Origin of the sequence: Herbaspirillum sp. NPDC101397 (genome assembly GCF_044767325.1) — a bacterium.
Lineage (GTDB): Bacteria > Pseudomonadota > Gammaproteobacteria > Burkholderiales > Burkholderiaceae_D > Herbaspirillum.
This window is the reverse complement of record NZ_JBIWNS010000001.1, coordinates 171,988-284,020: the sequence shown is the minus strand read 5'-3', so window position 1 is coordinate 284,020 and position 112,033 is coordinate 171,988. Positions and strand designations below refer to the sequence as shown.

At 61.8% G+C, this 112,033-nt stretch carries 112 protein-coding genes, 1 pseudogene and 1 riboswitch (2 of these 114 running past the window's edge); of the genes and pseudogenes, 45 read left to right on the top strand and 68 right to left on the bottom strand.

The window, feature by feature from the left end; genetic code table 11:
* A protein-coding gene (locus ACIROW_RS01360; protein WP_402271095.1) for a hypothetical protein crosses the window boundary here: on the top strand, window positions 1-236 show its 3' portion. It extends 4 nt beyond the left edge of the window; the window shows 236 of its 240 coding nt (coding positions 5-240); its start codon lies beyond the left edge, outside the window; the stop codon is at window positions 234-236.
* On the opposite strand, the gene ACIROW_RS01355 is transcribed toward ACIROW_RS01360, so the two are convergent.
* Together ACIROW_RS01355 and ACIROW_RS01350 are read right to left on the bottom strand one after the other, a co-directional pair.
* Window positions 229-1,140, bottom strand: a complete 912-nt coding sequence (locus tag ACIROW_RS01355; RefSeq protein WP_402271094.1) for a glycerophosphodiester phosphodiesterase family protein — start codon at window positions 1,138-1,140, stop codon at window positions 229-231. The two genes, ACIROW_RS01360 and ACIROW_RS01355, sit on opposite strands and share 8 nt — an antisense overlap.
* A 19-nt stretch (window positions 1,141-1,159) precedes the next feature.
* The gene (locus tag ACIROW_RS01350) at window positions 1,160-2,365 is read right to left on the bottom strand and encodes a porin (protein WP_402271093.1); all 1,206 of its coding nucleotides are present in this window, start codon (window positions 2,363-2,365) and stop codon (window positions 1,160-1,162) included.
* A gap of 194 nt (window positions 2,366-2,559) precedes the next feature.
* Between ACIROW_RS01350 and ACIROW_RS01345 the strand changes: the two genes are divergently transcribed.
* The 6 genes from ACIROW_RS01345 (at window position 2,560) to ACIROW_RS01320 (ending at window position 8,642) form a co-directional block, all read left to right on the top strand.
* Window positions 2,560-3,462 carry a DeoR/GlpR family DNA-binding transcription regulator gene (locus ACIROW_RS01345; RefSeq protein WP_402271092.1) on the top strand — a complete coding sequence of 301 codons (903 nt, stop codon included), beginning with the start codon at window positions 2,560-2,562 and terminating at the stop codon, window positions 3,460-3,462.
* A 17-nt stretch (window positions 3,463-3,479) separates the two neighbouring features.
* The gene (locus ACIROW_RS01340; RefSeq protein ID WP_402271091.1) at window positions 3,480-4,592 is read left to right on the top strand and encodes an ABC transporter ATP-binding protein; all 1,113 of its coding nucleotides are present in this window, start codon (window positions 3,480-3,482) and stop codon (window positions 4,590-4,592) included.
* A gap of 76 nt (window positions 4,593-4,668) precedes the next feature.
* Window positions 4,669-5,943 carry an ABC transporter substrate-binding protein gene (locus ACIROW_RS01335; RefSeq protein ID WP_402271089.1) on the top strand — a complete coding sequence of 425 codons (1,275 nt, stop codon included), beginning with the start codon at window positions 4,669-4,671 and terminating at the stop codon, window positions 5,941-5,943.
* Between the two features lie 110 nt (window positions 5,944-6,053).
* Window positions 6,054-6,965, top strand: a complete 912-nt coding sequence (locus ACIROW_RS01330) for a carbohydrate ABC transporter permease (RefSeq protein ID WP_402271087.1) — start codon at window positions 6,054-6,056, stop codon at window positions 6,963-6,965.
* Window positions 6,962-7,825: a carbohydrate ABC transporter permease gene (locus ACIROW_RS01325; protein ID WP_402271085.1), complete on the top strand. Its 864-nt coding sequence runs from the start codon at window positions 6,962-6,964 to the stop codon at window positions 7,823-7,825. Before ACIROW_RS01330 ends, ACIROW_RS01325 begins: the two co-directional genes overlap by 4 nt.
* 28 nt (window positions 7,826-7,853) lie before the next feature.
* The gene (locus tag ACIROW_RS01320; RefSeq protein WP_402271083.1) at window positions 7,854-8,642 is read left to right on the top strand and encodes a phosphodiesterase; all 789 of its coding nucleotides are present in this window, start codon (window positions 7,854-7,856) and stop codon (window positions 8,640-8,642) included.
* Window positions 8,643-8,723: 81 nt separating this feature from the next.
* Here the strand turns inward: ACIROW_RS01320 and ACIROW_RS01315 are convergent, their stop codons facing one another.
* From ACIROW_RS01315 to ACIROW_RS01305, 3 genes are all read right to left on the bottom strand, one after another.
* Window positions 8,724-9,746: an ABC transporter substrate-binding protein gene (locus tag ACIROW_RS01315; protein ID WP_029363308.1), complete on the bottom strand. Its 1,023-nt coding sequence runs from the start codon at window positions 9,744-9,746 to the stop codon at window positions 8,724-8,726.
* 186 nt (window positions 9,747-9,932) lie between these two features.
* Entirely contained in the window at window positions 9,933-10,805 is an 873-nt protein-coding gene (locus ACIROW_RS01310) for an ABC transporter permease (protein ID WP_402271081.1), read from the bottom strand.
* 29 nt (window positions 10,806-10,834) lie between these two features.
* A complete protein-coding gene (locus ACIROW_RS01305; protein WP_402272427.1) occupies window positions 10,835-11,581 on the bottom strand; it encodes an ABC transporter ATP-binding protein in 747 nt (248 codons plus the stop codon).
* A 195-nt stretch (window positions 11,582-11,776) separates the two neighbouring features.
* Here ACIROW_RS01305 and ACIROW_RS01300 point away from each other — a divergent pair, with 195 nt between their 5' ends.
* The 10 genes from ACIROW_RS01300 (at window position 11,777) to ACIROW_RS01255 (ending at window position 22,086) form a co-directional block, all read left to right on the top strand.
* Window positions 11,777-12,463 (top strand): response regulator transcription factor, encoded by a 687-nt coding sequence (locus ACIROW_RS01300; protein WP_402271079.1) that lies wholly within the window; start codon window positions 11,777-11,779, stop codon window positions 12,461-12,463.
* A complete protein-coding gene (locus ACIROW_RS01295; RefSeq protein WP_402271077.1) occupies window positions 12,460-13,839 on the top strand; it encodes a sensor histidine kinase in 1,380 nt (459 codons plus the stop codon). Before ACIROW_RS01300 ends, ACIROW_RS01295 begins: the two co-directional genes overlap by 4 nt.
* 161 nt (window positions 13,840-14,000) lie before the next feature.
* On the top strand, window positions 14,001-14,744 hold the full coding sequence (locus ACIROW_RS01290; protein ID WP_402271075.1) for an ABC transporter substrate-binding protein: 744 nt from the start codon (window positions 14,001-14,003) through the stop codon (window positions 14,742-14,744).
* Window positions 14,745-14,861: 117 nt separating this feature from the next.
* A complete protein-coding gene (locus ACIROW_RS01285; RefSeq protein ID WP_402271073.1) occupies window positions 14,862-16,079 on the top strand; it encodes an MFS transporter in 1,218 nt (405 codons plus the stop codon).
* Complete coding sequence (locus ACIROW_RS01280) at window positions 16,076-16,690, top strand: LysE family translocator (protein ID WP_402271070.1); 615 nt, start codon at window positions 16,076-16,078, stop codon at window positions 16,688-16,690. The genes ACIROW_RS01285 and ACIROW_RS01280 overlap by 4 nt, the downstream gene beginning before the upstream one ends.
* A 262-nt stretch (window positions 16,691-16,952) precedes the next feature.
* On the top strand, window positions 16,953-18,284 hold the full coding sequence (locus ACIROW_RS01275) for an EAL and HDOD domain-containing protein (protein ID WP_402271067.1): 1,332 nt from the start codon (window positions 16,953-16,955) through the stop codon (window positions 18,282-18,284).
* Between the two features lie 155 nt (window positions 18,285-18,439).
* The gene (locus tag ACIROW_RS01270; protein WP_402271065.1) at window positions 18,440-20,008 is read left to right on the top strand and encodes a PAS domain S-box protein; all 1,569 of its coding nucleotides are present in this window, start codon (window positions 18,440-18,442) and stop codon (window positions 20,006-20,008) included.
* Window positions 20,005-20,655 (top strand): response regulator, encoded by a 651-nt coding sequence (locus tag ACIROW_RS01265; protein WP_402271062.1) that lies wholly within the window; start codon window positions 20,005-20,007, stop codon window positions 20,653-20,655. Before ACIROW_RS01270 ends, ACIROW_RS01265 begins: the two co-directional genes overlap by 4 nt.
* Window positions 20,656-20,904: 249 nt before the next feature.
* Window positions 20,905-21,114, top strand: a complete 210-nt coding sequence (locus ACIROW_RS01260) for a hypothetical protein (RefSeq protein WP_402271060.1) — start codon at window positions 20,905-20,907, stop codon at window positions 21,112-21,114.
* A gap of 72 nt (window positions 21,115-21,186) precedes the next feature.
* Entirely contained in the window at window positions 21,187-22,086 is a 900-nt protein-coding gene (locus ACIROW_RS01255) for an NAD-dependent epimerase/dehydratase family protein (RefSeq protein WP_402271057.1), read from the top strand.
* Between the two features lie 54 nt (window positions 22,087-22,140).
* On the opposite strand, the gene ACIROW_RS01250 is transcribed toward ACIROW_RS01255, so the two are convergent.
* Entirely contained in the window at window positions 22,141-23,466 is a 1,326-nt protein-coding gene (locus tag ACIROW_RS01250) for an ABC transporter substrate-binding protein (RefSeq protein ID WP_402271055.1), read from the bottom strand.
* Between the two features lie 187 nt (window positions 23,467-23,653).
* Complete coding sequence (locus ACIROW_RS01245) at window positions 23,654-24,526, bottom strand: class II aldolase/adducin family protein (RefSeq protein WP_402271053.1); 873 nt, start codon at window positions 24,524-24,526, stop codon at window positions 23,654-23,656.
* Window positions 24,527-24,666: 140 nt separating this feature from the next.
* Between ACIROW_RS01245 and ACIROW_RS01240 the strand changes: the two genes are divergently transcribed.
* On the top strand, window positions 24,667-25,572 hold the full coding sequence (locus tag ACIROW_RS01240) for a LysR substrate-binding domain-containing protein (protein ID WP_402271050.1): 906 nt from the start codon (window positions 24,667-24,669) through the stop codon (window positions 25,570-25,572).
* 29 nt (window positions 25,573-25,601) lie between these two features.
* On the opposite strand, the gene ACIROW_RS01235 is transcribed toward ACIROW_RS01240, so the two are convergent.
* Window positions 25,602-25,985, bottom strand: coding sequence for a hypothetical protein (locus ACIROW_RS01235; RefSeq protein ID WP_402271048.1), 384 nt, complete (start codon window positions 25,983-25,985; stop codon window positions 25,602-25,604).
* Window positions 25,986-26,070: 85 nt separating this feature from the next.
* Window positions 26,071-27,261, bottom strand: a complete 1,191-nt coding sequence (locus tag ACIROW_RS01230) for a methyltransferase (protein WP_402271046.1) — start codon at window positions 27,259-27,261, stop codon at window positions 26,071-26,073.
* Window positions 27,262-27,537: 276 nt separating this feature from the next.
* Between ACIROW_RS01230 and ACIROW_RS01225 the strand changes: the two genes are divergently transcribed.
* Both ACIROW_RS01225 and ACIROW_RS01220 read left to right on the top strand, forming a co-directional pair.
* The gene (locus tag ACIROW_RS01225; protein WP_402271043.1) at window positions 27,538-27,840 is read left to right on the top strand and encodes a hypothetical protein; all 303 of its coding nucleotides are present in this window, start codon (window positions 27,538-27,540) and stop codon (window positions 27,838-27,840) included.
* A 16-nt stretch (window positions 27,841-27,856) separates the two neighbouring features.
* The gene (locus tag ACIROW_RS01220; protein WP_402271041.1) at window positions 27,857-28,309 is read left to right on the top strand and encodes a universal stress protein; all 453 of its coding nucleotides are present in this window, start codon (window positions 27,857-27,859) and stop codon (window positions 28,307-28,309) included.
* 102 nt (window positions 28,310-28,411) lie between these two features.
* Here ACIROW_RS01220 and ACIROW_RS01215 read toward each other — a convergent pair whose 3' ends face one another.
* The 3 genes from ACIROW_RS01215 to ACIROW_RS01205 form a co-directional block, all read right to left on the bottom strand.
* Complete coding sequence (locus ACIROW_RS01215) at window positions 28,412-29,290, bottom strand: pirin family protein (protein WP_402271038.1); 879 nt, start codon at window positions 29,288-29,290, stop codon at window positions 28,412-28,414.
* A gap of 28 nt (window positions 29,291-29,318) precedes the next feature.
* Window positions 29,319-30,170: a pirin family protein gene (locus ACIROW_RS01210; RefSeq protein WP_402271036.1), complete on the bottom strand. Its 852-nt coding sequence runs from the start codon at window positions 30,168-30,170 to the stop codon at window positions 29,319-29,321.
* A 117-nt stretch (window positions 30,171-30,287) separates the two neighbouring features.
* Window positions 30,288-30,671, bottom strand: coding sequence for a DoxX family protein (locus tag ACIROW_RS01205; protein WP_402271034.1), 384 nt, complete (start codon window positions 30,669-30,671; stop codon window positions 30,288-30,290).
* Window positions 30,672-30,840: 169 nt separating this feature from the next.
* On the opposite strand from ACIROW_RS01205, the gene ACIROW_RS01200 reads away from it, so the two are divergent.
* The 5 genes and pseudogenes from ACIROW_RS01200 (at window position 30,841) to ACIROW_RS01180 (ending at window position 37,561) form a co-directional block, all read left to right on the top strand.
* A complete protein-coding gene (locus tag ACIROW_RS01200; RefSeq protein WP_402271031.1) occupies window positions 30,841-31,761 on the top strand; it encodes a LysR family transcriptional regulator in 921 nt (306 codons plus the stop codon).
* A gap of 8 nt (window positions 31,762-31,769) precedes the next feature.
* A pseudogene (locus tag ACIROW_RS01195) lies at window positions 31,770-31,877 on the top strand (DUF1993 family protein); the annotation flags it as partial.
* A gap of 124 nt (window positions 31,878-32,001) precedes the next feature.
* Window positions 32,002-34,500, top strand: a complete 2,499-nt coding sequence (locus ACIROW_RS01190; protein WP_402271028.1) for a type VI secretion system Vgr family protein — start codon at window positions 32,002-32,004, stop codon at window positions 34,498-34,500.
* A 23-nt stretch (window positions 34,501-34,523) separates the two neighbouring features.
* On the top strand, window positions 34,524-36,179 hold the full coding sequence (locus ACIROW_RS01185) for a hypothetical protein (protein ID WP_402271025.1): 1,656 nt from the start codon (window positions 34,524-34,526) through the stop codon (window positions 36,177-36,179).
* Window positions 36,176-37,561, top strand: a complete 1,386-nt coding sequence (locus ACIROW_RS01180; RefSeq protein WP_402271022.1) for a T6SS immunity protein Tli4 family protein — start codon at window positions 36,176-36,178, stop codon at window positions 37,559-37,561. The genes ACIROW_RS01185 and ACIROW_RS01180 overlap by 4 nt, the downstream gene beginning before the upstream one ends.
* Before the next feature lie 57 nt (window positions 37,562-37,618).
* Here ACIROW_RS01180 and ACIROW_RS01175 read toward each other — a convergent pair whose 3' ends face one another.
* Complete coding sequence (locus tag ACIROW_RS01175) at window positions 37,619-38,611, bottom strand: GlxA family transcriptional regulator (RefSeq protein ID WP_402271020.1); 993 nt, start codon at window positions 38,609-38,611, stop codon at window positions 37,619-37,621.
* Window positions 38,612-38,635: 24 nt separating this feature from the next.
* Window positions 38,636-39,889 carry an MFS transporter gene (locus ACIROW_RS01170; RefSeq protein ID WP_402272425.1) on the bottom strand — a complete coding sequence of 418 codons (1,254 nt, stop codon included), beginning with the start codon at window positions 39,887-39,889 and terminating at the stop codon, window positions 38,636-38,638.
* Between the two features lie 145 nt (window positions 39,890-40,034).
* Here ACIROW_RS01170 and ACIROW_RS01165 point away from each other — a divergent pair, with 145 nt between their 5' ends.
* From ACIROW_RS01165 to ACIROW_RS01145, 5 genes are all read left to right on the top strand, one after another.
* Window positions 40,035-40,565: an isochorismatase family protein gene (locus tag ACIROW_RS01165; RefSeq protein ID WP_402271018.1), complete on the top strand. Its 531-nt coding sequence runs from the start codon at window positions 40,035-40,037 to the stop codon at window positions 40,563-40,565.
* A 73-nt stretch (window positions 40,566-40,638) separates the two neighbouring features.
* Complete coding sequence (gene fnr / locus ACIROW_RS01160) at window positions 40,639-41,409, top strand: fumarate/nitrate reduction transcriptional regulator Fnr (protein WP_402271015.1); 771 nt, start codon at window positions 40,639-40,641, stop codon at window positions 41,407-41,409.
* A 31-nt stretch (window positions 41,410-41,440) separates the two neighbouring features.
* Window positions 41,441-42,160: a phosphatase PAP2 family protein gene (locus ACIROW_RS01155; protein ID WP_402271013.1), complete on the top strand. Its 720-nt coding sequence runs from the start codon at window positions 41,441-41,443 to the stop codon at window positions 42,158-42,160.
* Between the two features lie 22 nt (window positions 42,161-42,182).
* Window positions 42,183-43,238 (top strand): diacylglycerol/lipid kinase family protein, encoded by a 1,056-nt coding sequence (locus ACIROW_RS01150; protein ID WP_402271010.1) that lies wholly within the window; start codon window positions 42,183-42,185, stop codon window positions 43,236-43,238.
* Window position 43,239: 1 nt separating this feature from the next.
* The gene (locus tag ACIROW_RS01145) at window positions 43,240-44,055 is read left to right on the top strand and encodes a metallophosphoesterase family protein (RefSeq protein ID WP_402271008.1); all 816 of its coding nucleotides are present in this window, start codon (window positions 43,240-43,242) and stop codon (window positions 44,053-44,055) included.
* Window positions 44,056-44,128: 73 nt separating this feature from the next.
* On the opposite strand, the gene ACIROW_RS01140 is transcribed toward ACIROW_RS01145, so the two are convergent.
* From ACIROW_RS01140 to ACIROW_RS00990, 31 genes are all read right to left on the bottom strand, one after another.
* Window positions 44,129-44,428 carry a hypothetical protein gene (locus ACIROW_RS01140; RefSeq protein ID WP_402271005.1) on the bottom strand — a complete coding sequence of 100 codons (300 nt, stop codon included), beginning with the start codon at window positions 44,426-44,428 and terminating at the stop codon, window positions 44,129-44,131.
* Window positions 44,429-44,589: 161 nt separating this feature from the next.
* Window positions 44,590-45,483: an alpha/beta hydrolase gene (locus ACIROW_RS01135; RefSeq protein WP_402271002.1), complete on the bottom strand. Its 894-nt coding sequence runs from the start codon at window positions 45,481-45,483 to the stop codon at window positions 44,590-44,592.
* A 59-nt stretch (window positions 45,484-45,542) separates the two neighbouring features.
* The gene (locus tag ACIROW_RS01130) at window positions 45,543-47,000 is read right to left on the bottom strand and encodes a cobyric acid synthase (protein ID WP_402271000.1); all 1,458 of its coding nucleotides are present in this window, start codon (window positions 46,998-47,000) and stop codon (window positions 45,543-45,545) included.
* Window positions 46,997-48,022, bottom strand: a complete 1,026-nt coding sequence (gene cobD, locus ACIROW_RS01125) for a threonine-phosphate decarboxylase CobD (protein ID WP_402270997.1) — start codon at window positions 48,020-48,022, stop codon at window positions 46,997-46,999. Before cobD ends, ACIROW_RS01130 begins: the two co-directional genes overlap by 4 nt.
* A complete protein-coding gene (gene cbiB / locus ACIROW_RS01120; protein ID WP_402270995.1) occupies window positions 48,015-48,995 on the bottom strand; it encodes an adenosylcobinamide-phosphate synthase CbiB in 981 nt (326 codons plus the stop codon). The genes cobD and cbiB overlap by 8 nt, the downstream gene beginning before the upstream one ends.
* On the bottom strand, window positions 48,989-49,567 hold the full coding sequence (gene cobU, locus ACIROW_RS01115) for a bifunctional adenosylcobinamide kinase/adenosylcobinamide-phosphate guanylyltransferase (protein WP_402270993.1): 579 nt from the start codon (window positions 49,565-49,567) through the stop codon (window positions 48,989-48,991). The genes cbiB and cobU overlap by 7 nt, the downstream gene beginning before the upstream one ends.
* 8 nt (window positions 49,568-49,575) lie before the next feature.
* Complete coding sequence (gene bluB, locus ACIROW_RS01110) at window positions 49,576-50,232, bottom strand: 5,6-dimethylbenzimidazole synthase (protein ID WP_402270990.1); 657 nt, start codon at window positions 50,230-50,232, stop codon at window positions 49,576-49,578.
* Window positions 50,229-51,614, bottom strand: a complete 1,386-nt coding sequence (locus tag ACIROW_RS01105) for a cobyrinate a,c-diamide synthase (protein ID WP_402270988.1) — start codon at window positions 51,612-51,614, stop codon at window positions 50,229-50,231. The genes bluB and ACIROW_RS01105 overlap by 4 nt, the downstream gene beginning before the upstream one ends.
* A gap of 2 nt (window positions 51,615-51,616) precedes the next feature.
* Complete coding sequence (gene cobO, locus ACIROW_RS01100; RefSeq protein ID WP_016834956.1) at window positions 51,617-52,219, bottom strand: cob(I)yrinic acid a,c-diamide adenosyltransferase; 603 nt, start codon at window positions 52,217-52,219, stop codon at window positions 51,617-51,619.
* A 12-nt stretch (window positions 52,220-52,231) separates the two neighbouring features.
* A complete protein-coding gene (locus tag ACIROW_RS01095) occupies window positions 52,232-53,368 on the bottom strand; it encodes a CobW family GTP-binding protein (protein ID WP_402270984.1) in 1,137 nt (378 codons plus the stop codon).
* Window positions 53,365-54,924, bottom strand: coding sequence for a precorrin-3B C(17)-methyltransferase (cobJ, locus tag ACIROW_RS01090; protein ID WP_402270981.1), 1,560 nt, complete (start codon window positions 54,922-54,924; stop codon window positions 53,365-53,367). Before cobJ ends, ACIROW_RS01095 begins: the two co-directional genes overlap by 4 nt.
* Before the next feature lie 31 nt (window positions 54,925-54,955).
* Entirely contained in the window at window positions 54,956-55,765 is an 810-nt protein-coding gene (locus ACIROW_RS01085; protein ID WP_402270979.1) for a cobalamin biosynthesis protein, read from the bottom strand.
* Between the two features lie 2 nt (window positions 55,766-55,767).
* Window positions 55,768-56,595, bottom strand: a complete 828-nt coding sequence (gene cobM, locus ACIROW_RS01080; protein WP_402270977.1) for a precorrin-4 C(11)-methyltransferase — start codon at window positions 56,593-56,595, stop codon at window positions 55,768-55,770.
* Complete coding sequence (cobI, locus tag ACIROW_RS01075) at window positions 56,592-57,350, bottom strand: precorrin-2 C(20)-methyltransferase (RefSeq protein WP_402270975.1); 759 nt, start codon at window positions 57,348-57,350, stop codon at window positions 56,592-56,594. The genes cobM and cobI overlap by 4 nt, the downstream gene beginning before the upstream one ends.
* Complete coding sequence (cbiD, locus tag ACIROW_RS01070; RefSeq protein ID WP_402270973.1) at window positions 57,347-58,522, bottom strand: cobalt-precorrin-5B (C(1))-methyltransferase CbiD; 1,176 nt, start codon at window positions 58,520-58,522, stop codon at window positions 57,347-57,349. Before cbiD ends, cobI begins: the two co-directional genes overlap by 4 nt.
* Entirely contained in the window at window positions 58,509-60,131 is a 1,623-nt protein-coding gene (locus ACIROW_RS01065) for a precorrin-8X methylmutase (protein ID WP_402270970.1), read from the bottom strand. The genes cbiD and ACIROW_RS01065 overlap by 14 nt, the downstream gene beginning before the upstream one ends.
* On the bottom strand, window positions 60,128-60,856 hold the full coding sequence (locus ACIROW_RS01060; RefSeq protein ID WP_402270968.1) for a cobalt-precorrin-7 (C(5))-methyltransferase: 729 nt from the start codon (window positions 60,854-60,856) through the stop codon (window positions 60,128-60,130). Before ACIROW_RS01060 ends, ACIROW_RS01065 begins: the two co-directional genes overlap by 4 nt.
* A gap of 22 nt (window positions 60,857-60,878) precedes the next feature.
* On the bottom strand, window positions 60,879-62,801 hold the full coding sequence (locus tag ACIROW_RS01055) for a putative cobaltochelatase (protein WP_402270966.1): 1,923 nt from the start codon (window positions 62,799-62,801) through the stop codon (window positions 60,879-60,881).
* 1 nt (window position 62,802) lies between these two features.
* Window positions 62,803-66,942: a cobaltochelatase subunit CobN gene (locus tag ACIROW_RS01050; RefSeq protein ID WP_402270964.1), complete on the bottom strand. Its 4,140-nt coding sequence runs from the start codon at window positions 66,940-66,942 to the stop codon at window positions 62,803-62,805.
* Entirely contained in the window at window positions 66,935-67,273 is a 339-nt protein-coding gene (locus ACIROW_RS01045) for a (2Fe-2S) ferredoxin domain-containing protein (RefSeq protein ID WP_402270961.1), read from the bottom strand. Before ACIROW_RS01045 ends, ACIROW_RS01050 begins: the two co-directional genes overlap by 8 nt.
* Window positions 67,274-67,362: 89 nt before the next feature.
* A complete protein-coding gene (locus tag ACIROW_RS01040; protein ID WP_402270959.1) occupies window positions 67,363-68,118 on the bottom strand; it encodes a CbtA family protein in 756 nt (251 codons plus the stop codon).
* Between the two features lie 21 nt (window positions 68,119-68,139).
* Window positions 68,140-68,361 (bottom strand): CbtB domain-containing protein, encoded by a 222-nt coding sequence (locus ACIROW_RS01035; RefSeq protein ID WP_402270957.1) that lies wholly within the window; start codon window positions 68,359-68,361, stop codon window positions 68,140-68,142.
* A 164-nt stretch (window positions 68,362-68,525) separates the two neighbouring features.
* Window positions 68,526-68,839: riboswitch (cobalamin riboswitch) on the bottom strand.
* A 131-nt stretch (window positions 68,840-68,970) separates the two neighbouring features.
* Window positions 68,971-69,405 (bottom strand): hypothetical protein, encoded by a 435-nt coding sequence (locus tag ACIROW_RS01030; protein WP_402270956.1) that lies wholly within the window; start codon window positions 69,403-69,405, stop codon window positions 68,971-68,973.
* Between the two features lie 46 nt (window positions 69,406-69,451).
* On the bottom strand, window positions 69,452-69,607 hold the full coding sequence (locus ACIROW_RS01025; RefSeq protein ID WP_402270954.1) for a hypothetical protein: 156 nt from the start codon (window positions 69,605-69,607) through the stop codon (window positions 69,452-69,454).
* Between the two features lie 257 nt (window positions 69,608-69,864).
* Window positions 69,865-71,529, bottom strand: a complete 1,665-nt coding sequence (locus tag ACIROW_RS01020; RefSeq protein ID WP_402270952.1) for a methyl-accepting chemotaxis protein — start codon at window positions 71,527-71,529, stop codon at window positions 69,865-69,867.
* A gap of 212 nt (window positions 71,530-71,741) precedes the next feature.
* The gene (locus ACIROW_RS01015; protein WP_402270950.1) at window positions 71,742-73,040 is read right to left on the bottom strand and encodes a cation:proton antiporter; all 1,299 of its coding nucleotides are present in this window, start codon (window positions 73,038-73,040) and stop codon (window positions 71,742-71,744) included.
* 172 nt (window positions 73,041-73,212) lie between these two features.
* Entirely contained in the window at window positions 73,213-73,788 is a 576-nt protein-coding gene (locus ACIROW_RS01010) for a hypothetical protein (RefSeq protein WP_402270948.1), read from the bottom strand.
* Window positions 73,789-73,799: 11 nt separating this feature from the next.
* On the bottom strand, window positions 73,800-73,976 hold the full coding sequence (locus ACIROW_RS01005) for a hypothetical protein (RefSeq protein WP_402270946.1): 177 nt from the start codon (window positions 73,974-73,976) through the stop codon (window positions 73,800-73,802).
* Window positions 73,977-74,173: 197 nt separating this feature from the next.
* Window positions 74,174-75,823: a phosphoglucomutase (alpha-D-glucose-1,6-bisphosphate-dependent) gene (gene pgm, locus ACIROW_RS01000; RefSeq protein WP_402270943.1), complete on the bottom strand. Its 1,650-nt coding sequence runs from the start codon at window positions 75,821-75,823 to the stop codon at window positions 74,174-74,176.
* 294 nt (window positions 75,824-76,117) lie between these two features.
* Window positions 76,118-76,477 carry a hypothetical protein gene (locus ACIROW_RS00995; protein ID WP_402270941.1) on the bottom strand — a complete coding sequence of 120 codons (360 nt, stop codon included), beginning with the start codon at window positions 76,475-76,477 and terminating at the stop codon, window positions 76,118-76,120.
* Between the two features lie 150 nt (window positions 76,478-76,627).
* Complete coding sequence (locus tag ACIROW_RS00990) at window positions 76,628-76,879, bottom strand: GlsB/YeaQ/YmgE family stress response membrane protein (RefSeq protein WP_402270938.1); 252 nt, start codon at window positions 76,877-76,879, stop codon at window positions 76,628-76,630.
* Between the two features lie 317 nt (window positions 76,880-77,196).
* On the opposite strand from ACIROW_RS00990, the gene ACIROW_RS00985 reads away from it, so the two are divergent.
* From ACIROW_RS00985 to ACIROW_RS00965, 5 genes are all read left to right on the top strand, one after another.
* Entirely contained in the window at window positions 77,197-77,400 is a 204-nt protein-coding gene (locus ACIROW_RS00985; RefSeq protein WP_402270936.1) for a hypothetical protein, read from the top strand.
* 56 nt (window positions 77,401-77,456) lie between these two features.
* A complete protein-coding gene (gene galU / locus ACIROW_RS00980) occupies window positions 77,457-78,398 on the top strand; it encodes a UTP--glucose-1-phosphate uridylyltransferase GalU (RefSeq protein WP_402270933.1) in 942 nt (313 codons plus the stop codon).
* A 285-nt stretch (window positions 78,399-78,683) separates the two neighbouring features.
* A complete protein-coding gene (locus ACIROW_RS00975; RefSeq protein ID WP_402270930.1) occupies window positions 78,684-79,679 on the top strand; it encodes a M14 family zinc carboxypeptidase in 996 nt (331 codons plus the stop codon).
* A complete protein-coding gene (locus ACIROW_RS00970) occupies window positions 79,676-80,434 on the top strand; it encodes an alpha/beta fold hydrolase (protein WP_402270927.1) in 759 nt (252 codons plus the stop codon). Before ACIROW_RS00975 ends, ACIROW_RS00970 begins: the two co-directional genes overlap by 4 nt.
* Window positions 80,435-80,592: 158 nt before the next feature.
* Window positions 80,593-81,099 carry a hypothetical protein gene (locus tag ACIROW_RS00965; RefSeq protein WP_402270925.1) on the top strand — a complete coding sequence of 169 codons (507 nt, stop codon included), beginning with the start codon at window positions 80,593-80,595 and terminating at the stop codon, window positions 81,097-81,099.
* Window positions 81,100-81,223: 124 nt separating this feature from the next.
* On the opposite strand, the gene ACIROW_RS00960 is transcribed toward ACIROW_RS00965, so the two are convergent.
* The 3 genes from ACIROW_RS00960 to ACIROW_RS00950 form a co-directional block, all read right to left on the bottom strand.
* A complete protein-coding gene (locus tag ACIROW_RS00960) occupies window positions 81,224-81,541 on the bottom strand; it encodes a hypothetical protein (protein ID WP_402270922.1) in 318 nt (105 codons plus the stop codon).
* 108 nt (window positions 81,542-81,649) lie between these two features.
* Window positions 81,650-82,795: a branched-chain amino acid ABC transporter substrate-binding protein gene (locus ACIROW_RS00955; protein WP_402270920.1), complete on the bottom strand. Its 1,146-nt coding sequence runs from the start codon at window positions 82,793-82,795 to the stop codon at window positions 81,650-81,652.
* Between the two features lie 207 nt (window positions 82,796-83,002).
* Complete coding sequence (locus ACIROW_RS00950; RefSeq protein ID WP_402270918.1) at window positions 83,003-83,869, bottom strand: MOSC domain-containing protein; 867 nt, start codon at window positions 83,867-83,869, stop codon at window positions 83,003-83,005.
* Window positions 83,870-84,016: 147 nt separating this feature from the next.
* Between ACIROW_RS00950 and ACIROW_RS00945 the strand changes: the two genes are divergently transcribed.
* Window positions 84,017-84,469 carry a CopD family protein gene (locus ACIROW_RS00945; RefSeq protein WP_402272423.1) on the top strand — a complete coding sequence of 151 codons (453 nt, stop codon included), beginning with the start codon at window positions 84,017-84,019 and terminating at the stop codon, window positions 84,467-84,469.
* Here the strand turns inward: ACIROW_RS00945 and alaC are convergent.
* Together alaC and ACIROW_RS00935 are read right to left on the bottom strand one after the other, a co-directional pair.
* Window positions 84,466-85,698: an alanine transaminase gene (gene alaC, locus ACIROW_RS00940; RefSeq protein WP_116432969.1), complete on the bottom strand. Its 1,233-nt coding sequence runs from the start codon at window positions 85,696-85,698 to the stop codon at window positions 84,466-84,468. The genes ACIROW_RS00945 and alaC overlap by 4 nt on opposite strands.
* 159 nt (window positions 85,699-85,857) lie before the next feature.
* Window positions 85,858-86,757, bottom strand: a complete 900-nt coding sequence (locus ACIROW_RS00935; RefSeq protein ID WP_402270917.1) for a LysR family transcriptional regulator — start codon at window positions 86,755-86,757, stop codon at window positions 85,858-85,860.
* 126 nt (window positions 86,758-86,883) lie between these two features.
* Between ACIROW_RS00935 and ACIROW_RS00930 the strand changes: the two genes are divergently transcribed.
* Window positions 86,884-87,783: an alpha/beta fold hydrolase gene (locus ACIROW_RS00930; protein WP_402270914.1), complete on the top strand. Its 900-nt coding sequence runs from the start codon at window positions 86,884-86,886 to the stop codon at window positions 87,781-87,783.
* Here the strand turns inward: ACIROW_RS00930 and ACIROW_RS00925 are convergent.
* On the bottom strand, window positions 87,780-88,685 hold the full coding sequence (locus tag ACIROW_RS00925) for a DMT family transporter (RefSeq protein ID WP_402270911.1): 906 nt from the start codon (window positions 88,683-88,685) through the stop codon (window positions 87,780-87,782). The genes ACIROW_RS00930 and ACIROW_RS00925 overlap by 4 nt on opposite strands.
* A 50-nt stretch (window positions 88,686-88,735) precedes the next feature.
* Window positions 88,736-89,473: a GNAT family N-acetyltransferase gene (locus tag ACIROW_RS00920; protein ID WP_402270909.1), complete on the bottom strand. Its 738-nt coding sequence runs from the start codon at window positions 89,471-89,473 to the stop codon at window positions 88,736-88,738.
* A gap of 107 nt (window positions 89,474-89,580) precedes the next feature.
* Between ACIROW_RS00920 and ACIROW_RS00915 the strand changes: the two genes are divergently transcribed.
* Together ACIROW_RS00915 and ACIROW_RS00910 are read left to right on the top strand one after the other, a co-directional pair.
* Window positions 89,581-91,056, top strand: a complete 1,476-nt coding sequence (locus ACIROW_RS00915) for a PLP-dependent aminotransferase family protein (protein ID WP_402270907.1) — start codon at window positions 89,581-89,583, stop codon at window positions 91,054-91,056.
* 43 nt (window positions 91,057-91,099) lie between these two features.
* A complete protein-coding gene (locus ACIROW_RS00910; RefSeq protein ID WP_402270904.1) occupies window positions 91,100-91,846 on the top strand; it encodes a sulfite exporter TauE/SafE family protein in 747 nt (248 codons plus the stop codon).
* 2 nt (window positions 91,847-91,848) lie between these two features.
* Here ACIROW_RS00910 and ACIROW_RS00905 read toward each other — a convergent pair whose 3' ends face one another.
* From ACIROW_RS00905 to ACIROW_RS00890, 4 genes are all read right to left on the bottom strand, one after another.
* Window positions 91,849-92,589: an LrgB family protein gene (locus tag ACIROW_RS00905; protein ID WP_053198917.1), complete on the bottom strand. Its 741-nt coding sequence runs from the start codon at window positions 92,587-92,589 to the stop codon at window positions 91,849-91,851.
* A complete protein-coding gene (locus tag ACIROW_RS00900) occupies window positions 92,582-92,977 on the bottom strand; it encodes a CidA/LrgA family protein (RefSeq protein ID WP_402270901.1) in 396 nt (131 codons plus the stop codon). Before ACIROW_RS00900 ends, ACIROW_RS00905 begins: the two co-directional genes overlap by 8 nt.
* Window positions 92,978-93,010: 33 nt before the next feature.
* Complete coding sequence (locus ACIROW_RS00895) at window positions 93,011-93,490, bottom strand: acyl-CoA thioesterase (RefSeq protein ID WP_116432978.1); 480 nt, start codon at window positions 93,488-93,490, stop codon at window positions 93,011-93,013.
* Window positions 93,491-93,665: 175 nt separating this feature from the next.
* Window positions 93,666-94,583, bottom strand: a complete 918-nt coding sequence (locus ACIROW_RS00890; protein WP_402270898.1) for a 2-hydroxyacid dehydrogenase — start codon at window positions 94,581-94,583, stop codon at window positions 93,666-93,668.
* Window positions 94,584-94,750: 167 nt separating this feature from the next.
* On the opposite strand from ACIROW_RS00890, the gene ACIROW_RS00885 reads away from it, so the two are divergent.
* Both ACIROW_RS00885 and ACIROW_RS00880 read left to right on the top strand, forming a co-directional pair.
* Window positions 94,751-95,098 (top strand): hypothetical protein, encoded by a 348-nt coding sequence (locus ACIROW_RS00885; protein ID WP_402270896.1) that lies wholly within the window; start codon window positions 94,751-94,753, stop codon window positions 95,096-95,098.
* 254 nt (window positions 95,099-95,352) lie between these two features.
* Window positions 95,353-96,954, top strand: coding sequence for a diguanylate cyclase (locus tag ACIROW_RS00880; protein ID WP_402270894.1), 1,602 nt, complete (start codon window positions 95,353-95,355; stop codon window positions 96,952-96,954).
* 56 nt (window positions 96,955-97,010) lie between these two features.
* Here the strand turns inward: ACIROW_RS00880 and ACIROW_RS00875 are convergent, their stop codons facing one another.
* Window positions 97,011-97,244 (bottom strand): hypothetical protein, encoded by a 234-nt coding sequence (locus ACIROW_RS00875; RefSeq protein WP_053198928.1) that lies wholly within the window; start codon window positions 97,242-97,244, stop codon window positions 97,011-97,013.
* Between the two features lie 68 nt (window positions 97,245-97,312).
* Window positions 97,313-97,552, bottom strand: coding sequence for a DUF6139 family protein (locus ACIROW_RS00870; protein WP_233526563.1), 240 nt, complete (start codon window positions 97,550-97,552; stop codon window positions 97,313-97,315).
* A gap of 316 nt (window positions 97,553-97,868) precedes the next feature.
* Here ACIROW_RS00870 and ACIROW_RS00865 point away from each other — a divergent pair, with 316 nt between their 5' ends.
* From ACIROW_RS00865 to ACIROW_RS00850, 4 genes are all read left to right on the top strand, one after another.
* Window positions 97,869-98,840: a LysR family transcriptional regulator gene (locus ACIROW_RS00865; protein ID WP_402270891.1), complete on the top strand. Its 972-nt coding sequence runs from the start codon at window positions 97,869-97,871 to the stop codon at window positions 98,838-98,840.
* A 160-nt stretch (window positions 98,841-99,000) separates the two neighbouring features.
* Entirely contained in the window at window positions 99,001-99,477 is a 477-nt protein-coding gene (locus tag ACIROW_RS00860; protein WP_402270888.1) for a (2Fe-2S)-binding protein, read from the top strand.
* Window positions 99,474-101,777, top strand: a complete 2,304-nt coding sequence (locus ACIROW_RS00855) for a molybdopterin cofactor-binding domain-containing protein (protein ID WP_402270886.1) — start codon at window positions 99,474-99,476, stop codon at window positions 101,775-101,777. The genes ACIROW_RS00860 and ACIROW_RS00855 overlap by 4 nt, the downstream gene beginning before the upstream one ends.
* 34 nt (window positions 101,778-101,811) lie before the next feature.
* Window positions 101,812-102,858, top strand: a complete 1,047-nt coding sequence (locus tag ACIROW_RS00850; protein WP_402270883.1) for an XdhC family protein — start codon at window positions 101,812-101,814, stop codon at window positions 102,856-102,858.
* 12 nt (window positions 102,859-102,870) lie between these two features.
* Here ACIROW_RS00850 and ACIROW_RS00845 read toward each other — a convergent pair whose 3' ends face one another.
* The 10 genes from ACIROW_RS00845 to mdcC all read right to left on the bottom strand — a co-directional run.
* Window positions 102,871-103,473 carry an NTP transferase domain-containing protein gene (locus ACIROW_RS00845; RefSeq protein ID WP_402270880.1) on the bottom strand — a complete coding sequence of 201 codons (603 nt, stop codon included), beginning with the start codon at window positions 103,471-103,473 and terminating at the stop codon, window positions 102,871-102,873.
* A gap of 41 nt (window positions 103,474-103,514) precedes the next feature.
* Window positions 103,515-105,617, bottom strand: a complete 2,103-nt coding sequence (locus ACIROW_RS00840) for an EAL domain-containing protein (RefSeq protein ID WP_402270878.1) — start codon at window positions 105,615-105,617, stop codon at window positions 103,515-103,517.
* A 20-nt stretch (window positions 105,618-105,637) separates the two neighbouring features.
* Window positions 105,638-106,084, bottom strand: a complete 447-nt coding sequence (locus ACIROW_RS00835) for a response regulator (RefSeq protein ID WP_116432989.1) — start codon at window positions 106,082-106,084, stop codon at window positions 105,638-105,640.
* A complete protein-coding gene (locus ACIROW_RS00830) occupies window positions 106,071-107,420 on the bottom strand; it encodes an ATP-binding protein (protein ID WP_402270876.1) in 1,350 nt (449 codons plus the stop codon). Before ACIROW_RS00830 ends, ACIROW_RS00835 begins: the two co-directional genes overlap by 14 nt.
* 328 nt (window positions 107,421-107,748) lie before the next feature.
* Complete coding sequence (locus ACIROW_RS00825; protein WP_402270874.1) at window positions 107,749-108,681, bottom strand: ACP S-malonyltransferase; 933 nt, start codon at window positions 108,679-108,681, stop codon at window positions 107,749-107,751.
* The gene (mdcB, locus tag ACIROW_RS00820; protein ID WP_402270871.1) at window positions 108,678-109,619 is read right to left on the bottom strand and encodes a triphosphoribosyl-dephospho-CoA synthase MdcB; all 942 of its coding nucleotides are present in this window, start codon (window positions 109,617-109,619) and stop codon (window positions 108,678-108,680) included. Before mdcB ends, ACIROW_RS00825 begins: the two co-directional genes overlap by 4 nt.
* The gene (mdcG, locus tag ACIROW_RS00815; RefSeq protein ID WP_402270869.1) at window positions 109,607-110,299 is read right to left on the bottom strand and encodes a malonate decarboxylase holo-[acyl-carrier-protein] synthase; all 693 of its coding nucleotides are present in this window, start codon (window positions 110,297-110,299) and stop codon (window positions 109,607-109,609) included. The genes mdcB and mdcG overlap by 13 nt, the downstream gene beginning before the upstream one ends.
* Window positions 110,283-110,999, bottom strand: coding sequence for a biotin-independent malonate decarboxylase subunit gamma (gene mdcE, locus ACIROW_RS00810; protein ID WP_402270866.1), 717 nt, complete (start codon window positions 110,997-110,999; stop codon window positions 110,283-110,285). Before mdcE ends, mdcG begins: the two co-directional genes overlap by 17 nt.
* On the bottom strand, window positions 110,996-111,898 hold the full coding sequence (locus tag ACIROW_RS00805; RefSeq protein WP_402270864.1) for a biotin-independent malonate decarboxylase subunit beta: 903 nt from the start codon (window positions 111,896-111,898) through the stop codon (window positions 110,996-110,998). The genes mdcE and ACIROW_RS00805 overlap by 4 nt, the downstream gene beginning before the upstream one ends.
* On the bottom strand, window positions 111,895-112,033 hold the end of the coding sequence (gene mdcC, locus ACIROW_RS00800) for a malonate decarboxylase acyl carrier protein (RefSeq protein ID WP_402270862.1). The gene runs 173 nt beyond the window's last position; the window shows 139 of its 312 coding nt (coding positions 174-312); the start codon falls outside the window, past its right edge; it ends in the stop codon at window positions 111,895-111,897. Before mdcC ends, ACIROW_RS00805 begins: the two co-directional genes overlap by 4 nt.

Sequence of the window (112,033 nt, the reverse complement as noted above, 5' to 3'; positions counted from 1 at the left end):
TCCCTTGGAAAGATAAAGGCCATCTGGCGCAACATGGCAGACCAATGTTCTATTTTCCACTATCGCCGACACTTTCGCTGATTCCGGCAAAAAGCGCCAAGATGCAATTTCATTGGATCGCCGGACACGAACATCGCGTTCAAATCAAGACCGTCGGGGTTCATCTCTTGCCCAAAGAAAAAGCCTGCTCACGCAGGCTTTTTCTTCGCAGGGATAGTCGAATGAAAACTATTTGACGCCTTCCCGCAACGCCTTCATCTTCACCGGCGAATCCGTCATTACCACGTCCACGCCCAGTTGCTGCGCGCTGCGATAAGCTGCTGCCGAGTCAACCCCGAACACCATCACATGCGTGTCCGGATTGCTGCGAAAGCATTTCATCGCCGCCGGGGTCCACCAGTGCGCCACGACTTCGGAGACGCCTTCGCCCAGGGTGAACTTCTCCACTACCGCGACTTTGCGTTCCAGCTCGATGCCCGACCAGGTGCCCGCCGCCGGCGGCGTGTCGCAGGCGCCGCCGTTCAAGGCGATGCGCGCCAGACGATCACGGGTGGCGTCGCGCGACTCGAACACCTGCGCCTTCGGCTGCTGCGCCATCAAGGCGATCACATTGGCATCGGTGGAATAGAAACGCACGCGCTTCCATGCGCCCTCTTCATCGATCACCCTGGCGACCGCATTGACCAAGGTTTCCGCCGGCACCTGCTTCATGTCGATAACGACAGGCGTCGATGCCGGCACGGCGCGCAGGGCATCCCGCAGCGTCGGCACTTGCACCGGTTGCCGGCGATAGGGATAACTCTTGTTGCCGGCGACATCGGTCACCGCATACATATAGCCGGCGTTAAGCGCGGTCAGCTGCGCCGCGGTGAGCGTGTTGACCACGCCCTTGCCGTCGGTCAGCGTCGCCACGTCGGCCGGACGGTACAGCACCGGCACGCCGTCGCTGGAAACCTGCACCGTCATCCACAGGATATCGGCGCCGTGCTTCAGCGAATTCTGCAAGGTCGGGATGGTGTTCTCGGGACCGTCGCCGGTGCCGCCCCGATGGGCAGCGATCAGCGGTTCGGCGCCAGCCGTCAGCGCCATGCCCAGCAATGTGGCTGAGACGACTACGGCAAGCTTGATGGAAGTTGTCATGCGCACTCTCCTTCAGCGATCAGAACTTGTGACGGATGCCGGCGGTCAGCACGTTTTGCGTGTTGCTGCCGCCTGGCGCCACGTACAGGCCGGGATTGAACATGTCCGACGAACGAATGTTGGCGTAGAACAGGTACAGGTCAGTGCGCTTGGACAGGAAGTAATCCACGCCCAGCGATACCTGCGTCGCCTTGCCGTCGCTGGCGCCGACGAACTTGGAGCGCGTGGTCACGAAGTTGGCCAGCAACTGGGTCGTCGCCGTGACGTTGTAATTGACGCCAAAGTCGATCAGGTCGACTTTGCTGTTGTTGACGCCGCCGAAGGTGAACGCCGCGCCGGCCGCTCCGGTGAAACCGGTCATTGCGGTTCCGGCCGCCACCGCCAGCGGTTGCTTGACCTGCGAATACGAACCGTACAGGCGCACATCGCCGAGCTTGTACGAACCGCCGATCAGGAAGGTCTTCAGCGACGTGCTGGCGATGCTGCCGGCGACGGCGCCCGGCGCGATGCCGGAGTCGCTGGAGCCGGTGAAGGTGTTGTTGGCCGTCAGCTTATTCTGGAAATACGCCGCGCCGAACGACAACGGACCGTTGTTGTAGCTGCCGCCGATGCCGAACGACTGGCCGGCGCCGGTCGAGCCGGCTTGTTCGCCGAAGCCGTACAGGGCACTCAGGGTCACGCCGCCGAACACCGGCGAGTTGTATCGCACCGAGTTGTTAACGCGCGAACCCTGCGTACGGTCGAGATTCAACGCGTGGATGTTGTTGACCAGGCTGCCGAAATCGAGCGCGCCGTTATAAGGGGCGAGATCATCGATGTAATCCTTCTGGCGCCCAAGGTGGATGGTTCCCATGCTGCCCGACAGACCGACGATGGCGGTGCGGCCGAAGAACAGGCCGCCCTGCGCCAGCGCGCCGGTGTCGGCGTTGAAGCCGTTTTCCAGCGTGAACAACGCCTTGAGTCCGCCGCCCAGGTCTTCCACACCCTTGAAGCCGATGCGCGAACCCTGCGCCACGGCGGTGTCCATGCTCAGGCGTGAGCCGGTGCCGGTCGGATTGCCCGGCGTGACGTTGGCGACCTTGTCGGTATAGGTCAGGCTGGGATTGATGATCCCGTAGATGGTGACGCCCGATGAGGCGTTGGTCGTTTGCGCTTGTGCAGCGGTGGCGAAAGAGAGGCCGGCGAAACACAGCGGCAGCGACATGGCGAGAGCAGTTTTTTTCATGAATGGTTTTCAGAAAAGTTGAATGAGGGTGGAGCCGGATTGCGGAGCGAACTATGCCCTCGATATATGACATCGCCATGACGTTGCGATGATATGAAAGTCAATTCACGTTCATATGAACGTCACGATCCGGTAACAATCGCCCGATAACATTCACGACGTTTTCAAATGAACCAGTGAATGGATAAGTGAACATGCCGGCGACTCCTGCAGTTACTCCCGCTCTCAAGCCCGTCCTCAAGCCGGCCTCGTTGCGCCACAACGAAATCATTGCGCTGTTCCGTCAACACGGCTTCCTGACGATGGAAGCGCTGGCGGAGCATTTCGCCGTCACCACGCAGACCATCCGGCGCGACATCAATGCGCTGTGCGACGCGGATATCCTGCGCCGACGGCATGGCGGCGCCGAGCTGATCCTGTCGGCGCGCAACCAGCCTTACGACATGCGTCGCATCAACAATCTCGAACAGAAGGCAGAGATCGGCGCTGCCGTCGCCGCGCTGATTCCGAACTCGTGCAGCGTGCTGATCGGCATCGGCACCACGCCCGAGCAAGTCGCGCTGGCGCTGGCCAAGCACGATCACCTCACCGTCATCACCAACAACCTGCGCGCAGCGCTGGCGTTGTCGACCAACCAGAACAACCAGGTCATCGTGCCGGGCGGCACGCTGCGCTTTCCCAATCCGGAAATCCTCGGCAACGACGCCGACAAGCTGTTCCGCAACTTCCGCGCCGACTTCGGCATTTACGGCGTCGGCGGTGTCGACACCGACGGCACGCTGCTTGATTTCGATCGCATGGAATCGAGCTCGCGCCAGGCCTTGCGCGAGAGCTGCCGCACCCAGATCCTGGTCACCGACAACTCCAAGTTCGGCCGCCAGGCGCCGGTGCGCGGCGGCCATCTGTCCGACCCCGACATTCTGGTCACCGACAGTCCCCTGAGCCCGGCGCTGGCCGCCATGCTGGCCGGCAATACACGCGTCGTCGTGACCTCGCAGCCGGACTGCAGCACCGCCACGGATCGCCAATCCACTACCTCCGCGGCCACCGGCAATTCCGTCATGGCCGCCATTGCTTCCATTGCCGCAGGCAAATGAACATGCAGGACTCCAACATGAACACAGACGTCGCCATCCGCCTTACCGGCATCAGCAAATCCTGGGGCGCGCACCAGGTCATCAAGTCGCTCGACCTGGAATTCGGACGCGGCCAATTGGTCGCCCTGCTCGGCCCGTCCGGCTGCGGCAAGTCGACCTTGCTGCGTTTGCTCGCGGGACTGGAAACACCGGACAGCGGCCGCGTCGAAATCGACGGCAACGATGTCACCGCAGCGGCGCCGTCGGCGCGCGGGCTGTCGATGGTGTTCCAGTCGTATGCGCTGTTCCCGCACCTGAACATCGCCGAGAACATCTGCTTCGGCATGCAGGTGCGCGGCGTGCATGCGGCCGAGCGTCGCCAGCGTCTGCAGGACGCCCTGGCGCTGACCAACCTGCAGGGTCTCGAACAACGCAAGCCGGCCCAGCTGTCGGGTGGCCAGCGTCAGCGGGTGGCGCTGGCGCGCGCCATCGTCGCCGGTCATTCGATCTGCCTGATGGATGAGCCCCTGTCCAACCTTGACGCCAAGTTGCGCCATTCGGTGCGCCACGAAATCCGTGCGCTGCAGCAGCGGCTCGGCATGACGGTGGTGTACGTCACGCATGACCAGACCGAAGCGATGGGCATGGCCGACAAGATCGTGCTGATGAACGGCGGCGGCATCGTGCAGAGCGGCACGCCGGCGGAGCTGTATGAGACACCCGCCACCGCATTCTCGGCAGGCTTCATCGGCAGCCCGCCGATGATGTTGATGGCAGCCGAGAAATTGCCGGCGGCCTTGCGCGCGGGCATCGCGCCGATCGGCGGCGATGTGAAGACCCTGATCGGTGTGCGGCCCGAGCACTTCCATATCGTCGCGCCATCGTCGACCGAGCTGTTCGGCACCGTCACCGGCGTCGAATTCCAGGGCGCCGAATCCTACATCTACCTCGACCTGCCGGGCGGCGACGACATCATCGTGCGCAGTCCGGAAAAAAGCCGGCTCAAGCTGGGCGACCGCGTCGGCCTTGGCTGGAAACCCGCCGACGCGCACGTATTCGCCGCCGACGACGGCCGCCGCCTGCAACCGCCGGCCAGCTACGACAACGACATCGATGACCGCATCGCGCCGAAACTGGCCGCAGTGCTCTGAGCGCTTTCAACGCATCCGGACTTACTCACGTTTTTCACCTGCACTTTCAATTCGACCACCTCAAAAAGGAACAACCATGCTGAGCAAACTCATCAAAAAAACAGCGTTGGCGGCACTCTTCGCCAGCGCAATGACAGCATCGTCGATGGCCTGTGCCGCGACCGAACTGACCATGTACTATCCGATCGCCGTCGGCGGCCCGCTGACCGACGTGATCGACGGCATGATCAACGACTTCCAGAAGTCCAATCCTGACATCAAGGTCAAGGCGGTCTACTCCGGCAACTACGACGAGACCCGCGTGCGTGCGCTGTCGGCAATCAAGGGTGGCCAGCCTGCACAGTTGTCGGTGCTGGGCGCGCTCGATACTTACGATCTCATTGACCAGAACCTGATCGAACCTTTCGACAAGGTCGCCACCAGCGCCGAAGACAAGGCCTGGCTGCAAAGTTTCTATCCCGGCCTGATGGCCAACGGCACCATCGGCGGCCACGTCTGGGGCATTCCGTTCCAGCGCTCGACCATCGTCATGTTCTACAACAAGGACATGTTCCGCGCCGCCGGCCTGAATCCGGACGCGCCGCCAAAGACCTGGAAGGAAATGCTGGCCGCCGCCACCAAGCTGACCGGCAAGGACAAGTTCGGCCTGATGATTCCGTCGACCGGCTATCCGTACTGGATGTTCCAGGCGTTCGCGATCCAGAACGGCGTGTCGCTGATGAACAAGGAAGGCACGCAGGTCTACTTCAATACCCCTGCCGCAGTCGAAGCGCTGGAATTCTGGCGTTCGCTGGCCGCCACGCACAAGGTCAGCCCTGCCGGCGCGATTGAATGGGGCACGCTGCGCCAGGCCTTCGTGCAAGGCCAGACCGCCATGATGTGGCACACCACCGGCAACCTGACCGCGGTCAAGAAAGAAGCCAAGTTCGACTTTGGCGTCGCCATGCTGCCGGCCAACAAGCAACCGGGCTCGCCGGTCGGCGGCGGCAACTTCTACCTGTTCAAGGGTTCATCGCCGGCACAGCAAGCCGCCTCGGTCACCTTCGTGCGCTGGATGACCGCGCCGGAACGCGCTGCGCAATGGTCCATCGCGACCGGCTACGTCGGCACCAGCCCGGCCTCGTACAACACGCCGGCCCTGCGCGACTACGCCAAGACCTTCCCGCAGGCACTGGTGGCGCGCGATCAGCTGGCGGTAGCAATTCCGGAGTTCTCGACCGAACAGACCGCCCGCGTGCGTGAAGCGCTGTCGAACGCCGTGCAAGCCGCACTGACCGGCACCAAGACCTCCAAGCAGGCGCTGGATGAAGCGCAGGCAACCGCCGAGCGTTTGCTGAGGCCTTACCGTTAATCCACGCTCTTCCGCTAGACCTGTACTCCTGTACTCCTGTACTCCTGTACTGCCATCGTCCCGAGTTCCGGGACGATGGCGACAAGACCCGATCACCGGACACGATCCTGATGAACCAAGCAACACAACCGGCGCCGACAAATCCTGCCGAACGCCGCCTGCACAACCTGTTCGGCTGGGGCCTGCTGACGCCGTCGCTGATCCTGCTGACCTTGTTCGCCTTCTATCCGATGCTGGGGACGCTGTGGAGCAGCTTCCATTCGCGCGGCACCGCGCGCCGTCCCAGCGTGTTCAACGGCATCGACAATTACCGTGACCTGCTGAGCGACCCGACCTTCTGGCAGGTCGCGGGCAACAACCTGCTGTATGCGGGCGTGACCGTGCCCGTTTCGATCGCGCTGGCGCTGGGCATGGCGCTGTGGGCCAACGCCCGCATCGGCGGCCGCGGCCTGGTGCGCACCGCCTTCTTCACGCCGACCATGCTGCCGATGATTGCGGCGGCCAACCTGTGGCTGTTTTTCTATACGCCCGGCCTCGGCCTGCTCGATCACATCACCGCGTTATTCGGCATCGGTCCCACCAACTGGCTGGGCCAGCCCGGCACCGCGCTGTGGTCGGTCATGGCGGTGACGATCTGGAAGGAGTCCGGCTTCTTCATGATTTTTTACCTGGCTGCATTGCAGGCGATCCCGCCCGATCTGCGCGAAGCCGCGCGCATCGAAGGCGCCGGCCGCTGGGCCTACATGCGACGCATCGTGTTGCCGCTGCTGATGCCGACCACGCTGTTCGTGCTAATCAATGCGCTGATCAACTCGGTGCGCCTGATCGATCACCTGTTCATCCTGACCAAGGGCGGTCCGGACAACGCCTCCAAGCTGATCCTGTACTGGATCTGGGAAATGGCCTTCGCCTACCTCGACCAGGCCGGCGCCGCCGTGATGACCGTACTCGTGCTTGCCGCACTGGGACTGATCGCCGCGCTGCAATTCATCTTCTTTGACCGTCGCATCCATTACCGATGAACACTCTCGCCATTTCCCCGTCGGCGGCATCCGCTCCCGCTGCAGCGTCGCATGACCGTTTCTGGAACATCGTCGACACCTTCGGCGCCTGGCTGCTGGCGCTGCTGTGGATTGCACCGCTGCTGTTTGCGCTGTGGGCCGCCTTCCATACGTCCCACGCCGCGCTGGCGTTCGACTGGCGCGCGCCGCTGGTGCTGCAGAATTTCCGCGACGCCTGGCAATCGGCGCCATGGCTGCGTTATTTCCTCAACACCTTCGTACTGGTCAGCCTGATCCTGGTCGGTCAGTTCACGCTGTGCACGCTGGCCGGCTTTGCGTTCGCGCGCTTCCAGTTCAGCGGCAAGAACATCGTGTTCGTGCTGGTGCTGCTGCAATTGTTCGTGCTGCCGGAAATCCTGATCGTCGAAAACTACGCCATGGTCACCCGCCTCGGCCTGTTCGACACACCCTTCGGCATGGCGGTGCCCTACATGGCCAGCGCCTTCGGCATCTTCCTGCTGCGCCAGGCTTTCATGCAGATCCCGCGCGAGCTGGAAGAAGCGGCGCGCATCGAAGGCTGCGGCTGGTTCGGCGTGCTGTGGCGCGTGTACGTGCCGGCGGCCAAGCCGGTCTACCTGGCCTATGCCTTGGTGTCGGTGGCGACGCACTGGAACAATTTCCTGTGGCCGCTGATCGTGACCAACTCGCCGGCAACGCGGCCGCTGACGGTCGGGCTGTCACTGTTCGGCGCGCCGGAAAGCGGCGTCAACATCTCCATCATCAGCGCCGCCACGCTGGTGGCGATTGCGCCGCTGCTGATCGGCTTCCTGGTATTCCAGCGCCAGTTCATCCAGGCCTTCCTGCGCGCCGGTATCCGATAACTCTCTCTCAACACCAACAACACATCTGATGAAAGTCATACAAATCACCGACATCCACCTGGTGCCGGATGGGAACCTCTTGTTCGGCGAGGACTCGGTCACGCGTTTTCGCCACTGCATCGCCCATGTCAATGAACACCATGCCGACGCCGATCTGTGCGTCATCACCGGCGACCTCACACACGATGGCGACGAAGCCTCGTATCGCATCCTGGCCGATTGCCTCAAGGAGCTGAAACTGCCGGTGCGCCTGCTGCTCGGCAACCACGACGAACGTCCGGTGTTCCGCAGCGTCTTTCCCGCCATGCCGGTCGACGAGCACGGCTTCATCCAGGGTGTGCACGATGCCGGCGACACGCTCTTGGTGTTCCTCGACACCAAGGAGGCCGGTACCCACGAAGGCCGCCTGTGCGCCGACCGCCTGGCCTGGCTCGACCGCACGCTGGCCGAAGCCGGCGAACGATCGGTGTACCTGTTCTCGCATCACCCGCCGTTCGAGCTCGACCTGCCCTCGATGGACTGGATCCGCCTGCGTGAAGAAGCCGACCTGCGCGCGCTGGTGAAGAAGCATGGCAACGTGCGCTACATGTTTTCCGGCCACGTGCATCGGCCGTCGGGCGGCACCTGGTACGGCACGCCGTTCGCCACCGTGCCCGGCACCAACCACCAGCACGCGCTCGACTTCGCACTGACCGGGCCGGCCACGACCTCGATGGAGCCGCCCGCCTACGCCGTGCTGAGCCTGCGCGATGCGGGCGTGGTCGTGCACTATCACGCGTTCATGGACCGGTCGCAGCAGTTTCCGTACTACGGCTGAAGCAAGATCTTGGGGCGATGAAAAACGGGGAGGCACATTGTGCACTCCCCGTTTTTCTTCAATCCAAATTTTTCTTGCTGCTTAACTACCCTTGCGCGTCTTGAACGCCGGCACGAACAGATCCGACCAGACCGCAGGCTTGGTCTTGATGGTGCCGGCCTTGTCCATGAACACCACGTATTGCATGATGTCTTCCGGCGTAGTGGTGAATTGCGTGTCCGGATCGGCCAGCATCTTCTCGACTTCATCCTGCGTCAGCTTCATCTTCGACACGCGCAGGAAAGTCTCGGCAGCGCCCTTGCGGTTCTTGGCGATGTAAGCGTTGGCTTCTTCCTGGGCTTCCATGAAGGCTTGTGTCAGCTTCGGGTTCTTTTCGGTGAACTGCTTGAGCGCGAACACCACGTCGATGGTGATGTGGCCCAGGACGTCAGACGAATTCAGCACGCGGCGGATCTTCGGATCCTTGACTTCCTGATACGAGAACGGCGGCGAGGTGAAGTGACCGGTGATCTCGGTCTTGCCGGACAGCAGCGAGCCGAGGGCTTCGGGATGGCTCAGGCTGACGGTCAGCGGATCAAGCTTGGCGTAATTCTCGATGCCGAAGGTCTTGGCCACGGCCATTTGCAGCAGCACCGCCGACAACGAAGTCTTGATGCCCGGGATAGCGATCTTGTCCTTGGAGGTGAAGTCCTTGAGCGACTTGACGTTCGGGTTATTGGTGTTGAGCCACAACGGCGAGGTGCTCAGCGCACCCAGGCCCGTCACTTCCGAACGCGGGATACCGCGCGCCTTCGACCACAGCGTGATGAAGCCCGGCGCCCCGGTGCCGGCGATGTCCAGGTTGCCGGCCAGCATGGCATCGTTGATGACGTTGCCGCCGTCAAGCAGCACCCAGTTGGTCTTGACGTCGCCCAGGCCCGCGGCCTTGGCGTGCTTCTCGATCAGGCCCTGGTCGCGGATCACCATCAGCGGCAGGTACAGCAAGCCGTAGCCGTGCGACAGGCGCACCACCGGGGCTTCGGCGCGGGCTGGGATACTCGCGGCCAGCATGGACAAGCCCAGGGTTGCGGCCGTCATGAGTTTGGAAAAATGTCTGCGTTTCATTCTGTCTCCTTGGAAGGTTTTAGTTATATGCCAAAACCTGCTTGTGATCCGTAGCGAGAAGCCATCAGCTGATGGCGGCCGGAGCGGAATTCAGTTGCGTAACCCTTGGAATGTACTTAAGTACATGAGGATTCCGAGCACCGCCCGACGTCAGATCATGACTTCGCAGTAGGATCACGAGCAGGTTTAGTGTTGCATGCCCCAGCGGCGGATGGTGCGTTTTTCTATCTTGGCGAAAATCATGTTTTCCACGAACAAGCCGATGATGATCACGAAGAACAGGCCCGAGAACACATTGGCCGTCTCCAGCTGGTTGCGGTTTTCAAAAATGTACCAGCCCAATCCGCCGGTGCCGGACGAAACGCCGAACACCAGCTCAGCCGCGATCAGCGTGCGCCAGGCAAACGCCCAGCCGATCTTGAGGCCGGTCAAAATGCTGGGAAAAGCGGCCGGGATCAGGATGTAGCGCACCAGCGCAAAACGCCGCAGGCCGTAGTTCTGCCCGACCATGCGCATGGTGGCGGACACCGAGCGGAAACCGGCGTGGGTATTCAAGGCCACCGCCCACAGCACCGAATGCACCAGCACGAAAATGATGCTGCCGGTGCCGAGGCCGAACCAAATCAGCGCCAGCGGCAGCAAGGCGATCGCCGGCAGCGGATTGAACATGGAGGTCAGGGTTTCGAGGAAATCATTGCCGATGCGCGAGCTGATCGCCACCGTGGTCAGCAGGCCGGCCAGCAGAATGCCGAGACTGTAGCCGATCAGCAGCGTTTGCAGCGAGACCGCCGCGCGTTGCAGCAGCACGCCGCTGCTGATGCCGCTCATGAAGGCGTGCAGGGTTTCGCTGAAACTGGGGAACAACAGCGAATTGTCCAGCCAGCGGCCGTAGATTTCCCAGACCAGCGCCAGCACCAGCAGGATCGCTGTCTTGCGGATCCAGCTGATGCGGTAGATGGCTTCAAAGGCCGACAACGGGCGCTGCACTTCGGCCACGGCGTTGCGGTTCGGTTCGACGACGATTTCCGGACGCACGAAGAGTGTGCTGTTCTTGGTCATGGCGATGTCTCTTTCTTTATATTTATGGATCAGTGCGCGAACAGCATGTCATTGATGCGCTGCTCCAGCTGCGCCTGGCTGGCGGTGCCCATCTCTTCCGGCGGGATGCTGTTGAGCTCCGCCCTGACCTGCCCGGGATGCGGCGACAGCAGCAGGATGCGGGTGCCGATGCGGATCGCTTCCTCGATCGAGTGGGTCACGAACAGCACAGTGAAATTGGTGCCGTCCCACAGGCGCAGCAACTCGTCCTGCATCTTGCGGCGCGTGAGCGCGTCGAGCGCGGCGAACGGTTCGTCCATCAGCAGCACGTCCGGCTCCATGGCCATGCCGCGCGCAATCGAGACGCGCTGCTTCATGCCGCCCGAGAGCGTGTGCGGATAGCTGTCAATGAACTTGGCGAGGCCGACTTTCTCGATGTAGTAGGCGGCGCGCTCCGAAGCTTCCTTGCCTTGCAGGCGGCCGCTGGCGTGCAGCGCGAACTCGACGTTCTGGCGCACGGTCTTCCACGGCAGCAGCTGGTCGAACTCCTGGAACACCATCATGCGATCCGGACCGGGCTGGCTTACCTCCTTGCCCTTGAGGCGTATCTTGCCGCTGGTCGGCTGCAGGTAGCCGCCGATGGCCTTGAGCAGGGTCGACTTGCCGCAGCCGGATGGGCCCAGCAAGATGTAGCGGTCGGACGGATGGACATTGAAGCTGACTTGCTGCGTTGCAGTAACGAGCGAGTCGGAGGTCTTGTATTGCAGGGTGACGTTATCGATCTCTAGCAAAGGCATGGATGGATCGACAGGCGCAAGGGCTTGATCAGTTTTCACAGCTATCTCCTGAAGGTGCTTTTATAAGTTCTTGGAAGGATGCTAATCTCGCAAGCTGTAACGAAACTGACATACACACGAGTATCGGCTGCGATATCTTGCCGATATCGAAATACACTGCTCTCAAGCTCGCTCCATTACGACGGATTTATCATCATGCGCATACTCCTGGTCGAAGACACGGCCGACGTCGCCGAAGCGATCGTCGCCCACCTGTCGCGCATCGGCCACACGGTGGACTGGCAAAGCAAGGGCAACGATGCCGCCCGGCTGGTCACCGATCCCTATGACCTGATCATCCTCGACGTCATGCTGCCGCAGCAAGACGGTTTCTCCCTGCTCACGCGCGTGCGCGAAAAAGGCCTGTCCACGCCGGTGCTGATGCTGACTGCTTGCGCCGAAATCGAAGAACGCGTGCGCGCGCTCGATCTCGGCGCCGACGACTACCTGATCAAGCCTTTCGACTTCCGCGAGCTGGAAGCGCGCATCCGCGTCCTGCTGCGCCGCAGCGGCGGCGAAGCCACCAATCTGCTCAACTGCGCCAACCTGACCATCGACCGCAAGAGCCGCACCGCAGTACTCGACGGCCGGCCGCTGGAACTGACACGGCGCGAAGTTACCCTGCTGGAAATCATCGCGGCGCGACCAGGCCGCATCTTCGGCAAGGACGAGTTGATTGACCGGCTGTTCAGCGTCGACGACACGCCCAACGCCAACACCGTCGAGCAATACGTCGGCCGCCTGCGCAAGAAGCTGGCCGGCGCCGGTTTTGAAATCCGCACGCTGCGCGGACTCGGCTACCAGCTGGTGCTGCTGCCGGCCGGCGCGGTCCACCATCCATGATCGTCGCCGGCCGCTCGCTCTATACGCGCCTGGTGATGCGCGTGGGCATCGTGCTCTCCATCAGCTCGGCGGTGCTGCTGGTCGCCATCTGGATTTCCACCCAACTGGCAGCCAACAAAGCCTACGACCGCATCCTGTCCGGCAGCGCCTTGCAGATCGCCGAAAACACCTGGTACCAGAACGGCGCGGTCAATGTCGACGTGCCGCTGGCGGCGTTCTCGATGTTGACTGCCGGCGACCAGGTGTTCTACGTGGTGATCGATCCCGATGGCCGCACGGTCGCCGGCGACCCCGACTTCAAGCCGGAGATTCCCTGGAACAAGCTGGAAGACGGTCCGCTGCTGCAGGACGGCGCCTATCTCGACACGCCGGTGCGCATGGCCGTCATCGGCCGCCGCATGCCGGTCGCGGGCGATCATCCCTGGGCCGTGATCGTGCTGGCGCAAACCAATAACGCGCGCATGTCCTTCGCCAAGAGCGTCGGCACGCGCGCCCTGCTGGTGATCCTGGCGATGGGCGTACTGACGCTGATCGCCGCCATGTTCACGCTCTACCAGGCGCTGTCGCCACTCAAGAAAATCGAAGCGGCGATCCGCGAGCGCGACCTCAATGACCTGTCGCCGCTGTCGATCACGGTGCCGGTCGAGACGCATGCGCTGGTCAGCTCGATCAACGCGTTCATGCAGCGGCTGGCGGTCCACCGCGCCACCATGCGCCGCGTGATCGGCGATGCGGCGCATCAGTTGCGCACCCCGGTGACGGCGCTGATTTCGCAGATGGAACTGCTGTCGGCGCAACACGATGAAGAAGGCCGCCGCCATCATCTGGACCGCCTGCGCACCCGCACCCGCCAACTCGGCGCGCTGGTCAATCAGCTGATCAACCATGCCATGGTGCAGCACCGCAGCGATACCGCTGCATTGGAAAGCGTCGACCTGGCCCAACTGGTGCGCCAGGAAATGGCCGACATGCTGTCGCATCAGGAGCGACTGCTGGACCTCGCCATGGAAGCGCCGGAACAGCCCTGCCTGATCATGGGCGACGCCATCAGCCTGCGCGAAGCCGTCAAGAACGTGCTCGGGAATGCTTTGCAGTACGGCGCCGCCAGCTTCCTGCACGTGCAGCTGGAACGCAAGGAGGCGCAGATCGAACTGTGCGTCATCGATGACGGCCCCGGCATCCCGGAAGCCGACTGGGAACGCATCCGCAAGCCCTTCTCTCCGCGCAGCGGCGAACGCATGGGCGCGAGCCTGGGACTGTCCATCGTCGAGGAAGTCATGCGCGCACACGGTGGCCAGCTGCGTTTCGGCTATAGCGGCGCGGGCAGCTTCATGGTGGTGTTGAGCTTTCCGGCGCGGCCGGACGGCGCGGCATAAAATACGAGAACTCAGACTGGAAGAAAAACAATATGAAAACATCATCATCGATTGGCACTCGCACGTCGGCAGCGTCGCTGAAACATCTGCTGCTGTCCGCGCTCATCCCCTTGAGCCTTACCCTCAATCCAGGCGCACAAGCGCAAACATCAGGAGCCGCCATGCAGCAAAAAAGCCAACAGGAAAACGCCGCGCTCTTTGCACCCGGCGGCATCCTGCGCGCCTCGATCAATCTCGGCAATCCGGTGCTGGCCAGCCTGGATGCCAACACCGGAAAACCGGTCGGCGTCTCGGTGGATCTGGCGACAGAACTGGCGCGGCGTCTCGGCGTGCCCCTGCAACTGGTCCCGGTTAAATCGGCCGGCGCTTCCGTGGAAAACATCGAGCAGGACAAGGCCGACATCGGCTTCTTCGCGGTCGATCCCAAGCGTGCGCAGGAAATTAGTTTCACCGGCCCTTACGTCCTGATCGAAGGCTATTACGCCGTGCGCACGGATTCGCCGATCACCAGCAACGCCCAGGTCGATCAGCCCGGCATCACCGTGGCGGTCGGCAACGGCAGCGCTTACGATCTGTTCCTGACGCGCGAACTCAAGAGCGCGACGATCGTGCGGATACCGACTTCACCGGCGGTCGTGCAAGGCTTCCTCGACCAGAACCTGAGTGTGGCCGCCGGCGTCAAGCAGCAGCTTGAGCACGACGCGGCCAAGGCCGGCGGCCTGCGCATCCTCGACCAGCGCTTCATGGTGATCCGCCAGGCCATGGGCGTGCCGAAAGCGCGCGGTGAAGCAGCCGCTGCCTATCTCGCCGAGTTCGTGGAAGACGTGAAGGCCTCGGGCTTCGTCGCCGCCTCGCTGGCGAAGCACAAGATTGAAGGCGCGCTGGTGGCCAAACGCGGCGATTAAGCACGGCGACTGAGCACGCCCGGCAGAAATTTTCGTGCGCTAGTAAACTGGCGCCATCCTGCTCCGTTCGCTTCCTCCGCTTCTTCCATTCTTTCTTTCGCTCGCCGCCAGGCCAACATGAATGAATTGAACATCGCCGCAACGCCCCGCGCGTCGGATCTTCCGGACGCCGGCGCGCGTCGTCGCTCGCTGATCGCCGCCTGCAGCGCGCATGCCGTGCACGACGGCTTGACCGATGTCATCTATGTGTTGTTGCCGATCTGGCAATCGCAGTTCTCGATCAGCTACGCCATGGTCGGACTGCTGCGCGGCTCTTATTCCGGCATGATGGCCGGCTTTCAGTTGCTGGCCAGCCGGCTGGCCCGGCGCTGGGGCCGTGAACGCATGCTGATCGGCGGCACCGCGCTGGCCGGCCTTGCTTATCTCATTGCGGGTCAGGCCGGAGGTTTGTCAGTATTGCTGGTGGCATTGCTGCTGGGCGGACTCGGCGCCAGCACCCAGCATCCGCTGGCGTCGTCGCTGGTGACCGACGCGCATGAACACGGCGGCGTCAAGGAGGCGCTGGCGCAATACAACTTCGCCGGCGACATCGGCAAGACCCTTATTCCAGGACTGGTCGGACTCTTGCTGGTGGTGGTCAGCTGGGAAACCAGCGCGACGCTGATCGGCCTGCTCGGCCTGGCTGCTGCTGCCATGCTGTGGTGGCTGATCCCGGCGCGCAGCGACGCTACCTCCGCCAAAACAAAGAAAGCCCGCACCGTCAGCGGCGCCGGCTCACCGGGCGGCCTGCTCGCCTTGCAATTCACCGGCACGCTGGACAGCGCCGTGCGCATGGGTTTCCTGACCTTCCTGCCGTTCCTGCTGAAAAGCAAGGGCGCGGGCACTGCCGGCATCGGCGTTGCACTGTCGCTGCTGTTTGTCGGCGGCGCATTCGGCAAGCTGCTGTGCGGTTACCTGGGCGCGCGCATCGGCATGATGAAGACGGTCTGGCTGACCGAGTCCGCGACCGCCTTGCTGATACTGGCCGCCGTATGGCTGCCGTTGTCCGGTTTGATGCTGATGCTGCCGCTGCTGGGACTGGCGCTGAACGGCACGTCTTCGGTGCTGTACGGCGTGGTGCCCGAGCTGGCCGGACCGGACAGGCGCGACCACGCATTCGCGCTGTTCTACACCGGCACCATCGGCGGCGGCGCGCTGGCGCCGGTCGTGTTCGGCTACCTTGGCGACGTTGCCGGCATCCCTGTTGCGACGATGACGCTGGCGGCGCTCCTGCTGCTGACGCTGCCCTTGTCGTGGCGCGTGCAACGCGGTCTCGATACGGCGGCCAGGTCATGAGTTACGCACTGCAATTACTGGCCATCACCGGCGTGCTCTTCCTCAGCGTTCTGAGTCCCGGTCCGAACTTCGCGCTCGTCACGTCCACCGCCATGACGGTGTCGCGCCGCGCCGGCATCCTGACCGGCCTCGGTCTGGCTGCGGCATCGTGCACCTGGGTGCTGCTTGCTGTGGCGGGGCTGGGCCTGATCACCGCTCACTTTCCGCTGGTCCATACCGCCGTGCAAATCGCCGGCGCAGCTTATCTGATCTGGCTTGGCGTGAAGATGATCAAGGGCGCGACCAAGCCGGTGAACAAATCCGCCGACGGCAATGCCGATGGCATGGCGGCGGCCCGCAAGGCCTTCCTGGTGAGCATGACCAATCCCAAATCGATCGGCTTCTACGGCAGTATTTTCACGGTCATGGTGCCGGTGTCTGCACCGCTCTGGTTTTACGCCGCCATCGTGGTCATGGCGACGCTGGTGTCGGCCGGCTGGTATTGCGGACTGGCGGTGCTGTTCTCGCATCGCGCAGCGCTGCGCATCTACGCCCGCGCCAAAACCGCCATCGAAGCTACGATGGGCCTGCTGCTCATTGCCCTCGGCGGCAAGCTGCTGCTCGGCCGCTGAAAGAACTCCCCCCTCGCGGCTTGCACGCCGCCGTCTCCCGATTGCCCCCATGCAATCAAGGTTTCCTGACATACAAAGCCAAATCACGTTGCTATAGTTGCCTGATCACAAGTCCGTCCCGGCGACACCATCGCCCGGGAAAGCGATTGCTTTGGCGACCGACTCCGTTTGCCAAAGCGCGTTGCAGGACTTCATGACTGCCGAAGATGCATTGATATCGCACTCCAACAACACCTAAAAGCGAATGAGGAAGGACGGGCATATGGCTGCAGCAGCATTGAACAGGGAGGTTCAGTATCTGGGCGCGAAGGATTTTTTCCTGGCGCGCCAACCGGTGCTGAACATCCGGCAAGAGTTGATCGGCTACGAACTGCTGTTTCGCAGCAGCGCAGCCAACTACGCGACCGTCATGGACGATGCCGCTGCGACCGCCGCCGTCATCGAGCACGCCGCCGAGCTGGGCCTGCACAATGTGATCGGCTCGCTGGTCGCGTTCATCAATGTCGACGCCGCCATCCTGCTGAGCGACGCCATCTACGTGCTGCCCAAGGAGCACGTGATCCTGGAGATACTCGAGACCGTCGAACTGACGCTGCCGCTGATGCAGCGCATCGAGGCGCTGTCCGAGGCCGGGTACATGTTCGCCATCGACGACCTGGTGCAGGAATCGGATCGCACCGACCTGCTCCTGCGCGTGGCGTCCATCGTCAAGGTGGACGTGCTGAACATGCAAGATGATGAACTCGCCGCGCTCAGTCACAGCCTGCGGCAAAAGGGCAAGAAGCTGCTCGCAGAGAAAGTGGAAACCGCGGAGAAGTTCAGGCTCTGCAGCGAGTACGGTTTCGATTATTACCAGGGTTATTATTTCGCCCGGCCCGACGTGCTGCACGGTAAAAAGCTGAATGCCTCCAGCATCCTGATCATGCAGATACTGGCGCTGGTCATCAAGGGCGCCAACAACTACGAGATTGTGCGCTTCATCAAGAAGGACATCGCACTGAGCCTGATGCTGCTGCGCCTGGTGAACACGCCGATGTACGGTTTCCGCCGGCACATCGCCTCGCTCGGCCAGGCCCTGCTGGTGCTGGGCGACCGCCAACTGAAGCGCTGGCTGCAGATCCTGCTGTACGCCAATCCGGACAACGGCCGCAATGCCTCCTCGCCGCTGATGATCCTGGCGGCCACGCGCGGCAAGCTGTGCGAACTGCTGGCGCAAAAAGTCCAGCCGCGCCGCTCGAGCCGCTCGGACACCGCATTCATGGTCGGCGTGCTGTCACTGACCGACGCCCTGCTGAACCAGGACATCGCCGACATCCTCGCCCAGATCGGCGTGTCGATCGAAGTGCGCGAGGCGCTGCTGTCGCGTTTGGGATTCTATGGCGGCCTGCTGCAACTGGCGGAGGCCAGCGAAAAACCCGAGCTGCTGAGTGCGGCGCGCCGCATCGAACTGTTGAACGAGTTCCAGCTTTCCGCGGACGAGTTTTACAGTGTGCAAAAAGAGGCGTTCGAATGGGGCGACAGCATTTCCGAAAACATGGGCATGGGTGCGCACACCACGCAGCCGGTCGAAGACTTGCGTTCGTTATCGGAATGACATGAGGGTATTTTTTCAAACCGTACGAAAGCGCCCGGCTCTGCGGTATGCTGACGCACAAGAAAAACTGAATAAAACAGGGATCGCGCCGAGACCGCAGATCCTGCCTTGAAAACTTCTGCATCACCAAAACAAAAACGATACCGACACGCGAAATGAACAGTCTGAGTTGCACACCGGCAGATGACGATTGCCTTAAAAAGAACGACCTCTACCGGGCGCTGGTGGATGCGTTTACGGACGGCATCGTCATGCAGCATGCGAACGGCTCGGTGTTCGATTGCAACGGCGTGGCCGAACACATCCTCGAATGCAGCAAGCAGCAAATGCAGGAAATACAAAACGTCGCCGCCCTGCTCCACAGCCGCAAGGCCATGCGCAGCGACGGCACTTCTTTTGCGGAGAAAGACTATCCGATGGTTGTCGCACAGACAACGCGACAACCGGTCAGCAACATCATGATGGGCATGACCAGACTGGACGGCCGCTTCTGCTGGCTTGAGGTCAGCGCCAGTCCGATCATGGTCAATCGCGGCGTCGACTGCATCGGCGTGGTCACCTTCCTGCGTGAAATCACCGAACGAAAAGAAGCCGAAGAGGCGCTGGAAAAGCGCCACCATGAACTCGAAAAAGGCATCTTCAAACGCACCGCCCAGCTGGAGTTTACGCTGGGCCAGCTCAAACTCGCCGTCAGCGCATCCAATACCGGACTGTGGAACTGGAACCTGCGCACCGACCAGTTCTACTTCTCGCCGGAATGGAAGCGGCAGATCGGTTACGCCGATCACGAAATCGATGACGGCATGGAAGAATGGACGGCGCGGCTGCACGCCGACGACGTCGAGCGCGCCGTCACGCTGACGCGTGCTTATCTGGCCTCGCCGCAGGAGTCGCTGGAAATCGAATACCGCATGCGCCACCGCGACGGCACCTTCCGCTGGATGCTGTCGCGCTCCATGGCCATGCTCGACGAAAACGGCAAGGCGATCCTGCTGCAGGGATCGCACGTCGACATTACCGAACGCAAGCAGTCGGAAGAAAACCTGCTGGCGCTGACGCGCGAACTGCGCGACGTGTCGCGCGAGCTGGCCCGTGTGGAAGAAGCCGAGCGGCGGCGCTTTGCACAGGAGCTGCACGACACCATCGGCTCGGCGCTGGCGGCCTTGAGCATCAACATGACCATCATGAGTGGGGAAATCTCCGGCGCAAATGACCATCCTTCGGCCGGCATGGCGGCGCGCCTGAAGGACTCCATCGTGCTGCTGGACGACACCACCGACGCCGTGCGCCGGCTGATGGCCGAGCTGCGGCCGCCGGTACTGGACGACTACGGCCTGGAAGCGGCGTTGCGCTGGCAGTGCGAATTGTTTGCCGAGCGCTCCGGCTTCCGCTTCACGGTAGATGTCTACGGCATCGCCGACCGGCTGGAGCCGGAGCTGGAAATTTCGCTGTTCCGCATCGCCCAGGGCGCCATCACCAACATCGCCAAACACGCGCGCGCCACCAATGTCGAGGTCATGCTCAACATCCTGCCGAGCTCGGTCACGCTGACCATCATGGACGACGGCGTCGGCTTCGTCCTCAACAAGCAGCGCGACCATAAGCTGAAACCGACCTGGGGCCTGGTCTCCATGCGCGAGCGCGCGCAAGCCCTGGGCGGCCACCTGAAGATCATCTCCGAGCCCGGCAAGGGCACCTGCATCGAAGTGGCGGTGGAACTGTGACGACGCCGATCCGCATCTACATCGCCGATGACCACACCATCGTGCGCGACGGGCTGGCGGTCATGCTGCAAGTGCACAGCGACATCACCGTGGTCGGCTCCGGCAGCGACGGCCGCCAGGCGGTCAAGGAAATCGAGCAGTTGCATCCCGACGTCGTCATCATGGACATCGCCATGCCGAACCTGAACGGCATCGAGGCGGCGCTGCTGCTGCGCGACGTCGCGCCCACCGTCAAGACCATCATGCTGTCCATGTACGCCACCAAGGAGCACATCTTCCGCGCCCTGCAGGCCGGCGCGCGCGGTTACCTGCTGAAGAATTCGGCCGGCTCTGAACTGGTCAATGCCATCCGCATCGTGCAAAGCGGGCAACGCTACCTGAGCCAGAAAATCTCCGACACCGTGGTCGACGACTACCTGCTGGAGAGCCGCGCCGCCGGACCGTTGGACGCCCTGAGCACGCGCGAACGGGAAGTGCTGCAACTGGTGGCGGAAGGCCACTCCAGTGCGCAGGTAGCGGCCATGCTGTCGCTCTCGCCCAAGTCGATCGAAACCTACCGCAGCCGGCTGATGCAAAAGATCGGCGTCAGCGACCTGCCCAGCCTCGTCAAATTCTCCATCCATCACGGCTTGATTTCGCTGGAATAATTTCGCATCGGAATTGCCGCCCGGCATCATAAGAATGCGTCGCATTTGTACGATTCTCCCGACATATTTTCCGGCGCACCGGTACTACCATCATCGCAGTCCGCGCTGTTACGCCTCATCACCGCGCGCGACGCCGGCCCAAGGCGATCCACCCGATCCGCTGCGCGTCTCCGCCCCATCCGGGTGACTGATCCGCATGCATGACAACGCCGGCATACCTGACCGATATTCATGCCGACGGATGGAAAAATGCGATCACTATTTGGCCTGTTGCTGGTGCTGCTCTGCTTGACGGGATTAAGCGGATGCGAGCGGACGCCGCTGGAGCGACTCGTCTACGAACACGCCCGTGACCAAGCCCAGGTGAATGCTGCCAATTTCGAACGCAACAAGGGAGCCCGCGAACGCCAGCAACTGGCGTTGCGCCGCCAGTTCGGTTCGGACGACGAAGGCGACTGACACCACCTTGCCTGCCCGGGCATCCGCACGCGAAACGCGTTACAGTTCCGCATTGGATACCGGGAAAATCACATGAAAGTATTTATCACAGGCGCGACCGGCTACGTCGGCGGCTCGATTGCAGTCCACCTGATCAAAGCCGGCCACAGCGTGCGCGGGCTGGTGCGCGACATGCGCAAGGCCGACGCGCTGGCGCGGCTGGGCGTCGAAGCCGTCCAGGGCGATCTCGACGACCGCAACGCACTGATTCGCGAGGCGCGCGCGGCCGACGCCGTCATCAATTGCGCCAGCAGCGACCATCGCGACGCCATCGAAGCGCTGATTGAAGGACTGGCCGGCAGCGGCAAACCCCTGCTGCACACCAGCGGCTCCAGCGTGATCGGCGACGCCGTCGCCGGCAACGCGCTCAATCCGACCATCTTCGACGAAGAGACGCCGCTGGTGGTTGATGAAGGCAAACGCGCCCGCTACGAACTTGACCGGCGCATCCTGTCGGCCGAAGGCATCCGTGGCGTGGTGATTTGCAACACGCTGATCTATGGCAAGGGTCTCGGCCTGCAGCCGCACAGCGTGCAGATTCCGGCGCTGGTGGACAAGGCCGTAGCCAGCGGCGTGGTGCGCATCGTTGGTCGCGGCCTCAATCGCTGGTCGACCGTGCACATCGAAGATTCCTGCGCGCTGTATCTGCTGGCATTGGAACAGGCGCCCGCCGGCGCCTTCTATTTCGCGGAAAACGGCGAGTCGTCGTTCGCTGATATCGGCGCCGCGCTCAGCAAGCGCCTCGGCATCGCTAGCGTCGAGAATCTCAGCGAAGAACGAGCCATCGCCATCTGGGGCGTCGCCCGCGCCCGCTATTCGCTCGGCTCCAACAGCCGTGTGCACGCCGTCCGCGCCCGCAAGGAGCTGGGCTGGAACCCGCAGCATGCTTCAGCGACCGCGTGGATCGAGAATGAGATGGACAAGCCGGCCTGACCGGCGTGACCGTTCCGACGCTTGCCGCAACGGTCACGCCTTCTTGCTTCCAGGTCAGGTCTTGTAGAAACGCTTGGCGCGCTCGGCCGCCCGGTCGATCGCTTGCTGGACGGTCTTCGATCCGCTCGCCGCTTCCGCCACCATATCGACCAGCACGTAATCGGCCAGACAGGCCGCCGAGGCTTGCCCCAGCGGACCTGCGTGGCCATGGTCCAGCATCAGCGAGGCGGCGTCTCGGTAAGGCGTGGCCTTGGGGTCCGCGGTCCAGACCGGATTCTTTTCATAGGCCTTGAGCGGCTGGCTGACGTAGCCGATGGCTGCCTTCATCCACGGATTGAACTGATCCGGCTCCATCATGAATTGCAGAAAAGCCTTGGCCGCATTGGGATACTTGGTGTGCTTGAACGCCATCATCTGGGTCAGTTGCATCAGCTCGGTCGGCTTGCCCGAGACGCCGATCGGATAGTGCGTGTGCTGGGTGTCCTTGGCCAGCTCCAGCAGCTTCGGATCGGTCGAATTCTTGGCGGCGTAGTAGATCGAGATGCCGTTGTTGGTCAGGCTGACCTGGCCGTCGAGATAGGCCTTGTTGTTGGACGGATCCTGCCAGGACAGCGTGCCCTGCACCATGGTCTGATACAACTGCTTGCCGTATTCGAGAGCGGCGCGGGTCTCGGCCGAATTGATGACGACGTTGCCTTGCTCATCGACCAGCTTGCCGCCGTGCGCCCACAGCAGCCAGTGCGCGTAGTTGTTGGCGTCGCCGACCGCCTTGCCGTGGGCGAAGCCGATCGGCGTGTTTTTGGCCTTGAGCGCCTGCGCCATCTTGAGGAAACCGGGCAAGTCCTTCGGCACCGCTTCAAAACCGGCGGCCTTGAGCTGGCTGTCGCGGTACACCAGGCAGATGCCGATCACGCCCAGCGGAATGGCGATCCACTTGCCGTTGCTCTTGCCGTATTTCTGGAACACGTCGTACCAGCCGCCGTAACGGCTGCCGAGCGAGTTGGCCAGATCGGTGACGTCGAGCAGCTTGGTCGGATACTGGTGCGGGTCGTCGAACCAGCCCAGCACGATATCGGGACCGCTGCCGACATTGGCCGCCACCGCCGCCTTGGGCCGCACGTCCTCAAACCCCTCGCTGTCGGTGCGCACCGGGACGCCGGTCAGCTCGGTGAATTTCTTGACGTTCTCATTCCACAAATCCTCGTCGCCCTGGACGAAGCGCTTCCAGCGCAAGACGCGCAGGGTCGCGCCTTTTTCTATCGGGTAATCGATGCCGCCGGGTGCGGTGGGCGCGGCGAACGCCGCACCTCCTACGGTCGAGGCGGCGGCAGCCGATGCTGCGCCGGCGATCAGAAATTCGCGTCTGCTTAACTTCGTCATGTCTCCTGCTCCTTCTGTTAGAACGGATGGATCCGCGTGTGCGCGGTTATATATATTGACGTCTATGCAAGGCAGTAAGGGTGTGGTGAGTGGCTCTCTCCTTCAGTTAAATGAGTGACGGCAACGACAAACGCCGGCCATCGAAATGGCCGGCATGAACATCTCCATCAGTGCGACGGAGGACAAATCAGTCAAACATGTCCGGACTGGTCTGCACCAGTTGGTCATAAATCGGCTGGAAGTGCAGCCAGCCGATGAACGAGTTGCCGACGTTCTCACGGCTGTAGCGGGCGCGCTCCGCGGACACCATGGTCGGCTTGATGCCGGTGGCTTCGACCATGAGCTGGACCTGGCAGCAGCGTTCCAGCGCGATGAACCAGAATGCGGCGTCTTCGATGCTGTGGCGGCTGGCGGTGAACAGGCCGTGGTTTTGATGAATCGCCGCCTTGTTCTTGCCGAAGGCTGCAGCCACCGACTTGCCGGCCTCTGCCTTGACCGCAACGGCGCCGGCCTCGGCGGTGATGACGACATGGTCTTCAAAGAACACCGCCGCGTCCTGGGTGATCGGATCGAGCTGGCGTCCCAGCGCCGCCCAGGCGGTGCCGTAGACGGTATGCGCGTGGCACATGGCGACGATGTCCTGGTGCATCTCGTGGACTGCGGCGTGCAGCACGAAGCCGGCGCGGTTCAGTGCGTAAGTGCCTTGCACTACCTCGCCCTTGTGATTGGCGAGGATCAGGTTGGACAGCTTGACCTGGGAGAAATGCACCGCCATCGGATTGGTCCAGTACAGGTCCGGGAATTCCGGATCGCGCACCGTCAGGTGGCCGGCAAAGCCGTAGTCGAGACCATGCAGGGCGAAGGCGCGGCAGGCGGCGACCAGGCGTTCCTTGCGATGCTGGCGTTCTTCAGCGTGGGTGGCGAATACCGGCACCTCGGGAAATTTGAGCCCCTGTTGTTCGGGCTGGTATACCGAGATGCGCTTGTCGTCGGCGGCGAGCGCGCTGAAAGCGGCTTTGGCTGGCGTGGTGGATGTTGCACGGTCTGCGACTTCGATCATGGCTGGTCTCCGTTTTAGTATCTGTTTGATGAGCTGATCATCCCAAGAAGCCCGGCGCTTTGACAAATGACGAGTATTCACAATATGATGAATCTGATTCACCTCATTGAGTTACCACCTAATCCGCCACCAAGGCCGCAATGCGAAAACTCCCCAGTTTCTTTTCTCTGCGCGCCTTTGAAGCTGCTGCCCGACTGCAGAGTTTTGCCCTCGCAAGCGAAGAATTGCACCTGTCGCCATCGGCCATCAGCCACCAGGTGCGCGGGCTGGAAACCTATTTCGGCAAGCCCATGTTCACCCGCTCGTTCCGCCGCGTCGAACTGACTGCGGAAGGACGGCGTCTGTTGGACCAGTTGTCGGTGGCGTTCGATCTCATGGAAGCGGCCTGCGAAGAACTCGGCCCGGCGCGCCGCAGCGACGCGCTGGCGGTGCATTGCTCGCCCAGCTTCGCGACCAAATGGCTGGGCCCGCGGCTGCCGCGCTTCATGCAGCAATATCCGGACATCAACATCAGCATGTCCTCAGGCGCCGAGCCGGTCGACCTGTTGCGCCACGAAGAACTCGACCTGGCCATCGCCTACGGCAACGCGCCGCAGCGGGCCGGCATCGTCAGCGAAGCGATCGGCTCGGAAACCATCGTCCCGCTGTGTTCGCCCGCGCTGCTCCGAGACAAACCCACCGCCGTGAAGCTGGCCGATATCGCCGGCATGACGCTGATCCAGTCGACGCTCAATCCGGTGCGCTGGAGCGACTGGTTTGCGTTGAACGGCATGAAGCTGCCGCCCGGACGGCCGATGCCATCATTCGACCGCGCTTCGCTGGCGCTGGCGGCCGCCGTCAACAGTGTCGGGATTGCATTGGAAAGCACGCGCCTGGCGGAGCAGGAAATCGCCAACGGCGAACTGGTGCGGCTGGATGGGGGAGAACTGAAGTCGGTCCTGCGCGAAACCCATTTTCTCAGTTATCGCGAGGGCGAAAAGAACAGCAAGAAGATCATGCGCTTTCGCGACTGGCTCTTCTTGCAAGCGCAATTAAATCAAGCGTAAACAATCGACTGCGATCGATTCTTCATACATCACTTCCACTCCAGGATGGCATTTTTGCGGTCCAGCCAATGCACTTTCACCGTCGCTGCATTGACCTTGCGGCCGGCGCAGGCGCTGGCCGCCAGCGCGAACGGCGTGTCGTAGTAGCGACCGTCGTTGGACGAGCGCATGCGTGTCTGTGGCGCGTTCTGCGCCAGCCATTCACCGGCATTGGTGCGCATGTAGATCATGCAGGCGCTGCCGCTGGTGTCGGCCACTTCGCACTTGCAGGTGTTGGCGCTGGTGGTGACCACCGGCTTGTCCGGCTCCGGGCGATCGTAACCGAGCGGATATGGCAGGCGCGGTTGCGGCTGTGCCCACGCCAGACTCGCCGCGCCCAGCGTCAGTGCGATGAGGAGTGAAGTTGCTTTCATTGGCATGCCTTTCAGACAATAAAATCAGCCGCCGGAAGTTGAGATCAAAGATTAACTACCGGCGGCAATCAATTGTTTACATTGATTATTTAGCCTTCAATACCCACAACGACGTCACTTCCTTGACGCGAGCGGCATGCAGCGGATCCTCAGCATCGCTGGAACGCGGATGGCGCGGCTTGATGTCTTGCTTCAGTGCGACGCGCAAGCCCGCCTTGTCGAACATCGCCTGCAATTCAGCGCGCGAACGCAAGCCCAGGTGCTCGGCGAAATCAGACAGGATCAGCCACCCCTCGCCGTTCGGCGTCAGATGCGCCGCCAGCCCGTCGAGGAAACCGCGCAGCATGCGGCTGTCCGGATCGTAGATCGCATGTTCGATCGGCGAGCTCGGCTTGGCCGGCACCCACGGTGGATTACAGACAATCAGCGGCGCCTGGCCCGGCGGGAACAGATCGGCAGTGACCAGTTCGACCTGCTTGTCGACGCCGAGGCGTTTCAGGTTTTCCGCCGCACATTCCAGCGCGCGTGCACTCTGGTCGGTGGCGACGATGTGCTTGACGCCGCGCTTTGCCAGCAGGGCCGCCAGCACGCCGGTGCCGGTGCCGATGTCGAACGCCAATTGCACGGACGGCAAGTTGGCGCGCCCGATCAGATCAATGTATTCGCCGCGCACCGGCGAGAACACACCGTAATACGGATGGATGCTGCCGTCCAGCGCCGGGATGGGCACGCCCTTCTTGCGCCATTCATGTGCGCCGATCAGGCCGAGCACTTCGCGCAGGGTCGCTACGCTGGCTTCCTTGCCTGCGCCGTAGACTTCTTCACAAGCCTGGCTGACGTCGGGTGCGCGACGCAAAGGAATGGCGTAGTCGGCTTCCAGCGGCACCAGCAGCATGCCGAGGATACGCGCGCGTTGCGCCTGCGCCTGGCGATGCTGGTGGAATGTCTGGGTGATCGAAGCTGCAGGTGTGGTTACGGCGGCTTTCTTGTCCTTCTTGTCTTTCTTGTCAGCGACCTTGACCGACTTGCGCTCGGCCTGCTTGTCGATGCGGCGCGCCAGCGCTTGCAACAGTTGTCGCGCATTCTGGAAGTCGCCGCGCCAGAGCAGGCCGGTGCCTTCGCAGACCAGCTTGTAGGCGACGTCGGCGGGAATGCGATCATCGGCGACGATGACCTTTTTCGGCGGCGGATTGCCGGCTTCGGAGCGCCAGCGGGCGGAACGATTTTCCTCTGCTTCGGTCCAGCTTATAAGAGGGAAATCAGGGGAATCGTTCATGGTGATGCTTTCTTGAGTTGATACCAGAGCTGGAGATGGAACTGCAACTGATGCTGGAGTTGATGAAGTAATGATGAAATGATGAATTACTGGCCTGCCGCAGTGTAACAAATGTGGAGGCCGGAACCTTCCCCAGCACGAACTCGCTACATCTCTTATCATGAACCGTTAAATATTCAACAACGCACGACTTGGCAAAATTACAAGTTTTGCGTGAATTTTGATTAATCCCGATCAATCCCGATCAATTCCCATCAACCAACGCCCGGAGCCGACATGTCAGACCCCATACTGCGTCAAGACGATGCCAACCACGTGCGACTCAAGCACATCCTGGCCGAACTGGAACAGGCGCTGCAGGACATTCCTGCAGACTCGCCGCAAGCCGCACTGCTGCGCAAGGATTTCGCCTTGCTCAAGAGCCATCTCGCCAGCCCCGAGGTCGAAGCTGCAGTCCTGCGCGAACATATCGGCAAGACCCGCAATTCGGCACAGGACCTGATGGATTCCGTGGAAGGCGCGATCCTCAAGGACAGCCCCTACGTCGCCGAGCTCGGCCGCATCCTCGGCATGATCTGAACCAAAGGACACCCGCATGTACGCAAAGATCCTCGTTCCTGTCGACGGCAGCAACACTGCCAACCAGGCCCTGGACGAAGCCATCAAACTGGCTAAAACGCTTGGTAGTTCCATCGAAGTGCTGCACGTCGTCGACAATAGCCACCTGCTTTACGACACGGGTCTCAGCGCTGCGGCCGGTGTGCACGGCAGCGTCGTCGACGCCGGCCAGACCATCCTCGAGCAAGCCAAATCGCGCGTCATCTCGGCCGGCCTGCGCGGCGAAACCCGTCTGGTCGAAGACCCGGTGGCGCTGGGCGACATTCCCGGCACCATCCTCAAGGCGGCCAGGGACAGCAAGGCCGAACTGGTGGTGATCGGTTCGCACGGCCGCACCGGTTTCCGCAAACTGGTGCTGGGCAGCGTGGCCGAGAAGGTCATGCATCAATGTCCGTTGCCGGTATGGATCATACGCGGCAAGGAAGCCTGAACAATCTGAATGCTTGCGCACAATGAAAAACGCCCTGGCAATCAGGGCGTTTTTTCTTTCCGGCTTCCACGTGGTTGAGCTGGCTCGTTGCAAGCAAGATGCTTACTTCTCCGGCAACGGAATCCATTCCACCTCGCCCGGGATTGCACCGAACACTTCACGGTCCTGCGCCCGCCACGCCAGCTTGGCGCTCTCGATGAGCTCCTTGCTGCTGGCCACGAAATTCCACCAGACGAAGCGCGGACCGTCGATAGGCTCGCCGCCCAGCACCATGAAGAGCGTGTCGCTCTGCGCCGTCAGCAGTACTTCAACGCCCGGCTCCAGGATCGCCAGCACGCCCGCTTCCAGCGCTTCGCCGTCCAGCGTCGCGCCGCCGGTGACGACATACACCGCGCGTTCACTGTAATCGGCAGGCAGGCTCAGCGTTCCGCCGGCCTTGATGCGACCGCACACATACAACGTCGGGCTGGAAGTCTTCACCGGCGACTCATGACCATAAGCCTTGCCCGCCAACAGGTGCAGACTGGCGGCACCCACGTCGATGCGCGGCATGTCGTCTTCCGCATAGTGATGGAAGCTGGCTTCCCCCTGCTCCTGGTCCTTCGGCAAGGCCACCCACATCTGCAGGCCGTGCACCGGCACCTTGTCGTCGCGGATGTCGTCCGGAACGCGTTCGGAGTGCACGATGCCGCGCCCCGCCGCCATCCAGTTGACCGCCCCCGGCGTAATCCGCTGCACGACGCCGAGGCTGTCGCGATGCATCATGGCGCCGGAAAACAGATACGTCACCGTCGCCAGGCCGATATGCGGATGGGGACGAACGTCGCCTTCGGTGGTGCCGCTGTCGAATTCGACCGGGCCCATGTGATCGAAGAACACGAACGGACCGACCGTGCGGGCGGCGGCGGCCGGCAACAGGCGGCGCACCGGGAAACCGATGTCGCGCACCAGGCCGTGGATCAGATGACGAATGCTGCTCATGTGGCGTTCCTTGTCAAAAAGTGATGGTTCAAAACTTGCCGGCGCGGAAATCGTCGATGGCCTGTTCGACCTCTTCGCGGGTGTTCATGACGAACGGTCCCCATTGCGCGATCGGCTCATTGAGCGGCTCGCCGGAGATCAGCAGAAAGCGGCTGTCCTTGCTCGCCTGGATTTCAACGCCTTCCGCGCCTGCCGCGTTGCTGAGGATCGCCATGCGTCCGGCGGCGGCCACGCGCTGGTCTTGTCCGATCAGCAATTCGCCTTCGTACACATACAGGAAGGCATTATGCGTCGCCGGAATCGGCAAGGCGAGCCGTTTATCGGCCTGCACGTTTAGATCCAGATACAGCGGCGCCGTAGTCGGACGTTCAACCGCACCCTTGACGCCGAACGCTTCGCCGGCCAGCACGCGCACCTGCACGCCATCCTGGGGCGTCACTTCGGGAATCTGCGCCGACGGAATGTCGCTGTAGCCCGGCGTGGTCATCTTGTCGCGGCCGGCCAGGTTCACCCACAACTGGAAACCGCTCATGAGGCCGTCTTCCTGCTCCGGCAATTCCGAGTGCACGAGGCCGCGGCCGGCGGTCATCCATTGCATGCCGCCCGGCTCCAGCAGGCCTTCGTTGCCGGCGTTGTCGCGATGGCGCATGCGCCCTTGCAGCATGTAGGTCACGGTTTCAAAGCCGCGATGCGGATGGTCGGGGAAACCGGCCAGGTAATCGTCGGGCTTGTCCGAATGAAATGCGTCCAGCATCAGGAAAGGATCCAGGCGACGTTGCAGATCATGCGTCAGCACGCGGGTAAGGCTGACACCGGCGCCATCCTGGGTCGGGATGCCGTTGACCAGCCGTTCCAGCTGGCGGGTAAAAGTGGTGCTCATGGTGTTTCTCCTGTGAGGTGCGGAGATGACGGCAGCGGATGTGCCGCCGTCACCTTGTTACCAGATTGTTGCTATTGCAGTTTTATCAACGATGCAGTTGCATCAGCTGATGCCAGCTCATTCGTCGGCGGGTTTCACCGACCAGACGATCAGCAGGCCGCCGATGATGGACACGTTCTTCAGGAAGTGTGTCAGTTGGCCTTGCATGGCGGCAGCGTCGACAGCCCAGAAACGGTGTGCGGCCAATGTCGCGCCGACAGTGAAGATAGCGATCAGCAAGGCGGCAGGACGGGCAAAGCGGCTGCCTGTCAGCAACAGCAGGCCGGCGCCGACTTCGACCAGGATCGTGACGATCACGGCGACGGTCGGCACGGGGATGCCAAGGCTGCCCATGTAACCGACCGTGCCGGAAAAGCCGATGATCTTGAAGATGCCGGAAATGACAAACAGCGATGCCAGCAGGACGCGGCCGACGGTGAAAGCGGATTTGGAAATGATCATGATGAAACTCCCTCGAATGAATAAATGAATGTTGTGAATGTTGGATTTGTGATCTGTAGCTGAAGCACTGGTGTTTCAGAAAGCACGATCAGAATAATGCGAATAATCACAACAAGAAATTGATTATTTTTCTATAATCAATATCTAATTATTAGATAATGTTGCCGATATGAACATAGAACGCTTTTCCCTCGACCAGCTGCGGGTATTCGTCCAAGTGGCAGACAGCGGCAGCTTCCTCGCTGCCGCCCGTGTCCTGGCCCGTGCCCAATCGGCGGTCAGCTACGCCATCGGCACACTGGAAAGCCAACTCAACGTCGCCCTGTTCGACCGCAGCGGCTATCGTCCGCAACTGACCGACGCCGGCGAAGCGCTGCTGCGCGATGCGCGCCAGGTGCTGGACCAGGTCGATTCGCTCCAGGTGCGCGCCAGTGCGTTTTCGCAGGGACAGGAACTGGAGGTCGCGCTGGCGGTGGACGTGTTCTTCCCCACCGATTGCCTGGTCGACCTGCTGCGCCGCTTCCGAGACGCCTTCCCTGCGGTGACGGTGCGGCTGGAGGTAGAAGCGCTGGGCGCGGTGGCCGAACGCGTGATCGATGGTCGCGCCATGCTGGGGATCCTCGGCACGCTGCCGACCACGCCGCCCAATCTGCTGCGCGTGACCTTGCCCAGCGTGATGGTGGTCGGCGTGGTGTCGCCGCAGCATCCTCTGGCGGCGGTCAAGGGCAGGATTCCGGACAAGCTGCTGGCGCAGCAGACCCAGCTGGTATTGAGCGACCGCAGCGAACTGACTGCGCGCCAGGATTTCTCGGTGCATTCGCGCCTGTCCTGGCGCATGAGCGACCTCGGCACCAAGCACGCGCTGCTGCGCGCGGCGATGGGCTGGGGTTACATGCCGGAGCATGTGGTCAAGGATGACCTGAAGTCGGGCAAGCTGGTGCGCATCCTGACCTCGCAGCATTCGCCCGAAGGCATGGCCTTGCCGATCCAGTGCGTGTACCGGCCCGACTATCGCGCCGGACCGGCCCTGTCGTGGTGGCTGGATTCGCTGGCGGGGTTGAAGACGCTGGATGGGATCAGCGTTACGTGATCACAGTCCTGTTGACCTTCGCGCTGCAGAACTTACTGTTCCACATCACCATCGCCTACGACATCCTGCGCCACAAGGGCGTGAAGATCGGCAAGATGGATTACCTTGGGTTTTAAATCGACGGATTTCTATTATTCTTGATTTTCGTTCAATAGAATTCTTTTCCCAGGGACTGCTTATTCATATTTGAAGCGAACCCCTCTAGCATGGCGAGCACACCTTTAACCAAGGACGCTCGCCATGAAAGATGTCTCCCATTCACGCCTCCTGCCGACGCAGCTCGCCAAATCCATCACCGGCGAACAGCACTACCACGTCACAGTTCCAGGTACAGCAAACGCCGCTCTGTTATCTGTGGTGTCCTTCCAGGCTGTCGAAGCCTTGGGTGAACCGTATCGCATCGTCGTGCAGCTCACGCATCCGCAGGAATTGGATCGTGCGCAGTATCTCGGCAAGGAGGCCAGTTTCAACATCACGCCGTCGGTCATCGATGCATTTTCCGGCCACGTCAACGATGCGCAAGAGGGACGCACCTTTGTCGGCTGCATCACCCATTTCAACAAGCGCAAGCAGAACCACGACTTTCACAGCTACGAAATCGTCATCGAACCGCTGGTTGCTCGCCTGCGCCTGACCCATGCCAGCCGCGTGTTCCAGAAGAAGACCGCACCGCAGATCATCGAAGCCATCCTGCGCCGCCACGACTTCAACGGCAATCAGTTTCAGTTCAAGACCCGTCGCACCTATCCCGAGCATGCCTTCCGTCTGCAATACCAGATGAGCGATTGGGACTACATCTATCTGCTGATGCAGCAGGAAGGTCTGTACAGCTACTTCACCCCGGGCAAGTTCGGCGACATCATCGTCTTCGGCGACGACATCGACCACTACATTTACAAGCCTGAACTCAAGGTGCCGTATCGTGAGAACGCCGGACTGGAGTCTGCTCAGGAAACCGTTTTCAGCCTGCAAACACAATCGCAAACGGTCCCGGCCTCGTACCGCGTGGCCGACTACCATCCGACCGACGCCTGGGAGCGGTTCAAGGAAGAAGTCAATATCGCGCGCGCCGACAAGACCACCTACGGCCAGCCCTATGTCTACGGTAGTCATCACCTGGATCAGGCAAGTGCCAAATGGGAAGCGCAACTGCGTCATGAAGCGGCCATTGCCCGCCAGATCGTCTACACCGGCGAGAGCAACATCCTCGAACTGCGTACGGCGCGCATCCTGCGCATGGATCATGCCTTGCCCGATGCGCCCAACGGACAGATGATCGTCAGCGTCACCCACAGCGGCGCGCGCGACGCCGCCTACAAGAACAGCTATACCGCCATTCCCAGCGACCGGCGCTTCCGGCTACCACTCGACGAAGCCAACTGGCCGAAGATCGCAGGCACACTATCGGCCCGCGTCACCTCGCCCGGCAAGTACCCGCATGCCTACATCACCAAGCACGGTCATTACACGGTACGGTTCGACCTCGATTTCGACGAATGGAATCCGGGCGGCGAGAGCGTACCGCTGCGACTGGCGAAACCGTTTGCCGGCGCCAATGAAACCGGTTTCCACTTCCCGATCATCGACGGCACCGAAGCCGCGATCACCTTCATGGATGGCAATCCCAACAAACCGTATATCGCCCACCTGCATCACAACAGCCGTGAGCCGGACCACATCACCACACAGGACCGTTGGTTGAGCCGCAATGTCATTCGCACTCAGAGCAACAACAAACTCAGGATGGAAGACTGGAAGGGGCAGGAACACGTCAAGCTGGCCACCGAGCATGGCAAGAGTCAGTTGAATCTCGGTCATCTGGTCGACAGCAAGAAACAACGGCGTGGCGAAGGACTGGAACTACGCACCGACAATCATGCGGCCATTCGTGGCGGTAAAGGTGTGTTCATCAGCGCCGATGCGCAGCCCGGAGCGCAGGGCCGGCAGCTGGATATGCAAGCAGCTATCGCCAATCTGGAAGCCTCTCTGGCGCAGACTTATGCTTTGAGCCAAGCCACCAAATCTGCACAAGCCATTGCCGCCGACTATGCCGAACAAAAGGCAATGCTCGACGACACCTTAAAACAACTCAAGCACGCTGGGATCGTCATGAGTGCACCTGCTGGAATCGCCTTGGCATCCGGCATGGACGTGCAGGTTTCCGCGCGCGAGCATCTGATCGCCACGGCAGGCGGCAATGCTGATATCAGCATCATGAAGCGATTTACAGTCGCTGCGGGTGAAGCCATTTCTCTGATTGCGCACAAGCTGGGCATGAAACTGTTTGCCGCCAAGGGCAAAGTCGAGATTCAGGCGCAGAGCGACGACATGGCGCTGACGGCAGACAAGAACGTCATGATGACTAGCGCTAATGGCCGCCTCGACATTAGTGCCAAGGAAGAAATCATCCTCAAGGCAGGCGGTTCGTACATCAGGATCACCCCCTTGGGTATCGAAGAAGGCACGCTGGGTGACAGAACCTGGAAAGCCGGGAGTCATCGCCGACAAGGACCAGCATCGCTGGCGCAAGAGATGAACGACTGGAAGCAGGCCAAGTTCGATGAGCAGTTCGGCGTTGGCTGGGGCTTCACTCAGCAAGTTCCCCCATCGCAAAAAATCAACATGGTGCTGGGCGATCAGGGTGTTGTCGCCGGCGCAACGGATACAGATGGTCAAACGACGATACAAAAAAGTATTTCGGCTGACCCACTGCATTTGCGCATTGCTCCCCATAAATAACTCGACAGAAAACGGAAACGATCATGACTACCATCAAACGTATCATTCCACCGCGCATTCTCAAGAGTGGCGTCGTCGAATATCACTCCGTGACCTCGCCGCCGGACGATAGTATCGCCATGTGTTCCAAGGTGCCGGACCGGATCATTCCGGTGATCTTTGTGCCGGGGGTGATGGGATCGAATTTGCAGTCGATAGAAACCAACGCGACAAAATCAAAAGCGGTATGGGTCGTGAATAGCACAAAAGGTGTTGCATGGCGTTGGGGATTCCGAGGAACAGAGAAACGAAAAAACTTGCTTGATCCTGCCAAAACGGAAGTCTACCATGGAGGCGACTTGCCATCAGGCGCCGCCCCGCGCAGCGTCTTCCACACCCACCCGACGCCGACGCAGGAAGAAATCGACAAAGAACTGGTCCGGCGCGGCTGGGGCGAAGTATCCCATCTGAGCTACGGCCCTTGGCTCAAGTGGCTGGAAGAGAGCCTGAACGATGCCGACTACACCAAGACCGGACTGGAATACGCCAGCAGCGGCCTGCGTCCGCGTCTGATGAAAGAACTGGTCGCCCATGCGCCCGGCATTGATCCGCTGACCTTCGATGAAGTGGGCCTATCCTATCGCTACCAATTCCCGGTGCATGCGGTCGGCTACAACTGGCTGCAATCGAATGCCGACTCGGCCAAACGCCTGCAAGCCCAGATCGACGAATTCATCCGGCATTACGATAAAACCTATACCTGCAAAAACGTCATCCTCGTTACTCACTCCATGGGTGGGCTGGTGGCGCGGCATTACAGCGAGGTGCTCAACCAGCGCGATAAGGTGCTTGGCGTGGTGCATGGCGTTATGCCGACCACGGGCGCGGCCACGGCCTATAAGCGAGTGAAATCCGGTGTGGAAGGTAGCGCGGGCATTGTCGTGGGTGACGACGCAGCGGAGGTCACAGCGGTGTTTGCGCAAGCGCCGGGGCCGCTGCAACTCTTGCCCAGCAGCGAGTACGGCAACGGCTGGCTCAAGATCAGGGATGGCGAGCAACGGATCAGTCTGCCGCAGGGCAACGATCCTTATCGCGAAATTTATACCGTGCGCGGCAAGTGGTGGGGGCTCATTGATGACAAGCTGATTAATCCGTTGGATGAACGAAAGACGAAGGCGACGCTGAATAGAGACTGGGAGAGTTTCAAAAAACTAATCGACAAAAAAGTAAAGCCGTTTCACCAAGATATTGCCAATCGATTTCATCCCGTCACCTACGCCTTCTACGGCGACGACAAAGCGCACAGCGCCTGGGGTGATGTCGTCTGGGAGCGCAAGCTCTCCCATGCTGCCCGCATGCTGGGTACGGCTGCACCGATTGACGACGTCAAGAGCGGTCGTGTGCTGCAAGACCACGGACAAGGTGAGCAACTGCTGCTGCAACAAAGCGGCGGCATCGCCATGCCGACCGGATTCAAACTGACAGAAGCCAATGAGAACGGTGACGGCACCGTGCCGGTTCGTTCTGGCCGCGTGCCGCAAGACAAAGTGCGCGTCTGCGTTGGTTATCCCGGGGTCGATCACGAAGGCGCATATAAGCACCAGGCACAACGTCTCTTCACCTTGTGGTCCATCGTTAAGATTGCCCAGCACGTCAAACCGCCCTTGCGCTACGAGATCGATGGAGGATGCCCACAATGAATTCACACCTATTTTTAAAATCCATTATTGCCCTTGGCCTGACGCTGACCATTAGCGCTTGCGAGCCGAAACCCTTGACCGAACAGGAACAACGCACCGTGACCGAACTGACCGCAAACATGAAGACCCAGTGTGTGGGCCGCTACCTGATCGACTTACCGGCTGAGGTGGATATCTATGGTCATGCCAAATTGAACGATGTCGATATCAAGATAGAACCGATGTCACAGCAAGCGTTCTTGGATGGCATGTATAAAAGGGACACTGAACTGAAAGCGATGAAACACATACATGGCTATCAGTTTTTATTCGGCGACAACGAGTATCGCCCGATGGACTCCAGTACCGAACAGATGCGGAAAGAAGGGATTTGGCACTTTATCCATTTGGATGATGAATATTCCGGAGATATGGGAAGAACTCTTGAAGCCTATAAATGGGACAAGGGTTATCGCATCAAGTTGGAGACAGATACATGGGATTACACAAGATCAAAGGATACAGACGAGGCGAGTGTCAAAGAAATGGGCAACCGGGTTCCTTCCAGACTCGGTTATATGATGGGACTGTTACACGACTTTCGTGGCTTGGCTGCAGGCGAAATTCCGAAAGAGCCTGGCGTGTGTCTCACTGGCGGCTTCATCCAGATGGAGGCTTCGGCTGAGGAGGAGGTGTCGATGTCATTTTATTTGCGTGACAAACGTGACGTCAGTTTTGATCTGGAGACCAATTCCAATATTCGAGAAAAAACCACCTTGCTACAACGTGGCCGTCAAATCGAAGAAACGTATGCAGAACGAAATGGACACACCGTGCGAAAAGGAAAGGTCGATCTTCCTACATTGACATCTCCTGAAGAATGGCTTGCGTCCGGAATAACGGACTCAAAAGTACCGGGACATCATTTCACACTAGAAGCGAACTCCACCGTCAGCGGTGCACAGACGCCTCTATTGATGCTGGACATGGACAACGGCGCTTTCCCTCAAAATGTACCAAGAGATGAAATCATCAAAGCCTCCCTCACCGAAGGCGAAGCCATCGCCCTGTGGGACGCCGTCTCGCGCACCCTCCGGGTACGTCCGGGCGCGATGGACGCCATACCAATCGCGAAAGTGGATACCCGCCTGCCTTTGGGTACGTTGACCCGCAGTGGTCAACTGTGTCGTCAGCCCGGTCACTGCCGTGCGTATTGGAACGGCAAGACCTACCATGCAACGCTTTACCCTAACAGTCCCGCGCCCATGCTCAAGGTGATGGAGCCGGTTCCTTATCGCTGGCTGCCGAGCTTTGTCAACAAAATGCTGCTTAGAAATGAACGGTTGCCTATGGTGCTGGTGGAGCATAAGGTTGACTGGGAACTGACAAGCTATTTCTTGTGAGAGGTATCCATCGTTCTCTGCGGAGACAATTCTATAAGCCACCTCCTCTGCGATCCGTCAATGCGCCGAAAACCGGCTGCGGTATTGCGCCGGACTCACGCCAAGCTGACGCTGAAACACGCGCCGCAGGTTCTGCTCTTCGCCGTGGCCGGTTTCGGTGGCGATGCTCTTGAGCGGCAGATCGGTTTCTTCCAGCGCGCGACAAGCTGCCTCCAGGCGCATCGCTTCGACCGTCTTGGCCGGCGTGCGGCCTTGCTCGGCGACATAGGTGCGGGCGAAGGTGCGCGGGCTCATGTTGACGCGACTGGCCAGGTTTTCCACACGCAGGTCGTGCTTGAGATTGGAGGCGATCCAGGCGTGCAGCTCGGCGAAACGGGCGTTTTCCGACGACTGCGATACCAGCGGCACGCTGAACTGCGACTGCCCGCCGGGGCGCTTAATGAACATCACCAGTTGCCGCGCCGTCGCAATCGCCACCTTGTGGCCGTAATCCTGTTCCACCAGCGCCAGGGTCATGTCTATCCCCGCCGTCACCCCGGCCGAGGTCCAGATGTCGCCCTGGCGGATGAAGATCGGTTCGGGATCGACTTCAATCGCCGGGAATTGCTGCTGCAAGCGCAGCGCCCAGTCCCAATGTGTGGTCACGCGTTTGCCGTCCAGCAGCCCTGCCTCCGCCAGCAGGAAGGCGCCGGAACAGACCGAACACACCCGCCGTGCACGCCCTGCATGCTGTTTGATCCACGCCACCAGCGCCGGATCGGCGTCGAATCGTTCGCCGACGCTGCCGCCCGGCGCAATGATGGTGTCAATGTCGAGCTGATCGAGCGCCTCCAGCGCTTCGGTCTCCACGCTCAGTCCGGCGCCGGTCATCAAGGCGCCGCCGGCTGACGACAGCACCCGCACTTCGTACAGGGGACGTGGGTCGCTCACTCCCGCCGACGCAGCCACCCGCCCCGCGCTCACAAAGGTTTGCAAGGGGCCGCTGAGGTCGATCAGGTTCATGCCCGGATAGGCCAGCAAGGCGATGCACAAGGGATTGCGGGGCTTCATGGATGGTCTCGTCCTCTTATGGATTCAGCTTGCCGCTGCAGTATTTGCGGCCGTATTCCTGGCAGCGGCGGCATTCGCCAGCATCCACCACACGCTGACGACCGCGCAGACCAGCAGCAAGGGCAGGATCGCCAGGTTGAGCGCCGACCAGCCGTAGTGTTCCAGCAAGGGCCCGGCGGCCAGCGTCGCCAGCGCGGTAGCAGCATAGCGCAAAAATTCCGACAACCCCTGTGCCCGCGCCCGCTCGCTGGGCCGGTACGACTGCGCCAGCAAGGTGGTGCCGCCGACGAACATGAAATTCCAGCCCACGCCCAGGCACAGCAAGGCCACGTAGAATGCCGGCAGGCTGGTCGACGCCATCGCGATCAGCGCGCACGCAAGGTTGAGCGCCACGCCTGCCAGCACCACCGGTCCGAGCCCGATACGCTTGATCAGCGCGCCGGCGAAGAAGGACGGCGCATACATGCCGACCAGGTGCCACTGGATGATATTGGCGCCGTCGTCGATGCCGTGACGGCAGGCCACCGCCGCCAGCGGGGCCGCAGTCATGATGAACATCATCACCATCGAGCCGACCACGTTGTTGGCCAGCGCAGCGACGAACACCGGCTGGCGCGCAATCTCGGAGGTGGCGCGCGCCGGCAACTCCGGTTCCGCAGCGGCTTGCACGGCAGCGGCCGCTCCGGTATCGCGGTAGAACACCAGCAGGACGATCATCGACAACAGGCTCAGCAACGCCACCATCAGGTAGGCGCCGGAAAACAAGGCGGTCGGGAACAGGTCCTTGCTCCAGGATGCCAGCGCCGGCCCCAGTACGGCGGCAATCACGCCTCCCGTCAACACGGTCGAGATGGCGCGGCTCTTGAATTCGGCGCTCACTGCGTCAGCAGCCGCCAGCCGGTAATACTGGGCGAAGGCCTGGAACACGCCAACCGCGGCGGTGCCGATGCAGAAGCCCCAGAAATGCCCGTGGAACACCGACCACACCGAAATCGCCCCACCGATCGCCCCCGCCAGCGCGCCCAGTGCGAAGCTCAGACGCCGTCCCAGCCGCTGGATCAGGAATGCCGCGAACCACGTCACCACCGCCCCGGCCACGGTGATGAGCGCAAACGGCAGTGTCGCCAGGGACTTGTCCGGCGCCAACTGGTAGCCGGTCAGCGCGGTCAGCGTCAAGTCGATCGAAATGGCGCAGGTGAACAGCCCCTGGCATATAGCCAGGATGCGGGCGTTGCGATACCCTGAGTCATGAGAACCGGGTAAGGAAGCCCTGCTAATATCGTTTTGTTGATGCAATGTTGGCAATCTCACGGACTTCTTTCAGAACAATGGCGATGGTCAAATTGTCGAATCCGTGCGCGATGGGGTCAATGACACAAAACATTCAATTCCTGCCACCGCGAATCATTGAGGGAGATGACTTATGCTGATGAACGCCAACGAATCCGCCCTGCTGATCATCGATGTGCAGGAAAAACTGATGCCGGCCATTCACGACGGCACCAACGTACTGGCGCAGAACGTCCGTCTCGCCACCATCGCCAGCTTGCTCGGACTGCCCGTGATCGCGACCGAACAGACGCCCGAAAAGCTCGGTCCCAATCATCCCGACGTCAAACGCCTGTGTGACCGCACGCTCGCCAAGACGCATTTCGACGCCTGCGTCGACGGCCTGCCGGCAACCTTCCTGCCGGCCTGCAAGGAAGTCGTCATCAGTGGCTGCGAAGCCCACGTCTGCATGCTGCAGACCGCCATGACGCTGCTGCAAAACGGCTATCGCGTGTGGGTGGTGACCGACGCCACCGGCTCGCGCAAGACCTCCGACCGCGATGCCGCTTTCACACGGCTGGCGCAGGCCGGCGCCTGTCTGGTGACGCTGGAAATGGTGGCCTTCGAATGGATGCGCGACAGCCGGCATCCGTTATTTCGGGAAGTGCTGAAGCTAATCAAGTAAACTCCGTGCATTACACTTACATCGGCAACGACGCGCGTCGTCGCCGCACAGAAAAAAGGAATCCGCTTCGCCTATGTCCCTGCCCGCCAACGCTGCCGATGCTTCCGCTCCTGCTCCCGCACCAGTCCTGCAGGTGCTCAAAGCCGGTTGCGCCTCCTGCAGCCTGCATCAGTTGTGCCTGCCCATGGGACTGGACCAAGCCGACATGCAGCGCCTGGACCAGATCATCGGCCGCCGCCGCCGCGTCAAGCGCGACCAGAGCCTGTATCGCATGGACGATGCATTCGACATGCTGTACGCGATCCGGCTAGGCCACTTCAAGACCTATCAGGTCAACAGCAACGGCTCGCAGCAGATCACCGGTTTCCAGATGGCCGGCGAACTGCTGGGCATGGACGCCATCGGCACCGGTCGCCACCAGTGCGAAGCGGTCGCGCTGGAAGACAGCGAGGTTTGCGAAATCCCGTTCAGCCGGCTGGAAGAATTATTCCAGGACATGCCGATGCTGTTGCGCCAGTTCCATCGCATCATGAGCAAGGAAATCTCGCGCGAGCAAGGCGTCATGCTCACGCTCAACAGCATGAGCGCACAACAGAAGCTGGCGGCCTTCCTGGTTAACCTGTCCACGCGTTACGCCACGCGTGGCTATTCGGCGAGCCGGTTCCAGCTGCGCATGACGCGCGAGGAAATCGGCAACTACCTCGGCCTGGCGGTCGAGAGCGTCAGCCGCCTGCTGTCCAACCTGAAGAAAAACGGCGTGATCGACGTCAATCATCGCGATCTGGACCTGCTCAACCTCCCGGCGCTGCGTTCTATCGCGCTGGGCACGGATCCCTGCGCCTGAAGCACTGAGCGAATCAACCACTGTAATCCGTATGACGCAACAAACTCGACCTGTTTCCTTCTTGCGCGCACGACTCGCGCGTGACCATCATCTCGGTCTGCCGCTCACGACCGGCATCCTGGCCGTACTGAGCGCCTGCGCGCTGTTCGCCCTGGTCGCCGCACATGCGCTGTCGCCGGGCGCGCTGGTGGATCTCGATCAACACATCGCCGACTGGCTGCATGCGCGCGCCACTGCCGGACTCACGCAAGCGGTGCTGGCGTACACCCATCTGCACGGCACCATCGGCGTGCTGGCGATGAGCGCGGTGCTGGCATTTTTCCTGTTGCGGCAACAGCCGCGAGCGAGCGCCTGGCTGCTAACGCTGACGGTCACGGTGCCGGGCGGGATGCTGTTCAACTACTGGCTGAAATTCCAGTTCCAACGTATGCGCCCGCGCTTCGACAATCCCATCCTGACGCTCGACAGCTACAGTTTCCCGAGCGGCCATACTATCGGCGCGACCTTGTTCTACAGCGTGCTGGCCGCATGGCTGGCGAGCCTGCCCGGAAATCGCGCACGGCGGCCGGAAATTATTGCCATTGCGATAACATTGACGATACTGGCAGCACTGAGCCGGCTCTACCTCGGCGCCCATTTCTTCAGCGACGTGCTGGCCGCTATGCTGGAAGGACTGGCCTGGTTCGCCTTGTGGGCGACGATTATTTTTACCGTACAGCGGCACCAATTGGCGAGAAAGTCTTCAAACTGATTTTGACGATAACTTTCTGCCAATGACAATAAGACCAGCAACAGAATCCGCCCCAACAGCTGAATTGCCGCGCAGTTCCTCTTCCCCCTCCATCAAGGTCGCTGTCATCATCAATGCCCACGCCGGCGGCGGGCATGCCCAGGAGCTGGCGCAACGCGTCACTGACGGCTTCCATCAGCATCAGGTCGAGGCAAACGTCACGCTGGCGGCAGACGGTGCGGCCCTCATCGATGCCGCGCGCGCCGCGCTGGAAGACGGCGCCGACATCATCGTCGCCGGCGGCGGCGACGGCAGCGTCAACGCCGTGGCGTCGGTAGTCAGCGCCAGCAAGGCCGCGTTCGGCGTGCTGCCACTGGGCACACTGAACCATTTCGCCAAGGATCTCAACATCCCGCTCGCGCTCGACGACGCCATCCGCAACATCGTCGAGGGACGTCGTCTCGCCATCGACACCGGCGAAGTCAACGGCGTGCTGTTCATCAACAATTCCAGCCTGGGGTTGTATCCGGATATCGTGCGTGACCGTGAAAAGCAGCAAAACCGTCTCGGCCGCGGCAAATGGCTGGCGTTCTGCTGGGCTGCGATGGGCGCGCTGCGGCGCTATCCCTTCCTCGACGTGCGCATGGATATCAAGGACGACCAAGACAATGCCGAAAGCCACCGACGACGCACGCCCTTCGTCTTCATCGGCAACAATGAATACCTGATGGACGGCCTCAACATCGGCAAGCGCAACAGCCTGTCCGATGGCAAGCTGAGCCTCTACGTCTGCCATCGCACCGGCCGGCTCGGCCTGGTCCGGCTGGCGCTGCACGCGCTGTTCGGCAGGCTCCTGCAGGCGCGCGACTTCGACATGCTGAGCGCAGCCGAAATTGAAATCGATACCCGCCACCGTCACGGCCAGCATCGCATCAAGCGACTGCGCGTCGCCACCGACGGCGAAGTCACCATCATGCAGACGCCGCTGGTCTATCGCATCCGGCCGGCGTCGCTGACGGTGATCGTGCCGACCATCGCTGATGCCGATGCATCTGCAGACATGAAAGACACCCGTACATTCACAGAACAGGAGGCATGACATGCGTACCATCGTCCATCTCTCCGACCTGCATTTCGGCCGTATCGACGAAGCGCTGATCGCACCGATCATTGCACAGATACACGAACTTGCGCCGGACCTCATCGTCGTCTCCGGCGACCTGACCCAACGGGCGCGCTCCGAGCAATTCCGCGAAGCACGCCAGTTCCTCGACGCCTTGCCGCAGCCGCAGATCGTGGTGCCAGGCAATCACGACATTCCGCTGTTCAATGTGGCAGCCCGTTTCTTCAGCCCGCTGACCAAATACCGCCGCCACATCACGGAGCAGTTGCAGCCGATTTTCATCGACGAGGAAATCGCCGTCATCGGCATCAATACCGCACGCTCGCTGACGATCAAGGATGGCCGCGTCAACGACCGCCAGATCGAGATTGCACGGCGCGAACTGGCCGCCGCCGCCGATCACGTCGTCAAGATCATCGTCACCCACCATCCCTTTGACCTGCCGCCCGGACCGCAACATCACGACCTGGTCGGCAAGGCATTGCCGGCCATGCGTGCGTTTGCCATCTGCGGTGCAGATGTGCTGCTGGCCGGCCACGTGCACACCAGTTCTGCGGCAAGCAGCGCCGCGCGTTATGACATTCAGGGATATTCGGCGCTGGTGGTGCAGGCCGGTACGGCAACCTCAACGCGCAGTCGCGGCGAGACAAATTCCTTCAATGTGCTGCGCGTGGAAGCGCATCACATCATTGTCGAACGAATGCATTGGCAAGTTGAGCAGGGAAAGTTCGTGCTGGGAGCAGCCGACGCCTTCGAGCAACGTGGTAACGAATGGTTTGCCGTAGTATCGTGAAATCAAAAGGCTCCGTCTCGTGAAAGACGGAGCCTTCAGCAGTACAGTCCGTACGGACTTTTTCCTCTCGGATTTACCTCTTCGCGCCGGGATTGCCCTTCATGTCCGGGTTGTTCGCAGGAATGCTCTTGTCATCGCCGTCACCGCCGGACGCCTTGCCCATCGCACCGGCTTCGGAAGCGCGTTTGTCCTTGCGCTCGGCCGACTTGGTGGCGCGCGATTTACCCTTGGCGTTGTCGGTCACCTGATTGGTGGCGTTATTGGCCGGACCCGACTTGTCGTCGCCGTCGCCGCCGCCTGCATTGACCGCATGTGCTTGCATGCCGGCAGACATTGCGCCGACCATGACCAACAGGGCAAGTTGCTTCTTCATAGTGATCTCCTTGGGATAGTAAATAGTCGCCGTGACAAGGTGTCCGGCGTAACCCCATGTTAGAAGCTCATCGGCGGAAAGGCAGTCGGTGTGCACCGCGAGCGCGCGTCAGAGAAACCATTGCAGCGCTGTCAGGCATTGCTGAATCAAAGCGATCCGTTTCACCGCTGCGGCGGATTGTCGATGAAGTCGGCGACGCGATCCAGCGTCGGCGCGATATGGCGGAATGGCCGCGACAAACTCAGCACCAGCGTCACATGCGAAGTGTTGTCAAAGTACAGCTCCTGCACCGGCACCTTGTTTTCGCGCAGCAGGCGCGCCAGGCCGGCGGTATTGCGCTCGGCCTCGACCAGCTTGTCTTTGTGCGAGGCGATCAGCAAGGCAGGTACGTGGCTTTCGCCAACGTGCCTGACCGGCTGTGACTCAGGCGGCGTATCGGGAAACCAGAACACCGGCTTCACATCGGGATTTTCAATCGGTAGAAAATCATACGGCCCGGCCAATCCGATCCAGCCGCGCAACTGTTGCGGCGAGGCGCCCACCTCTTTCAGCCAGCGCGGATCGAGCGCCACCATTGCTGCATTGTAGGCGCCGGCGCTGTGTCCCATCACGAACACACGTTTGAGATCAGCGCCGTAGCCATCCGCGTGCTGCAGCGTCCATGCTACGGCGGCAGCGCTGTCGCGCACGAACTCCGGATAGCGCACTTCGGGATAGACGCGATAGTCGGCGATCACCGTGATGTAGCCGCGCGAACTCAAGGCTTCGCCGACAAAGGCGTAATCCTTGCGACTGCCGTTGTTCCAACTGCCGCCGTAGAAGAACACCACCACCGGCAAGCCGGCCACGATCGAGGCGTCAGGCGACGTCTTCTGCGGGACGTAGATGTCGAGTTGCTGGCGCGGATTGGCGCCGTAGGAAATATCGGCGGTCTTCTGATAGGCCGCTCCAGGCGTGACGGCGTTGAGCGCCTTCAGCGGTGAACAAGCGATCAGGCCGCCGCCCGCCAGCACGACCACGCCGACGATGATCAGCAGTTTGCCGAATAAGCTCATGTGATGCCTTGTTTCAATGTATGTCCACGATAGACCCCAGGACGGCGGCTTCGTTCGGTCTAGCTTGTCTTCACCGTGTTAACCAGGGCGTCCAGCAAGGGCTGCGTCGCGTCGGCGACCCGCTCCAGGCTCTCTTCGCGCAACTGATTCAGGTCGACTGCCGCAGCGCCGTTCAGGCCGGCCCATTCCAGCAACGCGGCAAAGGCCTGCGGCGTATCGAACATGCCATGCAGATAACTGCCGAGGATCTGGTCGTCGGCCGAACGCGCACCTTCCGGTCGTCCTTCGATATGAAATACCGGACGCTGCAACGCCGTCCCCGCTGACACGCCCATGTGGATTTCATAGCCGCTGACGGGGACACGGCCGGAGCCGAACTCACAATACCCCGACACCTGCAGCAATTGTTTTTTTTGCGTCAGCTCGGTTGCCATGTCGAGCAGTCCCAATCCTTCCATACTGCCGGGCGCGCCCTCCACCCCATGCGGATCGTCGACGCTGGCGCCTAGCATCTGGAAGCCGCCGCAGATGCCGATCACTTTGCCGCCGTAGCGCAGGTGCTTGCGGATGGCGTCCGGCCAGCCTTGCTGCGTGAGCCACACCAGATCATTGCGGGTGTTCTTGCTGCCCGGAAGGATGATCAAGTCGGCCGGCGGAATCGGCCGGCCCGGCCCGATGAACTGCAAATCAACCTCCGGATGCGCGCGCAAGGCGTCGAAATCGGTGTGATTGCTGATGCGAGGCAACACCGGTACGATCACGCGAAACCTTCCTTTGGCGCTCTGGCTGGACGCCACCGCATCCTCGGCATCGAGATGCAGGCCGTGCAGATACGGCAGCACCGCCAGCACCGGCTTGCCGGTGCGTTGCTCGAGCCAGTCCAGTCCCGGCTGCAACAAACTGATGTCGCCCCGGAAACGATTGATCACGAAGCCGACCACGCGCGTCTGCTCGCTCTCGGACAGGCAGGCCAGCGTGCCGGTCAGATGGGCGAACACGCCGCCGCGGTCGATGTCGGCCACCAGTACAACCGGGCAATCGACCGCTTCGGCAAAACCCATATTGGCGATGTCGCGTGCGCGCAGGTTGATTTCAGCCGGGCTGCCGGCCCCCTCCACCAGCACCACTTCGTATTGTGTGCGCAGGCGTTGATAGGACTCCAGCACCGCTTCCATGGCGCTGGTCTTGTAGCGGTGATAGTCACGCGCGTTCATGTCGGCGCGCACCTTACCGTGCACGATCACCTGTGCGCCGGTGTCGCTGGACGGCTTCAGCAGCACCGGATTCATGTCGGTGTGCGGCGCGATGCCGGCGGCCTGCGCCTGCAAGGCCTGGGCCCGGCCGATCTCGCCGCCGTCGCTGGTCACGGCGCTGTTGAGCGCCATGTTCTGCGGCTTGAACGGCGCCACCTTGACGCCCTGGCGATGCAGCAAGCGGCACAGCGCCGCCACCACCGTACTCTTGCCGGCGTCGGAGGTCGTGCCCTGCACCATCAGCGTGTGGAAAGGAAATGTCATGCAGAGTGCTCCGTGTGCTCCGTCTGTTCACGCCACACCTGCAGCCCCTGCTGCAGACGTTGCCAGCCGGCTTCGTCCGGCGGCAGGCCCAGACGGATACCACCTGCGCCGCGCGTAAAGAGCCGCACCCAGATACTCTGGCGCGCCATGCAATCATGGAAGGCGGCGGCGTTCGGCTCCGGCCACCACTGAAACATGGCGCTGCCGCTGGAGTCGATTCCATAGTCGGCCAGCAAGCGCTGCAAACGCTCACCTGCGGCCAGCAAACGCGTACGCGTGCCTTGCTGCCAATCGATGTCGCGCAAGGCGGCGATGCCGATCTGCTGCGCCGGTCCGCTGACCGACCAGGGGCCCAGCCACTCGCGCAAGCCGTTCAGGATAGTGTCCTGCGCAGCGACAAATCCGAGCCGCACGCCGGCCAGTCCAAAGAATTTTCCAACCGAACGCAACACAATCAGTCCGGTCTGTGCGCCGGTGTGCGCCGCCACACTCAACTGCGGCGTCGTGTCGCCGAACGCCTCATCGACCACCAGCCAGCCGCCGCGCGCCGCCAGCTGCTGAGCCCAGCGGAGCAGGACGTCGGGCGTGACGCGCGCGCCGGTCGGGTTGTTCGGATTGCAGACCACCATCACGTCGCATGCGTCCACCGTATCAGGCAAATCCGCATAGCCGACTTCGCGCATCGCGTGTCCAGCCTGCTGCCAGCGATGCGCGTGCTCGGCGTAAGCCGGTGCGGCAACGACTACGCGCGCCACGCCGTGCTCACGCAAACGCAATTGCGGCAATGCCTGGATCGCCGCCTGGGTGCCGGCCACCGGCAGCATCTGCGGCGCGCCGTAATAGGCGCAGGCGGCCGCAGCCAGGTCATCGCTGGCCTCCGGCAAACGATGCCAGGCGTCGGCGCGCAAGGACGGTGCCGGATAGAAATCGGGATTGATGCCGGTCGACAGATCGAGCCAGTCGGCGCGCGCAACGCCGTAGCGGATCACCGCGTCGTTGAGGTTGCCGCCGTGTTCAAGCATGAGGCGCTCCGAACGACAACAGCGTGGACAGCAGCATGGCGGTCGCCAGCATCACCGTCAGCCACAGCATCACCGTGCGCGACACCAGCGTCCAGGCGCGTGCAATATCGTCGGCCACCGCGTCGCGGCCGATGCCGAGCGGCGGCCGTTGCTCGACTTCGCCGTCATAGATGGCTGCGCCGCCCAAGGCCAATCCGAGCGCACCCGCACCCGACGACATCACCGGTCCGGCGTTAGGACTACTCCATGCCGGCGCCTGTTCGCGCCAGCATTTACGCGCCTGACGCCAGTTGCCCAGCACCGCATACGACAGCGCCGTCAGCCGCGCAGGAATCCAGTTGAGCGCATCGTCGATGCGCGCGGCCGTGCAGCCGAACGCCAGAAAGCGCGGAGTGCGGTAACCCCACATGGCGTCGAGCGTATTGGCCAGGCGAAACAGCAAGGCGCCGGGACCGCCGGCGACGGCAAACCAGAACAAGGTGCCGAAGACGGCGTCGTTGCCGTTCTCCAGCAACGATTCGACGGCAGCCTTGGCCAGGTCGGTTTCCTGCGACTGCGTGGTGTCGCGGCTGACGATGCGGCCGGTCAATGCGCGCGCCGCCACCAGGTCGCTGTCTTTCAGCGCCGCCGCAATCGGCATGACGTGGTCGCGCAGGCTGCGCAGGCCGATGCAGAAATACAGCAGCAACACATGCCAGGCGGCAGCCAGCCACAGCGATTGGCGCGCCAGCAGTATGGTCGCGGCGCAGGCCAGCGCCACCGGCGGCAGCACCGCCAGCAGCCAGGCGAACACGCCGCGTGCATAACTGCCGGGCTGGCGATTCAGCCGTCGTTCAATCCACTGCACATAGTGACCGAAGCCGACCAGCGGATGCCAACGTGGCGTCTCCCCGAGCAGCCAGTCGAGCGCCACCCCGACCACCATCAGCAGCGCCAGCAAAGTCATGTCGAAGGCGTTGAAAGCACTCAGCATGCGCGTCCTTTCAACTCCAGCGGCAAACCGGCGGCAACGAACTGCACGCGCTCGCAGAGCGCTGCCACGGCCTGATTCAGGCGCCCCGCTTCATCGACGAACCAGCGTGAAATCGCGCCCTGCGGCACGATGCCCATGCCGACTTCGTTGGACACCAGCACCACGTCGCCCGGCGCGTGCGACAAGGCTTGCAGGAAGCGCTCACGTTCCGCCGCAAAGCGTGCCGGTGCTTCGATGCGGCCGACTTCGGGATATTCCTTGTGTTCGCTGAACAGCAGGTTCGACAGCCAGACGGTCAGGCAATCCACCAGCACGACGTTGCCGGGTTGGCTGGCGCGCGCGATGGCGTCGCCCAGCGCGAGTTGTTCTTCCACGGTTTCCCAATGGGTGTATTGCGTGCTGCGCTGCTGCCGGTGCAAGGCGATGCGCGCCGCCATTTCATCGTCGCCGACGGCGGCCGTGGCGATGTAGATCACCGGCTTGCCGGCGGCGGCCGCCAGCCGTTCCGCTTGTGCGCTCTTGCCCGAGCGCGCGCCGCCGAACACCAGGGTTCGGGTGGTTTTCTGATTCATTTTCTGACTCATTGTTGTTCTTCCTTGTTTCCCCACGCATCGCGAAACACCAGATCGTCCAGCGATTGCCGAGCCGCCCAGCCCTCCTGCTCCAGCATCGGACGCGCATAGAATTCCTTGACGTGCCCCAGGCAGATCACCGCCACCGGCTTGGCGCCCGCCGGCATCGCCAGCAGCGTCGCCAGTTTGTCGGCATCGAACAGCGACACCCAGCCCATGCCGATGCCCTCGGCGCGTGCGGCCAGCCACATGTTCTGGATGGCGCAGGCGACCGAGGCCAGATCCATCTCGGGCAAGGTGCGTCGGCCGAATACGTGGCGTTCGCGATCATCCATCAAGGCCGCCACCAGCAACGCGCCGCACTCGCGGATGCCCTCCACCTTGAGCCGCATGAATTCGTCTTCGCGTTCATGCAGGGCTTGCGCGGTCAGCACGCGCTCCTGCTCGACCAGCGCATGGATGGCGTCGCGGCGGCGGCGTTCGGTGATGCGGATGAAACGCCACGGCTGCATGAAACCCACGCTTGGTCCCAGATGCGCCGCTTCGAGCAGGCGCTGCAGCAACGCCGGATCAACCGGGTCCGGCAAGAAATGACGGATGTCGCGCCGCTCCGCGATCACGCGGTAGACGGCATCGATATCGGCCTGGCTGTAACGATGGCTCATGCCGCTGCCTCAGGTTCAGCTTCATCTTCAAGCGCAGGCTGCGGCAGAAACAACGCCGCCGCCGCTTCCGGTGACGAAGCAAAGTAAGCATGCAGATAAGTTGCCGTCACGCCGCGCACGCGATAGACGCGCTCGCCTGCCGAGGTGTCATACAGGCGCTCACCGGTGTACGCCGCAGCAAGCGCTGTCACCGTGGTCGAATAGTGAAAGGTATGGCAGCGCAGCGTGCCCTGCGGCAGTGCGATGATCTGATAGCCCAGTCCCTGCAAACGCCGCTGCATCACCGCGCGGCCGCTCAGAACGCCGAGCATGCGCGCCCTTGCGCCGTCCTTGTCGCTCAGGCTTTCCAGCAGGTAGAGCAAGCCGCCGCATTCCGCATACAGCGGCTTGCCTTCGGTGCAATGGTCGATCAGCGCCTGCCTCATGGCGACATTGCCCTGCAATTCCTGCAAGTGCAGCTCAGGATAGCCGCCGGGCAAATACACGCTGTCCGCCGGCGGCAGCGCGGCGTCGCGCAGCGGGGAAAAGAACACCAGCGTCGCGCCGAGCTTGCGCAGCAAGTCCAGGTTGCCGGGATAGATAAACGAAAACGCCTTGTCGCGCGCCACGGCGATGCGCTGTCCCGCCAGCAGTGGCGGCAGCGACGGCACATCAGCATCCGTTTCCGGCGCAATGAACTCGACCGGCGCCGGCATGCGCGCCAGTTCGGTGGCGCCGATCAGCACGGCGGCAGCGTCGATGCGCCGGTCGAGATCGGCAACTTCCGCTGCCGGCACCAGGCCGAGATGACGCTCCGGCAGTTTGAACTGCAGATTGCGCGGCATGCTGCCCAGATACGCAACGCCATGCGGCATGCCCTGACGCAGCATTTCTTCATGACGCGGACTGGCGACGCCATTGCCGAGCAGGCCCAGCAGCGGAAAGCCGGGCCGGTAATGCGCCAGGCCGTAGCCGATCGCCCCCAGCGTCTGCGCCACGCCGGCGACGTCCACCACCGCCACGGCGGGAATCCTCATCAGTTCGGCCAGGTCGGCGCTGCACGGCTCGCCGTCGAACAGGCCCATCACGCCTTCGACCAGGATCAGGTCGGCCTGTTGCGCGGCTTCGTGCAGCAGGCGGCGGCATTCCGCCACACCCATCATCCACAGGTCGAGCTGATATACGGGATGGCCGCTGGCGCGTTCAAGGATGGTCGGGTCGAGGAAGTCAGGCCCGGTCTTGAATACGCGCACCCTGCGGCCCTGCGAGCGATGCCAGCGCGCCAGCGCCGCCGTCACGGTGGTCTTGCCGTGATTCGAGCCGGGCGCGGTGATGAACAGCGCCGGGCACAGAACAGAAGAAGCAGCAGAAGTCGAAGCGACGTCGGACGGCGGAGTTGCCATGATCAGAACTCCACGCCCTTTTGCGCCTTGATGCCTTGTTCCTTGTAGGGATGCTTGAGCGGGCGCATCTCGCTGACCAGGTCGGCCAGTTCGATCAGCGCATCCGGCGCATGACGGCCGGTGACGACGATATGCAGCATCTCGCGCCGTGCGGCGAAGACGTCGAGCACTTCCTGCAGGTCGAGGTATTGATACTTGAGCACGATGTTCATCTCGTCCAGGATCACCATGTCATAGGACGGATCCTTGATCATGCGCACCGCTTCGGCCCAGCCGTGGGCGGCGGTCTTCATGTCGGCGTCGCGGTCTTGCGTATCCCAGGTGTAGCCGGAACCGACCACATGGAAATCGCAATTGGCATGGCCGCCGAGGAAGTCACGCTCGGCGCTGTACAAGGCGCCCTTGATGAACTGCACCACGCCCAGCTTCATGCCGTGGCCGAGAATGCGCATGCCCATGCCGAAGGCGGCGCTGGACTTGCCCTTGCCGGTGCCGGTGTTGACGATCAGCAGGCCCTTTTCCTTTTGCGCGGCAGCCTTCTTTTTTTCGAAGCCTTCCTTGTGACGCTGGGTCATGCGTTTGTGCGATTCGGGATCGGTTTTCATGGTGCGTTCTCTTTATTTCCAGTGTGTTCCGGTGAGTTCGGACAGCAAGGCGGCGACCTTGCTGCGGCTCGGGTGGTAGCCGATGAAGACGAGTTCAGATTTGTCGGTTTCGACGTTCTCGTTGGCTGCATCGGCGACATCCAAATTAATCGTCACGCGCGTGCGCACGCCCTGCACCAGTTGCGGCCGCTTGCCCTCCAACGTCCGGACAAAGCCTTTTGTACGCAGGATGGGCTCCGACTTTGCCGCCTCGGCGAGGGCCTGCCTGAGTTTCTCCGCAGGTTGCGGCGACTGGCTACGCAGCGTGAACGACAGCCAGCCCGGATCCTGCTCGTGGAAATGCTTGTGCGTCGCCAGGCCGTGGCTGTGCGCGCCGAGGCCCGAATGCGCATGACCGTTCAGACGGCCCTGATCGGCCAGTACGCTGGCATCGGCGCCGGGCATGCGCACGTGCGTGTAAGTGTGCTGATGCGCCTGCAAGGTCGGCTGATGCAATCGCAGGCCGAGCGCCAGGCGGATGTCGAGTTGCGCCTGGTAGGCCAGTTCGAGGAAACGCACGTTGGGCGCACGCGAGCGCACGCGCTGCTCGGCGTCGAGCAACTGATCTTCGTTCAGGTCATCGATCTTGTTGAGCACGACGACATCGGCATATTCCAGCTGGCGCTCGAACATGGCGGCGACAGCCTCATCGGCGTCGGCGCTGCTGCCGTGCTGCTCGAACCGATCATCCAGCAGCAAGGGCGTATCGACCACCGCCAGCGTCGCGTCGAGAATGAAATGCGCGGCCAGATCCGGCGTCTGCAAGCTTTCCATCACCGCCGTTGGCAAGGCCAGTCCGGAGGTTTCGATCAGCACGTGATCGACCTGTGCGCGCCGCGCCGCCAATGCAAGCATGGTCGGCACGAAATGCTCGTCGTCGCCGTAGGCGATCAGACCGTAGGAAAAATCATGAATGCGCACCTGCCCGCCTTCATCGCTGCTGCTGGCGCGCATCAGATCGCCGTCAATCGTCACTTCGCCGAACTCGTTGATCAGCAAGGCCAGCCGGCGCGTCTGGCGGCGCTGCACCAGGCTGCGCAGCAAGGTCGTCTTGCCGGCGCCGAGGAAGCCGGTGACGATGGTGACGGGGATAGGCTGCGCTGGCGTCATGCGCGTTTGCTTTCTTTCTGCCAGCGCTCCACCTGGGCCAAGGCTTCGTCCAGATTGCCGGCCTGCAGCGGATAATCCAGTGCCGGGCGGCGCACCGTCAGCAATGGAATATTCAATGCCTTGGCCGCATCGGCCTTGGCGCGATAACCGCCGGCGTCGCCGGAATCCTTGGTCACCACGCAATCGATGTTCCAGTCGCGCCACAAGGCTTCATTGAAGCCCTGCGAAAACGGTCCCTGCATCGCGCAGATGCGACTGCGCGGGATGCCGAGATCGATCGCGCGCTGGATGAACTCCGGCTCGGCGGTGACGCGCACGAACCATTGCTTGCGGTCGGCGCCGGGCGCTTGCAGGAAGGCCGCGATGTCTTTCGAACCAGTGGCGAGGAAGATGCGCTCGCCGCCTGCGATCGCCTGTACCGCAGCCTCTTCCATCGAATCGTACACCTGGGCATCGGCGGCGGCGATCCCGCTCGGACGTTCGTAACGCAGATAAGGAATCTCCAGACTCTGCGACAAGCCCATCAGTTGCTGCGACATCAGTGTTGCATACGGATGCGTGGCGTCGACCAGCGCGCGCGCTTCGTGACGCAGCAAGGCCTGCTTGCGCGCTTCCACGCCTTGGCGGCCGGCCCAGACCGTGACGCCCGGGCAATCCTGCAAGGCCAGTTCGCCACCGTACTCGGTCGCGGTCGATACCACGACCTCATGGCCTTGCGCGGCCAGTTGTTTCGCCAGCGCGTTGCCGTCACTCGTGCCCGCAAAGACCCACACGGCCTGCGACGGCAGCATCGGCTCTTCCGCAACGACCTTCGATTCGTCATGCCAGTCGTTGTAGCCGCGCGGGGTGAAGATGTAGCCGCGCTTGCGTTGCGTGAAACGGTTGCCGATCACGATGCTGGTGAGCATGTCGAATTGCAGCGAAGGCAATTCGTTGAGGCGATGGATGCTGACTTCCTGGCCGGGACGATAGGCGTTCTTCACCACGCCGCACAGCGTATGCGGCGCCTTCGCTTCCAGCATCAGCTTGAGGATGCGATACACGCCCTCCTGGCGGCCGGCGCTTTGCACGTTGTACAGCACGCAGGCCAGATCAGCCTGGGCGATGTGACGTGCACGGTTCTCAATCCACTCCCACGGACACAGCAAATTCGACAGGCTCAGCGTGGCGAAATCGTGCGACAGCGGCGAACCCAGCAAGGACGCGCAGGCGTTGGCAGAGGTCACGCCGGGGATGACGTTGACCTGATAGTCGTCGTCCTCCTTCATTTCGTCGAAGGCCAGCGCCGCCATGGCGTAGATGCCGATGTCGCCGCTCGAAATCAGCGCCACTTTTTCACCGGCGCGCGCCTTGTCGATCGCCAGCAAGGCGCGTTCACGCTCCTGCGTCAGCGGCGGCGTGTGGATTTCCTTGCCCTCGATATGCGAACTGATCCAGCGCAGATACAGCTCATAGGCCACAATCACGTTGCTGTCGCGCAAGGCGGCGATGGCGCGCGGCACGATCAGATCGCCGAAACCGGGACCGACCGACACCAGATTCAATACTCCACTCATAACACTGCTTTCTTTTTCAATTTCATATTATTCATTTCGGATCCGCCTGACTTTCAACATCAGGCAAACCGATGTCTTCCACGATCGCGACGGTCACGCCTTCCAGTGCGGTCTTCGGCAGCGCCAGTACGCCGCGCGGACTGGCGATCAGCGCGCACGGCTCGCACACGCCGTCGACACCGACGTTCTTCTGCACCCATTCCGACGGCGCCGTCACCCAGCCGCGTGCAGCGACGTCCGAGGCTGCGATGACACGCAGCGGCAATTCATTGGCAGCGCAAAAACTCAGCAGGCCGGGCTCTTCCGCTTTCAGGTCGATGGTCGCCACTTCGCGCACGTCGCTCAGCGGACGGCCGACCAAGGCCAATGCGTGCGTCACGGCGGCGGCGATTTTTTCCACCGGCACGTTCTTGCGGCAGCCGATGCCCAGCACCAGCGGCTTCAAGGCTTCGGTCGCAGTGGTCACCACCGGCACCGCGCCGACCACGTTGGCGACGCGATAGGCAAGGCGGTTGCCGCCGCCTTCGTGACCGCCCAACAGCGATACCGCGAAACGCCCCGCTTCATCGAGCAGCACCACCGCCGGATCGGTCAGCTTGTCCTGCGGCAGGCCTTCCAGGAAACGCACCGCCACGCCGCTGGCCGCCAGCATGACCCATTGCCCCTGAGAGCGATAGGATGCGCGGAACTGCTGCTTCTGCGGAATGCCCGCATTCAGCCACGGCCGGTACAGCGTGCCGCCCAGTTGCCCCTGCAGACGCGCCGCCAATGCTTCGCTCTCCGCTCGCACCAGCCAGATGCCCAGAGAAGTCGATGGTGCGTTTTGCAGGGAATTGTTCATGATCAGACCTCGTCTCCGGTGACGGAAATTTCCACGGGTTCTGCGGCGCTGTTGTCTTTATTCTTCTTGTCTTTCTTCACCACACGGAACAGATGCGTGAAATCCTTGGAATACAGACTCGATTCGACTTGCTGGCCCTTGTCCAGCGCCGCACCGACCAACATCATCGTGGTCAGGTTCCAGGCGCCGCGTTTGGTTTCCTCCAGCACGGTCGCCAGCGTGCCCTGATAGACGCGCTGATCGGGCCAGGTGGCGCGATACACCAGCGTCACCGGCGTGGTCTCGGGATAGTGCAGGCGCAGGTCGGTGACGATCTTTTTCAGATGCGGACCGGACAGGAAGATGCACATGGTGGCCTGATGTTCGGCCAGGCGCGCAATCGATTCCAGCTCCGGCACTGCCGACGCGCGGCCGGAGACGCGCGTCAGGATCACTGTCTGCGATACTTCCGGCTTGGTCAGTTCGGCCGTCACGGCTGACGCCGCCGCAGTGAATGACGACACGCCCGGCACGACTTCATAGGCAATGCCGAGCGCTTCGAGGCGGCGCATCTGCTCGGCCGTCGCGCCGTAGATGGCCGGGTCGCCCGAGTGCAGGCGAACCACGTCGAGATCCTGCGCCCTGGCGCGCTCGTAGCATGCCTGCTGCTGCTCGAGGTCGAGCTCGGCGGTGTCGATCAGCTCGGCGTCGGGACGGCAATGCTGCAGCATCTCGGTCGGCACCAGCGAACCTGCGTACAACACCATCTTCACGCTACCGAGCAACCTGGCGCCGCGCAGCGTGATCAGATCGGGAGCGCCGGGGCCGGCGCCTACAAAGTAAACTTTCATCCTTGATGCCTCTTTTCCAATGCGGTCTTGCGAATGAGCATGGTCGCCAGGTAGCCGCTCACGGCATGGTCCCGGTCGCCCGCTTCCAGTTCGCGCAAATCGTTTGCCAATACTTCGCCGTCCAGTCCGATGCGCCGGGCGAAGGCGCAGTGTTCAGCGATGCCCATTTCTTTCAGCAACGCCAGCACCCATGGCAGGCGCGCGCCGATTTTCATCAATACGACGATGTCATGTGTGTCGATCTCCTGCTGCAATGTCGCCGGATCGTCCGGGCACGGCAGGATCAGGGTGCGCTCCTTGCCCACGCCCAGCGGCCAGTCCAGCGCCGCGGCCGCCGACGCATAACTGGTGATGCCGGGGAAAGTCCGGTGCGGAAATGCCGGCAGCAGATCCTTCAGCGCCGCCAGGATGTAACCGTAGGTCGAATACGTCAGCGTGTCGCCGATGGTCAGGTAGGCGACGCTGCGCCCGGCCTGCAATTCGACGGCGATATCCTGCGCCAGTTGCGCATAATGCTCGCGCAGCACGTTGCGGTCGGGGTCCATGTTGAACTCGACTTCGCGCAGGCGTTCCGGCGCGACGGCGACACCTTCCAGGCATTGCAGCGCGACCGAGGTGTCGGCGCTTTTGGCGCGCGGCACGTAAATCAGGTCGGCCTGCTGCAAGGCCTGCATCGCCGCCAGCGGCAAATAACCCGCCGGCCCGGGACCGACCCCGATGCCCCAGAACATGCCCTGCTCATTGCTTGCGCTCATGCACGGCCTCCCAGTAAATTGCCGTCGAGATCGAACAGGCGCACCTCGATGCGCTTCACCGACGGCACACGCACCTGCGCCAGCGCCGCAATGCGGGCTTCGATGGTGCGCCACAAAGTGACTGCGCCAGGTTCATCCTTCAGACGTTCGATTGCTGCTTCCACTGTATTTGCACTTTCTATTTCGGCGATCAGCGATGCGGAAAATCCGAGCTCCGCCGCCAGTTCCGACGCCACCCGGGCCACACCGCCCATCGCCATATTGCTCTTGCTCGAATGCGTATCCCAGACGCCGTCGAGCACCTTGGCCAGCTTGCCGGGATGCCCCGCCAGCCACAACACGTCCAGCTGCGCACCCTGCTCGGCCAACGCCGCTTGCGTGAAGTCGAGCGCGTCGCCGAGGAAATTGGCGATCTGCACCGAGCGCGCTTCCGGCAGACCCAGCTCGTCCCGCGCAAACGTCCGGCCGATCTTGCCGGGCAGATACGCTACGCAAGACGCCACGCCGCCGGGCGTGCTGTCATCGGCCAGCGCCACGCGGATATACACCTCTATCGACGCGATCCACGAGGCCAGCGACATCGGTTCGACGATGCCCGAGGTGCCGAGGATCGAAATACCGCCGACGATCCCGAGACGCGGGTTGAAAGTCTTTTGCGCGATCTTCTGGCCGTCTTCGCAACCGATGGCGAGATCGAAACCGGCCTCGCCGTTCATGCCCAACTCTGCCAGCACCTCCGCCACCGCCAGCCGCATCATCTGGCGCGGCACCGGATTGATGGCCGGTTCACCGACCGCCACGCGCAAGCCGGGCCGGGTTGCGGTACCGACGCCGGACGCCGCCTTGAAGCGAATTTCTCCCGCATCATTACGCGCGACTTCCGCAAAAATCGTTGCACCGTGCGTGTTGTCGGGATCGTCGCCGCCGTCCTTCAATACCTCTGCACGTACACGCTTGCCATCGAGCTGCTGCACGGCCTGTATCGGCACCAGCAGGTAATGCTTGCCGTCCGGCAGGCTGACTTCCGCCTTGTCGATCTTCTCGTCGCGCAACAGCATCATCAGCGCCGCCTTGACCGCTGCGGTGGCGCAGCTGCCGGTCGTCCTGCCGCGCCGCAAGCCATTGGGAGCCGGCACGGCGAGGTCGAATTCGGCGCGTTCAAGCTCCTGCATTGACTGTTGACTCCGCGTTCTGTGCGGCGATGACCTGTCCGATGGCGTCGATCATCAGGGCGTTGACCACCGTCGCCGCCCATGGCGATCCTCCACGTGTGCCGCTGTTGGTGATGCGCGGCACTTGCAGGCAGCGGCGCAGCTCGTCCTTGCTTTCACGCGTACCGACGAAGCCGACCGGCAAACCGATCACCAGCTGCGGCCGCCAGCCGTGCTCGCGGATCAGGCGCGTCGTCTCGACGATTGCGGTCGGCGCATCGCCGATGGCGAGGATGATGTCGTTGCCGAATTTTTCCCACGCACGGCGCACGCCGGCGGCAGAGCGCGTGATACCTTGCGCCTGCGCCAGAAGATGTGTTTCTCGATCGTGCACGCCGCACCAGGTTTCGACGCCGAGCTGTTCGACCAGCGCGCGTTTCAAGCCGGTCTGCACCATGGTCACGTCGGTCACCACACGCTTGCAGCGCAGGATGGCGCGGATGCCGGCATCAATCGCACCGGCTGAAAAAAAGATGTCGTCAACGGCATCGAAATCGCCGCTGGTATGCACCAGCCGTTGCAACGCAGTCAGGTGCGCCGGCGGGAACATCGACCAGTCGCGACCGGCGGCGATGATCTCGAAGCTTTCCTTCTCGATCGGATGCGGCACATACGGTGGGAATTCCACCTTCGGCTCAGCCGCGAGCGTTTCGCGATTTAACAAGCCACGCACCTGCAGATGATGCGCACGCTGCGGCTCGCCGATCTGTTCTTCGAAACCGACGATCTGCACGCGGTATTTGCACAGGCTGCAATTCATGGCCGCGCGGCCTTCAACGGCGTCCCGCGCACGTTCCAGCAGGACGTCGGCGACGTGTTGGTGCACGCCGAGATAGCCGGCCTTCAGCACTTCCAGCCCAGGCTCGCGCTGTTGCATTTCATCAGCGGCGGCATAAATGCGTTTGACCAATACGCCGTCGAACAGGAAGAACGGCAACACCACGATACGCGCAAAACCAAGTAAGGCGGCCGCGCGCAAACCGTCGGCGACCAGCGGCTTGGCGGTGCCGGAATAGCAGACGTAGACGCCGCCGAAGCCCATGCCTTCTTCCAGCATGCGTGCGAGTTTCGACACTTCGCCGTTGGCGTCGGGGTCAGTGGTGCCGCGCCCGACCAGCACCAGGCAAGTGTCGTCGCGGCGGATGGTTTGGGATGATTGCGCTTCGGCGGCGAGGATGCGTTCCTGCGCCAGTTGCAACAGTTGCGGATGCAGGTTCATCGCCGCGCCGAAATGGAAATCGACCTCGGGATGCTTGCGCGCCAGCTCCAGCACTTCGGCCGGCATGTCGTTCTTGGCGTGGCGTGCGGCCAGCAGCACGCCGGGCACCACCGCGACCTGCTTGCTGCCGGCGGCGAGATTGGCTTCGACGGCTTCGCTGATGGTCGGGCTTGAAAATTCGAGATAGCCGTGCGTGACCACGCGGCCGGGCGCGCGGGCGCGCACGATGTCGACCAGCGCTTCGAACTCGCGCACGGCGTCGGCGTCGCGACTGCCGTGACCGGCGATCACGATACCGTAACTTGCCTGATCGTCAACAATATTAACGATATCGGCAGGTACTGCGCTCATGCCGCCTCCGCAGACTTGGCAGATGCGGCCGGTGGCGGCTCGATCTGGCTGTCCATGGGCGTATGGGTGCGAATCAGCATGATGCTCATGTCGGTGAACTCCTTGTCCACGCATTCGGCCAGGGTGCCGTGCCACTCTGCTTCACCGCGCGTGAGGTTTTCCCAGACTTCGGTCGGATGATCGGGCTGCACACCGTTTTCCAGAAGGTAAGCCGCGATATGGCGCGGCATGAAGGAGCGCGCTGCATCCCATGGACACGGTATCACAATCGCATTGCGGCCGTCATTGAGCACATGCACCAGATGGCGCTTGAATGGCGTCAGGTCGCCGCGGCGATGAAAGGTGATGAAGGTGGTTTCATCGAAGCAGACCTTGGCGCGCGAGGCCAGGATTTGCGCCGAGGAAATGCCGGGCAAGGTCTCGACCGGATGGCCGCAGGCGCGCTCGACGCGCTCCAGATACTGGAAGCCGCTGAAATGGATGTCGCCCATGAACACCACCACGCAGCGCTTGCCGGCATGATGCGCGGCGGCAACCAGATCGAGCTGGGCGACCTGGTCGCGGTAGTTCATCAGGATGACTTGCGCCGTCGGCGGGATGATGCTTTGCACCACGTTGACGACGGCGTCGAAGCCCGCCACCACGTCGGCATCGCGAATCAGTTCCGCGCCGCGTTGAGTGAGATAGCCGATATCGCCGGGGCCTGCGCCTATACAGATGATCATTTCTTGTTCCTTGATTAATTCTCTATTGCGCCATGCGGGCGCGAATCGTCAGCGCCAGATTGTCGGCCGTCAGTTCTTCCAGCGTCATGCATTCGGCGCCGAGCGCCTGCGCCAATTGCGCGGCGCGGCCCAGGCGGACGTAACCGGTTTCGGTGTCGAGTACCAGGGCGGGAGTGCCGCGCGCGGCCAGTTGCTCGGCCAGCGCCAGCGTCTCGCGCCAGGGATCGCCGCCGCTTTCAAGCGCGACGTTGCCTTTGCCGTCACTGAGCAAAACCAGTAGCGGCGGCGCAACTCCGGCGGATTGTTCCAGTGTCTGCAAAGTCAGTTGCAGCGCATGCGGCAAGGGCGTGCGGCCACCGGTCGGCAGTTCGCGCAAACCTTGCTCCGCCAGATCGACGCTGCGTGTCGGCGCCAGCAGCAGCGACGCCTTGTCGCCGCGGAAACCGATCACCGCCACCTGGTCGCGACGCTGGTAGACGTCCGTCAGCAGGGCCAGCACCGCGCCCTTCACCGCTTCCATGCGGCGCTGCGCAGCCATCGAACCGGAAGCGTCCACCACGAACAGGATCAGGTTGGCAGTCTTGCCGGCCTTGACCTTGCCGTGCAGATCGCCTGTCTGCAATTGCAGCACCGTGCCCTCTTCCGTGCCTTCTGCAGCGCTGCGCAACACGGCGCTGCGCAAGGTGGCGCCGACGGCCAGGCTGGCCGGGTTGCTGTCCGGTACCGCGCGGATCATGCGGCCGCGCGTGGCATCGGCAGTATCGCTGCGGCGGCCGGCGAGCGTGGAGACATTGTTCACAGGGGCGTCGACTTTTAACTGACGTGCATCACCGACGTTGGCGGCGGCGAACACCTGCTGGCCGTCGCCCGATTGATCGTTGCTATCGGAAGGAGAATCCGATTGATCCTGGCCATTACCTTCCTGTTGCTCCGGTGGCATAGCCTGCTGCATCAGATCATCGAGCTTGTCCTGATCCAGCCCGGGCTGCTCGAAGGGCTTGCGGCGACGGCGATGCGGCAGCACCAGCTCGGCGGCGGCGCGCACGTCGTCCGGCGTGACTTGAGCACGGCCGTCCAGCGCGGCAAATGCACGCGCAGTCTTATGCATAACAATATCGGCACGCAGACTGGCGACTTCGAATTCGCAGCACAGATGGCTGATCAGATCGAGCAAGGCATCGCTCAGCACGACTTGCGGCAGCAAAGTCTGCGCAGCGGCGATACGCACGCGCAAAGCGTCTTGTTCATCACTCCACTGCGCAGCATAGGCAGGTGGATCGGCTTCGTAGGCAAGACGGCGGCGCACCACGTCGGCACGCAACTTCTTGTCGCGCGGCGCGACGACTTCGACCATGAGACCGAAGCGGTCGAGCAGTTGCGGACGCAGGTCGCCCTCTTCCAGGTTCATCGTGCCGATCAGCGTGAAGCGGGCCGGATGCGATACCGACAGGCCTTCGCGTTGCACCGAATTGACGCCCATGGCGGCGACATCGAGCAGCACGTCGACCAGATGGTCCGGCAGCAGATTGACTTCATCGATGTACAAGATGCCGCGATGCGCCGCGGCCAGCAGACCCGGTTGCAAGGCGTTCTGATCGCCCTTCAATGCGCGTTGCAGATCGAGCGTGCCGAGCACGCGGTCTTCCGTCGCACCCAGCGGCAACGTGACGAAAGGTACGTTCGCCGAGATTGCTTTGGCATCATTCCGGCAGACAGCACAATGTTCGGCAGGCTGACCCGGCAGGCAATTGAAGGCGCAGCCGGCGATGCGTTCGACCGGAGGCAACACCGCCGTCAGGGCGCGCGCGGCGGTGCTCTTGGCGGTGCCTTTGTCGCCGCGAATCAGGACACCGCCCAGCGTGGTATCGACTGCGCACAGCAGCAAGGCATTCTTCAGTTGCGGCTGCCCGACGATCGCCGAAAATGGAAACAGAGGAACGCTCATATCAGACTCCACGCGGGGTTTCGCCGCGCGCCTCCAGCAAGGTTTCGCTTTTGAGATAAAGCTGGCGCAGGTCTTCCAGCGTCTGCGCCTGCGGCTCTTCCCACATGCCGCGGCTGGCCGCTTCTAGCAGGCGTTCGGCAATCGCGTTCTGGGCCCAGGGATTGGCCTCTTCGAGGAAGCGCTGCATGCCCGAATCGAAGGCGTAAGTCTGCGCCAGTTGCTCGTACATCCAGTCGTCCATGACTTGCGCCGTGGCGTCATAACCGAACAGATAGTCGACTGTTGCAGTCAGCTCCAGACCACCCTTGTAACCGTGGCGCTGGATGCTGTCGAGCCACTTGGGATTGACCACGCGCGAGCGGAACACGCGCAGCGTCTCCTGCTTCAGATCGCGCACCTGGGCGCGCGCCGGGTCGTGGCTGTCGCCGAAATAATGACGCGGCTGCTGTCCGGTCAGGGCGCGGATCGTCGCGATCATGCCGCCGTGATATTGCAGGTAGTCGTCGCTGTCGAAGATGTCGTGTTCGCGGTTGTCCTGGTTGTGCAAGGCCACTTGCACGCCCGACAGGCGCGTGCGGAATGCGTCGCGCTGGTCGCTGCCCTGCTTGTCGCCGAGCTTGCGCGCATAGGCGTAGCCGCCCCAGTTGATATAGGCCTCGGCAAAATCAGCATCGGCCTGCCAGTTCTTTTCCTGGATCAGCGGCAGGATGCCGGCGCCGTAGCTGCCGGGCTTGGCGCCGAAGATGCGATAGGCGGCGCGCTCTTGCGCCTCATCCTTGTCCAGGCCCTTGCCTATCCAGTCGCCCAGTTCCTGCAGGTAATGCTTGCGCACGAAATTCTGGTCGAGCGGCTCATCGAGTGCGATCACGGCGTTGACGGCGTCGTCGATGAGGTCGATCAGTTGCGGGAAGGCGTCGCGGAAGAATCCGCTGATACGCGTCGTGACGTCGATGCGCGGACGCTGCAGTTCCTGCAGCGGCACCACCTCGATGCCGAACACCTGGCGGTTGCCGGGACGCCATACCGGTCGCACGCCGAGCAGGCACAGAATCTGCGCAACATCGTCGCCGTGGGTGCGCATGGCGCTGGTGCCCCAGATGCTGATGGCGACGCTTTCCGGATGTGCGCCAGTTTCGCGCACGTGGCGTTCCAGTACTTCACGCGCGAGCTGCTGGCCGACGCGCCAGGCCGATTGCGACGGCACACTGCGCGGATCGACCGAATAGAAATTGCGCCCGGTCGGCAGGATATGCGCCATGCCGCGCGTGGGCGAACCGCTCGGGCCGGCCGGCACGTAGCCGCCTTCCAAACCGAGCAGCAGATTGCCGATCTCGTCGCCGGCGCGATGCAGGTTGGGCAGCAACTGGCGGCAGGTGAAATCGAGGACACGACGTAACGCTGCGAACTTGTCAGTTGTCGGCGCCGGTGCTTTGGTAAGCGCCGGGGCTGCGGCCGGAGGTCTGGCGCGCGCCTGCATCTTCATCTGGCCGATTACGCTGCCCGGTTGACGCAAAGAAGCAGTTTGCAGGCGCGGCTTGTCGATGCTGAGATCGCCGAACATGGATTGCAAGATGCCGTCGACGGCACCGGCTCTGTACTCGCGCTCCTGCAAGGCCTGCATCAGCCGCACGCACAAATCATCGATGGCTTCGATCGCATCGGCGCGCGTGACCACGGCGCGGCCGGCGATACGCGCCAGCGCGCTGTCGGCGTTGAGGCGCTGGCCCTTGTTCTCCAGCAGCATGTCGAGCTTGAGGCCGAACAGGCGCGCCATTTCTTCCTGCAGACCGGGGATGTCCTGGTTCGGCAGGCGCGTCAACGACACCAGCATGTCCGGCATCTGCGTCACATCCGGTGCGCGGCCGAGGATGTGCAGGCCGTCGCGGATCTGCGCGGCACCGAGTTCACACAGATAGCCGTCGAGGTCTTCGATCAGGTGGGCGACGTCGGAGCCGCCCATGGCGCTGAGCGCTTCAGGCAATTCGCCCTCATGGCTGTGGTCGTGCGGATGGTCGTGATCGTGGTGGTCATGACCGTGATCGTGTCCATGCACATGGCCGTGATGATGGTGATGTCCATGTTCATCGTCATGGTCGTGATCATGATGGAGCAGCTTCATCTGCAGGTCGCTGTCAAGATTGGTCTGTTTGACCAGTTCCCAGATCTGCTGCTGCAGCAGCGGTAGCTTGGACGGGTCCAGCACTTCCACTTGATAGTACTCATCCACCAGTTGCGTCAGCTGCGCCAGCGCGCCGTAACTGTCGGCGGTAGTCATCGGCGGCGTCAGGTGATCGACCACGACCGCGTGGCCGCGCCGCTTGGCCTGCGAACCCTCGCCCGGATCGTTGATGATGAACGGATAGAACAGCGGCATGTCGCCCAGCAACGCATCGGGGAAGCAATTCTCCGACAAGCCGACACCCTTTCCGGGCAGCCATTCCAGCGTGCCATGCTTGCCCACGTGGACGATGGCGTCCGCGCCCCACTCGTCGCTAAGCCAGCGGTACAGGCCGTAATAGTGATGTGTCGGCGGCAGGTCGGGTTGATGGTAGATCGCATCCGGATCCATGCCGTAACCACGCGGCGGCTGCAAGGCGACGAAGGCGTTGCCCAGCTCGACGCCGGCGAATGCCAGATGATTGTCATGGACGTAGGCGACACCGGGCGCGGCGCCCCATTGCGCTTCTATCTTTTGCTGCAAGACGTGCGGCAGCTCGGCGAACCATTCGGCGTAGCGCTCTGCCGACACGCGGCCGACGGCGTGCTGCAACTGCTCGCTGGTCAGATAGGTGTTGTCGTAGGAGCAGCGATCGACCAGCGTATGGATCAGCGCGCTGCCGCTCTCGGGCAAGTCGCCGATGGCATAGCCGGCATCGCGCATCGATTCGAGGATGCGCATCAGCGAGGCCGGCGCGTCGAGGCCGACGGCATTGCCGATCTGTGAAGCCTTGCTGTTGGAGTTGGTGAAGATGAAGGCGATGCGCTTGTCGGCATTGTCGAGCGCGCGCAAACGCGCGAAGCGCGCCGCCAGGCCGGCGATGCGTTCAACGCGGTCGGCCACGGGATGAAACTCCACCACGTCGCCGGACAAGCCCGCCGCCTGCGCCTTGAACGACAGCGGCACGCTGATGATGCGGCCGTCGAACTCGGGCAGCACCACGTTCATGGCGGCGTCGAGCGGGTTCATGCCGCGCGTCGAGATTTCCCACTGCTCCTGCGTCATGCCGCTGGTCATGGCCTGCAGCACGGGCACGTTGAGTTTTTCCAGCACCGACACCGACCAGCCCGCAGGCGTCGGACCGCCCGGCGTGATTTCGCCCATCGCGAAGGACGTGGTGTTGATCAGGACGTCGACATGTGCGCCCTTCTCTCCCGCGAAATAACTGAGCGCCGCCGGCAGATCGGAGTCCGCTGCCGAAGTGCGCAGCGAGGCCGTAAAAATCGGCAACACGTCCATGCCGCGTTGCTCCAGCGATGTCACCAGCGCATCGACGAAGCGCGTGTTGCCGCTCATCCAGTGGGCGCGATAAAAGATGATGCCGACTGCCGGTTTGCGGCGGCCTGCGACATCAATGCGCGATTTAAGTCTGAGCTGAAGCCAGTCGGCAATGCCCGCATCCTGTTCGAGATCCGGATGATAGATCCCGTGATCAGGCAAGGCCACGGCGGACTCGTAAGCGAATCCGGTCAGCAGCAAACGGTCCGACACGAAGCGTAGAAATTGCGCCAGGTTCACGCTGCCGCCGCCGTGGAAATACGCCAGAGCCTCGCGCAGCACATCTGTCGGGACAGTCGACACTGCCGCCAGTTCGGCGTCGGGCTCACCGGCGCCGCTGAGCGCAATCAGATGGCGTCCCTGACGTTGCGCATGACGCAGCAGTTCGGCAAATCCGGCAACACTGCCGAGACGGCCGAGGATGCGCAGCACGATGATGTCAGCGTCGGCCAGTTCGTTCTGCAACAACTCGCTCATGCGTGTTTCGTTTTCTACGCCTTGCAGGTTGATGCCGATGGTTGGCGGAAAATCGGCCGGCAATTGCGTCAACGCGTGATGCACGATCGCCAGGTCGGTGGACGCATGGGTCAATACGGCAATGCGTGCAGACGTTGCAGCGACGGATTGTGTTGCCTGGTCAGACATTTTCTGGTTCCTCGGGATTGACGTCGCCGCTGCCGAGGCGATGGAAGATCAGGTCGGTGACTTCGCGCCCGCCTTCCAGATGCTCGATCACCACGCGTTCGATCGCGGCGGCATCCTCGCAGCGATACCAGACGCCTTCGGGATATACCACAACGACCGGCGCCTGCGCCTTGCAGGCCACCATGCAGTGGGTGCGCGTGCGCTTGACGCGCAGCTCGGGGCGCGCGTCGATCTGCTCGCCGAGCACGGCGAACATGGCTTCGGCCAGCACGCCGTTTTCGGTGCAGCGCGGGCCGGTGCACATCAGGACGTGGCGGTGGTGGGTTCTCATGCGTTCAGTTTCTTAATAACCAAAATGCCGATCCGGCTGCAGTGACCGGATCGGCATCCAAAATGACAACCTGAGTTTCAGGCGAATTTTCAGACGAATTTTTTATAGAAGTAACCGATCAGTCCGCCCAACGTCAGCCAGAATATGCCATTGGCCAATGCGGTGGCGTGGATGAACGCCTGCGCCAGCTCTTCCGGCGCGGCGCCGCCCGGCACTGCCGGATGCGGTGCGCCGATCAGGTGTGGCACAACCACCAAGACCAGTCCCAGCAACTTCAACGTCCAATGGCGCGCATAGACGCCGAGACCCAGGCCGGCGGCAGTCAATCCGGCCGTCATGATCCACCACAACTGGCGCGCATGCAGCGGCGCCGCCACGGTGCCCGGCACTTCCGGCGGCAAGCCCAGCGACGGTGCGACGAAGAACACCAGGTAACCGGCCACGCCCCACAGCAATCCGGAGCGCCAGGTCACTTTCTTGCCGCTGACCAGGATCGCGGCGGCGAGCAACAGGCCGAAGCCGATCGCCATGCTGACGTTGGCCAGCACGGTGTAAGCGGTACGCTCGAAGCCGTTGGCAGGTTCCCATTCATCGGCGTGTTCATGTTCATGCTCGTGAGCTTCCGACGCGGCAGGCGCGCCGGTGGAAGCTGCAGCAGAAGCTGGTACCGCGGCGGCGTGCGACTGCTCATGCGCCTTGGCGGCTGCGGCTTCTTCGTAGACTTCCGCCTGCAGGATAATGCGGGAGACTTGCGCCTGCTGCACGGCCGTCAGCAACAGGCCGGCCAACGCGCCGGCCAACAGGACGACGGGGGCAATCCGTCGCAATACTGCGAAATTGATCATCGGGGTAGTCCGCCTGGCGTCTTAATGGCAAGGAAAGCCGGCCGAATGACGACCGTCATGCGCGGCGTTGTGCAGTTCCACGGCGGAGGCAAATCCGGCAGCGTAGATCAGTGCGGCGCCGAGCACGAATGCGGTCAGGCCAGGCAGGATGCGATCGCGCCAGAGTCGCGCGCCGGAAGCAGAATTGGACTCGGAGTCGAGTGTATCGGTATCGTGGGCGGATGCGCCGGTGATGATTGCCATGTGTTTTCCTTCGGATGGGCCTGAGCCGGATTGAAACCAACCGCTTGCGGCGCTAAAGCGAAGCAGCGCAGCGGAACCGTCACGAAGGAAAATCAGGAAACAACGCGGGGTGCAAAGAAACAGCATTCCGGAAGCAGTCCGTCGATCGCCCTCCGCGATGCAAAACAAGTCGTTATACCGAGGGCCGGTCTCCGGGCTTGAGAATGGTTCACAGCGAGCATGATCTCGCCGGAACCGGAATCTGCGCCTTCCCATGCCGTGTTGGTAACACCGGTGCACAGTGGCTGGATGCAGATTCGCTGATTCGCTTACCGTTGCGGGGGCAGCGTGGGTTTTGCCTGACGGATCACATGGCATTGCAAACGATGATAAATAGCAATTCACCGACGTTCACTGCAATTGACCGACAAACGCACCGACTTCCCGATTAAATCCAGCGAATGACTATTCGCAGGATACCCAAGGCAATGCTACCCCGGCAGTATAGGTGTCGCGCGCCATTCTGGCAACCTGGAATCGGCTTGCATAAACGCTTGCGGGCCGGTTATCCAAATGGATAACCGGCCCGCTTTGGGCTTCAGCAGAAGCCTGGATTACTGCGTGATTCTGTTACTGATTGGGCCCTCTCGCGACCTTTTTGGGAGGCTCCGGGGTCAGGTTGATGGGGTCGCTGGCGGGAAACGTGTCTTCCAAGGCATCGTCGAGATCGTGATCACGCTTGATCTTTTTCGACTCCTTGACGCTATCGGTCTGTTTTTCGAGCTCACGTTCGTCGGCGGCGACGATGTCTTCGCCGCTTTCCTCGTCACTGGCGACTTGCTCGACCGACTCCGGCACTTCCGGAGCGCGGTCCCGCGAGCCGCGTTCGACCGAGGCACGCTCGCCGGTGCCGTGCGAATCGCTGTCGGCTTCGGTGGCGATGTTCATCATGTCGCTGCCGCTGTCCGAGCTGTCGCCCGGCCCAAGCGCGTGGTTGTCGTGGCCTTTGCTTAATTGCCGATCGGAAGTCGGCAAGACGTCTGGATCCAATGTGCTGGTTGCCATGATGCTGTACTCCTCATGTGTGATGCTTGATTGTTCGTGCACGGCTCTACGCCATTCTGATCGGCGTCTCGGGCGGCTCGGGGATGCCGGGCTCGGGCGGATTGAGAGGCGGATCTTCCACCGGGTTGTATTCGTCCGGCGGGATGTCTTTAGGTGGCGGCGCGGTCGGCGGCGTTTCCTGCGGTTCTTGCGGTGTATGCATGCGCACGCCTCCTCACATTGGATTCTGGTGAGGAATCGGATCCTGCGGCGGGCTCGGATCCAGCGGCGGCACTTCTACCGGCGGGATGTCTTGTGGCTTGTGCATGGAATGTCCTTTCTGCTGCAATTTAAGCTCAAGGTCGAGCTAAAAGCGACGCGGGTCGAAGGCAACGCCGACCATTCACGTCACAGCGACAGGCTACCCGCTGGCGCGGGCGCTGCGTATAGGACAAACACTTTTTCGGGCTTCCGCAACTCTTACGCCGGCGCCACCCCAAGCAGGGAGGGACGGCGTGGTGTCAATTGCGGAGCGATTTCCGGAGCAGTCGCCAGCAACTGCAACTCGCCGGCTTCAGCGTCGGAACCGACCCGGAACGCACTGACCGCATCCCAGAGCTTGCGCGCCTGCTCCTGCATGTCGGCGGTGGCGATGGCGGCTTCCGCCACCAGCGTCGCGTTGGTGCGCGTGACGGCATCGATGCCGGCAATCGACTGATTGAGATCGGCGATGCCGCGATGCTGGGCGTCGCTGGCGGCGGCGATCTCATCCATGATGCCGACCACGTGCTCGACCGAATCGACGATATCGCGCATGGTGCGTCCGGCGTCGTCGACCTGACGGCTGCCGGCATCGATGCGCTCAACCGAATCACCGATCAACAGCTTGATTTCCTTTGCAGCTGCGGCGCTGCGCATGGCGAGCTGACGCACCTCGGTTGCCACCACGGCAAAGCCGCGGCCGAGCTCACCGGCGCGTGCGGCCTCCACCGCAGCATTGAGCGCGAGGATGTTGGTCTGGAAGGCAATGCCGTCGATCACCGAGATGATGTCGACCACCTTGCGCGAACTGTCCTTGATCGAGGTCATCGTACCGACCACCGAAGAGACGATCTCTCCACCCCGCGAGGCGACGTCCGCTGCCGACTGTGCCAGCCGGTTGGCTTCGCCGATCTGCCCCGCATTGCGGCCGACGATGTCGGCCAGCTCGGCCATGGCGCCTGCAGTCTGTTGCAAGGAGCCGGCCTGGGCATCGGTGCGCGCCGCCAGATCAGTGTTGCCGACGGCATTTCGCTGCGATACGCGGAAGATGCTTTGGGTGCCGTTCCGCACTTCGCTGACAGTCTGCAGCAAGCTTCGATTCATGCTGCCCAGGGCGTTCAGCAACTGTCCTGTCTCATCCCTGCCGCCGGTCGCGATGTGCGCCGTCAGATCACCTGCCGCCACGCGGGAAGCCAGACTCACCGCTTCGTTAAGCGGACGCGTGATGCTGCGATTCAGGCGCCATGCCACCAGCACCGCCAACAACATCGCCACTGCACAAATCGCAATGGTCGCCAGCGTGGTGCGACGGCCGCTCTGCGCGAAATCGTCCAGGTCGCGCTGGATCTGCCCCTGTTCCAGTTTGACCAGCTTGTCGATGGATTCCAGCCACTGGCTCTGCAGGGGCGCCACTTCGGCATTGAGCAGCTTGGTGGCCTGCCCGGCATTGAAGCCGGCGGCGAATTCTTCCGCCTGCCGCATGAACGGTTCGCTGCGGCTGTCATAGGCGGCCATATCCGAGATGATGGCGCGCTCTTCTGCGGTGACGCCGAGCTTGAGCAAGGCATCCTGATTGACGCGGTAGCGCTTGCGTTCGATGCCGATGCGGGCCATTTCCTTTTGCATGGCGCTGAGATCGGTCAGCGTGCCGACGTTGCGCGCGGCCTGGCCTTGGCGGAACAGGCTTTGGCGCATCAACGCGGCGATTTCGGATTTGCCGTTGGTGTGGCTGAGCGCCGCGGCCAGCTGCTCCTGCGCATGTTGCGCGGACAAGCCGGCCAGCGCAGTGACGGCGGCCATCAGCACCAGAATGACGCCAAAGCAAAGCGACAGCCGGTGGCCGATTTTCAACTGCATCAGCGGCTTCAGAGGGGAAAATCTCATGCGGTCTCCTGTGTTTCCGATCAGGCGCCGACCTGGCAAGAGACTTGAGCAGAATACAAGCTGGCCGACGTTATTTTATGTAGTTTTACTAGTTTTTATTTATTCTGGCACAGGATGTCGATTATTTCCAGCGAATTACGCCTTAAATACGCTGCTTCGCCGCGCAATTTCAAATCAAAGTAAAAAATGTGAATGTAGTAAATGTAGTTTTATTACTTTATTTCTTTCCCTGATGTGGCGCCTCCCTTGACCGCAACGCGCTTGCGCCAATACAGGTGCATCAACGGCGTTGATGAAATGCCATGCAACAGGATGGACAGCGCCAGCACCGTCAGCACATCCTGCGCGATGCGCGCATTGAGCTTGTCATGCCAGAACTGCAGCACGAAGCACAAGTAATAAAGCGAGCCGACGCCGCGAATGCCGAACCAGGCGATCAGCCAGCGATGCGACGTCTCGGTGCCAGAGCCGAGCAGGCCAAGCGCCACCGCAATCGGACGCACGATGAAGAACAGCAGCCCGGCAATCAGAACGCCCTCTCCCGACAATCCGTATTCAGATAACAGGATGCCAATCAGCAGCACCATGAAGAACTCCGCGAAATGCTCCAGCTGCTGGTTGAAGCCAAGCACGGTTTCGGTCAGGTAAACCGGCGCCTGTTCAGGATGAACGGCAGCGGCGTTCTTGCCGCTGTCCTGCGCGGCGGCAATCAGTTCGCCGGCCGGCTTGTCGCCGCTGCTGGCTGACTCCACCTGGCGCATCGCCAGACCTGCTGCGAACACGGACAGGAAGCCGATGCCGTGGATCAGCTCCGCCACGCCATAAGACAGCATGATGATGCCGATCGCCATGAATTCCTCCATGCCGAGCGCGAGGCCGAAACGCTGGCGCGCAAACAGCACCATACGCGACAAGGCCCACCCCGCCAGCGCGCCGCAGCCGATGCCAGCGAACACACCCCAGGCGACGAACCAGCCAAAGTGATCGACCTGGGCAATTTCGTCGGTCACACCCAGCAGCATCAAGGCCAGGATCACGAACGGGAAGGCGCTGCCGTCGTTGAGACCGCCCTCGCCACTCAGCCCGAAACGCAACTGATCGGGATCATCGACATTCTTGATCTGGACATCGGACGCCAGTACAGGATCGGTGGGCGCCAGGATAGCGGCCAGCAGCATGGCCACGGCAAACGGCAGTCCGAACAGGAAGGCGATGCAGATCGCCAGCAAAGGCACGGTAATCAGCATTGACACCACGCCAAGGCGCAATGGAAGCCACCACAAACGACTGCCTTCGCCGCGAAAAGCCACCCGGAGCTTGAGTCCGACCGTAAACAGCGACAGCAGCAAGGCCACGCGCGTGATGACGGTCAGCGCGTCGGCGTGCGATCGCAGATCGATGTGGATCAGGCCGATGCCGGCAGGCCCCAGCAGCCAGCCGATCGGCAGGTATAGCATGGCCGCGTTGAATGGCAGTCGCTCGAGCACTGATTCGAGGAATACCATGAACATCAGCAGGATGCCGGCGATCAGGAAATAGACGGTAGGAATGTCGATGTGCGCTCTCCGCTTGGTACAGGTAGCAACATGTGAAAGCGGCAGCTGACTTCCGATGAGGTCAGCTGCCGCCTGTGCGCCAAGGCGCGATGAATGAATCCGATGCTAACGTCGGAGAAACAACGCCTCAATGCTGCTCGGAAGCGGCGCCATCCTTGCTGCGAGGCACCAGCCCGTCGTCGGCGTTGGCGCCCGGATCTTCGGTGCCGTCCGGTTCGACCAATTCAGCCGGCGTCGTTGTCGGGGGCATCGAAGGCCGCACCGTGGGAGCGACCGCAGCGGAACGTAACAGCTCGGTCGAAACCGGCGTCAATTCGCTGGCGTGCGCAGAGACGTCGCGGGCATTCTGACCACTACCGGTTTCGAGATAGTTGTCATCGCGCGCATCCGATTCGTCACCGGTCAGATCGCCTCCGGCTTGTTGATCGGTGAAACGTGGCGTGCCCTGATAAATCGGGCGCCCCAGTGGATCGACAAAATTGGAGCGAGCCTGTTGCCGGCCGGACGGAGGGGTGTCCTGCCCTTGCTGCTGGTTTTGCGACTGGCTCTGCTGGGCCGGCGGCTTTTGCCCCGCGTGGGATTTTTCGTCAATGGCTGCCATGTGATTCTCCTTGCCTGTGTGGTTCGCCTGCTGATTGTGACTGCGCTCACTGCGCGCCTCACACTCCGTGATGGCATGCAGGATCATGCTTTCGGCGAACATGTCGCGATGTCCTAATGCTTGCGCGCCGAACCCGACTTGCGGCCGCCGCCGGAAACCTTGTTCTCGGTGGCCCAGGCACGGCGTTCCGCTTCTTTATGATTGACGCCGCGCTTTTCATAGCCGGCTTCGATGTGAGCGGCCTCGCGTTTTTGCTTGTCGGTATAGGAAGATTTATCGCCTCTGGGCATGATGAACTCCTTAAGCATGATGGAACATGATTGGTAGTTCATCTTAGGCAAGTCGGCCGCTCCTGCCAGCAGGACAGGCACTTATTCCCCTGTAGGAGGACCAGCAGAATCAGGGGATGAAGGAAGACGCGGCGGTGGATGATACGACAGCGTGAGGCGGCACCGAAACGCCCGCCTCACATCTGCAAAGAAAGAGTTCAACCGCCGGCGAGCGCGGCGGTGACGATTTCCTGTGCTTCGGCAAAGATGCTCTGCAGATGCTGTTCGTCACGGAAGCTCTCGGCGTAAATCTTGTAGATACTCTCAGTGCCGGAAGGACGCGCGGCGAACCAACCGTTGTCGGTAATGATCTTGACGCCGCCGAAGGCTTTGCCATTGGCCGGAGCGGTGGTGAGAATCTGGCGGATCTCTTCGCCGGCCAGTTGGGTGGACCGCACGTTTTCAGCCGACAGTTTCGACAGCAGCTTCTTCTGTTCAGGCGTTGCCGCAGCTTCGACACGGCCGTTGCATGGCAGTCCCAGCTGCTCGGTCAGGCCCTGATAGATTTCGCCGGGATCGCGGCCGGTGCGCGCCGTCATTTCCGCTGCCAGCAAGGCAGCGGTGATGCCGTCCTTGTCGGTGCTCCATGGCGTGCCGTCGAAACGCAGGAACGATGCGCCCGCACTTTCTTCGCAGCCAAAACCGAGGCTGCCATCCTGCAGGCCGCCGACGAACCATTTGAAGCCGATCGGCATCTCTTGCAGCGGGCGATGCAACTGCGCCGCCACGCGATCGATCATCTGGCTACTGACCAGCGTCTTGCCGACGCCGGTGTCAGCGCGCCATTCCGGGCGATGCTGGAACAGATACGACACCGCAGCCGACAGGTAATGATTGGATGGCATCAAACCGACGCTCTTGGTGACGATGCCGTGACGGTCATGATCGGTGTCGCAGGCAAAGGCGATGTCGAATTTATCCTTCAGCGAAATCAGTTCGCGCATCGCGTATTGCGACGACGGATCCATGCGGATCTGGGCATCCCAGTCCATCGGTACGAAACGAAATGTCGGATCCACTTCCTGATTGACGACGGTCAGCTTGAGGTCGTAACGATCAGCGATGGCGCCCCAGTAATGCACGCCGGCACCACCCAAGGGATCGACGCCGATGCTGATGCCGGCGTCACGGATCACACTGAGGTCGATGATGTTGGGCAGATCGTTGATGTAGGTCTCAAGGTAGTCGTACTGATGCGTGCTGGCGGCGCGCACGGCGCGATCGTAGGGGATGCGCTTGACGTCGCGCACAGCGCTCTGGAGATAGACGTTGGCGCGTTTCTCAATCCAGCTGGTGACGTTGGTGTCAGCCGGACCGCCGTTAGGCGTGTTGTACTTGAAACCGCCATTGTCGGGCGGGTTGTGCGAAGGCGTGATGACGATGCCATCGGCTTGCGCCGAGGGATGCATGCGGTTGTGCATGAGAATGGCGTGCGATATCGCTGGCGTGGGTGTGTAAGGCGTCCCGCGCGCCACCATGGTCTGCACGCCGTTGGCGGCGAGCACTTCGAGCGCACTGGCGAAGGCCGGCGCCGATAGTGCATGCGTATCGATGCCGATGAAGAGTGGACCGTTGATCTTGTTTTCAGCGCGGTAGTCGCAGATCGCCTGCGTGATTGCGAGTACGTGCCATTCATTGAAACTGTAGTTGAGCGAACTGCCGCGATGCCCCGAGGTGCCGAATGCCACCTGATGCGACGCGATGCCCGCATCGGGACGCAGGCTGTAATAGCTGGTCACCAGCACGGGGACGTCGACCAGGGAAGAAATAGCGGCGCGTTGGCCGGCCAGAGGGCTGATGCTGCTCATGTAATGTCGTTTCTCAGAATAAGGAGATAAATCTTTGGGGCAACCGGTTGTCCGACCGCAGGCATTGACGCAGTTATTGACGCAGTCACGCCTGCACGCGAATTGGATTCGCCTGGCCCCGTATTGTAGCGCTGTAGCGCCGACCACAGCCGACGGCATGCGTAGCCGTGCATTTCGGATATCTGTTGATGCGGGCTGGAATGGCGAAGGAAATGTTGCGGCGAGACCATCAAAGAAACAGCGAGACTACGAGATCCGTTGTATCACGTTCGTCTGGTACGTCTGCCATGCACGTTACGCCATGCTGACCATGGGCAGCGCATAACCTGCTTCGCGCAACTTGCTGCGTCGCGCCTTGTTAGCGGCCGCAAGTTCTTGCAGGGACATCGCGCGCTCTTCCGAATAGCTGCGCGTGATGCTGCTCTGCTCCACCGTCGCCAAGGCCTGCGCCAGTCGCGGATAGAGGTTTTCACGGCGTCGCTGATTGGCCTGCGCCAATTCCGCCTTCACATCCTCAGTCAGCACGTGAGGCTGGCTTGGCTGGTAAGGCTGCGGCACGCTGGAAAGCGCACGTGTGGACTTCGTCGAGCTGCCTGATGCCACGCCTGACGAATGGATGGAAATGATTCTGTCGTTGGTTTCTGTGGTCTGCATGATCTTCACTCCCGCAATGAAGGAATCTTCTGCACGTTTTTACTGTACACGAGATATCGACTGCGAACGATACATGAGTGACAACGTCCGCAGTCTTCGTCTTCTTTGTGTGACTTTTTCCGCATGCCAATATCGGCGTCAAATGACGCCCTAAGCGCGCCGGATGAGCCTCAGGATCAGGAGAAGGACAACCGCGCCGATGGTGGCGGTAACGATGGATGCTGCGATGCCGCCGCCGATGCCGATACCCAGCAAACCGGCCAGCCAGCCGCCGATGAAGGCGCCGACGATACCCACCAGAATATCAACCAGCAAGCCGAAGCCGCCTCCCTTGACCAGTACGCCGGCCAGCCAGCCTGCTACTGCGCCGATGATCAGCCAGACAATAATTCCATGAGACATGATGTTCCTTTCAAAGTTATTTTTCTTTAAACCCGCAATGCAACTCAATGCAACGTGTGACATCCCAAACGAACATTACAAACGAACATCACAAGCGAAGTTGCAAGCGGCTGACAGAATCTTATTTGCCGGACCGAAACGGCAATATCGGACAGCGGCCAATTCCCTTGTAGGACAAGCGGCAAGCGCCCGCGTTCAGGGACTTCGCGGCTTGTCCTACATTCTCGAATTCCTACAAATCAAAAGGAATGTTTCCTATAGCCAAACACCGGTCGGTTTTTTTATGCTGGCGTCAACTAATTAACGGGGGAAACACCATGCATCAACTTCGCAAGGTTCGAACGCATATCAACAACCGCCTTGGCAACCGCTTTGACGACAGTTCGTCGTGGCCTTTCCTGGCAGCCGGTTTCCTGAGCCAGGCCTGTCCCGGCGCGGCGCCGCTGTTTCATTCCTGCGCGATGCTGGTGTCGCTGCACAAGAGCAAGCGTCAACAACGTTCGCCCATGCAGAAATCCTGACCACCGTCCTTGCATTCATTCCATATTCGTCCCTCGTTCGATCATCTAGGAACATCATGAAAAAAATCACTAAAGCCGTTTTCCCCGTTGCGGGCCTCGGTAGCCGCTTTTTGCCTGCGACCAAAGCACAACCAAAAGAAATGCTGCCCATCGTCGACAAGCCGCTGATCCAGTACGCCGTCGAAGAAGCTGTTGCAGCGGGCATTACCGAAATGATCTTCATCACCGGCCGCAACAAGCGCGCGATTGAGGATCATTTCGATACCGCATACGAACTGGAAAGCGAGCTCGAAGCCGCCGGCAAGACCAAGTTGCTGGAGTTTGCGCGCAACGTCATTCCGAAGCATGTCAATTGCGTCTATATCCGCCAGTCGGCGCCGCTGGGTCTCGGCCATGCCGTGCTGTGCGCCAAATCGCTGGTCGGCGACGAACCGTTCGCCGTTGTACTGGCGGACGATTTCATGGATGCGCCGGAAGGCGGCAAGAACGTGCTGGCGCAGATGCTGGACGTGTTCGATACCGAACAGAAGAGCCTTCTCGCGGTGCAGGACGTACCTCGCAGCGACACCAAGCAATACGGTATCGTCAGCACGAACCCTGGCAGCGCCCATAGCGATCGCCTGGATGTTATCAGCGGCATCGTTGAAAAACCGGCGCCGGACGTCGCTCCTTCCACACTCGCCGTGGTCGGCCGTTATGTACTGACCCCGGGCATCTTCGAACGCCTCGAAAACATCGGCAAAGGCGCCGGTGGCGAGATCCAGCTGACCGACGGCATCGCCGACCTGATGCGCGACGAGACCGTGCTGGCCTATCGCTACGAAGGCCAGCGCTACGACTGCGGCTCCAAGCTCGGCTACCTCAAGGCAACCGTCGCGATGGGCGCCAAGCACGTCGAAGTCGGCAAGGAATTCAGCGAGTACCTGCGCGAAGTCCATGCCGCCGAGGAAGAAAGCAAGATCGAACATCCGCCAGTGCGTCTGGCCAAGATTGCCTGAGTCACGTCTGCATTTCGTCTGATTCACCGCAATCCAAAGGTTTTTTGTAGCGCCGTAGTCTCCTGTAGTGTGCAGTAGTTTTTTCATTCACCTTCCCCCTCTTGGCCTGTCCTCGCCCTCTTCAACGATGGCGACGACAGGTTCCTTTTTTTTAGCGACGACGTCCCGGTCATCCGTTTGAAACACGCTTGTCATTTTGCTGCCGCAATTGTGTGCAAGAATAGTTGCGGACCGCAGTCCCCACAGTCCCCACAATGACGTTGCGCCCAAGGAGCCGGCAGCCGCATGGATCAGAAGCTACCCGAACTGATTGAACTGGAACGCATCATCCAGGCCGGCGCGCCGCTGCTCGAAGCACGCTCCGCCTGCAACATCGAATTCCTCGGGCGCCATTTCCCGGTGTATGTACTCAGCATCGGCAGCAGCGATCCGCACGCGCCGGCGGTCGGATTCTTCGGTGGCGTGCACGGGCTGGAACGCATCGGCACGCGCATCCTGCTGGCCTTCCTGCGCAGCCTGCTGGGCCGCCTCAAGTGGGACAAGGTCCTGCATCATCAACTGGAGTCGGTGCGCCTTATCTTCATGCCGCTGGTCAATCCGGCGGGCATGTGGAACAACACCCGCTGCAATGCCAACGGCATTGACCTGATGCGCAATGCGCCGGTTGATTCGCTGGAAAAAGTCCCTTTCATGCTCGGAGGCCAACGCTTCAGCGCACGCTTGCCGTGGTACCGCGGACCGGCCGACGCGCCGATGCAAGCCGAGGCGCAGGCGCTGTGCGACGTCGTGCGACAGGAACTGAGCAGCCGCAAATTCAGCGTCGCGCTGGATTGTCACTCCGGTTTCGGCCTGCAGGACCGTATCTGGTTTCCGTTCGCGCACAGCTCGCAACCGATACGTCACATGCCGCAAATCCAGGCGCTCCAGGACTTGTTCAGCCAGACCTACGCCGACCACAATTACCTGTTTGAACCGCAGAGCATGCAATACCTGACGCATGGCGATTTATGGGATTACCTGTATCTGCAGACCGCCGCCGAGACCGACCACGTATTCCTGCCGCTGACGCTGGAGATGGGTTCGTGGCGCTGGGTCAAGAAGAATCCGCGCCAACTATTCACACGCGCCGGCATGTTCAACCCGAATAAGCCGCACCGCTTGCAACGCGTGCTGCGCAGCCACCTGGTCTGGTTTGATTTCCTTACGCGCGCCGCTTGCGCGCATCAGCACTGGCTGCCCAGCGAAGACGGTAGCACGCTGATCAGGGTGACGCCGGCATGAGGACGTGGATCCTGTTGCGCGGCCTGATGCGAGAAACCCGGCACTGGGGAGAATTTCCGCAGGTGTTTGGGACATACCTGCCGATGGACGATATCGTCATGCTCGACCTGCCCGGCAACGGCAGCCTGCATCGTCAGCGCAGTCCGGACCACGTACACGCCATGAGCGAAAGCTGCCGCCGCCAGTTGCGGGAGCGCGGCATCGCCCCGCCCTACAATCTGCTGGCGCTGTCGCTCGGCGCCATGGTCGCCTGTGATTGGGCCACGCGCCATCCCGACGAGATTGACAAGGCAGTGTTGATCAATACCAGCCTGCGTCCGTTCAGCCCGTTCTACCATCGCCTGCGTCCGCGCAATTATGCGACGCTGCTGCGACTGGTCATCGGCAAGGATGACGACGCCTGGCGCGAGCGCACCATCCTGCGACTCACCGGCAATCGCCATCCGCCGGCACGGCTGCTCAGCGAATGGATGCGCTATCTGCGCGAACGGCCGGTGACACGCGCCAACGCCTTGCGCCAGTTGTCGGCGGCGATGCGTTACCAAGCGCCGCTGCGGGCGCCGGCGACGGACTTGCTGGTGTTGTGCGGGATGGGTGACAAGCTGGTCAATCCACACTGTTCCCGAACACTGGCACAGCAATGGCAAGCGCCGCTGCGTGCGCATGACAGCGCCGGGCATGACCTTACATTGGATGAGCCCGATTGGGTAGCGCAACAGGTCCGCAACTGGATATCGGAGGGTGATGCATCATGATGCGATGCGTATTCAAATGACGATGATAACGATTACATCGCTTTCACTTGAAAGAAAAACCGGTAAAAAACGTTGAAATCAGGCGGGCAGCGCGTTTGCGATTGCCCAACGCAGTAAAAAAATATATATTGTTTATATTATTTTTTAATGGAGCAACCATGGCAACACAAAAAACTCAGGCAAAACCAGCTGTACGCGCAACAGCAGCAAAGCCAGCCGTCAAGGCAGTGGTCAAAGCGGCGGTCAAGACTCCTGCGGTGAAGAAGCCCGCAGTAAAGAAGATTGCTGCCAAGCCGGCAGTCGTGGCCAAAAAGCCAGTCGCCAAGGCCGTCGCACCTGCACTGAAGAAGCCGCTGGCGCCGATCGCCAGGACCACCGTGAAGCCGGTCACAAAACCGGTTGCCAAAGCCGTCGCCAAGATCGAAAAGAAAGCCGAACTGAAGCTCAAGAAAGTCAAGCAAGTGCGCGACAGCTTCACCATGCCGGAAACCGAATATGAAGTGTTGGGCCAGGTCAAGAAAGCTTGCCTCAAGGCCGGATTTGAAATCAAGAAGAGCGATCTGCTGCGCATCGGCGTGTCGCTGATCAAGAACCTGGAAACCGGCAAGCTGAAGACGCTGCTGGCAGGCCTGACGCCGCTGAAGGTCGGCCGTCCGAAGAAATAAGCAGTTGTCGCCTGTAACCTCATCCCCGGGGATTGACTGCCGGGGATGAAGCAGCGCTTCCATGCCCTGTATCTTTGCTTTGCATCGCGGCTTTACGTTCCCGCCTTAATCCGCCCCCTGCGCATCAAAACACCGGCAAACGCTCCAGCGTATGGCCCGCCCCCGCTTCGCCTTCTTCAGGATCGAGAATCGCGATCGTCTTCAGTCCCGGCTTGAGCTTCACCGCGTGCACGCGCGGCCCTGCCACAACGTGTTTTCCTTCCGGGAAAATCGTCCATACCTCTTCGCCGTACTTGAGCGCTTCCAGCACATGGATGATGTGGCTTGCGCTCGGCGCGGTGGTCCAGCGATTGGTATCGGTGTCCGCCAATCCCCAACGCACGTATTGCACGTGGCCTTGCTTGTTGAAATTGACGGCGGTAATGATGCGGATGACGGGCATGTATTCCTGGAAAGGTTGTTGTCCTGCTCAGCTACTTCTCGGCTACTTCTCGGCTACTTCTCGGCTACTTCTCGGCTACTTCTCGGCTACTTCTCGGCTACTTCTCGGCTACTTCTTGCCGCCGATGGTTTTCAGCGGTGTCCATTTCTGATTCCGGACCTGGTAGATGGTAAACACCGGATTGGCAAGATTGCCTTCCTGGTCGAACGCCACCAATCCCGTCAGACCATTGTGCCTGACCTGATGCATCGCTGCCACTATCCGTTGCAGGTCGAGAGAATTGGCCTGGCGGATCGCTGCCACCAGCACCTGCACCGCATCATAGGAAAAAGGTGCATACAAGCCCATGTCCTCACCGTGGCGGCTCTTGTAAGCCTTGTCGAACTGCTGCCATTGCGCGCCCTTGTAAGCGGCCGGACCGGGCTCCAGCGCGATGGTGCCGTTGCCGGCTTCGCCCGCCGCCTTCAGGAACTGCGGACCGACCGTACCGCCGACGCCGACCAGCGGAGCGTTGATGCCGAAGCGGCGCAACTCACGCGCCAGTTGTCCGGCCTGCGCATCCAGCCCGCCAAAGAAGACCACGTCGGGATTCTGCTTCTGGATGTTCTTGAGCACCGCGTTGAAATCCGAGGTGCGGCTGCTGATGCCGTTCCGGCTGACGATAGTGCCCTTGAATGATTCGACCGACTGCGCGAACTGACTGGCGTAGCCATTGCCGAACGGAGTCCGGTCGTCAATGATGGCGATGCGTTGCGCCTTCATCTGGCGCACCACGTATTCGGCGGTGTAGTACGCATTCTCGTCATCGTGCGGCACGATGCGAAAGGCGGTCGGGAAGGATTGCTGCGTATAAGCGTGCGACGTCGTGGCCTGGGCGATCTGCACGACATCGGCCTTGTTGTAGATACGCGAGGCCGGGATGCCGACGCCCGAGTTCCAGTGACCGATGACGCCGACGACGCCGCTTTTCACCAGATACTCCGCCACCAGCAGGCCGGTGCGCATATCGGAGCGGTCGTCCTGCACCAGCAGCTTGAACACCAGCTTGTCGCCGTTGATGTGCAAGCCCTGCCGGTTGGCGTCATCCACCGCGATTTCCGCCGCCTGCACCAGACTGGCGCCAATGGAGCCCGAGGCGCCGGTCAATGGCGCCGCGTAACCTATCAGTACCGTCCGGTCTTCGGCCGTTGCGGCCAAGGACAACAACGCTGCTGCACCCACGCACAGCAGTTTCAAGGAACCCAGCAGCTTCATTCGTTCATTTCCCCAGATTCTTAACAAGTCGCTTGCATGAAAGACATCAATAACCTCGGCGGATATCGCAAGTTTTATGCCTGTTCCCGTGGGAATGTACCTCAAAGAACGACTGCGAGCATGACAAATAAAAGAATGCTGCTGTCAGGAAATTGCAGCTAATACCGCAGCGAAATATCGGAAGATCCGAAGGCCATAAGGCCGGGCTCAAAAAGCCAGTTCGCCCGCGACGTCCTGCCCGACCTCGAGCAGATAGTTCCAGCCCTGCACCACGATCGCGTTCTGGCCGAACGTCAGGCCGCCGCCGACGCGGTCGTTGGCGCGGTAAGCGGCCATCGTATCGAGCGGTTCGTCAGGCCAGTCGGCATCGCGCAGGCCGGTCTGCTGGTCAATGCCGGGCACCGGACAGCGCGCACACGGCTTGACCAGCTTGAGCACGACTTCCCTGCCGACCGGACCGAAGCTCAGCGTGTCGAGGTAATCTTCTTCGTAGGCCTCCAGTCCGGACAGCACCAGGTTGGGCCGGAATCGATCCATCGGCAATGCCGGCGCGCCTTTCTTTTGCAGGCGCAGGTTGAGGTCTTGCAGCGATGCTTCGCCCACCACCAGAATCGGAAAACCGTCGGAAAACTGCGTCGTCGCCGTGAGGTCTCCGGTCCAGCGCTGGCTGCAGACGCGCCGGGACTGCGGATCAAAACGCACCAGCCGCACATCGGCCTGCAGGTAATCCGAAAACCAGCGATGCGCAGCGGCGCCGCAGTCAAGCGCTTCGACGCCGTCATCCCAGATCGTCACCGGCAATCTCGGAGCGCCCTGCTCGATGCGTGTCGGCAAGTGAAGGTCGGCCATGCCGGGCGCACGCACAGTCAGCAGCGCCGGCGTATCGTGCTCCAACGCTGTCGATATTGTCGCCATGCGTCCATGTTCGCGTTGCGACAAGAAGCGCCCGTCGCCGTCGACCAGCATCCAGCTGCGGTCCAGATTGAGGCCGAATTCGCCGATGGCGGCTTGCTGCAAGCTGATGCCGCCGCAGGATTTGATGGGATAGATGTGCAAGGCGCTCAGGGTAATCATGGGTCGGTCTTCACTGGGATATTTTTATGATTTGAAGCAATGCGCATGGCTGCGCCCCTGCACTTCCGCCGGGCATGCGACAATCCGCATTCGCCGGACTGCCAGCAGTCCATTGCCGGGTTCACCACATAGATCACATTTGCCATGATGCTCTTCGCCAAATATTTGCATATTCTCGGTTTCACCGTCTGGGTCGGCGGCATGTTCTTCGCCTACCTGTGCCTGCGCCCCGTCGCGGCAGTCGTCCTGCAACCGCCCGCGCGGCTGGCGCTGTGGAACGGCGTCTTCGGCAAATTCTTCACCTGGGTCTGGCTGGCGATCGCGCTGATCCTGGTCAGCGGCCTGCCCATGATGGCGCAGATGGGCAAGCCGCCGGTGTATATCTCCGGCATGGCCGGGCTCGGCATCCTGATGATGCTGATCTTCGCGCATCTGTTCTTCGCGCCATACAAGCGCCTCAAGCGCGCCGTCGCGGCTGAAGACTGGGCTGCCGGCGGTGCAGCGCTCGGACAGATCCGCCGCATCGTCGGCATCAACCTGATCCTCGGACTGATCGTCGTCACCCTCGGCGCGCTCGGGCCGCTGCTCACACAGGTTTAAGTTTTCCGGACCGCCTTGTCTTTCGACGGGGCTTCCTTTTCACCGCGCAGCATGGTCTTGATGCCGCGGATCGCCTGACGGATGCGCGCTTCATTTTCGATCAGCGCGAAACGCACGTATTCATCGCCGTATTCACCGAAGCCGATGCCGGGCGAGACGCAGACCTTGGCCTTTTCCAGCAACTGACGCGCAAATTCCAGCGAGCCGAGATGACGGTAAGCCTCGGGAATGCGCGCCCAGATGTACATGGACGCCTTCGGTACATCGACCATCCAGCCGGCTTCATGCAAGCCCTTGACCAGCACGTTGCGGCGGCTTTCATAGTTGGCGCGGATCTCTTCCACGCAGGACTGGTCACCTTCCAGCGCGGCGATCGCCGCCACCTGCACCGGTGTGAAACTGCCGTAGTCGTGATAACTCTTGATGCGCGCCAGGGCCGCCACCAGTTCCTTATTGCCGACCATGAAACCGATGCGCCAGCCGGCCATGTTGTAGCTCTTGGACAGCGTGAAAAATTCCACAGCGACTTCGCGCGCACCCTCGACCTGCATGATGGACGGCGCTTTCCAGCCGTCGAAGGTGATGTCGGCGTAAGCCAGGTCGTGCACCACCAGGATATTGTGCTCGCGCGCCAGTTTGATCACGCGCTCGAAGAACTCCAGCTCCACGCATTGCGCGGTCGGATTCGACGGGAAGCCCAGCACCATCATCTTGGGCTTGGGATAGCTCTCGCGGATGGCGCGCTCCAGCTCGGAGAAAAAATCCACGTCCGGACTCATGCGCACCGAGCGGATGTCGGCGCCGGCAATCACCGCGCCGTAGATATGAATCGGGTAACTCGGGTTCGGCACCAGCACGGTATCACCCTTGTCCAGCGTGGCCAGCATCAGATGCGCCAGGCCTTCCTTGGAGCCGATCGTGACGATCGCTTCACTGTCCGGATTGAACTCGACGTCGTAACGGCTCTTGTACCAGTGCGTGATGGCGCGGCGCAGTCGCGGGATGCCCTTCGACGCCGAGTAGCCGTGCGTATCGGGACGCTGCGCCACTTCGACCAGCTTCTCGACGATGTGCGGCGGCGTGGCGCCGTCGGGGTTGCCCATCGACATGTCGATGATGTCCTCGCCGCGACGGCGTGCGGCCATCTTGAGTTCGGCGGTGATGTTAAAAACGTAAGGGGGAAGACGATCGATGCGCGCAAAGCTGCGCGGACTGCGGGATTGAGTCATGTTGTACTTTCACGTAAGCGCCCGGAACCGTCCGAGCGACGTTGGACCCGAGAGGTCCGCTGACGATTCTACGTCAACTGTTTCGCACTTGGGAAGAGATCTCGCGTAAAAAAATCCGCCACCCTATTCGTACAGAAAATCTCAACAATCAGCAGAGGATTATTGCTTCACACCTTCCTGCGCCAGGAAGGCGATCAGACTGCGCACGCGCGCCGGCAGCAAGCGTCCCGGCAGATGCAGAGCATAGACGTGGTCGCCGATGCCGACTTCCACCTGCGCGTCCGGCAAGAGATTCACCAGGCGTCCCGACGCCAGGTCGTCCATGACGAAATAGTCGGGTATCACCGCCACGCACAAAGAACGTCGCACCGCTTCGCGCACGACGTCGAGATCATTCGAAAGCAACATCGTCTCGTTGGCCAGCGGCATGGTGACGCCGCCGCGCGAGATCAACGGCTGCATGAACTGGCGGCTGCGCGAGAAGCCCGCCAGCGGCAGCGCCGCCAGATTGCCAGCCGCCAAGTCGGCGGCGTAGCGCCCGGCCAGGTCGGGACTCGCGCACAAGCGCCACGAAATGCCGAACAATTTCTTCGCCACCACGTCGCCCGGCAAGGTCGAGGCCACCCTGATCGCCAGATCCACAGGATCGCTGGTGATGTCGACCGCCTGCTCGCTGAAACGCAGGTCGACCTGCACGCGCGGATTGGCCTGCATGTAGGACATCAACAAAGGTTTGAGCCATACCGAGCCCAGCGTCAGCGGCGCCGAAATCCGCACCAGCCCGGCGGTGTCTTCATTGAGGCCGTGCGCCAGCATGTTGGCGTCCTTGAGGATGTCGGCCATGCGATCGGCGTGTTCGGCCAGCCGGTAGCCGGCCTCGGTCAGGCCGACCTTGCGCGTGGTGCGCATCAGCAACTGGCAACCCAGGCGCCCCTCTATCGCCTTGATGCGATGGCTCAGCGCCGAACGCGACAGGCTCAGCGCCTTGGCGGCCTTGCTCAGGCTGCCGGCCTTGGCGACGTGGCAGAAGATGATCAGGGAGTTGGCGTCGAGGCTCATATTGGTGAGTTCTTTTCAACAAATTGATGAAGACAGCATAGCTTATGCAGAAGCGCCGCGCTTCCTACAATGGAAGCGCGACAACAATTTCGTTCCTTGAATCCGATTCCGCCACCCTTTCCACCCATGTGCATCGAATCCCCCATCCAGATAGAAGCGACCGACGGCTACCTGCTCGGCGCCACACTGTTCTATACCGGCGATGCACCGCTGCCCGGCCGCATCGCGATCGTCAACTGCGCCACCGGCGTCAAGGCTGCCTATTACGCGCGCTACGCACGTTTCCTGGCCGAACACGGCTATCTTGCGATCACCTGGGACTACCGCGGCATCGGCGCCTCGCGGGCGGATTCGCTGCGGCGGCTGCGCGCGGCCAAATACGACTGGGGCAGCAAGGATTTCGAGGGCATCCTGCAGTGGGCCGCCGACAACTTCCCCGACGGCGAAATCCACGTCGTCGGCCATAGCATCGGCGGCGTCATGCCCGGTTACGCAGCGTCCAACTGGCGCATCGACCGGCTGCTGATCGTCGGCGCGCAATACGCCTACTGGCGCGACTACGCACCTGCCGTGCGCAAGCGGATGTTCCTGAAATGGCATGTGCTGATGCCGTTGCTGACCGCTGTGGCGGGCTACTTCCCCGGTCGCCTGCTGGGCTGGCTGGAAGACCTGCCGGCCGGCGTCGCACGCGAATGGGCGTTCCGCCGCGCGGCGCTGGAGCATCCCGACGCCATGCGCGTGCAATATTTCAGCAATCTCGGTGGTCCGACCCTGGCCTATACCATCAGCGACGATCCATTCGGTACCCCCACTGCGGTGAAACGTCTGTTGCACTACTACACCGGCAGCGCACGTACGCTGGTAAGCCTGGCGCCGGCCGACCTGCATCTCAAAGAGATCGGCCATTTCGCCTTCTTCCATGACCGCTTCCGCAACAGCCTGTGGAATGAAACCCTGCAATGGCTGAACTCGGGCGCCACGCGCCGCCGCATCCTGGAAGAATGGCCGGCTGCGACCGCTGCTTAAGCCCGCGTCGTCCGTTTCTCCGGCAACGCGCCGATGGCAATCCCGATGATGATCAGGGCCATCGAGGCCACCAGGCTGAACTCCAGAGTCTCTCCCAAAGCCAGCGACGAGCAAACGATGCCGAACACGGGGACACCTAACAGGCCAAGCGAGGTGGTCATTGCCGGCAAGGAGCGATTGACTTTGTTGATGGCCCAGTACGCGATGGCGATGCCGAACGTCGCGCTGTAGACCTGCAAGCCGACCAACGGAACACTCCACTCGAACTGCGGCGGCCCTTCAAACAGGAAGGCGCACGGCACCAGCACGCAGCTTGCGACCAGCGCCTGCCATACCAGCAAATCGAACGGCTCGCCGATCCAGCGATGGCCGCGCACATACAGGATGCTGGCGGCCCAGAACATCGCTCCCAACAGGATCAGGCCATTGCCGAGCACGGAATCGTGGTTGCCCCAGTCGAACGCCAGCGGATTGAAGATCAGCACCAGTCCAAGCAAACCGAACACGGTGCCGATGGCGCGCCGCAACGTGAACGCCTCGCCGAGGAACAGGCGCGCACAGGGCGCCACCCACATCGGCGTGGTATAGGCCAGCACCACCGAACGGCCGGCGGCGACATGCTGCATGCCGACGTTACCGAGTATCGAATAGGCGGTCATGTGCAGCAGGCCGACGCTGAACACCACCGGCAGGTCGCCGCGCTGCGGCAACACCAGCCGTCCGCGCGCCAGGCACAGCACCACCAGCACCACCGTGCCGATGCATGAGCGTATGGCAGTCGACCAGATCGGCGACAGGTAGTGCAGGATGGCTTTGTTGACCGGCCAGGTCGTGCCCCATATCAATACCACGACGCCAAGGAGGACGATGGCCTGGCGGGACGACAAACTGGATTCGCGCATGTTTTTACTTTTTCGGATAAATCGGAGACGCCATTTTATGGCGCGGCGGCTTACTTCGCCGTGCGATGGCGTTCCATCAGCGCACCGAGACTCTCGCGCTGCCGCCCCTGCGCGTCAAAATTCTCCGGATCGAGCCAGTGTTCGAAGGCGCTTTTGACCTGTGGCCATTCGCTGTCGATGATCGAGAACCATGCCGTATCGCGGCTGCGGTTCTTGTACACCACCGCCTGGCGGAACACGCCTTCGAAGGTAAAGCCGTAACGTGCTGCCGCTGCGCGCGACGGTGCGTTGAGGCTGTCGCACTTCCATTCATAGCGGCGATAGCCAAGTTCATCGAAGGCCCGGCGCATCATCAGGAACATCGCTTCGGTAGCGGCGCGGGTGCGCTGCAGGCGCGGTGAAAAATTGATGTTGCCGATCTCGATCACACCGAAATTGGGATCGATGCGCATGAAAGAACCGACACCCACCGCTTCGCCGCTGTCCAGGTTGATGATGGCGTGCATCATCGGGTCCTTGCTCACGCTCATCTTCTCGACCCATGCACGGTATTCATCAATGTCTGCCGGCGGATCGACGAACAGGTAGGTGAAATTGCGGCCATCCTGATCGTCGCCGTTGGCGTCGAACAATTGCTCCGCATGCGCCGGACGGATCGGCTCGACGCGGCAGTAACGGCCGTACATGGCGGTCGTCGGCGGCAGCTGGCGCGGCGCCCAGTCAGGCAAGGGTGCGCCGACCGGTTGGCCGAACTGGTTCTGTGTTGCTGAATTTGCAGAGGTCGTCATGGCAGATGTGTTCGAAGTTTTCTTGAAGAATTGTTGAGCATGTTGCACAGATTAATGATAAATTTGGTCTTCCAAAAGAGCCAATATCCGCTATTTTCATAAAACCAATGCAAAAAAGCATCCACGCCTCGCCGTTTCCGTTCGACCTGACCGGGCTGCACCTCGCACCGGGCAAAGGACTCGCCTTGCAGCTGTACCAAAGCTTGCGCGACCGCATCCTCAAGGGCCAGATCGATCGTCAGGTAAAGCTGCCCACCACGCGCGAACTGGCGCTGGCGCTCAGCATCTCGCGCACCACGGTGGTCCGCGCCTACGACCAACTGTATGCCGAGGGTTACATCAGCGCGCGCGTCGGCGACGGCACCTACGTCTCGGCGCCGGCCAGCGATATCGCGCGCACGCCGGCGACAGGCAAGATCGATATCGCCCCGCGCCTGTCCGAACTCGGGCAGCGCATGGCGCTGCCCGCCAAGGTGCTGCCGCCGCCCGGCAAGCCGCGTACGTTCCGCCTCGGCGTGCCGGCGCTGGACCTGTTCCCGGGCGACGTCTGGGCGCGCCTGCAGGCCGACTTCTGGCGGCGCGGCACGGAAAACCGCATCGGCTACAGCGACCCTGCCGGCGATCCGCAATTGCGTGAGATGCTGGCCGGCTACCTGCGCAATTCGCGCGGACTGCTTTGTGATCCGGACCAGATCATCATCACCGCCGGCACCCAGCAGGCGCTATTCATGTGCGCGCAATTGCTGCTCAATCCGGGCGACACGGCGGCGATGGAAAATCCCGGCTATCCGCGCGCGGCCTCGGCGCTGACGCTCAATGGCGGCAAAGTGGTCGGCATCGGCGTCGACGCCGAAGGCATCATCACGCAGGAGTTACACGCCCATCCCGACGTGCGCCTGGCCTACGTCACGCCGTCGCACCAATACCCCAGCGGCGTGACGCTGTCGCTGGCGCGCCGGCTTGATCTGCTGGCCTGGGCCGAAGCCAACCAGAGCTACATCCTGGAAGATGATTACGACGGTGAATACCGCTACAGCGGCACGCCGCTGGCCTTGCTGGCCTCGCTGGATCGCAGCGGCCGCGTGCTGCACATGGGGACATTTTCAAAGATCGCCTTCCCCGGCCTGCGGCTCGGTTACATCGTCGCGCCACCGGCGCTGGCGACGCCGCTGATCAACCTGCGTATGCAGTACGACCGCCACTCTTCCGTGCCGGAGCAGGCGGTGATGGCGGAATTCATGGCGCAGGGCCATTTCCAGCGCCACGTGCGCCGCATGCGGCGCGCCAGCCGTGCGCGCCGCGACGCCTTGGTCGACGGCTGGCAACGTCATCAACCGGGCGGCATCGACCTGCCTGACATCAACGCCGGCCTGCATTGCTCCGTGCGGGTCCCCACCATCCGGCAGCAGGACGACATGATCGACCGCGCCGCCGCAGCCGGCATCGAGATCGACGGCCTGACGCGCTTTTGGCTGCCCGGTTCGGCGCGTCGCAACGAGGCCGGATTGGTGATGGGCTTCGGCGGCGCCGACGAGGCTTCCATCACGGCCGCGATCAAGACGCTGGCGAAGATATGGCGCTGACGCAGCGCGCATCAAACAAGAACAACAAGGAATGGAATAACACATGGATGCAACAATCCTGATCATCGCCATCGGCGCGATGGTCGCAGGTTTCGTGCAGGGCTTGTCGGGCTTCGCCTTTGGGCTGGTGGCGATGTCGTTCTGGGTATGGTCCATCGACCCGATGCTGGCGGCGGCGCTGGTGGTGTTCGGCTCGCTGCTGGGCCAGATCCTGGCGATGTTTTCGGTGCGGCGCGGATTCAACATGAAGCGCCTGCTGCCGTTCGTCGTCGGCGGCCTGCTGGGGATTCCTCTTGGCGTACTGGTGCTGCCGCTGCTCGACGCCAACCTGTTCAAGGCTTTCCTCGGCGTACTGCTGGCGGTGTGGTGTCCGGTCATGCTGCTCACGCCGCGGCTGCCTGCTGTGCATATCGGTGGCAAGCTGGCCGATGGCGTCATCGGTGCGATCGGCGGCTTCATGGGCGGCATCGGCGGTTTCAGCGGCGTGATACCGACGCTGTGGTGCAACCTGCGCCGGCTCGACAAGGATGAGCAGCGCGCAGTGATCCAGAACTTCAACCTGACCATGCAGGCGGTGACCTTCGCCACCTATGTCGGCGGCGGCATCATCACGCGCAAGACCTTGCCGATGTTTGCCGTGGTGGCACCGGCGATGCTGATTCCGACGCTGCTGGGGACGCGGCTCTACCTCGGCATCAGCGAGGCGACGTTTCGCAAGATTGTGTTGAGCCTGCTGACGCTGTCGGGCATCGCCCTGCTGGCGTCATCGCTGCCGAAGCTGCTGGCTTGACGCTAACGCGCCAGCAAGCCGACGAATACCGGTATCAGCCATGGTGCCAAGAATGCCGTCAGCACGCCGTTGAGGCCCATGCCGAGACCGGCAAAGGCGCCCATTTCCTGGTTTACCTGAAACGCCCGCGCGGTGCCGATGCCGTGCGAGGTCACGCCGAGCGCAAAACCGCGCACTTCGGGCGAATCGATGCGCATGCGGTTGAACAGAAAGCGCGCCGCCACGGCGCCAAAAATTCCTGTACTGATCACCAGCACTGCCGTCAATGCCGGCAGGCCGCCGAGCTTTTCAGCCACGCCCATGGCGATCGGCGTAGTGGCCGACTTGGGACCGATCGAAAACGCCAGTTGCGGCGAGCCACCCAGCAAGATTGTCAGTACCACAGCCGACACGATCGCCGTGGCCGAACCGGCCAGCAGGCCGCAGGCCAGCGGCAGAAAGGATTTGCGCAGCCGTGGCAACTGACGCGCCAGCGGAATCGCCAGCGCTACTGTGGCCGGGCCGAGCAGGAAATGGACGAATTGCGCGCCGGCGAAGTACTCGCTGTAGGGCATGCCGCTCAGCAGCAAGACCGTGCTGACCAGCGCAATCGCGATCGCCACCGGATTGGCCAGCGGCGAAAATTTGCAGCGGCTGTAAATCCAGTACGCCACGACGTAGGCGCACAAGGTCAGCGTCAGGCCCAGCAGCGGCGACGCCGCCAGGTAGACCCAGATCAGGCCGAATTGCGGCAGCTCACGCATGGTCGCCCTCACCGTCTTTCTTGCCGCCGTCGCCGAACTGGTTCTGCCGATTTTGCCAGTTCATCACCGCGCGCGTGACCGCGGCCGTGACCGCCAGCGTCAGCAAGGTGCTCACCGCGACAGCCAGAATTACCGTCAGCCAATGGCCGCGCACTTGTCCCGCAGCGGCAACGATGCCGACCCCGGCCGGTACGAACAACAGCGACAGATGACGCAGCAATTCGCTGCCGGTGGCTTCGATCCGTTCCAGCAAAGGGGGATAAGCGACCAGTGTGAAAAACAACAGCAGCATGCCGACCACGGGGCCGGGAATGGGGAGTTTCAGGGCGAAGGTGATACCCTCGCCCAGGCACTGGAATACCAGCAGGGTCGCGAAACTGGCAAGCATTTCACTTCCCCCGTGATGGTTGGATGAGATGGATCAGGACAGCTTGGCTTCGTCGAACCGGTGCGACAACTCGGCGCGCAATTTCTTGCGCAGTTTGGCGGCTTCAAAGCGGCGTTTTTCTTCTGCCGTGAACGGACGCAGCGACGGCACCGCGACCGGCTTGCGCTCGCCGTCGACCGCCACCATGGTGAAGAAGCAACTGTTGACGTGGCGCACTTCCTGGGTGCGGATGTTTTCGGCGACCACCTTGATGCCGACTTCCATCGACGAGGTACCGGTGTGATTCACGCTGGCCAGGAAGCTCACCAGTTCACCGACATGAATCGGCTGGCGAAACATCACCTGGTCCACGCTCAGCGTCACCACGTATTGGCCGGCGTAGCGGCTGGCACAGGCATAGGCGACCTGGTCGAGGAACTTGAGGATAGTGCCGCCGTGCACGTTGCCGGAGAAATTGGCCATGTCGGGCGTCATCAGGACGGTCATGGTGAGTTGGTGAGATGGCATGTCCATGGTGAGCGGCTTTCTCTTGTTTGACTTAGTCGAATTCTATGCTGGGTTTAACGTCGCCGGCGCGGCTTACTTGAACAAAAGCTGGCGTGCGGGCGCGACAAGCCGGCAAGACTATCGTGAATAGTCTTGCCAGGCAAGTTTCCCGCCTTGCGGGAGTGCGTTGTAACGGGGGGTTTTAGCCGACGGCGGCGAAATGCGCCTCGGCATTGCGCAGGAATTTGGTGATCGAGGCCGTGATGGCTTCCGGCGACCAGCCCGCCATGTGCGGCGTCAGCACCACATTCTTGAATTCCAGCAATTCACGCGGCGGTTGCGGCTCGCTTTCGTAGACGTCCAGCCCGGCGCCGCCCAGCTCCCCCTTGCCCAGCGCCGCGGCCAATGCGGCCGTGTCGACCACGCTGCCGCGCGAGATATTGACCAGGAAACCTTTCGGCCCCAGCGCCTTTAACTCGCGTGCACCGACCAAGTGACGCGTGGCGGCGCCGCCCGGGGTGGCGATCACCAGCACGTCGCACCATGCCGCCAATTGCTCGGTGCTGCCGAAATACGCATAGTCGACATCATCGCGGCGGGAGCGATTGAAATAGCCGATATCCATGTCGAACGCGGCCGCGCGGCGCGCAATCTTTTTGCCGATGGTGCCCAGGCCGGCCACACCGAGGCGCTTGCCGGCCAGTTGCGGTGGCAGTACCAGCGCGTCGCGCCAGATGCCTTCGCGGCAGGAGAGATCGAGCTGACGGATGTTGCGCATGATCGCCAGCACCAGCCCCATGGCGTGGTCGGCGACGCAATCGTCGTTGGTGCCGGCGCCGGTGGCGATCTTGATGCCGCGCGTGGCGGCGTGCGCGCTGTCGATGTTTTCGTAGCCGGCGCCCAGCGCGCAGGCCAGTTCCAGCTTGCCCAGCGTATCCATCTCGGCCGCCGTCAGGCCGGTCGAACCGTTGGTCAACACGACCCGCACATCCTTCGCAGCGCCGGTGATGGCCGCTGCGCGCGTCTCGGTAGTGGGTGCGTAGATGATCTCGAAAGCGCTGCCGATGGCGGCCTTGCTTTCTTCGGAAAGATGAATAAGAGCCAGTAGTTGAGGTTTCATTGTCAGATTGAAATGAGAGGGAAAGAGATAAGCTGCAGTGGTGCAATTCTAGTGGGATTCGCAGAGGCGCGCCGGAGCCCTCGCAAGGACAGCAAGCACCATAACGACAAGCAAATCAAGGGTAGCGCCGCCGCAGATGCGACACGCCCGGGGGAAAGGAAACCGCCATGCGCATCACCAAACTGGAAACCAGGCCGGACGGCTTCTTTGCCGGCAACTGTTTCCCGGACCATGAAAATGCCGCTGAACGCCTGCCCTATCAGGTGTTCGCCTCATGCCGCCGCGAGCAGGCGCCGGTCGTCGAAGAATTGATCCTGATGCAGTTGCAGCACGGCTTCGACCAGGGTTACCAACTGGAAATCAAGCCGCGCCCGCATCAGGCCCTGATCGACTTTACCGTATCGCTGGCCTGCTCGACGCCGGAACGCGCCTCCGTGGTGCGGCTGGTGAGCAGCCTGGGACAGGAGAAGAATGTGCAGGGTCTGCGCTGGCAAAGCATGCCGCCGGTTCGATAAGCAAGCCAGGCCTGCAAGAAAACGACCGTACGAAAACCATTTCCCGACCGCCCTCTGCACCATGGGTGAAACGTAAAAATGACCGGAAGAAATTCATCTGCTCGGCGCGCACATGGTTTGACATTGCTGCTATCGTATAAAAAATTCGCGATGAGAATAATAATTACATTCACAATTACATTCCAAGACGCCGCATCCCTCGTAGTTATATTTCAGCGATAGCCGTTCCCGGAACGACAATGGAATCGAAATAAATGACTACCGAAGAAGTGCCCGACATCCCTCTTGACGTGCCGGAACTCGGCGAGACGCCTGCCGTGGCGCGCTCGAGGCGCGTCAACGTGCGCATTTTCGCGTCGGTGTTCGTCGGCCTGGTCTGCCTTTCCATCCTGATCCTGCACATTTCCTTTGCCTGGAACGTTCGCGTCAAAGATCTCGACGACGCCCAGGTCTCCACCGCCAACCTGTCGCGCGCGCTGGCCGAACACGCCCAGGCAACGCTTATTTCGGCCGACTCGGTGCTGTTTGGCATGGTGCAGCGCCTGGAAGTCGAAGGCATGGACCGCGACTCGCTGGCGCGTCTTTATCCACTGCTGGCGTCCTACGTCAAGGAGTTGCCACAGATCCAGGGCTTGTTCGTCTACGACCAGACCGGCAAGTGGATGGTCAACTCCATGGACGATTCGCCGTGGATGCTCAATAATGCCGATCGCGAATATTTCATCTATCACATGACCCATGCGGACCGGGACCCTCACGTCGGCGAACCGGTAAAGAGCCGCTCCAGCGGCGACTGGATCATCCCGCTGTCGCGCCGCATCAATCATCCCGACGGCAGCTTCGCCGGTGTCGTGCTGGCTTCGGTGGAGGTGGAATACTTCCTCAAGTTCTATCGCAGTTTCGATATCGGCAAGCACGGCGAGATCCTGCTCGCGACGCAGCCCGGCATCCTGCTGGCGAAATGGCCGGCCTCCGGTGAAATTATCGGCAAGAACATCAGCAACAGCAACATCGTCAGCGATCACGCATCGCGCAACAAGAACGGCATCGCTATCATCACCGCCGCCGATGGCGTCAAGCGTCTGCACAGCTACAAGCGCCTGGAAAAATATCCGCTGTTCGTCACAGCTGCCTTGTCTTACGACGAAGTGTTGGCCAGCTGGCGCACTGAAACATTGCTGCAGTCGGTCGGTGTGCTGATTCTGGTCGGCATGCTGGCGTGGATGGGCAAGCGTCTCGTGAACCAGATCAAGCTGCGTGCGCAAGCCCAGCAGAAGCTGCTGTCGGCGCGTGAGAAACTGGTGGAGATGAACAAGACGCTGCAAAAGATGGCGCTGGAGGACGGTCTCACCGGCGTCGCCAACCGGCGTCAGTTCGATGTCACGCTGGCCAACGAATTCAACCGCGCCAAGCGCGAACGTCAGTCGTTGGGACTGTTGATGATTGATGTCGATCATTTCAAGAAATACAACGACACCTATGGCCACCCGGCCGGCGACGTCTGCCTTCAAAAGATCGGCAAGCTGATCAAGATGAATCGTCCCGGCGACCTGTCGGCACGCTACGGCGGCGAGGAATTCGCTATTCTGTTGCCCAACACCGATCTCAAGGGCGCCATCAGCGTGGCGGAAAAGATCTGCGCCGACATACGCGCACTCAATATCCCGCATGGCAAGAATCCGACCGGTATCGTCACGGTCAGCGTCGGCGCACAGGCAACAGTGCCGACCAAGACCTGTAACCTTCTGGACTTGGTCAGCGCCGCGGACAAGGCGCTCTACACCGCCAAGGCCCGCGGCCGTAACCAGGTTTGCAGCGCCGACGACGACATCCCGGCCGCTTTCGAACCGGGATGAGGTCGCGGTTACGGTCGCGGTTACGGTATCACTGAGCTGATTCCCTGAACTCCCGGTCAGCGATGCTCAAGCATCGCCACCGCCGCCTTGCGCGCCTCCTGCTCCGCCGATTTCTCATCGGGGAATACCGTGTCGATCAGCACGCGCTGCGAAGGAAAGACGGGATTGCGGTGCATGGGATTGGTCGACGGACCGAAGATCGCCACATTGGCGGCCCAGTCGCCGTTATCGGCCGGCAGTTTGACGCCCGAATACTCGACTTCATAGTCGCCCAGCTGTTCGATCGGCATGATGGTCTCCTTTGCGTGGTCGTTGCTTTGTTCCGGCGCGCGGCGTTGTTGCCGCTGTTGTCATGGTGCTAGTGGACGTTGCCGTCCGTGGTGCGGTCGTTCAGGTGACTGATGGCGTAACCCTTTTCGCCGATCTGCTGGAAGGCATCGTCGGGATCGAGCGTGAAATGGATTTTGCCGGTGCGCTCGAAATCGACATCCAGCTCATGCACCAGCCACTCGGTGCTGGCCACTTCCTGAGGTAACGGTTTTTCATGCGGCACCACCAGGTACGAGCAGAGATCGTTTTCTTCGGTCCTTTTGTACACATCCACTTTCATTGTTTCTCCCTTGCCGGTTTGCCAAGCACTATCGGATAAATCTCGAATAGAACACGAGCTTTTTGCCCCCGTTCTTCCTGTGGGACTAGGGTAAAAATCTTTAGTTCAACCCCATTTTTCCTTCTATTTCGCCTCCTCTTTTCCGCGATTTCTTTCATCCGCCCTGCGCGCCGACTTCTCCTCAGCCTGCTTTTCCGACTCCTCTTTCTTCACCATAGGACATTTGCGCCGATTTATCTGCCAACGCGGTAAATTCCTGATTATGGAATAATGCCCGCATGCCAAACGCACCCTCGCTTGCAACATGCAATCGAGAGTGCACCAGCCGGCAACAAGGGAGAGCAAGCTGAACCGCATTGAGCAACTGAGGATTTTCTGCATGGCTGCGGAAAGCGCCAATTTCCGTGAGGCAGCGGTGCGCATGGGTATCTCGCCGCAGGTCGTAACCCGCGCCGTCAAGGAGCTGGAGTCGGCCTTCGGTGAGTTGCTGTTCCACCGCAACACGCGCCAGGTGCGCATCACCGCCTTCGGCGAACGCCTGATGCATCGCGCACGGCTGTCCATCAACACGCTGGATGATTTGTTTCTTGACAACAATCATCGCAACGACGAAGCCCTCAGCGGAGTGGTCCGCATCACTGCGCCAAGCACCCTGGCGCACACTTACCTGCTGCCGGTGCTCAACCGCATCGCGCGCCAGCATCCCGATATCACACTGGACCTGCGCCTGTCCGAAATCATCACCGACGCCGTCGACGACAAGATCGACATCGGCATCCGCATCGGCTTCCTGCGCGACAGCCGCTACGTCGCCCGTGCGGTGGCCAAGGTGGCCTTCTTCGTCTGCGCCAGTCCCGACCTGATCGCGCGCCACGGCGCGCCGACGACGCTGGACGAGCTGGTGCAACGCCCCATGAGCGCCATGGTGGACCGCAATACCGGTCGCCTCTGGCCCTGGTATTTTGCCGACGGCCAGCAACTCGGTCCGCGCTTGCCCGCCTTCGTCACCGACGATCCGCAAACCGAACGCCGCGCCGTCCTGGACGGCATCGCCTTCGGCCAGCTCGGCGCCTTCATGGCAATGCCATACCTGCGTGACGGCTCGCTGGTGACGGTGCTGCAGGACATCGCGCCGGCGCCCTGGGACCTCTACGTTTATCGGCCTCAGCGCGGCCCGGTGCCGGCGCGCGTACGACTGGTGTTCGACGCACTGGTGGAGACCTTGTCGGCATCGGAAGACTTCCCGCTGGAACCGCCTCCGGCTATCGCCGGATAATTCCTCAAATCGGAATCGAGAATTCCGAAACGGTCCATTTCGTTGTAGGACAATCGTTGCGATACTCCGACATCTCTCGGAATTTGCTGCTACATTTGTCCATGGCGGCAAAACATTCCTTCACTAGGTTATCCCCAAGTCGGAAAGGTATAAAACAATAATGCCCACGCTCACCGCACTCACCATCAACGGCAAACAGCACAACGTCGATTTGCCCGAAGACACCCCCATCCTCTGGACCCTGCGCGATCAGCTCGGCATGACCGGCACCAAATTCGGCTGCGGCATGGCCTTGTGCGGCGCCTGTACGGTGCACCTCGACGGCGAACCGATCCGTTCCTGCATCACCCCGATCTCGGCCGCCGTCGGCAAGAAGATCACCACCATCGAAGCGATCGCCGAAGACAAGGTCGGCAAATCGGTGCAGGACGCGTGGATGGCGCTGGGCGTGCCGCAGTGCGGCTATTGCCAGGCCGGCCAGATCATGTCGGCCACGGCGCTGCTGCGCACGACGCCCAATCCGAGCGACAAGGACATCGACGACGCCATGAGCGGCAACATCTGCCGCTGCGGCACTTACACCCGCATCAAGGCGGCGATCAAGCAGGCCGCGGCGCAGAACGGAGGCGCCAAATGAGCGTCGATCTGAGCACCATCGCTGAAAATATCCAACTGAGCCGCCGCAGCCTGCTCAAGGGCATCGGCGCCCTCGCCGGCCTGGCGCTGACGGTGGGCGTGGACGGCATCGTGATGGCAGCCGACGCACCGAAATTCGGCGGCGACGGCATGCCGGGCGGCCTCAAGGACAATGCCCTGCTGTTCGTCTCCATCGGCGCCGACGGCGTCGTCACCATCGTCGCCCACCGCTCCGAAATGGGCCAGGGCGTGCGCACCAGCCTGCCCATGGTGGTCGCCGACGAACTCGATGCCGACTGGAGCCGCGTGCGCGTGGTGCAGGCGCAAGGCGACCAGGAAAAATACGGTAACCAGAATACCGACGGCTCGCGCAGCATGCGCCACTCCTTCGGCCCGATGCGCCAGGTCGGCGCCACTGCGCGACTCATGCTGGAGACCGCCGCCGCCGCGCGTTGGAAGGTGCCGGTCGGCGAAGTCGAAGCGAACAACCATGAACTGATCCACAAGCCCAGCGGCCGCAAGCTCGGCTACGGCGACGTCGCCGCCGACGCGGCCAAGCTGCCGCTGCCGGCGCGTGAAAGCGTCAAGCTCAAGACGCCGCAGCAGTTCCGCTACATCGGCAAGGACAGCACCCGAGGCATCGACCTGCTCGACATCGTCACCGGCAATACTCAGTACGGCATCGACACGCGCCTCGAAGGCATGGTCTACGCCGTCATTGCGCGTCCGCCGGTCTACGGCGGCAAGCTGGCCACGGTCGACAGCAGCGAGGCGCTCAAGGTGCCCGGCGTGATCCGCGTAGTCGAACTCAAGGGCAGCCCGCCGCCGGCGCTGTTCAATCCGCTGGGCGGCGTGGCCGTGATTGCGCGCAATACCTGGGCCGCGATCAAGGGCCGCGAAGCGCTCAAGCTGACCTGGGACAACGGTCCCAACGCCTCCTACGATTCCGCCGAATTCCGCAAGACCATGGAAGCCGCCGCACGCCAACCGGCCAAGGCCGTACGCAACGCCGGCGATGCCATGGCCGCGCTGGCCAAAGCGCCGCGCCGTATCGAAGCCGAGTATTACCTGCCGCATATCGCCCACGCCACCATGGAGCCGCCTGCGGCCGTGGCGCGCATCACCGGCGGCAAATGCGAGGTCTGGGCCTGCGTCCAGGCGCCGCAAGCCACGCGCGAAACCGTGGCCGGCCATCTCGGCCTGAAGCCGCAAGACGTTACCGTCAACGTCACCTTGCTGGGCGGCGGTTTCGGCCGCAAGTCCAAGCCCGACTTCGCCGCCGAAGCGGCCCTGCTGTCCAAGGCCATGAACGGCGCGCCGGTCAAGGTCACGTGGACGCGTGAGGACGACATCCACCACGATTATTTCCACACCGTGTCGGTGGAACGCCTGGAAGCCGGCCTCGACGCCAACGGCAAGGTCAGCGCCTGGCTGCACCGCACTGCAGCGCCGACCATTGCGTCGATCTTCGCCGCCGGCGCCAAAGGCGAAGCGCCGTTCGAACTGGCGATGTCGGCTGTGAACATTCCTTATGCAATTGCCAACATCCGCGTGGAAGCGCCGGAAGTCGAAGCCCACACCCGCATCGGCTGGTTCCGTTCGGTATCGAACATTCCGCATGCTTTCGCTGTCCAATCGTTCAGCGCTGAACTGGCGGCGGCGGCCAAGCGCGATCATCGCGACTATCTGCTCGAGCTGATCGGCCCGGCGCGCAAGATCAATCCGTCCGAGATGGCCGACGGCTGGAACTACGGCGAGTCGCCGGAACGTTATCCGCTCGACACCGGCCGCATGCGCGGCGTGATCGAACTGGCAACATCCAAAGCCGGCTGGGGACGCAAATTGCCCAAGGGACGCGGGCTCGGACTGGCGGTATGCTACAGCTTCGTCACCTACGTCGCCGCCGTGGTGGAAGTGGAAGTCAACGATGAAGGCGAAGTAAGCATCCCGCGCGTCGACATCGCGGTCGATTGCGGTCCATCGATCAACCCGGACCGCATCCGTTCGCAAGTCGAAGGCGCCTGCATCATGGGCATCAGCCTGGCGATGACGGGCGAGATTTCGTTCAAGAACGGCGCCGTGGAGCAAAGCAATTTCCACGACTACGAAGTATTGCGCGCGTTTGCAGCGCCCGCCAAGATCGACGTGCACATCGTCCCGCATATGCTCGACGTGCCGCTGGGCGGCGTCGGTGAACCGGCCACGCCGACGATTGCGCCGGCACTGTGCAATGCAATCTTCGCCGCCACCGGCAAGCGCATCCGCCAGTTGCCGATTCGCGAGCAGCTCAAGAAGGCCTAGTGCTCATTCAGTAAAGAAGGAAGGAAAACCGCGCATGGAATCCATTGACTTCGACGTCCTCAACACCGCCCTCACCTGGCACGAGCAAGGCCACCGCGTCCTGCTCGGCACCGTTACCCACACTTGGGGATCGGCGCCGCGTCCGGTGGGGTCGATGATGGCGATTCGGGGCGACGGCCACGTGCGCGGTTCGGTTTCGGGCGGCTGCGTCGAGGACGATCTGATCCGCCGCATCCAGGGCGGAGAGCTGGAGCGCACGCTGCCGTTCGGACTGACCTATGGCCTGAGCGCCGACGAAGCACATCGCTTCGGCCTGCCCTGCGGCGGCACCTTGGAAATCATGATGGAACCGGTATCCGCGCAGTCGCGCATCGCTGAATTGCTGGCTGCCGTACGCCAGGGCCTGCGCGTCACGCGTACGCTCGATCTTGATACCGGCGTCGCCACGCTCGCCACCGACAGCGAGGCGCGCCAGACCACGGTGCAGCATCGCAAGCTGATCGCACCCTACGGACCGCGCTATCGCCTGGTCATCATCGGCGCCGCACAGATGTCGCGCTACGTCGCACAGTTCGCACTGGCGCTCGACTACCAGGTCATCGTCTGCGATCCGCGCGCGGAATACCTCAAGGAATGGGACATCCCCGGTGTGGAACTTTCCGGCGAGATGCCCGACGACCTGCTGATGCGCCTGCAACTCGACGCCAACAGCGCCGTGGTGACGCTGACCCACGATCCCAAGCTGGACGACATGGCGCTGATCGAAGCACTCAAGTCGCCGGCCTTCTACATCGGCGCCATCGGCTCGCGCACCAACAACATCAAGCGGCGCGAGCGGCTGGCGCTGTTCGACATCAGCGCTGCCGAGATCGACAAGCTGCATGGTCCGGTCGGCTTGTTCCTGGGTGCACGCACGCCGCCCGAAATCGCCATCGCGGTCCTTGCCGAGATGACCGCCATCCGCAACGGCGTGGCGATCTCGCAAACGCATGCGGCGCGCACCGATCCCTTGCCCGATGCCGGCGAAAACGGCAACGGCAATCCCGGCGGCAGTTGCGCCGTCGGCGAATTCACGAAATAGATTCCAGGGAATTCAGCGCGCGTGGAGGTCGGCGCGCGTGTCGATGTCGCGGTGGATGCCGGGATCGTTGACGGGGATTTCGGTAACCGGAAACGCCTGCAGCAAGGCGCGCGCGCCACGGTCGCCGCTCAATGCCAGCAAGCCGTCAAGATGGCTGCGGCCGAACGCGACCGGATTGCCGCGCTTGCCCTGATAGGTCGGCACCGCAATCTGTACGCCGTCTTTCAATGCTGCCAGCAGGCCGCGATGCGTCGCCGCCTGCACATGCGGCATGTCGGCCAGCGCGATGATCCAGCCGGCCGCATCCGACAGCCGGCGTATCCCGCACATCAGCGAAGCGCTCATGCCCGTATCAGCGTCGTCGCAGCCGATGACCTCGCAACCCGCCGCAATCAGCCGCCGGCTCAGTTCGCTGTCGACAGTACTGACGACAGCCAGCACCGGCAACGTCTGTAACATCGCGCGCGCCGCCGCGACGGCAACAACCTCATCAACCCCGGGCAGATGCGCCAGAAGTTTGTTGTCGGCGCCGGCGGGATCGAAACGCGTGCCTTTGCCGGCGGCCAGCAACAGGCCGCGGAAAGGCGTTTGAGTAGTATGGATGGCGAAGCTCATGGCTTGCGATTATCCATCAAAACACTGGCGCGAGCAGCTGCTCAGGGCAATTTCCTGCGTGCCTGCAATAGCCGCGTGCATTCGTCCACCGGCAAGGGTTTGCTGAAGTAATACCCTTGCACCTTGTCGCAGCCGTTCTCTTTCATGATGTTGCATTGCTCCAGGTCTTCCACGCCCTCGGCCAGCACTTCCAGGTGCAGGCTACGCGCCAATGCAATCACGGCACGCGCGATGGCGAGATCGTCGGCGTTGTTGCCGACGTCGCGCACGAAGGAGCGATCGATCTTGAGCTGGTCGACCGGAAAACGCTTGAGGTAATTCAGGTTGGAATAGCCGGTGCCGAAATCGTCAATCGACAGCCGCACGCCCATGGCCTTGAGCAGCTTCATGACTTCGATGCTCTTTTCAGGTGACTCCATGGAAGCGCTTTCGGTCAGTTCCAGTTCCAGGCAATGCGAACTGAACCCGCTGTCGTCCAGCGCCTGGCGCACCACCGCCGCCAGGTTTTTCTGGGCAAACTGTTTGGCCGACAAGTTGACCGCCATCGTCAGCCCGTGCACGCCCAGGTCGTGCCAGCGCTGGGCTTGCTCGCACGCGGTGCGCAACACCCATTCGCCGATGGGCACGATCAGGCCGGTCTCTTCCGCCATCGGGATGAATTCCATCGGCGAGATCATGCCCTTTTCCGGATGCTGCCAGCGCAGCAGCGCTTCGACGCCGACCACCTCGCCGCTCTGCAGCGACACCTGCGGCTGGTAATGCAGCAGCATTTCCTTCTTTTGTACTGCCTGGCGCAACTGCGACGCCATCTGCAGGCGATGGCTTACCTGACTGTTGAGCGCCGGCGTATAAAACTGGAAACGTTCAAGCACGTTGTCCATGGCGCGGTGCATGGCTACCTCCGCGGCTTGCAACAAAGCATCGCCGCTGTCGCCGTCGTTCGGATAAATCGTGACGCCGATGTTCGATTCGAGATAAACGCCTTCGTGGCCGTCGACGTGATACGGCAAGTCGAGCACATCGATAATTTCCTGCACTACCATGGCGATCTGATCCTGTGCCGGCACATGCACTACCATGGCGAAACTGGTATCGCCGAATCGCGCCAGCGTGGCATCATGCTGCATCAGGCCGGACAACCTGCGCCCGGCTTCGACCAATGCGTCTTCACTCATTTTCAGTCCCAGGCTTTCGCGAACGGCGATGGCGCCGCGTACCCCGATCAGGATCACCGACAGCAATCCCGGCCGACGTTCGCGTTCGACGCGCGTGATGCCCTGCTCCAACCGGTCGCGCAACAGACTGCGATTAGGCAAGCCGGTCAGGACGTCGTAGTTGCTCAGGCGATGGACACGATCTTCCGCCTGGCGCCACTGCGTGATGTCGATGCCGCTGCACACATAGTTGAGCGCCGGGCCGTGGTCTTCCTGCAGGAATGTAGTCAGCCACAATATCTCGCGCCGCTCGCCTGTCGCAGTCAGCCAGCGACTCTGGTATTGCAACGGCTGCGTCTGCACGTGCCAGTTGAGGAAATGATTGCGCACCGGTTCGAGTTCTTCGGCCGGGAAAAAAATATCCCAGAAATGCTTGCCCTGCACTTGCGACAGCGTATAGCCGGTAGTGCGCTCGGCGGCCTGGTTGAAACGCACGATGCGGCCTTCCTTGTCCAGCATCAGCCCCAGCGCGCCGGTCGTATCGAAAATGGCCGACAGCAAGTTGCGCTCGGCTTGCAGCGCCTGTTCCATCTTGTTGCGGATCTGATTCTGGTGCGCCTCCTGCAAAGCGCGTTCGACCGCAGACGGCAGACGCGCCAGATTGGACTTGAGCACGTAGTCGTAAGCACCCTGCTTGAGCGCCTTGATCGCACGCTCTTCGCCCATAGTGCCGGAGACAAACAAGAACGGCGTGCTCGGCGTGATCTGCTGCACGATCTGCAGCGCCGACATGCCGTCGAAATTGGGCAAGGAGAAATCGCCGAGCACGATATCGGGCTGGTAGCGGCTCAATGCGTCGACGAAGGCATCCTCGGTCTCCACCTGCTGGACATCGCAGGCGATGCCGGCGCGCGTCAGTTCATAGCGCGACAATTCGACGTCGCCCGGATCGTCTTCCACCATCAGTATTTTCAGCGTACTTCTTCTCATCCCCGTCCCCGATTCTCTTTTTAAGATGCCGGCACTTTGTTGACGAGCATCCAATAAAACCCGGCCTTCTCGACCTCTTCCTGGAAACTCTCGAACTCGACCGGCTTGACGATATAACTGTTGACGCCCAGCTGATAGCACTCGCTCAGGTCCTGTACCTCGGCCGACGAGGTCAGCATCACCACCGGAATCGAACGCGTCTCCGGATCGGCCTTGATCCGGCGCAACACCTCGATGCCGCTGACCCGTGGGAGTTTGATGTCAAGCAGGATCAAACGCGGAAGTTCCCCTTTGGGGCGATTGGCGTAGACGCCGGCGCAGAACAGAAAATCGAGCGCATCGGCGCCGTCCTGCACCCATTCAACGTTATTGACGAGTTTCTTTTTTTGCAGCGCGCGCAGCGACAGCTCGGCATCGTAGGGATTGTCCTCCACCAGCAGGATGTCGATCTTTTCAAAGTTGTTCATGTGTCTGCTCCCTTGTCACCGCAGGCAAGGTGAAATGAAATACCGCCCCCTCGCCGACCACGCCCTCGGCCCAGACGCGGCCGCCGTGACGCGTGACGATACGATGTACGATCGCCAGGCCGACACCGGTGCCTTCGAATTCACTGACCCGATGCAGGCGCTGGAATACGCCGAACAGTTTGTTGTAATAGCGCATGTCGAAGCCTGCGCCGTTATCGCGCACGGTATAAGTGACACCGCCCTCGACCTCTTCCGCACTGACGTCGATCAGTATCTGTTCACGCTTGGCGCTGAATTTGAGCGCGTTCGCCAACAGGTTGAACCACACCTGCTTGATCAGCGTGATATCGCCTTCCGCGGCCGGCAAGTCGCCGAGCCGCAAGCTCGCCGGAACGGTCACCGCACTGGCGGCTTCATCAAAACAGGCCCTGGCCAGCGCGGTCATGTTCAGGTGGCCGTAGTTGAGTTCCTTGCGGCCCAGCCGCGAAAACTCCAGCAATTCATCGATCAGCCGTCCCATGTTGCGCGTGTTGTTGCGGATCACCTGCAGCTTGCGCAAGCCTTCTTCGTCGAGCTGGTCGGCAGCGTCTTCTTCCAGCATGCGCGCAAAACCGTCGACGGCGCGCAAAGGCGCGCGCAGGTCATGCGAGACCGAATAGCTGAAGCTCTCCAACTCCTTGTTGCTGGCCTCGAGTTTTTCGATATTGCGCTGCAACGCGCGCGTCAGTTCACGATTTGCATCCTCGAGCTGGTTGCGCGCGAGGATCTCCAGTTTGAGTGCACGGTTCAGCGCGTGCAGGTGCCGGACGCCGGCAACGGTATCGCCGCTCAGCGCCGGCACTTCAAGTTCCTGCGCGCCGCATTGCTCCTGCAACTGGTCGCTCAGGCGGCCAAGTTCCTGGCGTTCCTTCTTGAGCTGCACATAGGAGGTGATGTCTTCGGCGCGGTGCATGATGTAGCGGATGGCGCCGTCTTTGCCGAACACGGGGAAATTGGACGGACTCCAATAGCGGCTTTCAAATCCGCTGCCGTCGGGACACGGCACATCGTATTTTTGCATCGCCATGGCGTGAGGCGCCTGGGTTGCCAGCACGCGCTCCAGCGAACTTCGCAAATTGGCCACGCCGTCGGCTGAAGGGTCTTCCGGGTTATCGGGGAAAACCTGGAACAGATGGCGGCCGACGATTTGCTCCCGCCTCGTCATCGTCGCCTGCAGGTAGGCATCGCTCACCGCGATGATGGTGAAGTCGGGCAACAAGACCAGGAACAGCCCCGGCACCGATTCGAATAACAGCTGGAAATCCGTAATCTCCTTCTCGGAGATCTCTGCAGTCATCGTTTTATATCCGTACGAAAAATGCGTCAATGAATGAAATATTTTTCACCTTGGTACAGCGGTCATGCAAGGCTCGTCGGTTCTTGAAGTGCAGCGCGATGCCGCGCAACAGTCATTATCAATATGGCAATTTTTATTCTTATGATTGTTATTCCTCTAACGACGAGACCAATGTACCTAATTGATAGTTACATTTCAAGCGTACGTTCGCGTTTTCACGAGCAATGTGCAAACCTTGTTTTTTAGGCAATCAAAATTGACGCAGTAGGTTGAAGATCCGCGCGGGGCGCGATCTGGCGGGCGACGCTCTGGTGCGCCGCCGCAGAGTTCAATCGAGCCGGCTACGTAACCAGCTTACTACTCCCGCAAGACTGCGAAAGTCTGAAACCGAGCGGCACTCGATGTGAGGATGCCGTTCACGCAGCATGCGCGACAAGGCCGAACCGGGTCCCAGTTCAAGCGCGACGCCGACACCACGTTCAGCGCAGGCATCCATGCAGGACGACCAGCGTATCGTGTGTGTCAGTTGTTGCGCAAGCGTGCTGCGCGCGGAGGAAACGTCGTGAATTTCCACTCCCGAAATTCCCGCCAGGACCGTGCAGGCGGGCTCGTGAAAATCCACTGCATCGAGCGCCGCCGTGAACGGCGCCAGCGCAGGCTCCATCAGCGGCGTATGCGAGGCGATGCCGACCGGCAAAATACCGGTCCTGCCGCCCACGCCTTCCAGCTCGCTTTGCGCTGCCAGCAAGTCGTCGCTGCATCCGCCTGCAATCAAGGTATCGAAGCCGGTGGCGATCGCCACGAACGCGCCGTGGCGTCGCAGCAGCTCCTGCGCTTCGCCGGCCTCGATGCCGCCGACCGACATCAGACCCTGATGCGGCGCGTGTTTCAGGCAGGCGTCCATATATGCGGCACGCGCGACGGCGAGATCGATTGCGTCGTTGCCCGGCAACGCGCCGGCGACGCCGTAAGCAGTGAGTTCGCCGATGCTGTAACCAGCAACCAGCGTCGGCGCAGGCAACTCCTCGCGCAACATGCGCCACGCCGCCAGCCCGGCCGCGACGATCAACGGCTGCGCATGGCGGTTGGCGAACAGCAATTGGGGATCATGCAGAATCTCATCGAGCGGCCGTCCGAGCCGGGTATCGAGCGCCTGCTCCTGCACGATCTGATCACCGCCCGCATCGGCGCGCAGCATATCGAACATGGCGGGATGCTGACTCCCCTGTCCCGGACAAAGAACGGCAAAACGTTCGCTCATGCCTGCAGCTCGCCACCGCACACCGTGTGGATCAGACAAGCCGCCGCCAGCAGATCGGCAGCGCCGCCGGGCGACAAGCGCCGCTCCACGAATTCGTGATGGACAGCTTCGGCACGCACCAGCCACGCGGCATCAGTCGTACCGCCGCCCGCCAGGAACTCGCGGCTGCGTTGCTGCACCAGCGCCGCGCCTGCCGCGCCGCCGCGGTGATAGACATTGGTGTCGCTGACATGCGCCATCAGTGCGAACAAGGCATCGGTCTTGGCGCAATGCCAGTCGCGTCCGGCCGCGAGCGTGGCCTGCAGTTGCGGCAAGGCGATCTCGAAGACGGAAGGAAATCCGAGCGCGCCCTCTTCACGCGCACCGCCCACGGCGTGACGTGCGGCGACGCGCAAACCGTGGCTGGCAGTCTCTTCGTTTTCAATCGATGAATTGGTATGTCCCGTCAGCGCATCGCCCCAGCGGATCAGCAAGGTGGCGCGAATCGCCTGTGGCGACAGCGTCATCCCCTGGCTGCGGCAGCTGGCAATCGCCGCGCACAGCATGCCGAGACAGAAGATCGCACCGCGATGCGTATTGACGCCGCCGGTGGCTTTGAGCATGCGTTGCTCGGCGTCGATGCCGAGACGTTTGAGTTCATTGAAGGATGCACCGGCCGCACCTGCTGCGGCGATGTCGGAAAAATAGCGACGCAGCGAGAACAGGCTGCGCAGAAAAGTCGTCGCATCCATGTCGTCATGGCTGCCATTATCAATCGGCGAGACCAGGCCCGGTTTGGGATACAGAGTCAATTCCTGATGCAGGCTGCGCAAGGCCATGCGAGCGAGTTCGCGGCAAAAAACCTGCTGCCGGCGTTGGCGACGACGTCGCTCGGTGTAATGCACCGCCACCGGCAAGCGCATGGCAGGCAAGGGAGCAAGGTGATCTACGCTGCGCATGCGCGCTCCTCAAATTCAGCCAGAAGCTCGCCCACACGCTGCAAGGCGACGCCACTGTCGTGTTTGCTCAATACGCGGTTGTCGGGGTTGCCACAGGCTTGCGCCCACTCTTTCCAAGACACTGCATGTCCGCTCGGGAAGGCGATCTCGCCATCGAGCGGCAAACGCGTGGCGTACTGCTGCAGCAGGGACACGACTTGCTCCAGTTGCAACTGATCCAATGGAGAAAACAGCACATCGATATCCGACGCCGGCCGCAAATAGAATTGCCCGGTCAGCGCCTGCAAAGCGAGTGAACCGTACACGCGAATCTCAAGTCCTTGCGCAGTGATGTCGCCGTGCAATTCAAGCAAGCCATTGCGCCATTGCGGGCCGGCATGTTCGATCACATCGGCAATCTCCAGCGGCGCCCGCGTCTCGCGCACGCCTTGCAAGCCGACCCGCAAAGGGACGCGCAACTTGGCGCCGTCCTGATCCGGCGGCAAGGCAATACCGAGGCAGATCTCGCCGGGTGCGCAATCAACATCGCGCCGACGGATCACCGCCGGCCAGTCATGCTGCCGCCACCGCTGCACGCCGAAGCGACGATCATCGGCAACGTACTTAAGCGCCTCACGCCAGCCGGCTTCGTTCAGCCAGACCAGCGCGTGACGGGTGGACAATTCAGAGCGGCTGGACATCGCTGTTGCTGACAATGGCGTCGACCACGCGTTGCGACCAGTTGCGACCGCCACGCTGCAAACCGACTGCTGCGCGGCGGTCCGTACCGTCCGCGGTAGCCAGCGCCTGTGCCAGCTGAGCGGCAAGATCGCCGCTCCAGATTTCGGCTACGCCACCCATACGATGGTAATTTTCCGGCCCCGGTGCAAATACCGGATTACTCTTTGCCAGTTCGACCAGGCGCTCTTCCGGCACCTTGGTGATGCGCGCCATGGCCGGCAGGCCCATCACGCGGATAGTCGCGTTCGGCAACGCGTAGCAGGCGTCGGCCATCAGGCCGCTGGTGATGAAGCCGCCCGACAGCGCTTGGTCGTAGACCAGGCCGATGATCTTGTGCCCTTGCTGACGCGCCAGGGCGATGCATTTGCCCAGGTGCGCCATGTAGCTGTTGATGCCCAGCATCTCGTCGCGGTGGCGCAAGCGTTGGCCTTGCGTGTCGACCAGGATGACGATGGCGCGGCCCGGATGTTCGCGCACGGTTTGCAGGATAGCCTGCGCCTGCGACAAGGCGATCTCGATGCCGATCGGCGTGTGGCCGGTGGTACCGACGATGGTCACGACCTCGCCGTCAACCTGGGCCGTGCCGGATAGGAAATCGGCCTTCTCGGTGATGCTGTGGCCTTGCGGGAATAAATCGTCCGCCAGTGTTTGCCAGCTCATGGTTGTCCCTTCACACGGTGCGGTTCCGCCAGTGCGGTGAATGCCGCCGCTTCCAGCATGGCGACGTCCAGCGGCTTGTCGATGCCGAGGCGCTGCCAGATTTCCAGCGGATCAGATGCATCGCCGAAGCGCGCGATGCGTTGTTCCAGCATGGCTTGCTCTGCTTCCAGGACCTGCAGGCTCAGCGCCGTCGGATTGCCCTTGAATGCCTGCAGCGTCTTGGTTGCCGCTTCCCGGAACGCAGCGGTGTCGTCGGCGACGATGCCGTGGCAATCGCCGAGCAGGTAACGGTGCTTACCGCCGGTAGTGCGCCAGACCAGCGCACGGTCGCGCGAGTCGAATTCCTCGACGCCGTTGGCGGTTTCGATGACTTCAGGTCCGGACATCGCCAGACGGCCTTCCTCCGACATGATGATGGCGTTGGCGCAACGTGCGACGATGCCCATGCCGCCGAAGCAGCCGTTGGAGCCGCCCACCAGCACGATGACAGGAATGCCGGCCGCGCGCGTATCGAGCACGGCGCGCATGACTTCGGACACGGCGATCAGGCCGGCGTTGGCTTCGTGCAGGCGCACGCCGCCGGTTTCCAGCAGCAGGATGACGCCTTCGGCTTGTTCCCGCACGGCGCGCTTGAGCAGGCCGACCAGTTTGGCGCCATGCACTTCGCCGACCGCGCCGCCCATGAAACCGCCCTCCTGCGCTGCTGCAAATACTTTCGCGCCGTTAAGCGAGCCACGTCCGACTACCACGCCGTCGTCAAACGACACCGGCGCATCGAGCTGCCCCAGATGCGGACTGACGATGCGTTTCGACGGCGGCAGGAATTCTTCAAAACTATCGGCGTCGAGCACCTGCGCGAGGCGTTCGCGCGCGTTGGCTTCCAAATAGCTGGCTGTCATTTTTCCTCCACGACCGATTCCACCGCCTGGTCCAGGCGCAGGCTGACCACTGCCGGCGTAGCGCCCATGTCGTTGATCGAGATGCGCGTGTCGGCCAGTTGCCAGCGCTTGTTGAAGTCGCCGATGACGGCTTCC

Coding starts and splice junctions, on each gene's coding strand:
- ACIROW_RS00930 (WP_402270914.1), top strand. CDS start 86,884: ATGTGCATCGAATCCCCCATCCAGATAGAAGCGACCGACGGCTACCTG.
- ACIROW_RS00975 (WP_402270930.1), top strand. CDS start 78,684: ATGGATCAGAAGCTACCCGAACTGATTGAACTGGAACGCATCATCCAG.
- ACIROW_RS00845 (WP_402270880.1), bottom strand. CDS start 103,473: ATGAGCTTCGCCATCCATACTACTCAAACGCCTTTCCGCGGCCTGTTG.
- ACIROW_RS00935 (WP_402270917.1), bottom strand. CDS start 86,757: ATGAGCCTCGACGCCAACTCCCTGATCATCTTCTGCCACGTCGCCAAG.
- cobI (WP_402270975.1), bottom strand. CDS start 57,350: ATGAGCGCAAGCAATGAGCAGGGCATGTTCTGGGGCATCGGGGTCGGT.
- ACIROW_RS00865 (WP_402270891.1), top strand. CDS start 97,869: ATGCAATCGAGAGTGCACCAGCCGGCAACAAGGGAGAGCAAGCTGAAC.
- ACIROW_RS00945 (WP_402272423.1), top strand. CDS start 84,017: ATGCTCTTCGCCAAATATTTGCATATTCTCGGTTTCACCGTCTGGGTC.
- ACIROW_RS01325 (WP_402271085.1), top strand. CDS start 6,962: ATGAACACTCTCGCCATTTCCCCGTCGGCGGCATCCGCTCCCGCTGCA.
- ACIROW_RS00955 (WP_402270920.1), bottom strand. CDS start 82,795: ATGAAGCTGCTGGGTTCCTTGAAACTGCTGTGCGTGGGTGCAGCAGCG.
- ACIROW_RS01015 (WP_402270950.1), bottom strand. CDS start 73,040: ATGTTCATGGTATTCCTCGAATCAGTGCTCGAGCGACTGCCATTCAAC.
- mdcG (WP_402270869.1), bottom strand. CDS start 110,299: ATGTCCAGCCGCTCTGAATTGTCCACCCGTCACGCGCTGGTCTGGCTG.
- ACIROW_RS01045 (WP_402270961.1), bottom strand. CDS start 67,273: ATGAGAACCCACCACCGCCACGTCCTGATGTGCACCGGCCCGCGCTGC.
- ACIROW_RS01235 (WP_402271048.1), bottom strand. CDS start 25,985: ATGAAAGCAACTTCACTCCTCATCGCACTGACGCTGGGCGCGGCGAGT.
- ACIROW_RS01290 (WP_402271075.1), top strand. CDS start 14,001: ATGCAGCAAAAAAGCCAACAGGAAAACGCCGCGCTCTTTGCACCCGGC.
- ACIROW_RS00960 (WP_402270922.1), bottom strand. CDS start 81,541: ATGCCCGTCATCCGCATCATTACCGCCGTCAATTTCAACAAGCAAGGC.
- cobO (WP_016834956.1), bottom strand. CDS start 52,219: ATGAAAACCGATCCCGAATCGCACAAACGCATGACCCAGCGTCACAAG.
- ACIROW_RS00915 (WP_402270907.1), top strand. CDS start 89,581: ATGCAAAAAAGCATCCACGCCTCGCCGTTTCCGTTCGACCTGACCGGG.
- ACIROW_RS01245 (WP_402271053.1), bottom strand. CDS start 24,526: ATGATCGAAGTCGCAGACCGTGCAACATCCACCACGCCAGCCAAAGCC.
- bluB (WP_402270990.1), bottom strand. CDS start 50,232: ATGAGCCATCGTTACAGCCAGGCCGATATCGATGCCGTCTACCGCGTG.
- mdcE (WP_402270866.1), bottom strand. CDS start 110,999: ATGAGCTGGCAAACACTGGCGGACGATTTATTCCCGCAAGGCCACAGC.
- cbiD (WP_402270973.1), bottom strand. CDS start 58,522: ATGCAGGAGCTTGAACGCGCCGAATTCGACCTCGCCGTGCCGGCTCCC.
- ACIROW_RS01220 (WP_402271041.1), top strand. CDS start 27,857: ATGTACGCAAAGATCCTCGTTCCTGTCGACGGCAGCAACACTGCCAAC.
- ACIROW_RS01215 (WP_402271038.1), bottom strand. CDS start 29,290: ATGAGCAGCATTCGTCATCTGATCCACGGCCTGGTGCGCGACATCGGT.
- ACIROW_RS01040 (WP_402270959.1), bottom strand. CDS start 68,118: ATGATCAATTTCGCAGTATTGCGACGGATTGCCCCCGTCGTCCTGTTG.
- ACIROW_RS01155 (WP_402271013.1), top strand. CDS start 41,441: ATGACGCAACAAACTCGACCTGTTTCCTTCTTGCGCGCACGACTCGCG.
- ACIROW_RS00840 (WP_402270878.1), bottom strand. CDS start 105,617: ATGAGAAGAAGTACGCTGAAAATACTGATGGTGGAAGACGATCCGGGC.
- ACIROW_RS01315 (WP_029363308.1), bottom strand. CDS start 9,746: ATGAAACGCAGACATTTTTCCAAACTCATGACGGCCGCAACCCTGGGC.
- ACIROW_RS01335 (WP_402271089.1), top strand. CDS start 4,669: ATGCTGAGCAAACTCATCAAAAAAACAGCGTTGGCGGCACTCTTCGCC.
- ACIROW_RS00920 (WP_402270909.1), bottom strand. CDS start 89,473: ATGACGACCTCTGCAAATTCAGCAACACAGAACCAGTTCGGCCAACCG.
- ACIROW_RS01340 (WP_402271091.1), top strand. CDS start 3,480: ATGAACACAGACGTCGCCATCCGCCTTACCGGCATCAGCAAATCCTGG.
- ACIROW_RS01225 (WP_402271043.1), top strand. CDS start 27,538: ATGTCAGACCCCATACTGCGTCAAGACGATGCCAACCACGTGCGACTC.
- ACIROW_RS00995 (WP_402270941.1), bottom strand. CDS start 76,477: ATGCAGACCACAGAAACCAACGACAGAATCATTTCCATCCATTCGTCA.
- ACIROW_RS00855 (WP_402270886.1), top strand. CDS start 99,474: ATGAGCGTCGATCTGAGCACCATCGCTGAAAATATCCAACTGAGCCGC.
- ACIROW_RS00895 (WP_116432978.1), bottom strand. CDS start 93,490: ATGGACATGCCATCTCACCAACTCACCATGACCGTCCTGATGACGCCC.
- ACIROW_RS00850 (WP_402270883.1), top strand. CDS start 101,812: ATGGAATCCATTGACTTCGACGTCCTCAACACCGCCCTCACCTGGCAC.
- ACIROW_RS01035 (WP_402270957.1), bottom strand. CDS start 68,361: ATGGCAATCATCACCGGCGCATCCGCCCACGATACCGATACACTCGAC.
- ACIROW_RS00890 (WP_402270898.1), bottom strand. CDS start 94,583: ATGAAACCTCAACTACTGGCTCTTATTCATCTTTCCGAAGAAAGCAAG.
- ACIROW_RS01050 (WP_402270964.1), bottom strand. CDS start 66,942: ATGTCTGACCAGGCAACACAATCCGTCGCTGCAACGTCTGCACGCATT.
- ACIROW_RS00990 (WP_402270938.1), bottom strand. CDS start 76,879: ATGTCTCATGGAATTATTGTCTGGCTGATCATCGGCGCAGTAGCAGGC.
- cobU (WP_402270993.1), bottom strand. CDS start 49,567: ATGAATCAGAAAACCACCCGAACCCTGGTGTTCGGCGGCGCGCGCTCG.
- ACIROW_RS01085 (WP_402270979.1), bottom strand. CDS start 55,765: ATGAACAATTCCCTGCAAAACGCACCATCGACTTCTCTGGGCATCTGG.
- ACIROW_RS01275 (WP_402271067.1), top strand. CDS start 16,953: ATGGCTGCAGCAGCATTGAACAGGGAGGTTCAGTATCTGGGCGCGAAG.
- mdcB (WP_402270871.1), bottom strand. CDS start 109,619: ATGCGCAGCGTAGATCACCTTGCTCCCTTGCCTGCCATGCGCTTGCCG.
- ACIROW_RS01280 (WP_402271070.1), top strand. CDS start 16,076: ATGAGTTACGCACTGCAATTACTGGCCATCACCGGCGTGCTCTTCCTC.
- galU (WP_402270933.1), top strand. CDS start 77,457: ATGAAAAAAATCACTAAAGCCGTTTTCCCCGTTGCGGGCCTCGGTAGC.
- ACIROW_RS00970 (WP_402270927.1), top strand. CDS start 79,676: ATGAGGACGTGGATCCTGTTGCGCGGCCTGATGCGAGAAACCCGGCAC.
- ACIROW_RS00925 (WP_402270911.1), bottom strand. CDS start 88,685: ATGCGCGAATCCAGTTTGTCGTCCCGCCAGGCCATCGTCCTCCTTGGC.
- ACIROW_RS01250 (WP_402271055.1), bottom strand. CDS start 23,466: ATGACGAAGTTAAGCAGACGCGAATTTCTGATCGCCGGCGCAGCATCG.
- ACIROW_RS01185 (WP_402271025.1), top strand. CDS start 34,524: ATGACTACCATCAAACGTATCATTCCACCGCGCATTCTCAAGAGTGGC.
- ACIROW_RS01285 (WP_402271073.1), top strand. CDS start 14,862: ATGAATGAATTGAACATCGCCGCAACGCCCCGCGCGTCGGATCTTCCG.
- ACIROW_RS01210 (WP_402271036.1), bottom strand. CDS start 30,170: ATGAGCACCACTTTTACCCGCCAGCTGGAACGGCTGGTCAACGGCATC.
- ACIROW_RS00835 (WP_116432989.1), bottom strand. CDS start 106,084: ATGAACAACTTTGAAAAGATCGACATCCTGCTGGTGGAGGACAATCCC.
- ACIROW_RS01095 (WP_402270984.1), bottom strand. CDS start 53,368: ATGACGCCAGCGCAGCCTATCCCCGTCACCATCGTCACCGGCTTCCTC.
- ACIROW_RS01200 (WP_402271031.1), top strand. CDS start 30,841: ATGAACATAGAACGCTTTTCCCTCGACCAGCTGCGGGTATTCGTCCAA.
- ACIROW_RS01130 (WP_402271000.1), bottom strand. CDS start 47,000: ATGACATTTCCTTTCCACACGCTGATGGTGCAGGGCACGACCTCCGAC.
- ACIROW_RS01270 (WP_402271065.1), top strand. CDS start 18,440: ATGAACAGTCTGAGTTGCACACCGGCAGATGACGATTGCCTTAAAAAG.
- cbiB (WP_402270995.1), bottom strand. CDS start 48,995: ATGCTGAGTGCTTTCAACGCCTTCGACATGACTTTGCTGGCGCTGCTG.
- ACIROW_RS01005 (WP_402270946.1), bottom strand. CDS start 73,976: ATGCCCAGAGGCGATAAATCTTCCTATACCGACAAGCAAAAACGCGAG.
- fnr (WP_402271015.1), top strand. CDS start 40,639: ATGTCCCTGCCCGCCAACGCTGCCGATGCTTCCGCTCCTGCTCCCGCA.
- ACIROW_RS01060 (WP_402270968.1), bottom strand. CDS start 60,856: ATGATCATCTGTATAGGCGCAGGCCCCGGCGATATCGGCTATCTCACT.
- ACIROW_RS01140 (WP_402271005.1), bottom strand. CDS start 44,428: ATGAAGAAGCAACTTGCCCTGTTGGTCATGGTCGGCGCAATGTCTGCC.
- ACIROW_RS00805 (WP_402270864.1), bottom strand. CDS start 111,898: ATGACAGCCAGCTATTTGGAAGCCAACGCGCGCGAACGCCTCGCGCAG.
- ACIROW_RS01135 (WP_402271002.1), bottom strand. CDS start 45,483: ATGAGCTTATTCGGCAAACTGCTGATCATCGTCGGCGTGGTCGTGCTG.
- ACIROW_RS01190 (WP_402271028.1), top strand. CDS start 32,002: ATGAAAGATGTCTCCCATTCACGCCTCCTGCCGACGCAGCTCGCCAAA.
- ACIROW_RS01240 (WP_402271050.1), top strand. CDS start 24,667: ATGCGAAAACTCCCCAGTTTCTTTTCTCTGCGCGCCTTTGAAGCTGCT.
- ACIROW_RS01260 (WP_402271060.1), top strand. CDS start 20,905: ATGCGATCACTATTTGGCCTGTTGCTGGTGCTGCTCTGCTTGACGGGA.
- ACIROW_RS01345 (WP_402271092.1), top strand. CDS start 2,560: ATGCCGGCGACTCCTGCAGTTACTCCCGCTCTCAAGCCCGTCCTCAAG.
- ACIROW_RS01300 (WP_402271079.1), top strand. CDS start 11,777: ATGCGCATACTCCTGGTCGAAGACACGGCCGACGTCGCCGAAGCGATC.
- ACIROW_RS01355 (WP_402271094.1), bottom strand. CDS start 1,140: ATGACAACTTCCATCAAGCTTGCCGTAGTCGTCTCAGCCACATTGCTG.
- ACIROW_RS01150 (WP_402271010.1), top strand. CDS start 42,183: ATGACAATAAGACCAGCAACAGAATCCGCCCCAACAGCTGAATTGCCG.
- ACIROW_RS01205 (WP_402271034.1), bottom strand. CDS start 30,671: ATGATCATTTCCAAATCCGCTTTCACCGTCGGCCGCGTCCTGCTGGCA.
- ACIROW_RS01180 (WP_402271022.1), top strand. CDS start 36,176: ATGAATTCACACCTATTTTTAAAATCCATTATTGCCCTTGGCCTGACG.
- ACIROW_RS01025 (WP_402270954.1), bottom strand. CDS start 69,607: ATGCATACACCGCAAGAACCGCAGGAAACGCCGCCGACCGCGCCGCCA.
- ACIROW_RS01020 (WP_402270952.1), bottom strand. CDS start 71,529: ATGAGATTTTCCCCTCTGAAGCCGCTGATGCAGTTGAAAATCGGCCAC.
- ACIROW_RS01305 (WP_402272427.1), bottom strand. CDS start 11,581: ATGCCTTTGCTAGAGATCGATAACGTCACCCTGCAATACAAGACCTCC.
- cobJ (WP_402270981.1), bottom strand. CDS start 54,924: ATGAGTGGAGTATTGAATCTGGTGTCGGTCGGTCCCGGTTTCGGCGAT.
- ACIROW_RS01310 (WP_402271081.1), bottom strand. CDS start 10,805: ATGACCAAGAACAGCACACTCTTCGTGCGTCCGGAAATCGTCGTCGAA.
- ACIROW_RS01165 (WP_402271018.1), top strand. CDS start 40,035: ATGCTGATGAACGCCAACGAATCCGCCCTGCTGATCATCGATGTGCAG.
- ACIROW_RS00830 (WP_402270876.1), bottom strand. CDS start 107,420: ATGACTGCAGAGATCTCCGAGAAGGAGATTACGGATTTCCAGCTGTTA.
- ACIROW_RS00910 (WP_402270904.1), top strand. CDS start 91,100: ATGGATGCAACAATCCTGATCATCGCCATCGGCGCGATGGTCGCAGGT.
- ACIROW_RS01230 (WP_402271046.1), bottom strand. CDS start 27,261: ATGAACGATTCCCCTGATTTCCCTCTTATAAGCTGGACCGAAGCAGAG.
- ACIROW_RS00880 (WP_402270894.1), top strand. CDS start 95,353: ATGACTACCGAAGAAGTGCCCGACATCCCTCTTGACGTGCCGGAACTC.
- cobD (WP_402270997.1), bottom strand. CDS start 48,022: ATGCTTGAACACGGCGGCAACCTCAACGACGCGGTGATCCGCTACGGC.
- ACIROW_RS00885 (WP_402270896.1), top strand. CDS start 94,751: ATGCGCATCACCAAACTGGAAACCAGGCCGGACGGCTTCTTTGCCGGC.
- ACIROW_RS00900 (WP_402270901.1), bottom strand. CDS start 92,977: ATGCTTGCCAGTTTCGCGACCCTGCTGGTATTCCAGTGCCTGGGCGAG.
- ACIROW_RS01295 (WP_402271077.1), top strand. CDS start 12,460: ATGATCGTCGCCGGCCGCTCGCTCTATACGCGCCTGGTGATGCGCGTG.
- pgm (WP_402270943.1), bottom strand. CDS start 75,823: ATGAGCAGCATCAGCCCTCTGGCCGGCCAACGCGCCGCTATTTCTTCC.
- ACIROW_RS00825 (WP_402270874.1), bottom strand. CDS start 108,681: ATGAGCGAACGTTTTGCCGTTCTTTGTCCGGGACAGGGGAGTCAGCAT.
- ACIROW_RS01065 (WP_402270970.1), bottom strand. CDS start 60,131: ATGAGCGCAGTACCTGCCGATATCGTTAATATTGTTGACGATCAGGCA.
- ACIROW_RS00860 (WP_402270888.1), top strand. CDS start 99,001: ATGCCCACGCTCACCGCACTCACCATCAACGGCAAACAGCACAACGTC.
- ACIROW_RS00985 (WP_402270936.1), top strand. CDS start 77,197: ATGCATCAACTTCGCAAGGTTCGAACGCATATCAACAACCGCCTTGGC.
- ACIROW_RS01320 (WP_402271083.1), top strand. CDS start 7,854: ATGAAAGTCATACAAATCACCGACATCCACCTGGTGCCGGATGGGAAC.
- ACIROW_RS00875 (WP_053198928.1), bottom strand. CDS start 97,244: ATGCCGATCGAACAGCTGGGCGACTATGAAGTCGAGTATTCGGGCGTC.
- cobM (WP_402270977.1), bottom strand. CDS start 56,595: ATGAAAGTTTACTTTGTAGGCGCCGGCCCCGGCGCTCCCGATCTGATC.
- ACIROW_RS01105 (WP_402270988.1), bottom strand. CDS start 51,614: ATGGCAACTCCGCCGTCCGACGTCGCTTCGACTTCTGCTGCTTCTTCT.
- ACIROW_RS00905 (WP_053198917.1), bottom strand. CDS start 92,589: ATGCGTGAGCTGCCGCAATTCGGCCTGATCTGGGTCTACCTGGCGGCG.
- alaC (WP_116432969.1), bottom strand. CDS start 85,698: ATGACTCAATCCCGCAGTCCGCGCAGCTTTGCGCGCATCGATCGTCTT.
- ACIROW_RS00965 (WP_402270925.1), top strand. CDS start 80,593: ATGGCAACACAAAAAACTCAGGCAAAACCAGCTGTACGCGCAACAGCA.
- ACIROW_RS01175 (WP_402271020.1), bottom strand. CDS start 38,611: ATGAAGCCCCGCAATCCCTTGTGCATCGCCTTGCTGGCCTATCCGGGC.
- ACIROW_RS01010 (WP_402270948.1), bottom strand. CDS start 73,788: ATGTTCGCCGAAAGCATGATCCTGCATGCCATCACGGAGTGTGAGGCG.
- ACIROW_RS00950 (WP_402270918.1), bottom strand. CDS start 83,869: ATGATTACCCTGAGCGCCTTGCACATCTATCCCATCAAATCCTGCGGC.
- ACIROW_RS01055 (WP_402270966.1), bottom strand. CDS start 62,801: ATGAGCGTTCCTCTGTTTCCATTTTCGGCGATCGTCGGGCAGCCGCAA.
- ACIROW_RS01030 (WP_402270956.1), bottom strand. CDS start 69,405: ATGGCAACCAGCACATTGGATCCAGACGTCTTGCCGACTTCCGATCGG.
- ACIROW_RS01145 (WP_402271008.1), top strand. CDS start 43,240: ATGCGTACCATCGTCCATCTCTCCGACCTGCATTTCGGCCGTATCGAC.
- ACIROW_RS01255 (WP_402271057.1), top strand. CDS start 21,187: ATGAAAGTATTTATCACAGGCGCGACCGGCTACGTCGGCGGCTCGATT.
- ACIROW_RS01350 (WP_402271093.1), bottom strand. CDS start 2,365: ATGAAAAAAACTGCTCTCGCCATGTCGCTGCCGCTGTGTTTCGCCGGC.
- ACIROW_RS01330 (WP_402271087.1), top strand. CDS start 6,054: ATGAACCAAGCAACACAACCGGCGCCGACAAATCCTGCCGAACGCCGC.